Here is a 108,582-nt window from a genome sequence, read left to right as displayed (position 1 = left end):
ATAAAAACCAGTATCCTCCTCCAGCTAGTAGGAAAAATAATAGTATAAAAACAATTACTGGTGGTGTATTATTTTTAGCCATGATTGTTTTACTTGATTTTATAGTGATACTAAGTACAATTTGGATCAAATTACTTATGGAGTTATAGATAACCAATGACTACCTATAAATTTGTACTCCAGTTGTTTCTATTCTAGAATTTTAGCCTGAATAAGTAGCATGATCGGAGAGATTCTTTTACTTATTTAAAAATGAGTATTTTATTACTTCAATAATTTAGAAAAACTCAGGTTTAATCTATTTAAGTTTTGCTCTTTAACTTCTGTATTTTATTTAATCCTCATTCCTTAACAGATGTATTATGCTCTAAGTGGCGTTCCACCATTGCGGGATGATTTATAATCAAAGAAAAAATTTTACCTTGGCGATCGCCAAGGTAGGAAGCATGAAAATTAACGTAAGCATTCAGCCATCAGCTATTAGCTAACCTCCTATGGTCGGAACTGCAGACTTCAGCTATTAATTTTGAGGAAGATAAAAGCAACCTTTAAAATTGAGAAGGAATAAAAGTTACTGTCATGCGTCCCCTTCCTAAACCTTAGAAGTCATTACTCATTACTAATTGCTGACTGCTGACTGCTAATAGCTGTTTGCGCAGCATTCCGCAGGAAATGCTTACAAATTAACTGTCCTGAATGTACATCAAATAATATCAGGAAAAAGCGGCTATAGGTGAGTTCAGCAAAATTATCAATTGCTTTGAGTGTGGTCGTCAATTTGCAGAATTTTATTCTCATAGATATTTTTTTATATGTAAGTTTAAGATTAAACGCAAAATATACTGCATCAAGTAAATGTTCCCAAATTATTTTGACTTCGGTATGTCGCCAAACCATAGATTATCCTATCTGCTTCCTGACTCCTAGTCTCAAAATTAACTTTATTTATCACCAAAAAAATCAGGTCTTAAGTCTCCCCTTTTAAGGGGATAAAAGGTGGTCGTTAGTGGAGCTTTCCATTGGATGAGATAGTGAGAAAATTTCCCCACATAATTGACCAAGAGAAAAAAATTTTGCATCTTTTCCCTCCCTATTACAGGATGTACTTAAGCACGCAGCTCCTCTTTCAACAATTAATAATTAATAAGGGTTTGCTGAAAAAGTCTTATGGGTGAGGGTAGGAGACAGGAGACAACCCACCCCTAACCCCTCCGGTGGAGGGGAAGACAGGAGAAAAGTGTCGAGAGCGAGGAGGTAGGAGTAAGAATTGGATATAGTGATTTTTCTGCCCAACTCTTACCTAAAATACGCTCCTTTTTGAGCGTGAAGAGCTGAAAACCAGGCACTTTTTAAAGACCCCAAAAAGGCTAAAACCTTTATCTGTAAATACTTTTAGATTTAATCAGCAAGCCCTAATTACCTCTCCTTGAAAACGGATAGGATTGACTAATAATGAAAATTTTTCTTCTCTTGGTCCATTGGATATGGCGAGGAGACCCGCTCTTATCAGAGCCGCTCCGAAGATCGCCATCCCACCCTACGGGAAGCTACGCTAACGACCGCTTATTATCTCCTTAAAAGGGGAGGCTTTAAACCACAATTTTTCGGTAAAGAGGCTAACGAATAACTAGATTACTGATAACTGAATTGACTATGTACTGATCAGTAATTAAAGTACGATATAACCCAAGAATTTATAGTTATAGAAACCCTAAATCCTTCTTGATAATTTTACTACTTCGGTTTTCCCTATTCCCTATTCCTTATTCCTTATTCCTTAAAAGTCTAGAATATACCACAATTAAAATCTGCATTGTTATATAGCAATATCAAATTATTTGTAAGAAATCTAAGGATATTTCAACAATTAATAATTAATAATTACCTCTCCTTGAAAACGGATAGGATTGACTAATCATGAAAATTTTTTCTCTCTTGGTCCATTGAATATGGCTCCGAGACCTCGCCATCCCACCCTACGGGAAGCTCCGCTTTTTCCGTTTGTCATGCTCCGCAAACATGTCGCGCAGCGTTAACGTATTTATGCGCCAGCAAAACGACCGCTTGTTTATCCTTTAAAGGAGAGGCATTTTACCTTAATTATTCGGTAAAAACTCTGAAACTTTTCCCCTATACCCAGATCCGGTGTTTCTTCAATTCAAAGATACTTTTACCCACAACTGAAATAGGATTGTTATTTTAGTCTAAAAAATAGGATGTGACTATTCTCTTTGCTACCCAAAAGGCTAATTTTTTTGCCTATGATAAATTTAAAAAATATCAAACTATCTACTAAATTTTTGACTATAAATCATAAAAACTTCTAGGCTATTCTTTAGTAAACATTCAGATGTGCTTGTCTCGTAAAGTCATAACTGCGGACTTCAGCCATCAGCTATTAACTTATATCATGTCCGGATAATTAGTGATAAAAAACTTTCTCCTTCTTCTCCTGTTCTTCTTCTTCCTTCTTCTTTCTTCCCTCCTGAGTCCTGAGTCCTGACTCCTGACTCCTCCGTTGTTATTTATTTATAACTGTTCAACCGGACATGATATTAATTGCCATTGAAGGAGGAATCAGAGTTGAAATATTTAATAGAATTAAAAGTCTGCAATAAATTAGCTACTTGTTCACGACTCAATATTAGTCAAATCATCAAATTACTAATTCCTGTTAACGTAGTTCCTCCGGAGGAGGAAAGCTGACCGCTAATAGCTGTTTGCGCAGCATTCCGCAGGAAATACTTACATTCTTTAGCTTTTGACTTTCAAATTTTAACTTGAACTTTAATATCCTTTAAACTACTTACATTTGCTAATTTAAAATCTGGACAAGTTCGTTTAATTATACCTGTGAGAACTTTTCCCGGACCAATTTCTATAACTTTTTCTACTTCTTCTTTTGCATCTCTAAAGATGTTTCGCGCCACCGCACACCATTTGTCATTTGTTGAGCAAGACGTTTTTTTATAGTAGCTGCATCTGTAGTAGCAATTGGCTCAAAATTGGAAATTATGGGAAATTTTGGATCGGCAAATTTTTCTGATTCTAATACTTGTTGAAATTCTATAGATGCAGACTTCATTAAGTGAGAATGAAACGCTCCAGAAACATTTAACTTCACTACACGTTTAACCTTAATTTTACTGAGCAAAGTTTCGACTGCTTCTGGTGTACCAGATATGACAACTTGAGCTGAATTATTATCATTTGCTAGAACAACATCTGCTGTTTGCTGAAGTTCCTCTTCAAGCTTTTCTCGATCGAATCCCATTAAAGCTGCCATCTGTCCATCTGTGGCATTATTCATAAGTTCGGCACGTTTTTTAACTAATTTTAATCCTGTCTCAAAATCGAATACCCCAGCAACGTAGAGAGCAACATATTCTCCTAAACTATGACCTGCAACAATATCTGGTTGAAAAGAATTAGCACACATTTCATCTGCTAATAAGCTTTCTACTACATATAAACAGGGTTGAGTATAAAGAGTTTGAGATAATTTTTCTTCTTGGGTTTCACAAATTTCCGTAATAGACCAATCTAAAATTTCGTTAGCTTTCTCAAATTTTGCTTGAGCAGAAGGTAAGTCTAACAAATCTATTCCCATACCAATTTTTTGAGAACCTTGCCCTGGAAACACCCATGCTGTTTTTGTCATTTTAATATGATAATTTTGACTATGATTTATGTTTAAAAGTTGTCATACCATTTCTCTGTAACAATGCGCTTAATAATTATTACCAAAACCTGAATTTTACTAATAGCTGTTATCTTTTATTAAACGCAACATCAGGTCGAAATGGTATCAGCTATTTAGCCCTGAAAATATATAGTAGTCGAAGGAAAGGTGCTTGACAGTTAAAAAGTTTAAAACTCAGAAAACGTAAGACTTTTCTTTCTTTCTTATTTCTTCTTTCTTATTCCTTCTTTCTTATTTCTTTTTTCTTCTGCTATATATCCCAATTTTTTGTAAAAGGAAATAGAGAGTATAAAATCATCAATGCGTTTTAGCTTAAATTACATTAGACATAGACATGATAATAAAAAATCAAAGTAAGCATTCAGCTATTAGCTGTCAGCTCTCAGCTCTCATGAGGGGATTTTAATTAATATAGACTGTTTTAGCCAGCTTTTATAGTTAAGTATAAATTCTGCCTCAATTAGTAAAGCTTTTATCTAAAACTAAAAGCAATAGCTGAAGTTCGCAGTTCCGACCACAGGAGGCTAGCTGACGGCTGTTTGCGCAGCAGTCCGCAGGAAATGATTACAAATCAAATCAATTATCGCACATAAATAATCAATTATTTTCCCCTACTCCCTACTCCCTCTTTTGATAGAGAGGTCTATTTGAACTTCGACTCAATTACCGAAAAATTGTGGTTGAAAGCCTCCTCTTTTCAGAGGATAAAAACGGTCGATATTCGGAGCTTCCCGTAGAGTGAGATGGCACCATTCAGAGCGGCTCTGTTACTCTTCGGGTTTCCTGGCCATATCCAATCGACCAAGAGAAGAAAAATTTTCATGATTAGTCAATCAATTCCGTTTTAAAGGAGGGTTCATTAATTGATAATTGATAATGGATAATTGATAATTACCTCGGGTTTTAACCGTTACGGAATTGAATATAAGGAAATATTATTTCTTTTTTCCCCGATCAAGGGAGGCTTCAAGGCGCGAATTATTTAATTATTAATTATTAATTATTAATTATTGAAATGCCCCATTCAAAAATTGCTGCTCCCCAAGTTAACCCTGCTCCAAAACCAGAAGCAGCAATAATATCTCCCGGTTTAACTTTACCCTCCCTCACAGCTTCATCTAAAGCTATAGGTATAGAAGCAGCAGAAGTATTGCCATAATTTTCGAGATTACTAATAACTTTTTCTGATGGAATTTTGAGTCTACTAGCAACAGAATCAAGAATTCTTTGGTTAGCCTGATGTAATAATAACCAATCAATTTTCTCAGTACTCATATTAGCCTTAAATAAAGCTTTTTCTATCACTTCCGGAACTTTTTGAACCGCAAAACGATAGACTTCTTTCCCATTCATAGTGACTGGTTGATAAGTACCTTGACTAACAGTTACTCCCTCAATTATTTGTTTTGCTTGGGGTTGATAAGAAAGATTTAGACAGTTATTTTGACTACCATCACTGCGAAGTTCAAACCCAAAGAGTCGGTCTTGTTCTGAAGCTTGCAAAATCACAGCACCAGCACCATCTCCAAATAACACACAAGTGCCTCTATCTTCCCAGTCTACCCATCGGGACAAAATATCTGCCCCAATCAGCAAAACATTCTGATACACTCCTGTACGGATAAATTGTCCTCCTGTTACCAGACCAAATAAAAATCCAGAACAAGCAGCAGTCAGATCGAAGGCCACTGCTTTCAGGGCACCCAATTCTGCTTGAATTTGACTAGCAGTGCCAAACAAATCATCTGGAGTAGATGTGGCCAAAATTATCAAGTCAATATCTGTAGGAGTAATATTAGCTTGGGCGATCGCTGCTAGAGATGCTTTAGTTGCAAGGGTACATAATGATTCTGTTGTATCTGCCAGTCGTCGATTACGAATTCCTGTACGAGTGCCGATCCATTCGTCAGAAGTCTCTACTATTTGGGATAACTGTTGGTTACTTAGGGAGACTTTTGGCGTAGCTGAACCGCTTCCTGTAATGGCAATACCGATATTTGTCATCTGTCAGTTTTTAAGCTCTTATTGGTTTAAACGTGAGTGACATACTCCCACACGCTCGCTGGCGCTATAGTGTGGGCTTCTCGTTTCGCAGCCCTGCCATTGCATCGGGCTCCACGAGCTTTAAAGACGGAATGCCCTACCGCCCTATTTTTTATATTTATCGCTGCATTTCCGTTTGTCATACTACGCAAACAAGTCGCGCTCTACTACAATACCGCAATGTGGGCAAGAATGAGTTCGTATGTTTAATTCTTTATCGACTTTTTCCCCACAGTTTGAGCAATTTTGGCTAGTATTTTTTGGGTTCACTGTTATAGTTTTCACCTCCAGCATTTCCGGCTTTGACAGTCAAAATAGACAGGAATTGACCCCCAAATCGCATCCTTAATTGATTTACTCAAACGAGTCTTTGCTAGCCCTTTAATGTTTAAGTTTTCGTATTGGATAACTTTAGCTTTTGATAACAATTTATTGGCTGTTTTAAAATTAAAATCTTTACGTTTATCGGCAACCTTTTTACGTTGTTTTACGACAGCTTTGACAGCTTTTAACCATCTTTTGCTACCTTTCTTTTTACGAGATAAACGTTTCTTTTGAGTCTTTAATCGCTGCTGATATTTTCGATAGTATTCAGGTATGGAGACAGATTCTCCTTCACTTGTTACTAAGAATTCCTTCAACCCCATATCAATTCCCAGAGTATTTTTTAATGTAGTTTCCACTTCAGTTGTTAAAGCTGGAACTGATTTTTCTTCTAGGGATAAAGTCATTTCAGTTATCAGTTATCAGTTATCAGTACCTCTGTGTGCCTGTTTGCGCAGCATGACAAAGGTCAAGCATCGAGATTGAAATATTGAACTTGACTTTCTCTTGGTCTCATGGATATGGCGCAGGTTTCCTCGCCATCCCTCGACCGCTTTTTCATCCCCTTGTAGAGCGGTAGCTCGCGGCGCAGCCAAGGGGAGGCTATTGACCTTATTTTTTGGTAACATAATAACCATCAGCTTTACGACTAATACTCACTGTTTTAATTATAAACCCTTCTGGTATTGGACGATGTTGAATTAACTTTACCTTTCCAATTTTTGTTCAATAATTTTGGCAGCTTCTAATCACAGTTAATCAACCTAAAATATATAGAAAAATTACTGATTACTGACTATTGATTTGTGATTTTCTGGTACATAGTTAGAATTAATTCGTTCAATTACTTTATTTTCTACTGCGTCCCTTGCTGAACGAATTGCATTAGATATAGCGATAGCTTTAGAAGAACCATGACTAATAATACAAATCCCGCCTACTCCTAATAGTAATCCACCTCCATGTTCTACATGATCTATTCTTTGCTTCATTCGTTTTAAATTAGGTCGTAATATTGCAGTACCTATTTTCCCACTCAGACCTGGCGTTAATTCTTCTCTCATCATTTGCAATACAGCATCACCCACTGCCTCAGCAAATTTTAATAAAATATTTCCGGCAAAACCATCACAGACTATCACATCAAAACTACCAGATAAAACATCCCGACCTTCTGCATTACCAATAAACTTAATTTGATTATTTTCTTGCAGTATTTGATGACTCCTTACTGCTAAATCATTTCCTTTTGATGGTTCTTCCCCAATATTCAGTAGTCCCACTTTTGGTTCAGTAGTCCCCAGGACATATTCGCTATAAATTGTTCCCATCACTGCAAACTGCTCTAAAAATTTAGGACGGCAGTCTACATTTGCTCCAACATCAAGAATCAGTACTGGTTTTTTGGGAACCATAGTTGGCAAAACTGCCCCAATTGCAGGGCGATCGATTCCTGTTAGTCGTCCCAAACGTAGTAAAGCGGAGGCCATGACTGCTCCTGAATGACCTGCAGATACCACAGCATCAGCTTCTTTTTGCTTGACTAATTTCATTGCCACATTAATTGATGCTTTGGACTTACGTCTAATAGCAGTCAAAGGTTCTTCGTGCATTTCCACAATTTCCTCGGCGGGGACTATTTCTGGCAGAGGTTGATTTGACTTGTGATTAATACAGGCTTTTATTTGCTGAGGGTCGCCAACTAACAATACTTTTACACCATGAGTTTCTTGTGCTTGTATTGCTCCCTCAACAATTTCTGATGGGGCGTAGTCCCCACCCATAGCGTCTATTGCGATTCGTGTAGGTGTTATTCCCATTGATCCAAGTTAGAGAAACCTTCAAGATTTTATCAGTTAATTGATGTTTATTTACTTTGAATGAATGACTTTTGAAAAATTATTCTCTCGGACATTAATTCAATTTATAAAAGCAAAAATATTTTCTATAAACACACAAAATATACAGTTTTCCGAGTTGATTTACAGAGGTCTTCATTACTGAGATTTTTTGAATTAATAGCTATCAATTTATTTGATTAGCTGCCTCTTGCAATTTTTCGACGATTTTTTATTTTTTGGCTACGGCTACCATATAACCTAGCACTAAAAATTTTGATTATTTCTAAGATATCTGTACCCAAATCTTCTTCTTCTGTACATTCAGACAAGTGATTAATAATCACAATTTCTGTGCCAAAAATCTCACAAATTGTAAAGATTAGTTCCGAACCAAATCTTACTAAACGGTCTTTATTCGTTAAAACTAAACGCTCTACTTTTTCTGAGCAGATCATTTTTATTAATCTTACTAACCCCCGTTTTCTATAATTAATTCCTGAGCCTAAATCTCGGATAATTTCTACTAGCCAACCCTGATTATTACAGTAGGCTTCTAGTACCATAATTTGTCTATCTAAATCCGCTGTTCGCTCAGAATTGGAAATGCAGGCATAACCAATAGTTTTACGTTCTCCAGCTCTTAGTCCAAGAAGAGTAGTAACATCATATCGGCGATGTCCATTTTTAGTTCTTTCTGATTGGATTTTGCCTTCGCGTTCCCATCTTCTTAGAGTACTTTCTGCTACTCCAAGTAGTTCTGCGGCTTTCCCTATAGAAATTTTGCTCATTTTCAGAACTTAGCATATTCAATAAACAAGTTTAGCAAATAATTTAGTAAAATTTTGTAAATCTTTAATCATTTATTTTCTCAGTAATTAAAGTAAAAAATAATACTTTTTCCTCAGTAGGAGTCTTCAAATTGATGATTGGCAGAGGTTTGATGTCTTACTGTTGCGTATGTCAAAACCTAAAAAATGACGCTCAGAAAGTTCCCGGAAGATTTATCCCCTGGTTGAATAACGACACGCGGGTAACAAAGCGGCGTTACTTTCCGGTCTGGTTTTCAATATACTTTTTAACTGTTTCCGTTGAAGCATTTCCTGTTGTTGCGCAAAAAAAGCTAGGAGTCCAAAGTGTGGGTAGCTTTAGTAATCTAGGAAATTCTTTTCTCAAGTGATGAGAAGCCCTACCTTTGACTCGTTTGATAATTACAGAGGGTGCAAAAGTTGGGTCAACTTCTAAAAATAAATGTACATGGTCTGGCATTATTTCAAGTCCTATGAGTCTCCAATCATGCTCAGTACATAACTCAAAAATAATTTCTTGTAGCCGCTGTTTGACATCTCCTACCAGTACTGGTTTTCTACGTTTGGGACAAAATACAAAATAGTAATTTATTAATGTTACTGAGTGGGGATTTCTTCTATATTCGTCTGGTTTTTTTCATATATGTAGATATATTATGTTGAATAGTGCTATTATATCTACAGGAGGTGATGATTAATGTACGGATGTCAGCAACACTTAGTTAAAAGTAGTCCAGAAGTAATGGCAACTATTGAGTACCTTTGCACAGAAGCCAATAAGCTTACTAACTGCGGGATTTACTATTGTCGTCAAATGCTGTTTAAAGCAGGACGCTTTGTGTCTAAAGCTGAACTAGATTTTGAGTTAAAAAGTAATCCGCATTTTAAGGCCATGCGTTTGCTCCGCAACGCTAGCGCGAACAGCTTGTGCCCAACAAACACTGCACTCTGTAATTGAGTCCTTTAACTCTTATGCAAGACTTGCCAAAATGTTTAAATCAGGTCAACTGACACAGAAACCAAAACCACCAAAATACCGTAAAAAATATGGTTTAGCAGTTGTAAGTTATCCGGCGCGTTGGGTGAAGTTGGTGAATGAAATGCTTAAGTTTCCACTGGGCAAGCAAGTTAAAGCATGGTTTGGCATTGACCATTTCTTGTTACCAATGCCCTTGAACCTAGACTTTAAGCAAATAAAAGAATTTAGGTTCGTCCCTAGAAATAACTGCTTTTACCTAGAGTTTGTCTATGACCAACCAGAACCTAAAAAAGGCCAGCTAATAGCAGAAAACGTCTTAGGCATAGACCCAGGATTAAATAACTGGTTAACCTGTGTGAGTAATGTGGGAAAAGCTTTTATAGTTGATGGAAAAAAGGTCAAATCCCAAAATCAATGGTACAATAAGCAAGTAGCCAAAATCAAAGCAGGTAAGCCTGGTGACTACTGGGACGATAACTTAGCAGCTATTACTGAAAAGCGCAACCGTCAGATGCGGGATAATGTGAACAAAGCAGCAAGATTTGTTGTCAACTGGTGCATTGAGCATCAAATAGGTACAGTAGTTTTTGGTTGGAATAAACGCCAAAAAGATAGTATTAACATTGGTAAGAAAAATAACCAACAGTTTGTTCAAATACCAACAGCCAAGTTAAAAGCCAGGATAGCTGAATTGTCTGAGCAGTATGGGATTAAGTTTGTTGAGACTGAGGAAAGTTACACAAGTAAGGCTAGTTTTCTAGATGATGATTTTCTGCCGACATTTGGTGAAAAACCCAAAAGGTGGGAGCCATCAGGAAAGCGTGTTAATCGTGGTTTGTACCGTTCATCAACAGGTAAATTGATTAATGCCGATGCTAATGGAGCAGCCAATATTTTAAGAAAAGTATCGACACAGCTAGAAATAAATCTAGCCAAGGTCTGTAGGGGAGTCTTGATGCTTCCACAGCGATATAAGTTGGATAATCTAACTCAAAAATATCGTCAGCAGTGCGTTGCATGGCAATAGCGCCCGCGTAGCACATCCGCTAAGAATCTAGGGTGTTTTAACCCCTAGAGACATCAATTGAAAAAAATTGAATTGATTTATGTGGGATTTGTTCAGCTATGGAATTATATCTCTATGGCTAGAAATGGCAGGCATACAAACTATTGGGCAAAATACTGTAACCATACTCAAATGGCAAACAGGTTTACCCCAATTAATTTCACCTGAAAATTCCGATCAAATATTAACTATAGAAGTAGATGAATATTTGAAAGGTTTGGCAGCCAAGAGATTACTAACTTCCGATGCTCAGGGTATATGGATACAGTCAGAATTTAAACTTTTGCATGGCCACGAAGGTACAGTTCCCATGCCTGGTGCTTCCTTAACAAAAATCGCCACATCTTTAGCTGCCCTAGAAACTTGGGGACCTCAACATCAATTTGAAACCTCCATCAGCACCACAGGCCCAATTACAAATGGAATATTGCGAGGAGATTTAGTAATTAATGGCGGTAATGACCCATATTTTGTCTGGGAAGAAGCGATCGCCCTGGGGAACACCATCCAAAAACTAGGAATTAATCAAGTCACAGGTAATTTGATTGTAGTAGGTGATTTCTGGATGAATTATCGGACTGACCCTATAGTTGCAGGCCAATTATTCCGAGAAGGTATTAATTCAGCCACTTGGTCTAATAATGTGAGAAATATCTACAACCGAATGCCACCAGGAACACTTCAGCCAAAAGTGGCGATCGCTGGTTCTGTAATATCCCAAAAATCTGTATCTACAGAAATTCCAATTGTTCGACACAAGTCTTTGCCACTTATCTATATTCTCAAAACTATGAATGTGGAAAGTAATAATGAGTTGGCTGAAATAATAGCTAGTAATTTGGGTGGAGCAAAAGTTGTTCAACAAAAAGCTGCCTGGACTGCGGGAGTGCCTCAAGCAGAAATTCAGTTAATTAATGGTTCTGGGTTGGGAGTGGAAAATAAAATTTCTCCAAGAGCGGTAAGTGCAATGTTAATTGCTATTCAAAGGTATCTTCAAACTTCTAAGTGGGTTATTGCTGACTTGTTTCCGGTATCTGGTTATGACCGAGGAACTTTGGTAGACCAGTCTAGGAATATTCCCCAGGGTTCGGCGGTGAAAACTGGTACTCTCAATGATGTGATTGCTTTGGCTGGAGTTATTCCTACCCGTGAAGAGGGTTTGGTTTGGTTTACGATGATTAACCGAAGTCCCTACTGGGAAGCAACACGGGTGGAGCAAGATAAATTTTTACAGCAATTGGTAAGTCTTTGGGGAGTTACTGAAGTACCCGAGGTTATTACTCCTCAGATTAATGGCGATCGCTTGGGTTTGGGAGCTAGCGATCGAAATCAGATTTTGGAAAAATACAATTAAGGCGTTGCCAGACAAGGATTTTGCCACGGATACACCTATGATTAATCTGCATCCTGTGAAGCTCAAAAAAAAAACAGCAAGGTTTTTCCTCTTGCATCGCCAAAAAAATCGTGATACTATTTTATTATTGGGGTTCACTCGCCCCTGTGCATGACTTTTTATTCAACGCAAAAATAGCATATCGCCACTGAATATATATAGAAGAGATACTCACACTATCAAAGCAGAAAAATTATCATTCTGTGAAGCACTTTGCTGTAAAAGTAACGATCAGAAAATTTGCCCGCCCCATCAGCCAGACAAGGATTTTGCCACGGATACACAGATGATTAACCTGCATTTTGTGAAGCTCAAAAAAAACAGCAAGGTTTTTCCTCTTGCATCGCCAAAAAAATCGTGATACTATTTTATTATTGGGGTTCACTCGCCCCTGTGCATGACTTTTTATTCAACGCAAAAACAGCATATCGCCACTGAATATATAGAAGGGATACTCAGAAATCAAACCAGATAAATTTCATCATTTTGTGAAGCACTTGAATAAAGAAGTAGCGATAGCCAAATTTTTCACCCCATCCACAGTATCGATATTATTTATGTAGAAGCGTAGGCTATATTCACAACCAAAGATTTTCATTTTGTGAAGCTCAAAAAAAACGGCAAGGAATTTCCCCTTGCATCTCCTAAAAAATCGTGATACTATTTTGTTATAGGGTGTAACACGCCCCTACGCATGACTTTTTATTCAACCCCAAAACAGCATATCGCCACTGAATAGAATATATATGAAGAGATACTCAGAAACCAAAGCAGAGAAAAAATATCATCCTGTGAAGCACTTAGATAAAAAAAGTAATGATAGGAAAAATTTTCAACTCCATCAGCCAGACAAGGATTTAGCTACATATACAGGGATGATTAATCTGCATTTTGTGAAGCTCAAAAAAAACGGGAAGGTTTTTCTCCTTGCATCTCCTAAAAAATCGTGATACTATTTTGTTATAGGGTGTAACACGCCCCTACGCATGACTTTTTATTCAACTAAGTAATGGCATATCGTCGCTGAATACTATATAGAAGAGATATTCACACATCAAAAAAAGAGAAATATCATCATTCTGTGAAGCACTTAGCTCAAGAAGTAACGATCAGAAAATTTGCCCGCCCCATCAAGAGTATCAATATTATTCATGAAGAAGCGATGTAGCTACCGCACTTGCTCCGCCAACGCTATATTCACAAATCCAGAAAATTATCATCCTGTCAAGACCAAAAAAACGGCAAGGCTTTTCCCCTTGCATCCTCAAAAAGCGAGTGTGTAATTCCGAGGTCTCCTCGGAATGAAAGACACACTCAAGACAAATCATGATATGATTTAGTTATTGGGGGTAACTCGCCCCTATACATGACTTTTTATTCAACTAAGAATTGGGTGAAAATTTACAAATTGCAGGAGGTGTCCAATAGCTAAAAGTTTTATATTATAAGCTTTTATTCCCCTGTTGCCTATTGCCTGCGCACAGCGCTACTAATTGAATTTTATAGATCAAATCAGCAGCGCCACAATTAAGGGTGATTTTTTCATAACTTTGGAAGAACGTGCTTATCAAAAGAAAACATATTCTAGTTATTTGGATTAACTGCTGAAAATAAAGCAGAATAATCCACATCTGATAAACCTAATTCAATAGTTTTCTCCAAAACTTTACGCACTCCTTCTTGAATACTCACATCAAGTCCTGCTGATTCTGCCGCATTAATAAATATGTTCGTATCCTTCAATAAATGTTTGGCTGGAAAATTAGGATTTTCATAATTTCTGTCTAACATTCGTTGTAACTTTTTATCAAATGTTGGAGCATATAAAGCGCTATTCCGAACAATTTGCATAAACAAATCTACATCTATTCCTTCCCTAACTATTAATCCTAAACTCAGAGCAAAAGCAGTTGTTAAAGAACCAATTAATTGATTCATTGCTAACTTAATTGCAGCACCACTACCCACCGCGCCAATATGTAATGGTTCGGAACTAAATATCTTTAATAAACCACACCATTTTTCATATTGTTCTGGCGAAGCTCCTACCATAACAATTAAACTGCCAGATTTTACTTGAGGAATACTGCCCAAAACAGGAGCTTCTAAATATTCACAGCCACAAGCCACAACTTCATCTCTAATTTCTTTACTTTCAGTAGGGGAAATAGTTCCCATTTGAATCACTGTTCGACCCGATAATTCGGCTTTTGAACTATCAGATAAAAGTACATTTTGAATAGCTTCAGCATTAGTCAACATCAAAATCAAACATTCAGAATTTTGAATAGCTTCTACCGGAGAATTAGCAATATTAGCACCTACTTTTTGTAAAGGTTCTAATTTTGATTGAGTCCGATTATAAGCAGTTACAATATGATTAGCTTCTAACAATTTTTGAGCCATTGGCAGACCCATTAAACCCGTTCCTAAAAACCCAATTTTCATTAGTTATTTCCTCTATATTTTTATATTTGATTACCATATTTTTTATATTTGTCAAAAAATAATAGCGTTAAACAAACTAATTCAAAGCAATGATTTATAGAAATATTGTGCTAAACTTGCTAAGAAAATGCAATGATAATATCAATATTTGTCGAAACTGGAAAGGCTAAAATCTTTAGTTAGTTGACGAGTAATTTGCAATTTATAGGTAATCCTAAATAACCTACTTTTAGAGTAAATTAGTCTAATAATATTACTCTGTATTATTTTACTCCCTAACTCCCTAACTCCCTAACTCCCCTACTCCCTTACTTCCCCACTCCCCACTCCCCTACTCCCTTACTTCCATTATGCCCTATAGTAAATTTACCCTCAGTAAAGTCGTAGAAGATTTTCAACTGACTATCATCGAAGGCGATCGCTTTTTACCAGACGTTTCCCAATTAATCCTACTGCTTTGCTCAAAGATACCCTCAAAGAAACAGTACCTTGGGCGATCGCTGTGGGTAGTGAAAAAGCTCGTTCTGAAGGTATTATTAATCCCGTATTATTAGAAGTAAAACGTCAGCTCAAAGGAAAAATTAGTGTTTTTTCTGGTGAAGAATTCGCCGTACAACCAGAAGTTGATTTGACTGGGTATGTTGATTTTCTGATTAGTCGTTCTCCAGAGCAATTGTTTATTAAAGCTCCTGTGGTGGTATTAGTTGAAGCGAAAAAAGAAGACCTGAAACCAGCTCTTGGACAATGTTTAGCACAAATGGTAGCAGCTCAACGGTTTAATCAACAGAAACAGCAACCAATTTCTACTATATACGGTACAGTGACAAGTGGTACAGTTTGGCGGTTTCTCAAACTAGAAGAACAAACAGTAACAATTGATTTGACAGATTATCCATTGCCACCCGTTGAGCAAATTTTGAGCTTTCTGGTTTGGATGGCAAGCTGAAGTCAGAAGTCAGAAGTTAGAAGTCAGAAGTAATTTCTGATATTAAATCCTAATAATTGCTTATTGTAGGTCATTGCGACTAGAACGGAGTGGAAGGAAGCAATCTCAGGAGTTGCGCAAGATTACTTCTACTACTGATTGTTCTGCTTGGCGATCGATACAGTTTATTTGCGTAGCTGTAGTCAAGAGATATACAGTTTAATGCTGCTTGGCTTTTTGATGGGAAATGGCCAGAAAACCATTTGTTGATGGCTGAAATAAAATTTACTATAATATATTGAAAATGTACTTTTTATCAAGTAAAACTTCATAAAGGTCTATAAAAACTATGCTAGAAGCAGCACCACTGGCAGAAAAAGTTACTTCATTTATAGTTCCAGCAATCCCATATCTTTTAAAAAAAGGAGGGGAAGAAGTCTTCGCTGGAGCTTCAAGAAAGGTAGGCGCAGATACTTTAGAATGGGCTAAAACTATCTGGGAAAAACTTGTTTCTCGTTCTGGACCAAAATCGAATGAAAAAGAAGCGGCTATTACAGAAGCTGCTACAGAAGTAGCAAATAGTCCTTCTGATGAGGATGCACAAGCTATGCTACGTTTTCAAATCAAGAAACTTCTTACGGATAACCCACAAGTAAGCTCAGAGATTGAGAAGCTTCTTCATCAAGCAAAAACCTCTTCCACTCAAACAGAAATTCACATTGGGGGCGTACATATTTCTGGCTCAACTGTCTCGCAGACAAATGGAGATATTGTTGGGGGCGATAAAACCGTTGGTAATAAGTAGTTGAGGACTTAATCAGATGAGCAACAAACCTACTTCAGACGATCCTAATGTAAACGAACCTCAGTCTGAAGACTTTAATTCTGATAAAGCTGAATCAACGGAGGAGGAAGACAACGAATCCGTTGAGGCAATATCAGAAGAAGAAGGTCTCGAATCAGCAGAGAGTGTATTTAATCCCGAAGCTAACCAAGCTGAAGACTCTGGTTTAGACGCAGAAAAAGAATTTTTCAAATTTATAAGCTTTTGCAAAAAAGCACAAGAACTTGGACTTGAAAACTTATTCGGTACAACAAATAATTATTATGACGGTATTCATATTAAGGATAGTCATGTAGAAAGCAAGAATGGGCATTTTGTAGGAAGAGATTTAAAGACTAATTCAAATGTTAATACAGAGGGACTTTCAGGAGAACAAAGTAACAAATCACTTGATGACCAAGAGAAAAATGAGTCTATTGAGTCAGTATTTGATAGACGTGAAAATGTTAAACAACGTAGCTTTATGATTGCTCTAGCAGCACTTAATGGTTGTAACTATTACACAGTGTATAAAGCTAGTCAGAAATTGCAGTCTATTCTTGAACCGGAAGAAAAATTGGAAGCATAAATATGACATCTAGCAGTCTGAACATAGGAGTAAACGAGAAAAAACGTAGTGAATTGCTTCAGGAGGTTTCTGCACATTTAGTTGAAGGTTACGAACTTACTGAATCTGGGAAAAATCCCATAAAGAGAGTTTCGTATAAAGAGCAAGAAGCTCCGCTGTCTATTCTTTCCTATGTTTGGGATGAGTATGATACTTACGCAGAAGCCACACTTCAGTGGTTATATGAGCTAGCAGAAGGGCAAAATTTTGAAGCTCGCTTGAAGGTGGCAGAAACTGCAGGGAAGTTAGCAACCTATGAGTTTCGTCCAGTTCGTGAAAAAATACTTTCACCTTGGGCTAAATCAGGTAAACCCAGTGTTCAAAAATTAGCAGCTTTAGCTCTTGCTGTAGTGGCATATAACGAAAATGAGGAGATCGCCCAGCAAGCTTTAAATCTTGTCGATCACTGGAGCAGTTTAAAAACATCGCCCCCTTTGCAATGGACAGCTATTGCTGCATACGGTGGTTATATAGGATTGCTTGTTCCTGAAAAAGCCCTTGATAACTTAAAGATAATTGCCCAATCAGGCAATGGCAAGTTGTTCTCAGATATTGCTAAAGCTGTGGAAAAGTTGTTTAATGCGGGTGTTCAACTTCCTAATCTACATGGTCTTGTGTTAAATAGACTTAGAGAATGGGTAGATCAAGATGACAACACTTCTGTTTATAGATTAAGTTTGCTTATTTTCAGGGGGTTAATGCGTAAATCATGGATTGTGAAAAATGATATTCGACAACCAACCTTACTTTGGCTAGCAAAAGAAAGTGAGGATTTTGAAGACTCAATAGTATATCTGATGAGGAATGGTCTCAATTTAGGGTCAAGAAGAGATTCGATACTGACTGAAATTCTTAATTGGTTGGAGTTTGTTGATCGACATCAAACTTTATATAAAACTCTTGCGAGAATTATTTTTACTCTAGCTGCCAGTTCTGGAAATGAGCGCAAAAGAATATGCTATTACCTAAATATGTGGTCTAGAAATTCTCAAACAGCTATTCGGATTCTAAATTTAATTAATCAAAATTTGTAACATAGGAGCAAGAAATGCCGGAAGAAAAGTTACTTTTTGTAGAAAAGGAATTGAAGCGTTGGAAACGTCCTGAATCGCCAAAACTGGGGACTGCTCTTGTTTTTATTGGTGGTAAAAAGCCTGTTGTTGTTTATGAAGGTGAGCGGGGTCCGACACAAGGAGAATTGTTGTGGGGGAAATACAATACATTCTATGAAGTGGATATGGGCGATCGCTCACTGGAATTAGAGGAAAAGTTACCTTTTGCTGATGGCTTGGAGTTTCGTGCAAAAGTTGAACTAACTTATGCGGTGAGCGATCCTGCTCTGATTGTGAACGATCGAATAACAGATGCAGGTCAGTTAAAAAAACAAGCAATTAAGGTGATGCGACGTACTAGCCGCGAATACACTTATGAGCAGATTGGAGAAGCCGAAAATATTATTGCTGCTATAATTAAAGATGAGGTTCGTGAGAAAGGCTTCAAGCCGATAATCTCTGCTTTTGTTGAGATATCTGGGGATAAAGAAATTAGTCAAATTAAAAAGATAGTGTAGTAAATCAATTAAAACAGGCAACTGATTTCGAGTTAAAGAAAAAGAGGGCGGAATTCTTTGTAGACTTAATCAAATCTGGTGACTGGCAAACTCTCTTGGCAATGTTTAATCCAAACGATCCAGCAGATCAAAAAATGCTAGATGTAGCGTTAAATCAACAAGAAATAGATAGTCAAAGAAAGCAGGAAATGGTGAAAAATTTAAAAGACTTAATTGAAAAAGGTAAATTAGAAGTTTGGGAACTTCATGAATTTGCTAAGTTATTCACGGGTGGGGTGTTTGATCAATCAGTGGCTTCTTTAGAGAGTCAATTAGAATCTAACAAACCAGAAGATTTTCAGCAGATTCAGGATTTTAAGCCATCTATACCTGATGAAATTAGCCGAGACAAAGACGATTAATCATCAAACTGCTCAAGTAAATCGATGTGGATTGAACAGGAATTACGCAAAGACACTATCTATAGCATTCAAAAACTATAACGTTAGAAATATATAGTGCTTAGAGCTAAAAAATGCGTAATTCCTGTTGAAAAGGTAAACTATTACTTTCTAAGATTTATGGGATTTGTTTTTCAAAATTTGTGGGAGTTTCTATTACCTATACCCATGCCGTGGCAAGTATTAGTGGTGTTTTTGCTAGCAATACCTCTTGCTCCGTTTTTCGCTCTTCGTTTTCTTCCGTGGGCAACCGTAATATTTTTGCAAATAGCTTTATATTTTGCGAAACTTATTGGCTCATTATTATTATTGTTTTTTGACTACCAAATAACTTCAAGAATAAGAAAAAGGAAAGGGGAGCCACCAGAAATAGTCTACATACTAGGTTATTTTCTAGTTGATATTATTGGATTTATTGAATCTTTAAAAACAAAAGCAGAAAACTTATCTCTAAAAATAGAAAGAATACCTTGGTTGCTTCGTCAAAAAAAGTGGTATGCTTTACCTTTAATTATCGTACCTATTTGGTTTATAAGTCCACATATAGGCTTGGCTGGATTAATTAATAATAGTGTCACAAATTGGTGTTCTCTTGAACACTGGATTATGGCTGGTGAATGGAGACCTTCAGAGCTAACGTGCCATTATCCTGGTTCACCTCCTAGATGGGATGCTTCCTTAAAAACTAAAGAGTATGAATCAAAGAGAAACATTAAAAAATATACCAAGGAAATAGAAGCTCAACCTAACAGCAAGACAATATATTATAAGCGGGGTAATGCTTACTTAGATATAGAAAATATTGAAGCTGCTTTTAAGGACTATACTGCAAGTGTGAAAATAGATCCAGAATATGCACCAGCCTATGTTGGTCGTGGAAATATTTATCAAAAAAAAGGAGATAAAGATGCTGCTTTTAAAGAGTATTCTAATGCAGTTAATATAGACCCCAAATATGCACCAGCCTATGTTGGTCGTGGAGATGTTTATCAAAAAAAAGGGGATAAAGACGCTGCTTTTAAAGAGTATTCTAATGCAGTTAATATAGACCCCAAATATGCACCAGCCTATGTTGGTCGTGGAGATGTTTATCAAAAAAAAGGAGATAAAGACGCTGCTTTTAAGGAGTATTCTAATGCAGTTAATATAGACTCAAAATATGCACCAGGTTACGTTGGTCGTGGAGATATTTATCAAAAAAAAGGGGATAAAGACGCTGCTTTGCAGGAGTATAGAAAAGCCATTCAAATTGATTCTAACTACGGGCTTGCTTATGCCAGAATAGGAAATATTTACTATATTAATTTTGAAAAACATAAAGCTGCGATTAAAGAATTTGAAAAAGCAGCAAACATTTTTTTAAATAGCGGTCAAACTGACTCTTATAATGAGGTTATTAGTATATTAAACCAGCTAAAAAAGTATTATGTTTTATTTACTAAAGACAAGAAAACAAAGGTAACACAATTATTTTTATACAAAGAAGCTTGTGAAGCAGGAAAACACAGTGGTTCTTATTCTGTTTTTGTTGAAAATGCTGCGAGCGGTTTACTCTATCCTAGTCAGTGCGGAAACTATAATAATGATTTTGCTAAGTACAAATTTGTTGACAATAAGGGAGCTGAGAGGTGCAAAGGAGAAGCTGAATTTGAGTATGTTGGTGGTAAAGACAATTTAGTCATGACACTATGGAAGGTTAAAGAAACTGTTCCTGGTTACGAATGCACCACCATAGGTAGAGAGGACCCACTGGAAATGTATCGCCAGGAAAGAAAGTTTGACTAAGGAATAGTTGTAGCAGTCACCGTCAAAAAACAAGAATTTGAGTTACCATTCCAATGCAATTTTAATTCTTTCGAGTAGATAATCATATTCTTTAATATTTGTCAAGCTACAAATTATCAAACTAAAAGGCAGGTGAAATACCTACCTAAAACCAGATTTTATTGTTTAATTACTGTGCAGTTCAGGAATATTTTGCCCCAGAACAGTTTGCTCAAATTGTTGATTATTTTTGATTATCTGCCCCAAAATTTTTGCCATAATATCAGGTTGAAACAGAATTTTTGGAGGTTGAGTCAGTTGCATGACTACTATATATTTTTGATAAACTTCCGGGTGCTCTACAGAAAGCCGCAATACCTGGTCTAAATATTGCTGTATTAATCTTGTCATCCAGTCTGGTTTAGCACCTTCTGTACCTGGCCAACGTAAATCTTCCGAAGTTGCCATTAACCAAGGGATAGAATTTACTTGAGCAAGTTGCTTCTGGAAATACTTGTTTAAACCTTTAAGACTGGGATTACTTTGCAGACATCCATCAAGGGTGATCGCTCCTAAAGCAGCTACAGTCATACCTTGACCATAAACAGGATTAAAGCAACAGACTGCATCACCTATAGCAACAATACCATCTGGTAGTCTTGATAATTTATCGTAATGACTGAGGCGATTTTCTGTACGTCGGTAGCTATAAACTGGGGAAATGGGTTGAGCATCTTTAATAAATTCGTAGACAATGGGATTTCGCAAACTACGGGCAAATTCTAGGAAACCAACTTCATCAGTAGGAGGATAATCTTTGTTGATACCATAAAGAGTAGTCACCCAACAATTGTTTTCCACCGAATAAATTATCCCCGCACGTTGATCATTGGGTGGCTTTGTTGCTACTGCTAATACTTTCCAATCTGTCTGAAAACCCTCTGGACACTTATACCATCGACTACTATAGCCCAAAAAAGAATTTATTACTGTTTCTTCAGGAGCTTGATAACCTAAAGCAGTTAACCATTTAGGTAGAGAGGAATTTCGCCCACTAGCATCAACAACTAAGTCAGCAGTTAAATCTTGTTCGTGAGAATTTGACTTTATTCGTACTCCTGTAACTCTAGAGTTATTAACGTTGCTGAGTAAATTTTTTACCTGAGTACCTTCTAGAAATTGCACACTGTAATCAGCAGTTAATTGACGACGTATTGACCACTCTAATAGATGGCGACTACAAAGACAACTTTTTATATCTGAACGAAACCGAGGTTGCCAACCAAATAAATTATACCAGGGAAATTCTGCTGCCCAATCAATTTTTAGGGAACCTGCAGTTTCCAAATTTTTGACTAAACCAGGAAACAGTTGCTCTAAAATTTGTTGACCTTTGGATAATAGTACATGGACATGATGGCTTTGAGCTACTCCTGGCCGAAATTGGGGATGTTCGGGAAAGCGATCGCGCTCTACTATTGTTACTTGCTGAAAATGGTTTGTTAATACTCGTCCTGCTAATAACCCTGCGATACTACCACCAATTACGATTGCATGATTACCTTTTTTAGGTTGTTGCTGTGAAATATTTATTTTGTCTGAGTAGATCATTATTTTTGTCTAAAATTTAAGAATTTACAGTACTGAAGAAATTTTGAAATTACTTCTGCTTTTCTCTTTTCTTCCCTCCTGACTACTTATAAGAATTCCCGTGCATTAATGCTATACTTAGGCCACACTTCAATTATTACAGCGGGTTCCACCTTGGTGAGGTACACCCCGAAGCGAGCAAGATGCTCGCACTGGGAACATTTAATTTTTCATATCTGTACTTCATATACTTGGAATTTGCTGTAAATACAGGACTTACGCAAATTCTTAGACAATACGCTATCTGTAAGGGGCGAATGGCATTCACCCCTACTATATACTATATATGGCGGTTTTGCCTAAATCATGAAATAATTAACAAAGGTCGAATAACTTTTTTGCTAATTAGCAGCTAAGTTAATTTTAATTATTCTTATGTTTATTTCTCCCTCACTACCCCACTCCCCCGCTCCCCGCTCCCCCACTCCTTAAAGCAGAACCTGATTTTTAACTCTTGTTGGTAAAGATAAGAAACTCCAGGCAGATTTTTCTTCAACTTCATTAGTTGGTGGAGCAAGCACAATTAAACCATCAGGAATACACTTAATTTCAACTGGAGTAGTGCCAATAATTTCACCGTCAAGAACAACTTTTTGTGGTGGATCTGTACTAACTTTTACCTGCTTGGTTCGCAAACCAATAGTATCTTGATGTTGAGCAGGAGTTTTAAATATGCCTGACCCGAACATTCTAACTACGGTATTAACAGCTTGCAGTCTACTATTGGAGGTAATAATCATTACTTCTAATAAACCATCATTCATAATTACTTCTCCCAAACCTTGAGCTAAAACTGATGTGGGTGGAGCTGCATTGGCAATAGTTATTGCTCCTGCTTCAAAGGTTTTGGTAACACCGTCAATTTCTATTTCAACATCAAAAAGTTGTTGTTCGTTTAGTTGTTGCCAACCTGCCATCACATAAGCAAGAACTCCCCAACGGTTTTTTGCTTCTCTATCTGCTCTCTCTATAGTTTCTGCTTCATACCCCACTCCTGCTAACAAAATCATGGTACGCTCATTGCACTGACCAACATCTATTGTACGAATTTTGCCTGCTAAGATGACATCACAAGCACTTCTAATTGGCGTAATACTGGGAATTCCTAAAGCCATACTAAAAGCATTAGCAGTACCTCTAGGAATTATACCCAGAGGAATACCTGTATTTACTAATTCTCCAGCAACAGCAGAAACAGTGCCATCACCGCCAGAAGCAATAATAATATCTGCTTGTTTAGCGATCGCTTCTTTTGTCAATTCTTCTGCTGTTTTATCTATAGTTGTTTCGTGTATATGTAAATGTAGATGAGGTTCGAGAAGTGATTTAATTAATGATAATTCTTGTTGAGCATTGCCCTGACCAGATACAGGGTTGAATATGAGGTGGGCAACAGTAGCTTGAATGAAACTATTAATAATTGCTTCAGCAGTGGCAATATTAATGGCAATGGGAACATTATGTACCTGACAAATACGCAGTAATAATTTGAGGTCTGGTTCATAAGATTGAGAGAATAGGTAATCTACTAAACAGATAACAGCAATAATATTTCCTGTGGCTATTTCTGCTGCTATTTGAGCATCTCCTCCCAAGGAAATTGGTAATACAGAGTTTATTTCTATAGCTGTTTCTTGTAAAAGATATTGAGCAGTGTCTTCTGGGGCAATTAATTGATAGCGAGATAGCACAACTTGATGTTGTTTGGCAAATTCAACTAAGTTGTCTTTTTTACTGTCATAAGCAAGTAAAGCAATGGTGTTTGTCATTTCAGTTATCAGTTATCAGTTATCAGTTATCAGTACCTCTTGCAATAAGGAGGCTTGAAATCTGGAATATTCTCTTTCTCTTGGTCGATTTGATAAGTTGTTTCTCCTAATGCTGTTTAATGTTTTCTGGTCAAAAAATTTGAAAGGAAATTTAAACTCGAATTTCTCCTTGTTCAGTTCCGAAGTTAATTTTCGTTCCCACTACCATAGTAACACCACCTCCAGGTTCAAAATCTTTCATGTTATTATCACCACGCATTTTGCAGTGGTTAGATTTTTCAGTCCCCAAAGGCTAGAATTTTTTAGGATTTCTAACTACTTCTGCTACTGGTGCTGAAAAATTATATTTTTTCCCATCGTCTATATGATAAAGTTTACTTGTTTTTTTTGCTCGAACGGGTAATACAAATGGATAAATTTTTGCTATAAATAGCTAGGATATTTCTTAGGATTCAGGAGTCAGAATGAATAACTTTAATAGCAGTTTTTAGGTCTTAATTTATCTTTTTCGTCTAAGATACATCTTCTATAAAGTATTTTAATGGCCCTTATTATTCGTAACATTCTTTTTTCAAAATGGTATAAGTCCTGATAGTTTTTTTGAGGCATTTATAGCAGTAGAAGCAAAAGGCGCAGACATTAGTAAATACTGTTTGCGGAGCATTGACCTAGGAAAAACTGAGTAATAGATAACTTCAGAGTAAGCATTCAGCTATTAGCACTCAGCTATTCCTGCGGAATGCTGCGCAAACAGCAATAAAAATGAATGAAGCAAGTACTCGTTTAACTTCTACTACATTTTCAACTCTATGGAGGAAAATGTATATGTGGCTCGCACTTACTGCTAAGGTTAAGTAATCGGCAATTCTATTACTCATACTTTTAATTCTATAAAGCTGATAGCTGATAGCTGACCGCTGTTTGCGCAGCATTCCGTAGGAAATGCTTACACTTCTGACTTCTGACTTCAACTATATTTGTCCTCTAACAGAACCAAAATTAATTTGAGTACCTGCTGCTAGCTTTAAAGTTCGAGTAGGTTCAATATTTTTAGACTCACCATTAGCCATAATAGCAACCCAAGTTTGATTGGATAAATTTTGTAATCCTAATATATTAGGGTCTTTAGGATTAGGATTAACTTTTGCCACAATTCCATTATTTGATTGAGAGGTTAAACCTGAAATATCTCTTTCATTTAGTTGAGTATTATGGTTAAGGGTAATTACCCGACCATTGATATTCAAAGAAAAACTGCTTCTTGATGAAAGTGGAGGCATTTTTATCGGTGAGTCAGATAAAGTGGAAGTTGTTGCTTCTGAACCACAAACCGTTACTTTTGCCCGACCTACATCTATTTGGTATCCTGGTCGAACGCTTCGCTTGCTACCTGCTTCCACGTCTTCACAGAAAATGTTTCCTTGATCGAACTGAAATTTCAAAGCAACAGAGGGAGTGTCAGGAATATAAACGATACATAGTTCGGGGTTACTCCCCACAGTTACAGTTTCTTTTCCCAGATTCACCGTCTTAATTTCTTTTGGACCATAACTAATTTCCAACCATGCTTTCCGAAATAGAACTTCTGTAATCACAATCATTATACCGATACAGAATCCTAATATGGCAGCACCTATTAATCTACCTGCTAGATCGCCAAAAGCTCCAGCGATGGATAGAAAGGCGATCGCTCCTAGAACACCGCCTACTGCTCCACCAACTAAGGCTCGTTTTCCCTGTAAGTTAGGTATAAAGAATGCCATACCAAAAGCTAATAATGCTCCAAGTAGTCCCCAGGCAATGCTCCTACCTATAATTGCAACATCTGCCATTCCTCCATAAAATAATTCTCCCATTCCTCCTGCGACTAAACCTGCTGTCAAACTACCTGCAACTCCAGCAGTCCCCTGTACAAAGTTGAGGGAGGTTCCTAAATAGCGTTTTTGCCCTGTGGTTAGAGCAATAAATGTACCAATAGCTAGTAAGGCAGTCCACAAGCTAGTAGCAAGGATCAAAGAAGTCTTTTGGTCTTTGGAAACTTGTTGTGTTCCAATAGCAGAAGCGATTTTTTCTCCGATTTCTGGTAAAATTTTGTCAAAGTTTTGCCGAGCAGCAGCAGTATTAGCGAGGGAAAAAATTTCACCACTAATTTCTGTTTGTAATGGTTGGAATGTTGAACGGTATTTATCGCTAATTACTAGATGAAGTTGGTCTATTCTTTGGTCTCGCACAAATTTTTCCGCTGCTGCTACAGAGGGAATTTCTTTATCTGGTATTTTGGGCGAAGCATCAGTAATCAAAAGAATAACTTTGGTGGCATCCTCACGAAATGGCTGTCGTGCTCCTAAAACTAGGGCATCAAGACTACTTTCTGGCCAATCTACCCCACTAATTGTTCTTACTTTGCCTAATTTATTTCTAAAGCTATCTATATCTTTGGTAAAAGGTTTTCCATCAAAAGAGAGAATTTCAGGTTCTGCTCCGTGAAAGCGATCGCGAAAGGCAATTAATCCTACTTGTGCATCTAGTTCTCTTGAGTTTAAAGTAGATACAAAGTTACTGATGCCATTTTTTACACCATTGATTTCTCCTTCCATACTATTAGTAGCATCTAATACAAATAAAACATCAATTTGCTGAAGAGTAGGAGTTGGTAGAATAAATGCCAGTAAGAGTTCACCAATAATTGCACCTATTAAGCAACCAAATGCTGCTAAAATTCCGAATATTAGAATCTTTTTTAGAGCTGCTATTTTTTGATACATGATTCATATTTCCTCCATCATACAAATTCATTTTTTATAATTTAGCATTTCACCAAATTTGATGTTATTCTAACTTGAAAAAGAATGTTATAAATAGTTTCAAACTTTAGAAAGGAAAATTTTTCTTTTTATCCCCTTAAAATAGGAGTATTTAAACCACAATTATTCAGGAAGATAAGACTTTCAGCTAAGTTTACAAATCAGCTCTCAAGGAACAACTTCGGCATTTTTTTGCAACTCATCTATAACTTGAACTTGTTCTTCTAGTGCTACAACAAGTGCTGAAATTTCCTTTGGATATTCTCCACACAAATCTGATATCAGATCCGCTTTATTGGACATAAAAAAAATCGGTAGTGCGTCAAGGAAGTGTGGGGAGGGTGGGGACCCACCCTAGCCCCTCCCCCGACCGTGGAGGGGAATGTGGGGAGAGCTGAGAAAGAAAGTAGGAGGAATAATTGTTGGGTGTATATTTATTGTGCTTGTCTTGATGCCGTCCTAACTTTTTGGTCCAACAAGCTTAACAACTCGCACCCCTTCGCGACAAAAATACGCTCAACCTTATATATATCAGTGCTGAATGATTACCAACCGCCTGCCCTACTTACTTATCCCACACTTTGGTAATGCACAACCAAAAAATCTTCAATCGTGATAACTACGTTCATATTTGTAATTCTCTCTCCTCCTGACTCCTGACTCCTGACTCCTAGAAAGTTAACCATTCTATAACTGTTTAACCGGATTTGGTATTATAGTACAGTTTTACATTTTTTTGCTTCCTTGTACCGGGTTATCCCCTCTTTTTGAATCAATTGATAAAGTGTTTGACGAGGTATGTTATTCATCACAGTATTTAATTTAGTTTAAATGAATCTAAAAATTTTTCTACTGCTCCTGGAATTTCGTGTTCTGTTTCTATTTCACTTGCTCCAACCATATACAACCTTTTTCCTGCTAAATAAACTCTGAATGTAATAATTTCTACATCATTTTCAGTACAAATTCTCGCCCTAAAAATCTTTCTGAATTGTAGGAATAATCCCTAATCAATTTAAAATCTTTAACATCAATAATTTTCTTTTTACTCTTACTAATATCTCTTGTTGATCGGCCAATTGTTTACTATTTAAAACGTCGGAATAAGCAACTACAAATCTTGCTGATTTAGGATGACTTGCAAATACTTTAAAATTAATCTTTCCATTCTTAATTTCAATAACTTCTGTCTCGGCAGTCATTCCACCAGTAGGCATCCAGATGGTAAAATCACCTTCTTTAAAAAGAAATTTTTGCCATTCTATCTGCCCAGATTCAATTGTTAATACAGATTGGGGTTTTTGTATTTCTAGTTTTCTCATTTCTTCCTCTATCTGTAGTCGTCCTTTTTCAAAAAAGTCTGGACGGTTATTCAAGGAAAAACGAGTTTGTTGGTCTATAGTTTGCCTGGAATTATATAATTTCAAGTCCCAATCACTACAGCTAGTATTAAAAATAGTTGCAGCCGTGATTAAGAATAGATTAAGTATTGAGGATTGTCTCAAGATAACAGGGATAATAATTTTACATTTTTTATCTATTTGGGAATTTTTCATAGTTCGTTAATTTAGACTGGCTATATTTACATTATAGTTAATGTTAAATATGTTATAATAACTTCTGCTTTTATTGATATAAAATTATTGGGATTTTACCGAAAAATTCTGGTCTAAAACTTCCCCTTTTAAGGAGATAAAAAGTGGTCGGGAGATGGCGAAGTTTCCTCGCCATATCTAATCGACCAAGAGAAAAGAATATATTCCTTATGTCAAGACTCCTTATTGCAGAGGTACTGAAGTCCGCAGTTTCTCCGGGGGAGGTTAACTGATAACTGATAACTGATAACTGTTAACTGAAATGACCTTGTCAAAAAAAACAATTAAATCAAAACATCCTTTTTTACGTTTGCTCAACTATGGAAGTAGTTATCGTATTCAAATTTGGCAAGCTACTATCTGCTCAATTTTAAATAAAATTTTCGACCTGGCACCTCCAGTTTTAATTGGAGCAGCAGTTGATGTTGTTGTCAAACAAGAAGATTCTCTAATTGCTCAATGGGGAATTCAAGATATTTTTGGACAACTTATAATTTTAACATTTTTGAGTTTAATTGTTTGGGGATTAGAATCAATTTTTCAATATGCTTATGAGCTACTTTGGCGCAGTTTGGCTCAAAATATTCAGCACAATCTACGCATTGAAGCTTATAGTCATTTACAAGATTTAGAATTAGCCTATTTTGAAGAACGCAGCACGGGCAATTTAATGGCAATTTTAAATGATGATATTAATCAGTTAGAAAGATTCTTAGATATAGGAGCAAATGAAATAATTCAAGTGCTAGTAACAGTCTTAATTATTGGTGGTGCTTTTTTTGTTTTAACCCCTAGTGTAGCTTGGTGGGCAGTTTTACCGATGCCATTTATTATTTGGGGTTCAATTGTGTTTCAAAAATTTTTGGTGCCTCGTTATGCTGAAGTTAGAGAAAGGGTAAGTTTATTAAGCGGGCAATTATCTAATAATCTTTCAGGAATTACTACTATCAAAAGTTTCACAGCAGAAGCTTACGAAGTAGGAAGAATTAGTCGAGAAAGTGAAGCTTATAAAATCAGTAATAGACGAGCGATCGCTTTTTCTGCTGCTTTTGTGCCTTTGATTAGAATTATAATTTTTATTGGTTTTACTGCAACTTTATTATTAGGTGGTTTAGAGGCAGTTGCTGGTAGATTAGCTGTAGGTACTTATAGTGTCATGGTATTTTTAACTCAAAGATTATTATGGCCTTTAACTCGTTTAGGACAAACTCTTGATTTATATCAACGAAGTATGGCTTCTACTAATCGGGTGATGAATTTATTGGATACTCAGATTACTATTTATCCGGGAAATATTGCTTTGTCTGTTGAGTCAGTTAAGGGAGAATTAGAGTTAGAAAATGTCACTTTTGCCTATGGGAAAAATCTACCTGTTGTAGAAAATATTTCTCTCAAAATTCCTGCTGGTAAAACTATTGGAATTGTCGGTTCAACAGGTTCGGGAAAAAGCACAATAGTAAAGTTATTACTCAGGTTTTATGAAATACAAGCAGGTAAAATTACTCTGGATGGTATGGAAATAAATCAGATTAATTTACAAGATTTACGGCGAGCAATAGGTTTAGTTAGTCAGGATGTATTTTTGTTTCATGGAACTGTGGCTGAAAATATTAATTATGGTTCTTTTGATGCAACTTTGCCAGAAATTATTGCCGCAGCTAAAATTGCTGAAGCGGATGATTTTATTAATAAATTACCTCAAGGTTACGATACTATTGTTGGGGAAAGAGGACAGAAATTATCAGGGGGTCAAAGACAGCGAATTGCTATTGCTAGAGCTGTGTTGAAAAATCCTCCTATTTTGATACTTGATGAGGCAACTTCAGCAGTTGATAATGAAACTGAAGCAGCTATTCAAAAATCTTTAGAAAAAATTACTCAAAATCGGACAACTATTGCTATTGCTCATCGTCTTTCTACTATCAGAAATGCCGATAGTATTTATGTAATGGAATCTGGTAAAATAGTTGAGTTTGGTCGCCATGAAGAGTTATTAGAAAGTGCGGGAATTTATGCTAGTTTATGGAGAGTACAATCTGGCTTAAAGTAAGGAAGGATTCAACAATTAATAATTAATAATTAATAATTAATAATTACCTCTCCTTGAAAAGAAAAGGATTGACTAAAAGGAAAATTTTTTCTTCTCTTGGTCAATTGGATATGGCGAGGAAACCTCACCATCCCACCCTACGGGAAGCTACGCAACGACTGCTTTTTTATCCTTTAAAGCCTCTCCTTTAAACCTTAATTATTTGGTAAGAAGTAAGAAGGAAGAAATAATAAGGAAGGCAGAAGTGAAATATATTGAAAAAATCCTAATACCAAACCCAGGCATAGTTAGTGAGAATGTAATCAGTTGTTTATACCTAAAGTTCAACAATTGAGATTTCGCACCTAAGCGATCGCCAGTAATAGAACAAAAACCTAGGTTAATAAAAAAAGGAAAATTGTTTTGGTAGTAATGGAACAAATATACCCTAAAAAAATTACTATTTGATAATTTTTGAAACTATAGTTGTTTAACTTAAAAATGAGACGTTTTTCGTCTGAAACTTCCTCAGAGCAAGAAAGCTTTGTCTCAATCTAAAGTTAAATGACTATATTATTGTTTCCTAAGCTTTGATTAATAAATTTAAGGTATTTACCTGAAAAAATTGATTTTTATAAATTAATGATGGTCAAAATTTTAGTCTAAGACTACAAAATTATTTGGTTACTACTAGACCTCTGCAAAAATGAAGCTGAAAGTATTGTAAAATCAGAGTAAAAATTTAGTTTCTAGAGATGTTTCCTGGCAACCAAATATTTATCCTAAAAAATTGAACTTCACATTTAACTATGAATAGATTAAATACTAACCCACCTAATAAAGACAAAAATAATTGGCAACATCAATTAAATAAATTTGTTAAAGCTAATCAAAAAGAATTAGCAGCTTTAGCATGGGGTCTACATTTGGAAAAGGGAGAAACTGATGAGACAATTGGAATTGATTTAAAAGGAACACCAAAATTTGTATATTGTTCAAAAGCAGCTATAGAAACATTAAATCGCAATGTTGATGGTAAAATTCAGGAAATTTTAGGTTTGATAGATGGTTATAAACCAGAATTAGAAGTATTAATGATTGCTATTGGTGATGGTCAAATAAAATTAGTTTATTTTCAACCAGAAACATCCCCACCAGACTGTTTTGAACAACTGGGTCAGAATGTTGATACTTTATTGGAAATATTAGAAACAGGAATGAGTGAATTTATTCAGCTTTAAAGAAGCAGTCAGCACTCAGCACTCAGCACTCAGCATTTTTGTGAGACCCCCTCTTTTGCGGAGCATTCCGTCAGGAAAGGAGATTTCAACTCCTCCTCAACCATTCGCGGGGATTTTTACTCACAACTATAATAGCTGATAGCTAAAAGCTGATAACTGATAAAGACATCTCCAAAAATCAAAAATAAAATCAATTATCGTACAGAAATTATCAATTATTTCCCCTCCTGGGAGGGGTTAGGGTGGGTCCCCTATTCCCTATTTTCTGGAGATGTCTGATAACTAAAAGCTGATAACTGATAACTGATAACTGATAACTGAAATGACCATACCTATTAACAAAATTCAGCTTAACCCAGGTAGTCTAATTACCCTTAATGACTTAACGTGGGAGCAGTTTGAAGCATTTATGGAGGAAAAAGAAGCTAAAGGAATAAGGACACGGATTGCTTATATTCAAGGAACTTTAGCCATCATGTCTCCTCTCCCCGCTCACGAACGACCACACCGAATTATTAGCGATATTGTGAAAGTATTGCTGGACAGTCAAGAGCGAGACTGGGAAGAGTTCGGTTCGACAACCTTTAGGAAAAGAGCGAAAAAAGTCGGTCTAGAACCTGATAACTGTTTTTATATTTAAAATGCTCAAAAAATGCGTCCTCGAATGAGGATAGATATGACTGTAGATCCACCCCCTGACTTAGCTATTGAGGTAGATTTGACATCCTCTCCGGCCTAAAGGCACGGAGATTCCTACTGAGCCGTAGCTCTTCGGCGGGTTGACGCTTCTTAGGCTGCTGCTACTTTGACAGTAGTCTTATGCCTGCCTCCACGTCCGTTTAGAGTTTCCGAGTGCCCCCCGGCAACTTTTAGTACCATAGCATATATTCAATTTACTTGCAAATAAAAAGTCGCCCTAGAAGGGCGAGGCTTTAAACCCAATTTTTCGGTAACTTCCAAAACTACTCTTGATGCTTATCAAGCTTTAGAAATCCCAGAATTATGGAGCTATACTGAAGAAAAATTCACGATTAATGTTTTTACTGATGGATTATATGTGGAATCATCTATCAGTTCTACCTTTCCCGATTTACCAATTTTAGATTTAATTCCTAGTTTAGTTAAGTAAGCATTCAAGATAGGTAGCAGTAAAATGCTAAGAGAATTTAGGAAGAAAATGAGTTAGAGTCTAGTATTAGACTGACACAAATAAAACTGTGCATAGCGTTTTTTTTCTCCCTTATCACCTTGTATCCCTTGTCTTCCAAGTAAGCATCACAACCAAAAAGTAACGCACTATTTAAGGTGTGTCAGTCTAGTACCTCCTTTTGATTTTATAACTTCCCCATCTCCTTGCTTATTAACAATTGTTTTCCAGAAAACTATTCTGAAAAAAAGCCACGCACTCCTGCTAACAGATTGCCCCTTCGTAAATGTCCACCAAACAACATTAGTCTTCTGGTGATTCGCCGAAAGCCGAAAGGCCAGGCGATTAAGAGTTATCATTAAGACATGGACGGCGCTCCACCGCCCAGATTGCAAGGCTGTTTTGCCTGTTAATAGTTGTGCGTAACTTCATAATTATAACATGATTCAAAAAGAGGGGATATCTATAGATTGATAACTTTTATCTTGAGTTGGACAACATATCAAATAAGAATTATGGACTTGGCTGAGATTTCAGATATTCTAGAAATTCTAGCAACTCTTGGTAGGTTAAGTCTTCAGGCGAATATTTATAATAAGTGTCTTCAAGATAATTTTGTTCCCGTAGTCCGCTCCACCCCAAGCGAGCGACCTCTATATTTTTTGGGATAAAGCATCTAAAAAACTACAAAAATGATTCTGTACTTTCAGTAATTCTTCTTCTGTAAATTGTTGAAGTGATTGTTTCCCGTAGACTTGCCTCAAATATATTCGCCTGTCTCTATTACTCCAGTGCAACTTTCTAATATCGTCATTAATCAAAGCAATAATATCCGATTTAGTTATGAGTTGGGGAGCGAGACTGTTTTGTGTTTTTTTAGGTTTATATTTTTCTTTAATCCGAGTTACTTGCTGTTGAAATTTAGCTCCTTTTTGAGGATTGACCATAGATACAAAATTAGCAAATCCTTCAATTGAGGCAATAATATCACCACCTTGAGAATTCCTCCAATGTCGATTTTCTAAACCGTCTTTTTCCAGATTATATAGAGTAGCGCGGAAGCGTTTTAAAGTTTCTCTAGAAATATTCAACTCACTATTGACAACAATTCCAGTAACTTCTTGTCGCCGAGATTTCCGCATAATTCTAGTTTTATTTTCGTTAATTTCAAAGTCTTGCAATCTTACAATTAATCTCGTGTCTTTAAGAATATGAGAAATATTTCTGAGACTGTCTCCAGAAGCAGAAAAAGTTAGATCATCAGCATAGCGAGTATAATTAAAACCATATTTTACAGCTATTTCAGTTAATCTGCTATCTAACCTCCGACAAACAAGATTACTAATAGCAGGACTACTAGGAGAACCCTGAGGTAAATAACGTTCTTTCCAGGATAGTAGTTGATGAAGTTTTTCATCCAATTTTATTTCTTTTAACTTGGGTGCAGTACAAATCAAACCAAAGATTATTGATGCTGTTTTTGAGTATCCAAAAGATTGAAAAACTCCTTTGACTCGTTTGTAGGAAATAGAAGGAAAAAAGTCTTTTAAGTCGATATTGATAATAACTTCTTTCCCTAAGTGCAGTTGAGCATTCGTAACTATGGAACGTTCAGTACAGAACCCGTGAGCAGCATCGTGTGGTTGGATTTTTATCAAAATATTATTCAGAATCCAATTTTGTGCTTTTTTCAATAGAGGAATAGGTGTAGATATGTTTCGTTCTCCACCAGTTTTTTTTGGTATTTTAAAATGAGTATAGTGGTATTTTTTTTGCGAATAAGCTAACCAACGTAATCCTGCAATACTAATTCCTATAGCAGCAGCAATCTCTTCATGGGAATTACATAATGGTAAGTTATTTTCCCTTAATCTCTTCTCATCAAACTTAGCATTTATTGCACGTTTTTTTTGAATATAACAAGCACGTTCTAGTTTTTTAAAGAGCCATGTTTCGAGTCTGTCTAACTCTTCTCCTGCATAAGCAATTCCATCTAATATATCAACTTCATATTCCCAAGAGGGAGGAAACTCTTCGGGAAACATTTCTGACAATTCATCATAATCACTGTACCAATTCTCGTCATAAAAAATAAAATCAAAATCATCCTCTCTAGGGGGAGATTTGTGTCGATAATCACAACCAATTAACTTCAGCATTTTTTGAGACATAGCAGTGTATTCTCGGTCTCCCAAAAGTGAGGCAGCTTGTACTAAGTCTTCTCTAGCACCTTTGTCATCTCTTTGTCGCCGCCGAACTAAAGCTCGATAATGGTATGCTTTAGCATAGTTAGGATTAAAACTAATAATTTGGTTAAAGCATTCAATAGCTTGTTCGTAGCTTTTTTCCCAGTAATATTCAATACCATTCTTAAGAATTTCATCTAAGTCCATATCAAAAAAAGGTGTGTCATTCCACTATAAGTCCAGTAGGGTGCGTTACGCTTCGCTAACGCACCGCCATCCAAATAAAGTTTAGTCAGTTCCGCAGTTAAAATGGTGCGTTACGACGGATTGCTAATCCTTTTCCTAGTCTTAATTTAAGCCGTCTAACGCACTCTACAAGTTGGCTATTTAACCCAGAAAAATAAGGTTAAAATTCGACATCATCATTAAACTCAAACTCTTCATTTTCCTCTGGTTCATCTATAACAACATTACTATTTTAAAACTCAACAATCTGAGAATCAATAGATAAATTAGGAGACTCAGATATCGTAGATATATTGGTTTTATCCACTGATTTAAGAGACTCTATATCTATTATTTCTCCCTGAAAAAAATCAACTATTCGCTGAGTGGCAACTTCTACAGTCTGTCTTTCTTTTTCCGTATATTTTTCTTTTTCAACCTGATCATCCCAATTTTGTTGAGTTCAAGAAATTTTAGATTCATCTTTGTTTCCTTTTTCTGAGTTTATTGTATTAGCTGGAAGTGTTTTTTTTTATGGCTCATTTTCTACAATTTCATCCTCATAATTAGAGGTTTCTTGATGTTTTTCATAGTTAGTTATATTTCTTTCTCTTTTACTATTATTGGGATAAATATTTTCACTAACACTTTGATTTTTTCCCTTGGTATTCGTTACTTCTACTTTAACTTTTACCGCAGTCTTAAAAACCTTCTCAAACCCAGCTTCAATACTAGCAACTTTAGACATTACCATTTTTTGCCATTTATCAGAACTAACAGCAATACGCGCTACTTGATTATTAAACCCTAATAATCTAACTTGGGGCTGAGGTTGAAGTAGTAACTGTTGGGTACTCAATTTCACTTCAGCAAGTACCCTTTGCCAAATTTCTTGTAAATTATGTTGTTCAGGATTAATATTAACCCCTTCAGAACTAACTAAATTTTCCTCACTTTTTGATGCACTACCGAATTTCTTTTGCCTCCGATATTTTTGATTCTGGAGGTAGAGAAATAGGTGGTTGTAATTTTGCTTCAGGTGCAGTGCTACAAGTTTGCTATTTAACCCCGCAAAATTAGGTTAAAAATCAACATCATCATTCAACTCAATCTCTTCATTTTCCTCTGGTTCATCTATAACAACATTACTATTTTCAAACTCAACAATCTGAGAATCAATAGATAAATTAGGAGACTCAGATATCGTAGATATATTGGTTTTATCCACTGATTTAAGAGACTCTATATCTATTATTTCTCCCTGAAAAAAATCAACTATTCGCTGAGTGGCGATCTCCACAGTCTGTCTTTCTCTTTCAGAATATTTTTCCTGCTCCACCACATTATTTAACTGTGATTTAGACCGGGAAACCTCTGGGATAATTTTGTTTTCTATCTGAGAATTTATTGGATTAGATGGCGGATAAATTTCTGGTTCATCCTCTGAAGTTTCATCATCAGAATTAGAAGTTTCCGGTTCTCTATCAGGTTGAGTTTCTTGATTGTATTTTCTGGTCGTATTGGGATAATTTGTATTTCTAGTTCGAGGATGATTATTCTGATTAGAATTAGCTACCTCTATTTTTACCTTTATTTGCATATCAAAAACTTTTTCAAAAGCATCCTCAATTTCAGATGCTTTCTCAGATACCCTTTTTAACCAATTTTGAAAGCGAATACCGATATAAGCTACTTGACCATTAAAACTTAGTAATTTTGCATTTTGTTGGAACAACTGTTGAGTACCAATTTTTTTTATCTGAGCAAGTACCCGTTGCCAAATTTCTTCTAAATTCTGTTCTTCAGGATTAACATTAACCCCTTCAGAACTAACTAAATTTTCCTCATTTTTTGATGCAGCAGGAATTTCTTGTACCTCCGAGATTTTTCTTTCAGGAGGTTGAGAAATAGGTGCTTGTGATTTTACTTCAGGCGCAGTTTTTGGAGTGGCTTTAACTGGAATATTTTTACTTATTTCTTTGGTTACTTGTCTTTCAGGTACCTGTTCAACTATTACCCTCGAACTTGCCAATGCAGCAGGCAATAATCCCAATAAAGTTACCTCCAACCATAAACGAGGTTGAGTAGTATTTTTAATTTGTACCTCAGAAGTTTGTAAATGTTTTTGACCAGCTAAAATAGTACTAATATCCCATGCTTGAGAAACTTGACAAAGTTGTTCCCAAGTAGCTTTTGTCAACGCCACCAAATTTCCATTTGTCGGTGCAGTTTTTGCTATTAATAAATCTCGGTAAAATCCTGCTAAATTTTGCAATACAATAATAGGTTCCCGACCCCGGTCCATTATTTGACGAGTACATTCCAAAACATCCGTAGAATTATCAGAGGCGATCGCTTCCAAAAGTGCCATTAAATCTCGCTCAGGCACCGCCCCTACCAAGTCCCATACTCGTTCAACTGTAATCTCACCTGCCAATAAACTCAACTGGTCTAACAAACTTTCTGCGTCTCGCAGTCCACCTTGAGCAATTTGAGCTATCATTTGGACAGCTTCAGCACTAATTTCAATCTTTTCTTCCGTAGCAATTTTTTGTAAGTGTCCGACCATCGCTTCTAGAGGAATTCTACGAAAGTCAAACCTTTGACAACGGGAAATAATAGTCGGTAAAACTCTCTGAGGGTCTGTCGTTGCCAGAATAAAGACCACTCGGTTTGGTGGCTCTTCCAAAGTTTTGAGCAGAGCATTAAAAGCTGACACAGACAACATATGGACTTCATCGACCACATATACCTTATAACGACATTGAACGGGTGCAAACTGGGACCTTTCAATCAATTCCCGAATGTTGTCCACACCAGTATTGCTAGCAGCATCAATTTCTATTACATCCAGAGTTGACCCTTTTGTAATACCTGTACAAACATCACAAGTACCACAAGGAGTGGAGGTAGGGCGATCGTGGGAGAGACAGTTGAGAGATTTGGCAAAAATTCTGGCGCTGGAAGTTTTCCCTGTACCTCTCGGTCCTGTGAATAGATATGCTGGAGCTATTCGTTCAGTATGGATAGCATTTGTGAGGGTTTGGGCGATCGCTTCCTGACCCACTAAGTCAGCAAAAGTCTGAGGACGATATTTGTGATGGAGAGGTTTGTAGGCCACAATTCAGAAATAAGAATGATTTCGTATATTCCAATTTGATGAAAGTAATAAGCAATACTAATTTATTGCTTTTTCTGTATTTATACTTAAGAATTTGATGATATTTTAGTTAGGGCTTACCGATCTAATATCAAAGCATTGATAGATAAAGGTTTCAGCTGTTTTAGATTTAAAAAAGTGCGCCTGTTTTCGGTTGCTCAAGGTCAAAAAGGAGCGTATTTTAGGCGAATAGTTGGGCAGAAAATCATTCTTACAAAACTTAGCTCCTACCTCCTCGCTCGTTCCCATTTCTCCTGTCTCCTGTCTTCCCCTCCACCGGAGGGGGAGGGGCGAGGGGTGGGTTGTCTCCTGTCTCCTACCCTCACCCATAAGACTTTTTCAGCAAACCCTAATTATATTGTCTATGAAAATTTATTCCTTTACAAAGGTTTTAACAATTTATGTATTTTCCCTAATTTATATGAAGTATAATATTTACTATTATAGAGTAGTAGCTCAAAAATTCTAAATATCTTACTTAATTTTTGTGAATAAATTAAATGTATGTCTAATTTCTAATACCAAATTCAAAAAGATAGTTATAGTCTTAATCTCTAGATATCCACCGGCAAATTAAACCACTCTAGTAATAATTTCATGAAACTGGCATAACATAATTCCTAACTGATAAGCTAATTTTGATAAAAATAGTTTGAATAGCCTTTATTTTGTGAGTAATTTTGACAAAATCTAACTTAATTTAGATTCGGCTATAAATTTCTATGAGGCTGGAAAATTGGCTAGCTGGTGTAGGATTTATCTTTGATTGCTTAGACAATCAATCTTTAATTTACAGAATTATAGTAAGCATTTCCTGCGGAATGCTGCGCAAACAGCTATTAGCTCTCATGAGTGGGTTTAAATGAATATATAGCAATCCTAAATAGGTTGCGGGTAATCAAAAAGTAGATAAAAAAACTTAAACTCTTACCTGTTCCCTGTTCCCTGTTCCCTAAAAAGCAGTAAGATTTTTGACACGAATAAAATAGGATTGCTATAGACTTTTTAGCATACTTTGATAATAAATATAAATTATTATACCTCAATTAGTAAAGCTTTTATCTCAAACTAAAAGTAATAGCTGTTTGCGTAGCATCCCGCAGGGAAGTGCTGATAACGCAGTTCCTCCGACAGGAGGCTAGCTGACTGCTGAATGCTTACGCATTATAGAACAAAAACTCTAGATTTTATATAATATTTTGTGCATAAGATAAGTCAAAAACGAGTGTATAAATCTGAGGTATTCTCAGAATTTAAGACACCCTCAAAGCAAATAAAAGCAAGATAAATTTATGGTTTATGTTCTGTAACTTCTGGGAAATTAAAATTATTAAGATGCTGACTGTAGATTTACCAGTCAGTGATTTTCAACCAATCTATAATTTTCCTGCCAATCAATAGCCTCAATTATTTTATACAACTATAACTATCAGACATTTATACGGAAATTGCTGTAAATTAATTGTCAAATTTTGTTTAAAACCTATGTTAACACCAATGACTATTGTGGAACCAAAGTTAGCCGAAGCTTCACCAGCACCAGAACTAACTTTGCCAAAATCAGAATATATTTGGATGAGTGCATCTGGAATACTATTGCTATTACTGGTTATTATGAGTATATTCCACCAAGTAAAAATGAAGCAATTTAATAAAAAACTTAATCTGGAGGAGTTTAGAAATAAAGACCTGCAAAAAAAATATAAATTAGCTGTAGCAACTATCTCAAAAATGGAAAAAAATCCTGACTTAATCCATTCGCGAGACTTTAACTTAGACTACTTAAGAATGCGGATGGCAGAGGAAGTTTTTCACTTTGCTATTGTCAATCAAATTAAAGTAAAAGTTAAACAACAAATTAGTGTTGCACTGCGTCCTACTCCATTAACAGCAGGAGAAAAAGGAAGTCCAAGTGGGCGACAAATTGATTCTATGTTTGATGTAGAATATGAGACTGGAGAAGCAGGTAAAGAAGTTAAAAAAAGAGTGTTATTTCGAGTGTCAATCAAACTGACAAAATTACCAACTCAGGCAACTTCTCAAACGATTAATCAAATTATTGATTGTTTAGAAACCTACCTTAGTCCTAGTGACGATCATGATAATTGGACTCCTACTATTCAAGGTCGAATTGTACATATTGATTGGGATCAAAAAGCAAAACCAACACCGATGTTGGTACTAGAACAATCTAATGATGGAGTTCTATTTCGTACTAACCGACCAGCAGTAAGGAATGCTAGTCCACCACCTCCTCCACCTCCATCCAAATCAACTGTAGGTAAAAGAAAGACTACTAAAAAAGTAGCAACCCAACTATCTACAAAAGAGAAAACAAAAGGTGCAATTAAAAATAATGCTAAAAATGCTAAAATTCGGAAATAATTAGGGTTTGCTGAATAAAGTATGAGTGGTAGGGGTAGGAGTCAGAAGTCAGGAGAAACAGGGAATTTAGAGGAGGTAGGAGTAATAATTGTCCCTCAATGCTATAAAATGCGATAATTGTGAGTAAAAATAAATATAGTTATCTTCTTTTTATCGTTAATTTTTGTATAATTTCAACTTTATTGATAACCGAATAATTAAGGTTTAAATCCTCTCCTTTTAAGGAGAAACAAAAAAAATTCCTTTGAATCAATCCTCTTCTTTTCAAGGAGAGGTAATTATTAATTATTAATTATTAATTGTTGAAGCTTCATCAGCAGCATAAATCAAAAACCAACTCGTTCTTTAATGCGGGATAATTTTAATAGTTTTGTGGAATGGTCATCTGGCCCGTTCCCTAAGAACTTTATTCTAACTAATTAATCAGGACTATCAAATAATACAGTTGTCAAATAATAATCTGTCCATTCAGGCCCAAAAGCTTTTTCCAAGACTCGGCGGGTTTTGTCGTTTTGTCTCTGCTGACTAGAGTAATGGCGTTGAGCTTTAAGAATCTCAAGTTGTTGTTCTGGGGTAACAGGTGTTTGGGCGATCGCTTGTTGACAATGTATTTCTAGGTAAGATTCCACTATATCTAGAAATTTTTGCTCTTCGTTTAAATCATTAGGTCTTATGAATAGACAAAATTCTGAAAATATTTCGCCCCATTCTGGGAGTTGGCGAGGAGAAGAAAATTCTTTTATTGGTAAGCTTTTAAGTTGGTAATTATACACTTGTGGCAGTTTTCTATCTTGATTTAGGGGTGATAGATCCACTACTGCTGCACTTATTTGCTCTCTTCCTCCCACTAAGTCTGTGCCAAATATGGGTAAGGCATAACTTGTTCTAGGAAACATTACGCAGTGCAATATATCTAAGCTTTGTCCTACTTTGGCCAGTTCCAGATGTAGCTTGCGGAACTGGGGGGTTTGATAGCATTTATTTTCTATTGTTAGTTTTTCCCCTTCGAGGCGGCCTTCTACATACCCTAGTTCTGCGGGTAAGTAATATGGTTGTAAGTCCAGGTAACGTTGCCAAACTTCTTCTATGGTATCTGCTAGTTGGCGTACTAAGGGGTGTTGTTGTTCTCGTAGTGATGGAATTGATGTTTTTAACATTATAGTTATAGGCCAGTTAGTGTAATTTTACTATATTAGCTTTTTTAGATTTTAGATACTTACTTAATTAGTAGTTTGTATATTAATTAGAATCCCACAATTCTGCATCATTGTCTCAATAAAAATCAGAAATTGAAAGGAGAAATTATTATAAATAGAAAGTGAAGTCATTTCAGTTATCAGTTATCAGTTATCAGTACCTCCCCTTGTAGAGCGGTAGCTCGCGACGCAGCCAAGGGGAGGCTTCAGACCTTATTTTTTGGTGAAAGTTGATTGTGAACTTGGGAAGTATTTTCTTGTTTTCTGAATACTGCGATCGCGCCTCTAGCATATAACGGCGTTCAAAGTTATTAATTTTTCAATTCTTAATATGATTGATTGTCACTTTCCTAAATACTAAATTATCTCCTAATCAGAGTTTGACTTAGATTTTAATTATATAGTAAATATGACTAAAATTTAACCTATATTTACAATCTCAAAGGTATTGAAAAGCTATTCAGTGAAGTTTCGTTAAATTAACTTGCATAGTTAATTAATAGTGCTAAATTAGAAACATGAAGAAGCAAAGAGGCTTCTTTAGCAGATGTCAAAAGTTGAAATAATAACTTAGGAGGCAACAAAAAACTGTTTAACCTGCTCATCATCTGTTCGTTTAGACTCCAACAGCAACCAACGGTGGTTGATATTTCCTCAAATATTTGTAGGGGAGCAATGAATTCAAACTTTTGAAAATTCTAACTCTATTTAATATTGAATAATGTAGAGGAAATTACTCAGCCAAGGAGGTAAAAAAAAGCTGTTTAACTTTAACTTAATCTCAATACAGAGTCGGAATAACACCCATCTAGAAAGCGAATACTTCCTAAAAATTTGGGATTAGTACAGTGAATTGAAGACTGTACATCCAAGACCTAAAGAGGAAAAAAGGAAGTAATGAAGTGAGTATAGGTGGGTGTTATTGTCTGAAAAGATTGACTTAAAAAAATAAAGTAAAGTTTCGTTAAATTGTCTTGTAATTATTAGTAAAAGTGTTAGATTAGTAATTGAAGCAAGTAATTGCATTAACAACCTTATATTCTTTGCTCAAAGAGTTAGAACTTAATACTTAGTGTTAAGGTTTTGACTGAGAAACAGGTTGTTGTCAACCTTAATTGTTAATTTAAGTAGTTGACATTAAAAATAAGGAGGAAACAAAATACTGTTAAATCTAGTTATCTGTCTGATTCAACAACAGCAACTTCTTTGGCAGAAGCTGGTATTTCCTCAAGTTGTAACAGTAAGGAAGTAAAGATTGCTCAAGTTTAGATTTGAGTTAAACTTCATTTCAAATTCATTAAAACAGAGGAAATAATTTCAGGAACTCAGGAGGTTATAAAGCTGTTAAATCTACGAAAATCTGTCTCCTTAAATAATCAAAAACAACGCCAAAATAGAAAACTAATACTTCCTTAAATGGTAAAAGGGGAGCGATGTAACTAAGATTTCTTTTATGACTTAGTGCAACTCCAGAAATAATCCATAAATTGAAGGAAGTCACTGAGTGAGTAAGACTGAGGCGTTGTTTTTGTTGTGGGGAAAAAAAGTTAAGTAGCTATTAAGAAAAAGCAATAGCAGTGAGGGAGCAAGATGCTCCCACTACCGTGTCTGGTAACAAAAATAACTATAATGCAGCACCACCGAAAAAAAATCCTGATATGTAGGGGCGAATGGCATTCGCCCTCCCTATATGTAGAGTCTCTGCGTAAGTCCTGACTATATAATAACATTTGTACGTTTTAGTCAGTGTAATTATGAGCAAAAGTAAAAGTAAACCTAAACCTTGGGATGAAAATTGGGAAAAACTTGAAGATATTGGTAGTGGTGGTCAAGGCAAAACTTCTTTAGTCAAATCTAAAAATGATTCATCTCTTCCTGGCAAATATGTACTAAAAATACTTCATAAGCAAAAGGATGATGAAAGACGTGCAAGAATGTACAGAGAGGTAACTAATATCAGAACTTTGAAAAATCCCGGAATACCTAAATTAATTGATTCTAATTACGAGTTTTTTGAAGACTTAAATATTCCTCTCTACATGGTGACTGAATTGATAGAAGGAAGTACATTAGAATAGTTTGTAGCAGAAGGTGTAATGAATGTTTTTGATGCTGTACATTTTACACTCAAATTATTAGATATTCTTGAATATTGTCATCAAAGAGATATAGTTCATCGAGATATTAAGCCCGATAATATTATTATTAGAAACAATGATATTACTACACCTGTATTAATAGATTTTGGTCTTTCTTTTAACAAAGAAGATGATACAAGTTTAACACCTACAGGACAGGATATAGGAAATAGATTTCTTGTGCTTCCAGAGCATAAACGAGAAAGTGGTTTACAAAGAGACGAACGGTCTGACATAACACAAGTTTGTGGCATTTTATTTTTTGTTATAACAGGAAAAGAACCTCGCCATCATTTAGATGAAAGAGGAAATAAACCACATCAGAATCAGAGGCAAGAAATTCAACAAAATTTATCAATTTTACCCCAACACATACTATCTAAAATCAATAGAGTTTTTGATAGAGCTTTTGAATATAGAATAGATACTCGTTGGCAGTCTATTCCTGCACTTAGAAATACTTTAATAAATATTGTAGAATCAGAAAATCAAGACCCTAATCAAACTGAAGTTTTATTAGAACAGATTAGATACAAAGTATCAAGTAATGTAGAAAAGAAGTTATTTCAAGATATTTCTCATAAAATTATTAGTGAAGTTTTTAAGATTGTTGAGCGTATAGTCCCAGAGATTAGTTCTGATTTTTATGTTGCAGATAAAGGAAGAGCAGATACATCACGCATATACCACGACTGGGAAAATTTCAGATTTAGATATACATCTGTAGGTCTGTTTTATGGAGGGGGTATTAACGTATCTTATGATTTTTTAAATGAATTCTTTTCTCCCGCATTTGAAGGGTACTTAACAGGAAATGAAGTAATTTTACTAGGAATTATCAATCCTTCTGATAAAATTACAGGAAGTTCTGATGAAGAAAAAATTGAATTACTACGAATTCCTCTAAGTAGTGAACCTGATTTTACTGGTTTTGATGAACGTCTCAAAGATTTCTATGTAGAAGGGATTCATCGTGTCATGTGAATTACTACAAAAATTAGTCAATTTTATAAATCAACTTTTAGCGATTTGTTAATAATTAGCACCCTGGTTAGCATCAATTATTCTGATGTTTACTTCTCCCCCACTCCCCTACTCCCTCACTCCCCCACTCCCCTACTCAAGATACGGGATAAATTTATAAATCAGCTTTTAGCGATCGCCACCGCTAGAAAATTTATATATAGCGTTAACAAGAAATTAATCACACCAAATATAGAAAAAATTAGATTAAGTCTACCATAGGAAACTCAAGAATTTATATTTGTAGATAGAAACCTAAGCACAATAGTTATTTTTTTGTGCTAATGTAAAATGTGAAAAATTTAACCAAACTAATATATTTGTTGTATACAAAATAACCTAGAAAAGAAAGCAAAAACTAGGTAAATTAACATCAACCAAATTAGTTAAAACAAAACTCAGTGAAACATTATTTTAGTCAGGACTTACGCACGAACACTAAATCAAGTGAGGGCGAATGCCATTCGCCCCTACAGATGGTGTTTTCAAGGTGAATTTGTGTAAGTCCTGTTTAATAAATCTTGACAACTAAAAGTGCGATAACAAAATGATTCCTCAAAAATTGAAACTAAAAAATTTCCTCAGCTATCAGGAAGCAACTCTAGATTTTACGGGTCTGCATACTGCTTGTATTTGCGGACCAAATGGTGCAGGAAAATCTTCTCTATTAGAAGCGATCGCCTGGTCAGTGTGGGGAAATAGTCGTGCCGCTACTGAAGATGATATTATCAGTCTGGGAGAAAAGGAAGTACGAGTAGACTTCACCTTTAGCAGCAACGGTAACGTCTACCGTGTAATTCGTGGTCGTCGTCGGGGTAGTTCAGCTACTCTAGAATTTCAAATTAGCACTGGTTCCCGGTTTAAAAGTCTTACTCAAAAAGGCGTCCGTGCAACCCAACAAACTATTATCCAACATCTCAAACTCGACTATGAAACATTCGTGAACTCAGCATATCTGCGTCAAGGTAGAGCAGATGAATTTATGCTCAAACGTCCTAATGAACGGAAAGAAATTCTCGCCAACCTCCTCAAACTTGACCAATATGACACCCTGGGAGAAAAAGCTAAAGATACTGCTCGACAATTTAAAGCTAAAGTGGAATTACTCGAACAGACCTTAGAAGTAAACCAAAAGCAACTCGAACAAAAAGAAGCGATCGCTAAACAACAGACTCATCTCCAAACTACCCTTACTCAACTCCAGCAACAACAAGAATGTGATAAAGAACGACTAAAACAACTGCAAACTCAACAAAACCATCGTCTAACCTGGGAAAAACTACTGCACGGACAACAACAACAATATGACAAACTGGTGCAAGAATGTTATCGCCTCCAACAGGAACTCAAAACTACCCAACAACAACAAGACGAACTATTAGCAGTTTTAGAACAGGAAGATGAAATTAAAGCTGGATATGCTCATTTCCAAAACTTGCAAACTACCGAAGAGAGTTTATCTGCAAAATTTAGAACCCATCAAAATGCTCTGAACCAGCGTCAACAACTCCAGGAAAAACAACGTCAACAACTCCAAGAAGTACAAAACAAAATTCAGCAACATCAAGCACAGTTAAATTCTCTAAAACAACAGGAACAAGAAAATTTGGATATTTTGAGTAAGCGTGCTGATATTGAAACTGCTCTGACACAACTGCAAACTGCCAGAACAAAATTAAATGAACTAGATAAGTTACAGGTGGAAGTTACCCCACTACAGCAACAACGCCAAAAATTACAAACTGAACTGGAACGGGAGCAAGCACGTTTGAGCGCTCGTTTGGAAGAACTCAATTCTAGAGTGCAGCAACTCAGAAAAACTCAACTGCAAAAGCAACCTCAACTACAAGCAGCATTACAGGAAGTAGTAGAAGAAATTTCTAAATTAGATAATAAGCGAGTTTATCTGCGACGGGTACAGGAGAAGGGACAGGAAAGACATCATTTTCTCGAACGTTTAGTTCGTAATAAAAAAGACTACGAAACTAGACTGACTGAGTTAGACCAAAAGTTGAAATTATTAAATAAAGGTACCGATAATATTGAAATAGGAGTGACAGAGTACCCACCTTGTCCATTATGCGATCGCCCCCTGGATGAACATCACTGGAATTTAGTCGTGGACAAACATCAGAGTCAGCAAAAGGAAATTAGAGACTTATTATGGGTTGCACGGGAACAACTAGCTATTTCTGAGCGGGAAATTCAGGTTTTGAGAACCGAATATCGGCAAATAGAGGGAGAGTTAGAGAAATATGATGAGTTGCGGGAATGTCGAGGTAGTTTACAAGCGCAGTTAGATAATATTGGTAAAGATGAAACTTTGTTGCAAGAGTTAGTAAAGGAAGTGACACAGGTAGAGCGATCGCTACAGACGGGAGATTTTGCAGCTAATTTATATGCTGAACTTAGCATTTTAGAGGAAAAAATTAAACAGCTTAATTATGATGACCGGAGTCATAGTTTAGCTAGACAAGAAGAGAAGAAATTAAGGTGGGCAGAAATTAAGTATGGTCAGATTAAAGATGCAGAGACAAAGTTGGGGAAAATTAGGGTTCATCTGCCAGAAATTGAAGAGCAAATAGTTAGTTTAAAGCAGGAGTTGGAGCAACAAAAACAAACTTCTCATGTACAACAGCAAATTATTATGATTGAGAGAGAAATTGCTGAAATTGGATATGATTTAGAAGAACATAATTGTGTGAGGTCTGAATTGAGAAAAACACAATTTTGGTTAACTCGTGTGGAAAAATTATGTCAGGCTCAAAAACAATATCCCCAACTATTAAAACGAATTAATGAATTGAAGGAAGTTATCGAAAATCAGCAACAAGATTTAGCAGGAATTAAAAGCCAGATTTTAACTTTAAATCAACAGTTAGAACAAACTCCTGATGCCGATGAAAAGATTCTATTTTTAGATAAAAAAATTCAAGACCGTCGTCGGCAGTTAGATGAAAAGTTGGGAAGTTTAGGAAAAGTGCAACAGCAATTACAACATTTAGAGAAATTGAAAGTTCAAACCCATGAACAATTAGAGCAATTAAAAACTGCTAAAAGGCAATATCGAGTTTATCAAGAATTATCTTTAGCTTTTGGGAAAAAAGGTATTCAAGCGCTAATGATTGAAAATATTTTGCCACAATTAGAAGCTGAAACAAATCAGATTTTAGCAAGATTAAGTGGTAATCAATTACACATTCAATTTGTGACTCAAAAAGCTACAAAAGGGAGTAAAAAAAATAGCAAATGGATAGATACTTTGGATATTTTAATTGCAGACACTCAAGGAACAAGACCTTATGAAACTTATTCCGGTGGAGAAGCTTTTAGAGTTAACTTTGCTATCCGTTTAGCATTGTCAAAATTGTTGGCACAGCGTTCTGGAACTGCATTACAACTGCTAATTATTGATGAAGGATTTGGCACTCAAGATGCTGAAGGATGCGACAGATTAATTGCAGCTATTAATGCCATTTCTTCTGATTTTTCTTGTATTTTGACTGTGACTCATATTCCTCATTTTAAAGAAGCTTTTCAGGCACGAATTGAAGTTAGTAAAACCCCTCAAGGTTCTCAAATTATGTTATCTGTTTGATATTTATTAGGGAGTTGGGAGTGGGCGAATGGTTGAGTGTGTTATAGCTGACAATAATGCGCTCATTTTTTTAGGATCAGAAGGGAATTGGCTATGCTTAAGTTTACTCATAGACTGCGTTACAAGTGAGTTGGCACTAAAATACAGCTTCTCTAGTTTTAGCCTAATTAAGCGATCGTCCTTATCAGACACTTAACTTTCTACTTATATTAAAATTCTGAAGTTGATTTCAAAGAAGTACAAGGACATCTAGATATATGGAAACTTCAGGAAATGAGACTTTTGATTTATTTGATCGCTTTACACAAGAATGGGAAATTTATGAACAAGGAGGAGATGTTGCACAATCTCTTGATTCTTATGTGAAATACCTTGATGGTGCTTTCTTAAAAAGCATCTACGGTCAAATTCCCTATTGGGCAAAAAAACTAGGAGATGCAGAAATAGCGACACCGTTCCCGACCGAGCCTGCCAATCGTGAATGGTGGAGAACGGGATTTGATTATTAAGACATAATAGATTAAAAGGGAAAATGAAAATTATTTGAATAAAATAATAGACTTGTCACTTTATAACTTAAAAAATTCCCAAAAACCTTGTTCTACAAGGATTGTAGCCATTGGAAACTAAAATGCCTTAGAATTATTGCTCTGTCTAGGTTGGAGGAATTTTTTTCCTCTATTTAGTGACAAGTCTAATAGCTATAGAAAATGGTGACGCGTTAGCGCCACTATTTTAAGTGGGGAGTTCTACAATGGCATCAATAAGCATTAAGAATCACTATTGAGAACTGCACTTTCCAAGAGGTCTTCTTCATTCTTCTCGGTTTTAAAAAAAGAGAAATTATAGGCGTTTGAATTTGCGTTTTAAAGTCGCACCTGCTCCAAGAATTCCAAGGGAAACGAGACTTATGGTTGATATTGGTTCAGGTGTTGCTACAATATCAGGTGGAACTAATATAGGAAAAATAGGAACAGGAGGCATATCAACTGCTACGGCATTACCAAATACTTTGACTTGAATATCAAAATCTCGAAATTCATCTGCTTCCAGAATTGTGGAGAAAGTACAAGTAACATTACCATTTTGAGCGTCGTTAGCGTCAATATTAAGGCTTAAAGGCGCACAAGCTGCATCGGGAGTACCGAATCCATCTACACTAACTTCATAACCAGCAGAAGCATCTTCAAATGCCAAATTATTTGCTACAGCACTTAAATTATAACTAAAGCTCAAATCAAATGTTAGTGGTATATCTTCAGCTGGTGGGAATCCATCTCGGCCTGTTGGATTACCCAATCTACCAAAAAGCATTGCTTGTGAATAAGCTTCGGAGAAACCTGAAGAAGGTCCTGCATCACCAAAGGCAGCTCCCCCCTGTAATTTGTCTTTCAACTGGAGGGATAGGATCTGGACCTGAAACCGTAAATTTATTATAGTCAGCAAAAGCATCTCCAAAGAAATTTCTATCACCTCTGGGTGCAGTATTTCTTTCTGTTCCTGTACTTAAAGTAAATCCAAATTTGTTGGTTATAGCGTCAGGCATTGTAAGATTAAAATTATTAATTTCTGCTAAGAAACTTGCTGCCTTTGCCTCACCAGCTATACAGATCGAACTACTTAAGCTTAAAGTGAAGAAAATAACTTTTTTTAGTAACTGATTACAATGATTTGAGGAATTTTGAAATTCCATATTTTAAACTTTAATTCAGAATAACTTTACTTTACTAATAATCTCACAGTAATTCCACAGTGGTTGCTCATTTTTCTGCTCACTTATCTGTTCACTTTTTTATTAAATTGTTCACTTTCTGTTCATTTTTCTATTCAAAGTGTTCAGTTTAGAAAATAGAGCGACATCAAAATTAACTCAAATACAAGGTTGACTTCTGTTAAATAAATAAAAATTAAAAAATAATATCTAATATAGCTGATAATAATGCGCCCGCCGTTTTGGATTTAACAGCGAGCGTATTTTCTGATCAGTTGAAGATTGGACCCTGCAGAAATGTAGGAGTAAAAATATTACCTTAATCAAACAAGACCCTCAGACTTCGTTAAATTTAGATAAGCACCAACTTTTACTATTACCGAGCCAATATATATGTCCCGTATCAGAGCGCCTAAACTGCCCCAAAATTATCCCTGGCTAAATACAGACAAACCACTGTCCCTCGAATCTCTAAAAGGACGAGTGGTTATCCTCGACTTCTGGACTTACTGTTGCATTAATTGCCTCCACGTTCTACCAGACCTAGAATTCCTAGAACAAAAATATCCAGATAGCCTGACTATTATTGGTGTCCACTCAGCAAAATTCGAGAATGAAAAAGAATTGGAAAATGTCCGCCAAGCTATCCTCCGCTACGATATTGGACATCCTGTTTTAGTGGACAGTGGATCGAGAGTTTGGCAACAATATGCTGTTCGTGCATGGCCGACTTTCAAAATTATCGATCCAGAAGGGTATATAGTGGGGTCTGTTTCTGGTGAAGGTAAACGTGATGTCTTGGATGAAATTATTGGTAAATTGATAGAAGAACATCAAGACAAAGGTACTATTAATTTTAGTGAAGTTAGCTCAATTCTAGAAAAGCAAAAGCAACCTGTGACTACACCTTTAGCTTTTCCAGGTAAAGTTCTTGCTGATAGTGATACTAATCAATTATTTGTCGCCGACTCAGGACATCATCGTATTGTTGTTAGTACTCTTGAGGGAGAAGTTTTGCACATTATTGGTACTGGGAAAGCAGGATTAATTAATGGTTCATTTTCTGAAGCTCAATTTTTTGCTCCCCAAGGTATGACTTTTGATGCCAAGAATCAAATTCTATATGTTGCCGATACAGAAAATCATGCTTTACGCAAAATTGATTTTAGAACTCAGCAGGTGGAAACTATTGCAGGTACTGGAGAAAAAAGTTATCAAATTGCATCTCATAGTGGAGTTGCTAGAGAAACTAAACTTAATTCACCTTGGGATGTGGACAAGATAGGCGATCGCATCTTTATTGCTATGGCAGGTTCCCATCAAATTTGGCTGTTGCAACTGGATACTGGGATGATTAGCACTTATGCAGGGACTGGTGCAGAAGCTTGTGTAGATGGCTCTCTGACAGAATCTGCTTTTGCTCAACCTAGCGGTATTAGTACGGATGGCAATGAATTATTTGTGGCAGATAGTGAAATTAGCTCTATTCGAGCAGTAGGTATTAATGAGCATCCGCAAGTGCGGACTATTTGTGGTAGTGGAGGACTATTTGGCTTTGGCGACAAAGATGGCCAAGGTTCAGAAGTTTTGCTACAACACTGTTTGGGAATAGAATATACCCAAAATTATGTATGGGTTGCTGATACCTATAATCACAAAATTAAGCGGGTAGAATATCACGCAGGTTTATGCCTTACCATGTTAGGAAATGGCACCACTGGTCATCAAGATGGACAAGGTATTAATTGTCAATTTTTTGAGCCATCAGGATTAAGTGCGATCGCGCAACATTTATTTATTGCAGATACAAATAATTGTATTATCCGCAAAGTTGAGCTAGATACCTTGGAAGTCACAACCGTAAATTTTCCAGGTTTGTGCGCTCCTGATGTCTGTTTATAGCAGAAGGAAGAAGGAAGAAGGAAGAAGGAAGAAGGAAGAAGGAAGAAGGAAAAATCTTACGTTGTCTGAGTTTTAAGCTTTTAAATCTTTGTGATTCTTTTTCCTCCCGTACGTCGCCCTACCGACAGCTCCCCTAACTGATTCCTAAAGACTTAACCATGTTTAACCGGATTAGATATCATGTCTGGATAAAAGCATGACAAAAAAACTTTTTCTTCCTTATACCTTAAAACCCCCTCTTCTTCACTCCTGAGTTCTGAGTTCTGATATAATGTCCTGTAAAATCTTTATTGTATAAAATAAGGTAGCAATGGGAAAAAAACCTTCTGCCTTCTGCCTTCCTTCCACCAGACATGATATTACTACCAAATGCTAAAAATCTAACATTTAAAATCTGTAATTATTAGCTTCCAACAACGTAAGAATTTTTTCCACATCATTAAATTCCCCAACAATTCTCCGCACAGGTAGAGGCCAAACCCTAATCAAGGTAGGAGTAGCAGTAATTTGATCTGCTTCAGCTTGTTCGGGATGTTGCAACACATCTATTACCTTCAAAGTATAAGGATGAGAAAGAGACTGTTCTAATATTTGGTGGAGACTCTTCAGAGCCCGCTCAGTGCCAATACTATTACCCGATACAAATAACCGAAGAACATACCCTTGAACTTCTGGTTTTTCTAGTTGTAGATCGAGACTGGAAGTCAAAACTTCCTCTGGAGTTGAGTCCAGATTAAACTCTTGCTGCTCAAGATGTACAACAAGGTCATGATTTTCCCAGAGTTGAGAAAACTGGTCATAATAAGTAGAAATTACCATTGGATTACAAAATTCCTCTGACCAAGGAGCAGGTTGCCAAATCAAGTTATCAGTCTTAAAAATGGCATTAAGTAATATTTGATATCTTAAAACAGGAGCATAAGCTTCAGCAGAGATTTGGACTTCTTGAGTGCGAGGGTCTAACCATTTATCAATAGTTGCAGTGTATCCTGGTATCAAGAAATGAGGTGGTTCAGATAACCCCAATATTTCTTGTAGCTCTACACAGAGGTGTAGATGCCATCGATTTTGTTTACTTGGGTCTATACAATAAATTAAATCCCCCCCAGGTGTAAACAAGGCAATACCCTTGAACAACAGGGGGAATTTTACTGGATCTGGTTTCAAGAAAATCAATTAGGATCGACTACAGACTTTAGAGTTTTTTCATTAAACTCGACTGGTTAAAGAAGCGTTGAGCACTCAGCACTCAGCACTCAGCAAGATTATTTTTTTGAACGTGCGAGAAGGGAATTTCAAACCCTACTCAACAATCCTGCGCAATACAATAGTTGCAGGGGATTTTAACCTAGAGCTGCAAAAAGCTGTTAACGCAGTTCCGACTTGGGAGGGTAGCTGAATGCTAAAAGCTGATAGCTAATTAAGGCATTAGCTTAACTTCAAACTGTACCCTTCACTTATACTCTAGTTCATCTAGAGACCTTAAAATTTAAAACTTCACAATCTTTTTAACTTTCCTGGGGAAAAGTCCCGCGCTGTAATTTTTAATTCAGCGCCCTACGAGAAAGTCGGGTGTTATGTGTGCGGTTTGCCTGATTTTCTATGCACTCCTTTAGCACTGGAACACTGGCACTACCACAGCTATAAATCAAAACAGTTGTTATGATAGATAACGTAGATATAAAGGTCGATACTACATCATGCTACTGAAATATAAGTACAAGCTCAAACCACAGAAAAGCCAAACGGTAATTATAGCTAATTGGTTGGAATTAGCCCGAAAGCAATATAACTACCGTTTAGCTCAAAGGATGAATTGGTTTGAAGCCACACGGACACCAGTAAACGCTTGCCCACTTAACGTTTCAGTAGTTCCTGTAGAAAAGATTTATCATGCATATCCCAGAGTTTAGAATACAAACAAGGGACGGTAGAAAAAAAGACGGCGATGGTAATCCAGTAACAAAGAAAGGCGATAGGCATCCAAATATAATAAATGGTTATGTTGTGTGGGAAACTGTTCAACTAGCAGATTTAGTACAAACCAAAAAGCTATTTCCTGAGTATAAGTCTATGCACTCTCAAGTGCTACAAGATGTTATCCAGCGTGTACAAACTACTATGGATAAGTTGTGCCTTACCTGACAAAAACGGTAAAACCAGTGGGAGACCTAAATTCAAAGGGAAGCATTACTATAACTCGTTCAGTTATCCTCAGCTATCAAATACCAATATTGTTAAAAATGCTAACGGTCGTTATTGTATCAATTTACCAAAAATAGGCTTAGTTCCTTTTGTCTACAATCGCTCAATACCAAGAGGATTCAAGGTTAAAACCGGAACAGTAATCCGTGAAGCTGATGGTTGGTATATCAGCTTAACAATAGAAGATAAGACTGTAGCATTAGAGGTTGCAGAAATTCAACCCACTAAAGAAAACTCATGGATGTATTGATTTAGGATTGTTGCACTATGCTGTTACCAGTGATGGTGAGTTTATAGAAGTTCCCAAGTTCTTTAGAAAATCTGAGTATCGATTGTCTAAACTCCAGGTTAGATTGGCTAAGAAACGAAAACATTCCCGATCTTGGAAGATTCTCAAGTGCAAAATAGCTAAACTGCATCAATTAATAGCTAGACAAAGGTTAGACTGGCAATTCAAACTTGCTTATCATTTGTGAGCGTGATTGTCAGGTAATATTCCTTGAAGACCTACAGATAGCTTCTTTAGTTAGACGTTGCAAAGCAAAAATCAGCGATATAGCAGTCGAAGCAAAGGTTAGGACAGATCAAAAACTTAAAACTCAGACAATGTAATACTTTTCCTTCTTCCTTCTTCCTTCTTCCTTCTTTCTTCTGCCATAATGGCCAGTTCTTACCCAACGGTCAATCGGCGAAGTCAGGACTAAATAAGTCCTTGCAGGATGCAGCTTTTGGTAAGTTTGTTCAAGTCTTAGAATATGTCCCTTGGAAACTTGGCAAGATAATTATCACGCGTAGACCCAAAAGGTACATCTCAACATTGTTGGGAATGCTTAAGTAAAGTCCCTAAAAGCTTATCAGAGCGTTTCGCTCCGCGACATGAAAGGCATTCATGTCCTAAATGCGGACAAGAACTAGATAGGGACTATAACTCACCCACCCCTCTAGCTCCCCTCCCGGGAGGGGATGGGGGTGGGTTGGATTGTTATCAACGCAGGGGGAAGACATCACCTCTGTTAAAACTGCGGTCAGAGCTTCTCTGGCTGAAGAATCCCGCGTTGTCGCGCCATGCGCAATGTTGGGAGTATGTCAAATTCTACCTCGTAAAATCTGAGCCATTTCATTTGGGAAGGGAGACTGGTCTATTGCTGTTTCTTCTGTTATTCGACCTTCTTGATAAAGATCAAACAAAGACCTATTCATGGTAGTCATACCTTCATAAGTATCTTTGAGCATAATTTGGTTAATTTCCTCATACTGGTCTTTAACAATATATTCCTTAACTACATCAGTATTAATCAAAATGTCATGGAAAGCTGCTCGCTTACCATCAGTAGTTTTGCACAACAACTGAGCAATAATTGCTACCAGAATTTCTGAAAGAGCTAATTTAATCGCTGGTTGCTCCTCAGCAGAAAACATATCCAAAATACGAGTCAGAGTCTTGATGGCACTGTTGGTGTGTAATGTTCCCATTACCAAGTGTCCTGTAGAAGCAGCTTTAATAGCAATTCCCACCGTTTCCTTATCTCGAATTTCCCCTACTAACATTAAGTCAGGGTCTTGACGGAGAGCACCTTTAAGAGCATTGAAGAATTTTAGAGTATGTCTACCTACTTCCCGGTGCTTGATCAAACATTTTCGGCTTTCATGGACAAATTCCACAGGGTCTTCGATAGTGATGACATGATAAGGAAAAGTACTGTTCATAAAATCAATCATCGCTGCCATGGTGGTGGACTTACCAGAACCTGTAGGTCCGGTCACCAAAATTAACCCTTTATGGTAATGACAGACTTTCTTAAAGACTTCTGGCAATTTAAGTTGCTCCATCGTCAGGATTTTAGACCCAATCAGTCGTAAAACCATGGCTGGACCTGCAAGAGAGTCAAACAAACTAATCCTAATCCGTACAAAACCCAAGTCAGCAGCACCATCAAAGTCAAGATTTTCTTGGAATGCACGAATTTCTTCATCTGTAAGAATTTCTCGCAACCAAAACATAAAGGTGTTCAAATCAGTTTCTGGATATTCAAGGGGTAGAAGGTCTCCACGTTTGCGGAACCGTGGTACTTCTTTCACCCCTAGATGAACATCTGAAACACCTTCTTCATTAGCTCGCCGGACAATATCTGTCAGTGGTATTTGTCCAGAACCCAGTTGTGGACCACCGGGAGTTGGTATTTGAGGTACTGGTGCGGTTTCCGTTGGAGGAATTATTTGTTGAGAAACAGATGTTGATGATGCTGGTGGAGCGGAAGAAGGTGGAGGAGATGTTGGCGGTCTTCTTGCTGCTGGTGGACTAGGTGGAGCTGGGGGACGCGGTAAACCACGGCTTCCAGGAGGACGAGGTGCTGGGGGACGAGGTGGTGGTGTTTGTGTCATAGTTGCATTACCTTGCTGAATTAGGATATTGCAGTCAATAAATATATTCTAATTCTAACGGCAAGTCAAAATGGGTAGTATTTAAAATATTTAATTATTTTTTGGATACCAACAACATTAGCCTTAAAAAGGTTTATTGCCTACTTGAATTTACTGTTAAGTCTTGCTTTTTGAAATTGCTGTTGCCAGAGGATTATTTTAATTTTCCATACTTTAATTCCATACTTTAATAATCACCGTTCAACAATTAATAATTAATAATTAGGGTTTGCTGAAAAAGTCTTATGGGTAAGGGTAGGAGACAACCCACCCTCGCCCCTCCCAGGAGGAGGGGAAGACAGTAGACAACCCACCCCTAACCCCTCCCCTCCCAACCCACCCTAACCCCTCCCAGGAGGGGAGGGGGAGACAGGATAAATGGGAATTAATTAGGAGGTAGGAGGAAGAATAATCAAGGGATTATTCTGTGCAACAAAGCCGCCTAAAATGCTAATTTTTTGAACCATTACGACCATTAAGCTTGGACTTTTTTCAACTAAAAAATACGCTCTAGCTTTAGATATCAATGTTTTTAGATTTAATCAGCAAACCCTAATTAATTATTACCTCTCCTTGAAAAGAAGAGAATTGAGGCAGTAGGGAAAATTTTTTTTCTCTGAGAAGATAAACTTCAGTATTTTCTTGCCTCCTGCTTTCCTAGGTCATGCTACGCAAACAGTAGGAGGTACTGATAACTGATAACTGACTCCTTTTTCAAAGCTTATTTTTTAAACTTTCACTTAATTACAATTTTGTCTGATTTTAATCTTCATACCATTTCTCAACCTCAAGTTCTTAGTTATACATCCATCTTCAGATACTTCTATTCTATTTTTAGATATTTATTAGGAGGTTGATTTTGCGGTTTAGTAGATTGAGGCTTGTTTAGTTTTAATATATTGTTGGCTTCATTATCTGATAATTTTTGAGTGTAATTTTTGACAAAGAAGGATACTCAAAAAATATTATTAAGAATATAGGTATAAAAGAAATCAAATTGAGTTGTTTTAATAATGAAATAGTCATACTACCTCTTTCTTAAATCTGCTACTTTCAACAATTAATAATTAATAATTAGTAATTAACAATTACCTCTCCTTTAAAACGGATAGGATTGACTAAAAGGAAAATTTTTCTTCTGTTGCTCGATTGGATATGGTGCAGGTTTCCTCGCCATCCCATCCTACGGTAAGCTCCAAAGATAGAACTCCGTTCCGCTGACGCGAAACGCGTCAGCGTTGCGTTGCGCCAGCTTTGCGTTGCGCCAGCTTTGCGAAACAAAAGCAAAAGCAAACGACCGCTTTTATCCCCTTAAAAGAGGAGGCTTTAAACCACAATTTTTCGGTAAATATCAGGTTGCTCGATCTACAGACTCAAAATCTCAATGGCTTTGAGTAATAATTACTAGCCTAAGCTCAGAGAATATGTGAAAAGTATTTACCATTTTGGCGTTGCTGAATTGAAGTATGAATGCGCGATTGTTTGGTTCTCGCCTTCGCCCCCTCTGGTCCACCATTCAACAAAAAGCGAAACATCCTCTGGCTTCCCCCGATCCTGCGGGGGACGGGAGGGGGATCAAAAAGGCGGACGGGAGGGGGATTAATAAAAGGGGACTTTTAGAGTTTTATTCCCCCCAATGGGTGGGGGGCTAGGGGGGCTTGCATCATACCCAGAATCATCAACACCACCGTTTTTCACTTCAAGGAAAATAACTTTAGCATTGCCACCCTTAAGCTAGAGTATATACTTAGCCTAAATAAAAAACTGTATTCATATAGAGTACCTTAACTATCTTTTCATCAAGTTGGGACTATTTAGAAACAGAGGCCGGATAAGTAGACAATTTTTGTGTGTATAAATCACTAATAACTTCGATCATGCATCCCCTAAAAAACGGACTATTGTTGAAAATTTTTGTGAGATATTGTTAATTAACTCAATATTTAAAGATGTTATCGATCGCTCATCAGTTAAAGAAGTAGTCAGCAATCAGTGTTTCCGTTCCAGAATGCAACCCTTGCCAGCTTTTTCAAAGGAGGCGATCGACTGCTTTGAAAACAGGAGCGACTTGCTCGAAGTCGGGAGGTCCAACCCAAGCTTTTAGGGTGCTGAAATGCTGATAGCTAGTTAACTGATTCAAATGGTAGCTACACCAACAAATCAAGATTTTCCTAAATGTTGTTCTATCTTATTTTGCTTGATGATTATGTTTCATCAGTTTACCTATCCGTTCTTAGAAACCTACGATTATCTATATAAATCTATGATTATCTATAGATAGCCTGTTCTATTCCTGTTTCTATCTGGCAACGTCGGCGCCTGTCCAGTCCACAGGCTGTCACGGTCGTTTGCTTTTGCTTTTGCTTTTGCTTCGCAAAGCTGGCGCAACGCAAAGCTGGCGCAACGCAAAGCTGGCGCAACGCAACGCTAGCGCGAAACGCGCCAGCGTTGCGGAGCAAACTGACCGCCATAGCTAAATTTAACGCTTTATACTAGATAATCATAGATTATGTCAAGCTGTTATTTACCCTTACTTATATATCAAATATATCAAATCGAATTTCGGTAAATATAATAATTTTCCAAAAAATACGCGATGTGTATGATACATTTCTAGATTCTCTGTTCCCTAAAAATCAAAATTTTTACCTAATTCCAAGAATAAACGCTATATAAAATTACCCGAGAATCAAGAAAAACTATCTCGTAGAAGGGAAAGTTTGAAGTAAATTAAGACACCGATAAAAACTGATTTAGAGGTATGTTAGGATTACAGGTATAGTGAAAATATCAAAAAAGGAGATATAATAAATTATGGGGAGGCAAAATATAAAGTTTTGGGGACTTTTGGCTTTAGCGACATCCCCAATAATTGTAACTTTTTCAGGGGTGCATCTAGTACAAGCACAGTCAACCGCAGAATTGCTGATTAGTGTAAAATTTCCTTCTGGGCCACAAAGGCCAAGTTCAGAAGAAACAAGAGGTGCAGGTACTCGTGGAGACCCCTGTACTCGTGGTGAAATCAAATTGACAGCCTTAATGCCAGGAGATAATGTCGTAACAACAGTTGCTAATAACCCCAAATTTTTCCTGTATGTTCCCGAACACAAAGCAAAGTCAGCAGAATTTGAAATAACTGATAAATCATCAGGTAAGAGCATCTATTTAACTGAATTAGATATTTCCGAGACTTCTGGTATTGTGAAACTTACCCTGCCAAAAAATATAAGTCTGACAACCAATAAAGAATATACTTGGGCATTTGTAATGATTTGTAATGAAGGTGAAGATGAATGGGATCGCAGTGGTTACCCATATGTTGAAGGAACTATCAAAAAAGTAGAAATCAGTTCAGACTTAGAAAATAGCTTAAAAAACGCTAGTCCCCTGGAACAAGCAGAAATATATGCAAAAGCAAGGATTTGGAATGAAACGATCGCTACTGTGGCCGAGTTACGCGATTCTAACCCGACAGAGTGGGAAGAATTACTAACATCAGTCGGATTACAAGAGATTGCTTCTGAACCCTTTGCACCCTGCTGTCAAATAGAAGAATAAATTAAGTTAGCATTGAAATAGCTGTCAGTAACTAAGTTGAGTCTGGTACACTACTATCACATTGATTTTATGGTGAAGGCGAGCAAATCGCTCTGTTTTTTTTACCCCATAATTAAGGTTTAAAGCCTCTCGTTTAAAGGAGAAACAAGAAAAAACTTTCATGATTAGTCAATCCTATCCGTTTTCAAGGAGAGGTAATTGTTAATTATTAATTATTAATTATTAATTATTAATTGTTGAACTACCCCCAAAAACTTTTAATTTCTACAAAGCAGCTAACACAAATGTTATGGAATAAATGCCAGAATTTTTTTTCTCAGTGGTATGGTGTATGGATTACCGCCCCCAGCATCACAGGGTTAGTAATCCTACTACGTTTTCTTGGCTTACTACAAGCTTGGGAATGGGCAACTTATGACCAATATATGCGATGGCGGCCTTTGGAGAGTCCAGACAATCGTATCGTCATTGTAGGTATAAATGAAGATGATGTCAGAGCAGTCGGGCAACCAATTTTTCCTGACGCTATTTACGCTAAATTGCTGAATAAATTAAAAGCAATGGAGCCAAAAGTTATTGGTCTAGACATTTATCGAGACTTACCTGTAGAGCCTGGCCATCAGGACTTAGTGAAAATATTCGAGTCTACCTCCAACTTGGTAGGAATTAAAAAAGTAGTGGGGGAAAGGCAAAATGATGTAATAGAAGCACCACCAGCTCTGGAAGCTAATAATCAAGCAGGTGCTAATGATGTAAAGGTAGACCCAGATAAAAAAATTCGACGAGGTTATTTATATGTCACGCTGCAAAACGGAGAAAATGTCTGGAGTTTTGCTTCTCATGTTGCTTTGCGTTACTTACACAATTTGAGTATTAGTCTTGAGAAAATTGATGGTGACAAATTTCAGTTAGGGAAGACAATAATAGAGCCATTTGAAGCTAATGATGGTGGTTATATCAGAGCAGATGCAGGTGGTTATCTCATGCTTCTAAACTACCGGGGTCCGAGTCGCTACTTTGATATTGTTTCCATGATGGATATTCTCAAAGACAGAGTGCCGCCTGATTGGGGCCGCGATCGCATCATCTTGATTGGAGCAGTCAGTGAAGGCTTTAATGATTTATTTTCTACCCCCCACAGTAGTAACTTAATTAAAACTCTAGAACCCATGAGTGGGGTAGAAGTTCATGCTAATCTCATCAGTCAACTAATTAGTTCTGCTACCGATGGTCGTCCTCTAATTAAGATTTGGGCAGAACCTCTTGAGTGGGTGTGGATTTTATTCTGGTCTTTGGTGGGAGCAGCGACAACCTGGAAATGGCGTACTGCTGGTGGTGTTAGCTATTTTTCTATTTGGAAAGTATTGACAATGTTCGCTGCAGGTGTAGTTTTATTCGCTAGCACCTATACTGCTTTTGTTTGGAATTTGTGGTTGCCAGTAATTCCAGCGTTTTTAGGTCTGAGTGCATCAGCAGTTACAATTACAACTTATATTGCTCGTACTGCACAAGATATTCGCAAAACTTTTGGTCGTTATTTAACTGATGAAGTAGTGGCGACTTTATTAGAAAGTCCTGAAGGATTAAGATTAGGAGGCGAACGCCGAAAAATCACTATTTTAACTTCCGATTTAAGAGGATTTACTGCTACATCAGAACGTGTAACACCAGAAGAAGTTGTGAAAATTCTTAACTTTTATCTGGGATATATGGCAGATGTAATTACTAAGTATCAGGGAACTATTGATGAGTTTATGGGGGATGGAATTTTGGTTTTATTCGGTGCTCCTATAACTAGAGAAGACGACCCGGTAAGAGCTATTGCTTGTGCTATTGATATGCAATTAGCAATGGAACCTGTCAATAAACAGATGAAAGAATGGGGTTTACCACCATTAGAAATGGGAATTGGTATTAATACAGGAGAGGTTGTTGTTGGTAATATTGGCTCTGATAAACGGACAAAATATGGTGTTGTAGGCAGTCAGGTAAATTTAACTTATCGGATTGAATCTTATACTACAGGTGGTCAAGTTTTAATTTCTGAAACAACTTTGAAAGAAGTGGGGCCGATAATTAAAATTAACGATCAAAAAGAAGTAATGCCGAAAGGAGTTAAAAAACCAATTACTATTTATGATGTTGCTGGTATTGATGGTAAATATAATTTATTTTTGAGAAAAGAAGAAGAACATTATCTATCACTTCAAGAACCAATATCTTTACATTATGTAGTTTTAGATGGTAAAAATGTCGGTGATTGTTTGCAAAAAGGAAGTTTAGTAAAACTATCAGAAAAAGAAGCAGAAATTCAGGGTATGCAAACAAAAGATTATCTGCCACCAGCTTTGATTAATATTAAGCTGAATTTGATCTGGGATGGGGTAGAAAGTGAGGATATTTATGGCAAGGTTTTAGAGAAAAAAGCAGGAAATGGAAATTTTTATATTCATTTTACGGCTAAACCTCCAGATGTTTCTGCTAAATTAGAATATTTGTATGAATCCCTTGCTTTGTTGCACAAAAGATGATTATTTTGAATCTCAAAACTTCATAACCGGATTCTATATAGAACTACTCTTGCTTGCTAATTTAATCTTGGATCTCTTTAATTAACTTATTAACAGGAAAGTCTTATGGATATTTTGGGGATAGAAAAACTACTATACTTGATTTTTGTCATTACCATCGTTTTAGTGACTCTATGTTCTCTGGCAAGTTATTTAGGGAAGTTTCATTTTCTGCTCGAACTAACCTGCCATTTTAAAATCCAATATACATTTCTTAGCTTGTTGGGGATATCGTTTTTTTTATGGGTTGGCAATTCTCTCTGGTTGCTGATTAGTTTATTCTGCCTGACGATTAATTTGTTAGAAGTAATGCCGTTTTATATTTCCCGAAATATAATCAAAGATGGGAGCGTTCAAAAAATCAGATTTTTGGAAGCGAATGTCTTCTATATGAACCAACAGTATAAGCGATTAATCTCTGAAGTCAAAGAAGAAAATCCCGATGTAGCCATATTTATAGAAGTGACTGATGCTTGGGCAGAAAAATTAGAACTTTTACAACAAGATTATTCTTATTCGGTGATTCATCAAGATCCACAAATTGCTTTCGGTAAAAATATAAATTTGGGAATAGCAGTTTATAGCAAGATACCTCTAAAAAATACATCGATACAAGATTTAGGAGGAGGAAGAAAAACCGTAAGTACCCAAGTTGAGATTCAGGGACAAACTCTCTCAATATTAGCAACCCATCCTACTTGGAGTATTGGAAAATATAAGTTTAATTTGAGGAATAAACAACTATCAGAAATTGCCAGTTATGTAGCAAGTCAGAAAAGCTCAATTGTAGTCATTGGGGATTTGAATATAACGATGTGGTCTCCATATTACAAAGAGTTGATTCGTAATTCTGGACTGTATAATGCACGAACAGGCTTTGGTATGATTCCCACTTGGCCAAGCTTCATCCCGTTATTATCTATTCCAATAGACCATTGTTTGGTAAGTCAAAATATTAGGGTTGTCAAAATAAAAAGTGGTAAAAATATAGGTTCAGATCATTTACCTTTAATCACAGATTTAATGATTACTGATAACAGAATATAAATTTGGTAGTCCTGCATTTTGTTCAAGTATAAATATGAGAATTGCTATATTTTATGTTCATAAACTAAATTTCCTGCTACATAAGTAGCTTGAACTACTCGTTCATCTCCCAAAATAATCAGGGTAAATAATTCATCAATAATGTCAGTTAATAAATCGGAATTATTTCGAGAATTACGCAGCTTTAACAACGGAGTTACTCTGGTATCTAGCACAACTAAATCTACTTCTTTTCCTACATCAAAATTGCCAATTTTATGTTCCAGAGATAGAGATTTTGCTCCTCCTAAAGTAGCCAGATAAAAAGCTTTTAAAGAAGATAAATTTTGCTCTTGTAATTGAGAAATTTTATAAGCATCGTTCATAGTTTGAAATATTGAAAAGCTAGTTCCACCTCCCACATCTGTACCTAAACCAACTTTCACTGGAGTTTGTTGAGATTTTGCTGTGTGTAGTTGAAATAAACCGCTGCCTAAAAATAGATTTGAAGTCGGACAAAATGCAATAGTTGAATCTGCTTGTGAGAGTCGATTAAATTCAGAATCACTGAGATAAATACCGTGGGCGAAAATTGATTTATTACTAACTAAACTAAACTTTTCATAAACATCTAAATAGTCTTTATTATTAGGAAAAAGTTGGGCAACTTTCTCAATTTCAGATTTTTGTTCAGATAAATGTGTATGTATATAAACATCTGGAAATTCTTGTTTGAGAACACCAGCTAGATGTAGTTGTTCGGGGGTAGAAGTAATGGCAAATCTGGGAGTAATAGCGTATAGAAGTCTGCCTTTTCCATGCCATTTTTTAATCAAGTTTTTGCTATCTTCGTAGCTAGTTTCTGGAGTATCCAATAAATAATCTGGAGCATTCCGGTCCATGAGCATTTTACCAGCAATTATCCGCATATTTCGTAGTTCCGCTGCTTCAAATAAGGCATCAACTGACTGAGGATAAACTGTGGTTAAAACTAAGGCACTTGTCGTACCATTTTTTAGTAATTGGTCGAGAAAAAAGGATGCTATTTTTTGAGCATAGGTTTTATCTTGAAATTTTCCTTCTACAGGGAAAGTATATTTATCTAACCATTCCAAAAGTTGTTTGCTAGAGGAGGCAATTATTTCTGTTTGGGGATAATGGATATGAATATCGATAAATCCTGGTAAAATTATCATTCCTGGATAAGAAGTAATAGGAATGTCAGGATATTTAGGTTTTAATTTGTCGTAGTTTCCTAGTTCTTGAATTATGCCTCCGGAGATAATCATTAAACCATCATGGATATAACGAACGGTTTCTAATTCTGGATAGTAAAATGGGTCTGCAACAAAATCTATAAATGAGCCTCTGATTCCTGAGATGTTAATATTTTGATTCATTTTTATCCGATATTTTTGTAAGACTTTTGATAAAAAAATGGGTTAATAAACTTGAGTTAAGTTTGCAAGGAAGAAGGAAGAAGCAAGAGGGAAGAAGGATTTAGTTATCTAGGAGAAAAAGAAAAAATATTGCATTGTCTAAGTTTAAGTTTTTGATATATCAAATACAGTAATGGTGACTGCTATACATATTTACCCTTTTTTTAAGCAGTCTCCCGCTTTTGAAGGAAGGTTAAAGGGGGAGCTTCCGTAGCATTATTTTTCCCATTTCATATTAGTATCTAGACAGTGCAAAGTTCTTGGAATAACTATTGGTAGCTAAGGCTTTCAGCGATCTAAAGGTTAAAAACTCTTTATTCACAGCTGTAAGTACTGTAAGCCTTTTCCAGTAATACTTTCAGTCTTCAAAACAAATCGTTTTTTTGCATAACTTTGTACTCTCCAGTTAGTATGTAAATTAGTAACCTAAAAATTAATTTTTCACTTTCTCCTTGCTTGTCAACACTACTGCTTGCTTATAGTAAAATAAAAATTGAAATATAGAGAGCAAAAATATCCTGAATCCTCATGAAAATTATTCCATAATAGTTATAATCATATAAAAAAAAACTTGCAAATTTTACTCACTTCAATTACAGTATTTTGAAAGGTATTCAATTTATTGAAAACTCCCAATTTATTTTGCCGAAAAATTGTGGTTTAAAGCCTCCTCTTTTAAGGGGAGAAAAAGAAAAATTTTCCTTTGAGCCAATCCTATTATTTTAAAGGAGAGGTAATTATTAATTATTAATTATTAATTATTAATTGTTGAAAAATCTAGACCTTTGGTTTCCGACCATATATATAAAAAGTCGTAATGTCATTCCAAATACCTTGGTCAGTTTGTAAGGATTTTAATTCATTTTCAAACTCTAATTTAGCTTGATTCAATTGCTCTGTTGAAAGCTTTGATAAAGGGTGAGGGTATTGTCCGGGTGCAGGATGATATTTTCCAGCCCACATTTTTTTTGCTGACTCTAAACTAATATAATTACCATCTTGTTCAACTTTAATTTCAATTAACTCAAGACTAGCTTTATCAAGTAATTTTTGACATTTTTCAACTGTTCCAGTTGGCTGACTCATTAAATATGAAATACCATATTTTTCAGAATATTTTGTGTAATAACTCCACCAACAAAAGCAGTTTCAGCAAAAGCTTGAATTCCCATAATTCCTCCAGGTTTGAGAAATTTACGCCAAAGAAGCAGAGACTTAACTAGATCGGACATCCAAATAAATGCAGATGCGCAAAAAATCCTCTCAAAATTATTTTCAGGAAAATCAATATTTTCAGCATCAGCTAGTAAAAATTCTAGATTATTTAGACCCAGAATATTCGCTTTTTTTTGGGCTTGAGCAATCATTCCAGGTGCAATATCAATGCCAATTACTTTACCTGAACTGCCCACTAATTTAGCAGTGGCAATTGCACAATGACCTGTTCCTGTAGCAAGATCTAAAATTTGTTGACCAGCATTTACTTGCCCATATTCAACTAAACGATTAGCAATTCTCCAGTGCCAATCACTATTATCATATTTATCGCTTCTGCGAGTATATAAGTCTGCTATTTCTTGTTTGTAATTATTTAAGTTAAGTTGATTCATTAAACATTTTTCCAACGGAATATTTTTCCCAAAAAGACTATTTTTTGTTCGATTTATTATAGCAGTCGAAGAAAAGGGCGCGGACAGATCGACAGCTTAAAACTTAGACAACGTAAAATTTTGGCGTTGCTGAATTGAAGTATGAGTGCGCGATTGTTTGGTTCTGCTCAAGCCCCTAAATCCCCAAAATTGGGGGACTTTTAGAGTTTTATTCCCCCCAAAATTGGGGGGTTAGGGTAGCTCTGCATCATACCCAGAATCAGCAACGCCAAAATTTTTCCTTCTTTCTTCTTCCTTCTGCTATAATATTAGAATAGTATTCAGCTATAATAGCTGAACCTTGCTCAAAATATTTAATTCATTATGGGTTAACAATCGTGGGATTCAAAATTGGTTTGTTGGGATTAGGTACAGTAGGTATAGGGACAGCAAAAATTTTGCTATCTCCAAAAGGTCGTCATCCTTTAATTCAGGAATTGGAAATACATCGAGTGGGAGTACGCGATATCTCCAAAACCAGAGATATTAATCTATCTTCAGATATTTTAACAACAGATTTAGAAGCGATCGCTACTGACTCAAATATAGATATTATAGTAGAACTTATCGGTGGGTTGGAACCGGCAAGAAGCCTAATTCTCAAAGCTATTGCCCATGGCAAACACGTCGTCACCGCTAACAAAGCTGTTATTTCTCGCTACGGTCCAGAAATTTTTGATGCAGCGAATGAAAAAGGTGTTTACGTCATGTTAGAAGCAGCAGTGGGTGGCGGTATACCTGTTATTCAACCCCTCAAAGAATCTCTTGGAGTAAATCGTATTCATTCGGTTATCGGCATCATTAACGGGACAACCAACTACATCCTCACCAGAATGCAAAAAGAGGGAGCAGACTTTGCGGATGTTCTTGCTGATGCTCAAAATTTAGGTTATGCAGAAGCTGACCCCACTGCAGATGTAGATGGGTTAGATGCGAAAGATAAAATCGCAATTTTGGCTTCTCTCGCTTTTGGCGGTTTAATTAAATTAGAAGATATTCATTGCGAAGGTATTCGTCAAGTAACGGCGGCGGATATTGCCTACGCTGACAGACTAGATTTTGCCATCAAATTATTAGCGATCGCCAAATGCAACCCCAACAGTATTAACTCCACCACAGACAAACTCCAACTAAGAGTACATCCTACTCTCGTGCCCAAAACTCACCCCCTCGCTAGCATAAATGATGTTTACAACGCCATTCTAGTAGAAGGAGAACCCATCGGACAAGTAATGTTTTTCGGGCCTGGTGCAGGTTCAGGTCCCACAGCGAGTGCAGTTGTTTCGGATATTATGAGTATTGCTGCTATTCTACAAACAGAAACCGAACCTATTCCCCACCCTTTATTAAGTTGTACCCATCAACATTATTGTGAAACAGCATCAATGGCAGAACTTGTCACCAGATTTTATGCTCGTTTCCTGACAAAAGACAACCCTGGTGTTATTGGTGAACTGGGTACTTGTTTTGGCAGTCATGATGTAAGTTTAGAATCTGTAGTGCAAACAGGAATACACGATCAACTAGCAGAAATAGTGGTTGTCACCCATGATGTAAAAGAAGGCAACTTCCGGCAAGCATTAGAGGAAATTCAATCATTAGATGCGATCGATAGTATTCCCAGTGTATTGAGGGTGTTGTAGAAATAAAAAAAATGGCGTTGCTTATGTGCAGGATGAATTAGTGTGGGGAGTGTGGGGAGTGTGGGGAGTGTGGGGGGTGTGGGAAGAAAAAATATATATATCTTCACACGTTAGCGAGCAGGAAAACCAAAAAACTTAACTTCAAAATAGAATTCTCCGAAAATTCGTCTCAAACCTTTGTAATTAAGAGTAAAACTTAGTTTCTGGAGATGTCTAATGAAAAGAATCATCAAAAAGTTCTTCAGATGGTTACCCATCGCCATAGGGGTTTGTTTATTGTTGGTAGCGACTCATCATGCGCCTTCTCGTTCTCCTGTAGTTAAAGAAAAGATGCAGGGAATTTGGCTGACTAATGTTGCAACAGCATTTCTACATCATACCACATTCTTAGATGAAATCCTACATCATATTTCTCTCTCAGGATACGATCGTATTTACTTCAGTGTTTATGGCTTAAAAGGAACCCTCTACCCGACTTCTCACAGTTCTACTCACTTTCTATTACGTCCTCCTTTGACTAATCCTCTCAAAGCGGCGGCCCAAGAATCTAGGCGTCAAGGATTAAAACCTTATGCCTGGTTTGAATACGGTCTGATGCTTAATCCTGGAAATGCTATTGTTCAGGAACATCCAGATTGGTTGCTCAAAACAGTAGCAGGGGAAACTGTAGAAGATGGAAATGTCTGGCTAGATCCAGCTGATCCAGAAGTTCAAGAATATATCTTAGGTAACATAGATGATATTCTCAAAGTCAAAGAGTTAGAGGGAATTCAATTAGACGATCATTGGGCTGTTCCTACAGCTTTTGGTAGTAGCGATCGACGTCAGGCATTAACCAGCTTCACCCAAAAGGTGTATAGTCATATTAAAGCGAAAAATCCTCAAATGGTGGTTAGCGTTTCCCCTAATCCTTACAACTTTGCTGTCTCGAAATACAATCAAGATTGGTTGTGGTGGGTGGAACAAGGAATAGTAGATGAAATAGTGTTGCAGGTTTATCGTCCAACACCAGAAGCGGTAATAGCAAGTTTATCAAATTCTGGTATTTACACTGCTTCTTATTATGTGCCAGTTGGAGTTGGTCTCTCAGCAGTCTGGAATGTTGTTCCTTTCTCAATTAATACAGTACAAAAACAGGTTGAAGCAGTTAAGCAACAAGGCTATGGGTATTCGATTTTTAGTTGGGAATATTTGGTGTTACGCCGTTTTGCAACGTTTTTTGGTAGTCCTGTAGGAGTCCAGTAGTAGCGTGACAAACCTAAAATGGTGCAATAGTAGGGGCGGGTTCCGCGTTAAGTTAATGGTGTCACCCACGACTGAGTAAACCCGCCCCCGCCCCAATAATCTAATGCACCATTTAAGCTGTGTCAGTCCAGTAGTCCAGTAGGGTGCGTTAATGAAATGTAACGCACCATCTAGATATAAAGCTGATAGCTGATAGCTGACTGCTGTTTGCGCAGCATTCCGCAGGAAATGCTTACTTCCCTACTATATTATTCTTCGCTCATAATTTTAGGAACTCTAAAAAAGTCTCCATCTTGCTCTGGAGCGCAGGAGAGAATTTCTTCTCTATTTGGAAACTCTTCCAAATTATCATTACGAGTGATATTACTAACATCAATTACCCTAGTAGTAGGACGTACTTTCTCTGTATCTAATTCACTCAACTGCTCAAAATAATCCAAAATGCTACTTAACTGAGTCGTAAATTTTTCCTCTTCTTCTGAGTTAAGTTTTAATCTAGCTAAATGTGCAACTTTACGGACTTGTTCGCTGTCAATCATTAGTAAATTTTCCTCTTTTTAAAACTCTGAAATTAACTATATAGCGTTTCCCAAGCTAATGAGGTACAGTTGTTTTTCTTCTTTATCGGTTTCTACGGAACCAGACTTACTACTCCCTACTCCCTACTCCCTACTCCCTAAAACCAAAGAATTTTGTACCTCACCAGTATGGAAATTGCTATATTTAGAAAAATACATCTTTAGTTGACCGCCCAGTAGTTTTCAACCAGTTTTGAGCTTCAATATAATTATTAGGAGCTAAACTTATTGCCTGTTGCCAATATTCTGCCGCTTTATCAAACCAACCATCTGCTTCTTCTGACGAACCTTTTTCTTTCGCCTGATCCCCTCTGTAGTGGAAAATCACAGCAATATTATTTAAAGCTTGAGGCATTCTCGGATTATTTTCTAAAGCTTGGTGATAGTATTCTATTGCTTTATCGTGTTCGCCATTACTAGCATGAATTAAACCTATATTATAAAGAATATAACTCCGGTCATTAGGGTCATTTTCTAAATTCAAAGCTTCATAATAATTGTCTAATGCCTCAGCATATTCACCATCACCCTGTGCCGACATTCCATCACGATAATAAGCAAAAGCCTCTTTAGCTTGATTATTTGTTGGTAGCAGCTTCAAAATCAAATCTGCCATGACCGTAAATGATTTGTCAATGAAGTTATCATTTCGTTGAGTTCTGGGCATATTACAACTCTATATTAATTATTGAGTACATAATATAGATTAGAACAATTCTGGGTAAGTTGCACATATAGCGCTACGCGCAAGTCAGAAGTCAGTAGGGGCGAATGGCATTCGCCCTTAGAGAAGTCAGAAGTAATCCCTGACTAACTTTGAGCATTTATAAATGTCCGCGCCCTATTTGCGTAGTGCTATACTTTGTTCACAAAAGTTATCGGCCCAAAATATTATATGGCTAATTTTTACTTGATATTTGAATCATTTTTAGGTAAAAAAGTGGACTGCTCTTTAGTAGAGTAGAAAAATTTGCAGCAGTTTTTCTTATTAAGAATTATCAAAATAATTGGGTCGCGTAATCCCGCCTTTTAGTAAGCATTTCCTACGGACTGCTGCCCAAACAGCCGTCAGCCATCAGCTATCAGCTATCAGCTATTGCTTTTACTTGACGATAAAAGCTTTATTAATTCTCTTATTACAAAAGTTGTCTCCCTTGCCCTTAAAGTCTATATTAATTTAAACACTATCCTATATGAGAGAGTCTTTTTGCTGTTAACGCAGTTCCTCCGCAGGAGGCTAGTTGATAGTTAATAGCTGAATGCTTAGGCCTTTTAAGGCGAAATATTTTTGGAGTGAAGCTCAAATCTCCGTTACAAAAATAACTTCTGACTTCTGACTTCTGACTTCTGACTTCGTTAAAGACCCGAAGATTTTCGTAAAATAGGCTTTGGTTTTGTAGAAGGTTTAGGAATATCTGAAATATCGCAATTTTCAACTAATTTACTAATTATTAAAACTTGTTCATTTGTTAAACATTTAGGATATTGCTGTAACATCTGTGTTAGTTCTTGAAAACCGTGTAATACAGGCACAGAACAATTAGTTGTACCAATCCATTTTGCTACAGGAAAAACAACAGGAGCAAATATAAAATTTTCAGGGAAACCAGAAACTTGAGGCATAATCCAATTTTCAAACATTTTTTTGTGATATATACTTTGAGAAGTAGGGCTATTTTCTAAGGGAACCCACTTTGCTCCTTCTCGTCTTTTCCATTTATCTTGATTAGCAGAAAATGAACCTTTCCAAGTTTTGACTTCTACTAAAAAAGCACCTGCATTGCCAATAATTAAAAGGTCAATTTCTGTAATGTTTCTAGATTTTGTGGGAATTAAAGCATTTTTAAACATTACCCAATTGTCAGGTAGTGACATGAGTAATAATGATAAAAAAGTCTCGCCTAAGTTGCCTTTTATTTGGTTTCTAAATTGTTTAAACTGAAAAAAACCAGCGCCAATTTCTCCAAATAAACCACCACCTAAATCTTGTTTCACTTCTTGTCTATTGTCAGAAATTTTTTCCTGAATTTTTGCTTGAAAAGCTTGTTGTAGTGATGGAGATTGTTTTAAAATTCTCATAATTTTTATTTAGGGCTTGCTGATTAAATCTAAAAGCATTGACATATAAAAACAAGTGCCTTTTTGGAACCTTTAAAAAGTGCCTGATATCACGTCTAAAACGCTCAAAAAGTTAGTATTTTAGGCTCATAGTTGGGCATAAAAATCCCAAATTGACAATTCAAATCCGAATAATTAAGGTAAAAATCCTCTCACTCGCTGTGGAGAAACAAGAAAAATTTTTCATAATTATTCAGCCCATTCCGTTTTCACTGTGGAGGTAATTATTAATTATTAATTATTAATTATTAATTATTGAATCCTACCTCCTCGCTCATTCCCATTTCTCCCCTCCTCCTGGGAGGGGTAGGGGTGGGTTGGGAGGGGTTAGGGGTGGGTTGTCTCCTGTCTCCTGTCTCCTGTCTCCTGTCTCCTGACTCCTAATTAAATTTTAGACACAGCATCACAGTTTGCCAAATACCACCGCCACGGTAATTCAGTCCCTTTTGTAATGCCAATACGAGTTGTTTGTACTATTTGCAAATCTTCCTGAAATTGTTTCGTGGGATGTTCCAACCACATAGGTTCTCCCACTCCCAGAGGTGAACCATTCAAACTCAGGTCAATATCCAGTAAACGACAAAGCTTACCTGGGCCAGCAGCAAGACGAGAAATTTTAGGTTTTGATTTTTGTTTTGGGATATATTCCCATAACCAATCTGGGACAGATTCCAATTGTAAAGCTCTAATTAAGACAGCACTGGGAACCCCATCTGCATCTGTCACAATATTTAAACAGTGGTACATTCCGTAAATGAAGTAAACGTAGCTCATTCCTGGAGGGCCAAACATCACGTCATTTCGTGAAGTACGACTACGATAAGCGTGACAAGCAGGGTCTCCTGGTGCATAAGCTTCGGTTTCTACGATGGTGCTACGGATAATTTTGTCATTGGACATCTGTCGCACTAAAGTACAGCCTACTAAATCTGGGGCAACTTCGGGTGATGGGCGTTCTAGCCAAGTATTGTCTATAATTTTGTTTGTTTGAATTAAATTCATATAAAGGAGCTTGTCATTATGGATATCAAATTAATTTTAATTGGATTAACTGTGTTGTTTACTGTTGGTTGTCTATTCTTTGGCACTAAGAATGGATTTTATGATACTGATGATTATCATGGAGTGCGACTCGTTGGCTAGTAAAAACCGCCGTAAGGTAGGTATAGCAAGCCTTTCAAGCCAAATACATGGAATGAACAATTCCGGTTTGAAAAACTCTTATAGCCTTGTAGGTGAGATTCCTACCGCCTTGTTGTTGGGTTGACAGTGTAGGCCACACGGTAGAGACTGAACATCAATCCGTGAAGCTGGTCTAAATGCGGAACAATACCAGTTACCAGGAACGATACCGCTAGCAGAGACTGATATGTGGACGAACAGAAAGGCAATTAAACTCTCGTTAAATCAAACCATTCCAAAGGTAGCTATGGAATGTAGGACGAAAGTCAGAGGGTCAATGAAAGTTCCATTCCTTGGGGAATTATTAACAACCATGCTGAACCCTCCGGGAGATTTTGCCCCACTAAGTCAGTCGTCATAAAGGTATAAGGGAACGAGGAAACCTCTCTTTGACACCTAAGAATATAGGTCGAGAACTTAGGAAGCCATTCAAGGTCAATCTGCACAAAAGTTGCAGGTCAAAGGAAGAGTAGGATTGGACAAAAAGCACAAAATGCAGACGTGTCCACTGTTGAATGTAGTGTAAAGCAATGATTAGTAATGAATAAAGCCAAGATACTAAAGAATAAATTAGGGTCTCCTAAACCATTCTCAAGTGTGGTATGGGATACATACGATATACCCTCACAAGCATCTATTAACCCAACACTCAAGTGGAAGGACATAGATTGGAAGAAGGTAGAAAAATATGTATTCAAACTACAAAAATTGATTTACAAAGCATCCAGTCGTGGCGAACTCCGCAAGATGCGCAAATATCAAAGACTTCTGACAAAAAGTTACTACGCAAGGTTGCTAGCTGTTAGGCGCGTAACACAAGACAACCAGGGTAAGAAGACCGCCGGGGTAGATGGAATCAAAAACCTGACACCCATACAAAGACTTAACTTGGTTGACATACTAAGAACACGCCCTCTCAAAGCAAGCCCAACCCGCAGAGTCTGGATACCAAAACCAGGAAAAGATGAGAAACGTCCTCTAGGCATTCCCACAATGTACGACAGAGCGTTACAAACCCTGGTCAAGTTAGGTATGGAACCAGAGTGGGAAGCACGTTTTGAACCTAATAGCTATGGTCTTTTCCGGAGGTCAGCACATGATGCCATCGAAGCTATCTTTAGCAGCATCAACCGTAAACCAAAATATGTGCTAGATGCTGACATATCCAAATGTTTTGATCAAATTAACCATGATGCACTACTAGGGAAAATTGGAATATCTCCATACAGGCAATTAATCAAACAATGGTTGAAGTCCGGAGTATTTGACAACAATCAATTCCTAGAAACTGTGGAAGGTACACCACAGGGAGGGGTCATATCACCCCTGCTAGCAAACATCGCCCTACACGGTATGGAAGAAAGGCTAATGAAATTTGCTGAAGAACTTCCGTTGAGATATCTCAATGGAAAAAGTATGGCAAAAATATACAAATGTCAAAGCCTATCTATAATACGTTATGCAGATGACTTTGTAATCCTACATGAAGACATCAAAGTAGTCCTGCAAGCAAAGACCGTAATACAGGAATGGTTAAACCAAATAGGATTAGAACTAAAACCAGAAAAAACTAGAATTGCCCACACCCTAGAGAAATATGAAGGAACTAAGACCGGATTTGACTTTCTAGGATTCAACATCAGGCAATACAAGGTAAAGTCAACTAAACAAGGTTTCAAAACACTAATCAAGCCATCCTCCAAGAGTATTAAAACCCATTATCGGAAACTGGCAGAAATATGTGATACTCATAAAACTGCACCAACAAAGGCACTAATAGCCAAATTAAATCCGATAATAAGGGGATGGGCTAACTACTTTTCAACCGTAGTCAGTAGAGAGATATTCACTAAACTGGATATGCTCTTATGGAAAAGATTATGGAGATGGGTGAGTAGAAGGCATCCAAATAAGCCTGCCAGTTGGGTCAAAGAAAAATATTTCCCCAAAATTAAGAAAACCAGAAATTGGACACTTAACGATGGCGAATATGTACTGAACCTACACACAGATGTACCTATTACAAGGCACACCAAAGTGAAAAGTACTGCATCACCCTATGACGGCAAGTGGACTTATTGGGGCAATAGAATCGGTAAATATCCAGGCGTAAGGAAAGAAGTCACAACGCTGTTAAAACAGCAGAAGAATAAATGTGCATCTTGTGGACTAACTTTTAGACCAACTGACCTTATGGAAGTTGACCATATAAAACCAAGGTCTGAAGGTGGTGACAACACATATAAGAATAAACAACTGTTGCACCGACACTGCCACGAGACTAAAACTGCCTTAGATAAAAAGACATATTCATGCGCCAAAGTCACAGGATTTACCTGAAGGTTATTTATGGGTTGACGATATGCTGGCACTAAGGAAGGGATGTGCCTATGACAAAGGGCATTCAAGAGAGGAGCCGGATGAGGTGAAAGTCTCATGTCCGGTTCTGAAGACGAGTCGGTTTGGTAACAAACTGGCTTAGTTTAACAATGGTTGTGCCCACTAAGTAGGCGATCGCAGTAGCGATAGAATGTTTTAATTTTTCAATTTTTGATAATTTATTGTATTTCTTGGGCAGAAATAGTAGTCTGTCCAAGAATTTCTATTTTTTACCAACTCTAATTCCCATTTTTTATTACCTAATAGATCGGAAATTCAAATAAATTATCCACTTATGAAGATTTAATGCTTCATATATATGATATAGAAAATCAGTTTTACTACTGATATTTGATTTTTCAATTTAGAGGTTGTATGAGAAGTCCAATATGCTACATCTAAGCCCCCTAAATCCCCCAATTTTGGGGGACTAGAGCAAGTAAATTGACTCTTATTCCCCCCAAAGTTGGGGGGCTAGGGGGGCAAAATTCACTATCAAAAAACTTTTCAGATATCTTCTTAAAGAAATAATCTTGGGTTTTATAGTCGATGCCCCCTAAATCCCCCAAAATTGGGGGACTAGAGCAAGCAAATTGATTCTTGTTCCCCCAAAGTTGGGGGCTAGGGGGCAAAATTCACTATCAAAAACTTTTCAGATATCTTCTTAAAGGAATAATCTTGGGTTTTATAGTCGATGCCCCCTAAATCCCCCAAAATTGGGGGACTAGAGCAAGCAAATTGATTCTTGTTCCCCCCAAAGTTGGGGGCTAGGGGGCAAAGTTCAGTATCAAAAAACTTTTCAGATATCTTCTTATCAGATATTTTCTTAAAGGAATAATCTTGGGTTTTATGCTCGATATAAGCTTAACTTGAACTCACTATTTTTATCATTTTTATCTACTTTTTTAAATTTTAATTATACCAATTATAAATAAATAATGCTACAAAAAAAAGGCTGAAAATTATGCCTAAAAATAACCACTACAATCCTAGAATCTACCTATTTCGATTATTTTGCCTTTCGTTTTGATTTGTTTATTACTTCTTCTCTCTTCTTTCTTACTTCTTCCTTACTAATACTATAACTAAATATTATTAATAATGAAATTATCCACACCAACAGAAACAGACCTAGTGCTAATAGGCGGCGGTCATAGCCACGCGATCGCCATTAAAGATTTTGCGATGAACCCTATACCAGGAGTAAGATTAACTCTAATTACAGATGTATATCATACTCCTTATTCTGGGATGTTGCCTGGATATGTGGCAGGTTTATATACCTTCGACCAATGTCATATTGACCTGCGTCCTCTAGCAAAATTTGCCGGAGCTAGAATATTTGTAGACCGCGCTATTGGTTTAGACTTGGAAAAAAATCAGGTAATTTGTGCTAACCGTCCACCTGTAAATTTTGATGTACTATCCATTGATATTGGTAGTACTCCCGCTAGCTTAACTGTACCGGGGGCAATAGAATATACTCTTCCTGTCAAACCCATATCAAAATTTCTCACCTATTGGCATCAGATAACAGCAACAGTTGCTCAGTTACCAGAACAAAAAATCCGTATCGGAATAGTTGGAGGTGGTGTCGGAGGTGTGGAGTTAGCATTTGCAGTACAAAGTCATCTCCACAATATCTATCAGAATGCTAGACAACCTACTAATAACCTGGAGTTGCATCTGTTTCATCGCACTACAAGACTATTACCCGGACGCCATCGTTGGGTGGGAAAACAAGTTGAGAAAATTCTGAAAAGTCGTGGTGTGGTATTGCATTTAGAAGAAAATGTTACTGGGGTGAAAAGTAAGGATAGGCAAGACAGTGATTTTGCCTCGGATGCACCGATGAATGAGCGGAAAATTCCAGACTTTGCACCCAAAATTATTGAGTGTAATTCGGGATTACAAATAGAATGCGATATTCTGTTTTGGGTAACTCAAGCATCTGCTGCACCTTGGTTACAAACAGCGGGGTTAGCAACAGACGCCAGTGGCTTTATTTTAGTCAATGACAAACTACAGTCAATTTCTCATCCACAAGTTTTTGCTGCGGGAGATGTGGCAACAATGGTTAACCATTCACGACCAAAAGCTGGAGTTTTTGCAGTACGACAAGGAAAACCCTTATTGGAAAATTTGCAACGCGCTCTCCATAGAAAACCCCTAAAGTCGTTTATACCTCAGAAAAAATTCCTGATTTTAATTGGCACTGGAGACCAACGAGCGATCGCTTCTCGTGGCAAAATGGGATTTGGTCCTGAGTCTTTACTTTGGCGTTGGAAAGACCACATTGACCGCAAATTTATGGATAAGTTTACTAACCTGAAGATGGAAGGTAGAAGCTATCCCTCTTCTGGGAAAGGGAAGAGTAGAAGGAGGAAAGATTCCGAAATTATGCACTGTGCTGGTTGTGGAGCAAAAGTAGGCAGTAAGGTTTTGGAGAAGGTGCTGCACCGTATTCAACAGCAAACACAGAGGGATGATATTTTAATTGGTATAAATACCCCTGATGATGCTGCAGTAGTTAGGGTGCCAACAGATAAGGTGATGGTGCAGACAATTGATTATTTTCCGGCATTGGTGGATGACCCCTATTTATTGGGAAAAATAACGGCGAATCATTGTTTGAGCGATTTATTTGCTATGGGAGCAACACCTCAAAGTGCTTTAGCGATCGCTACTATTCCTTATGCTTCATCTATTAAACAAGAGGATGATTTATATCAATTGTTATTAGGAGCAACGGAAATTCTTAATCAAGCAGGTGCTGTTTTGATGGGAGGTCATACAACTGAGGGAGCAGAATTAGCTTTTGGTCTTACTTGCAATGGTTTAGCATTTTCGGAGAAACTATTGTACAACAGTGGGATGCAGTCGGGAGATGTGTTGATATTGACGAAAGCGTTGGGGACGGGGGTGTTATTTGCTGCGGATATGCGTTTGCGTGCAAAGGGACGTTGGATTGAAAGTGCAATTGAATCAATGTTGGTTTCAAATCAGAATGCTGCCAAATTGTTATTGGAATACGGTGCGACTGCTTGTACGGATGTGACGGGATTTGGATTAGTAGGACATTTGCTGGAAATGGTGAAAGCTTCTCAAGTTGCTGTGGAATTGGAAATGGAGGCAATTTCTGTATTGCCTGGAGTGGCAGAAATTTTGCAGCAAGGTATTTTTAGTTCTTTGTATCCGGAAAATCTGCGGATGTCTGCATCAATTCAAAATTCGGAGCAGATAAGTACCCATGTTCTTTATCCATTGTTGTTTGATCCACAGACTTCTGGGGGGTTGCTTGCTGCTGTACCTGCGGAGTCAGCGAGTGCTTGTTTGCAGGCGTTACAGCAGGAATATTCTGAAAGTAGAATTATTGGTAGAGTGTTAACGAAGTCAGAAGTCAGTAGGGGCGAATGGCATTCGCCCTATGAAGTTATTTTTGTAAGGGGGACTTAAGCACCGCTCCAAAAATATTGCGCCTTAAAAGGCGGGGTTGCGCGACCCATATTATTTTTTTTTGATACGGGAGTGCTACAAATTAAGACAGGAATTACGCAAATTGACTGTTTAACCACCATCTGTAGGGGCGAATGGCATTCGCCCTATACTGTTAAACCACCATCTGTAGGGGCGTTTGCGGAGCATGACCTTAGGAAATGGCATTCGCCCTATATTGTATTGGCATTAGCAGCAGCTTTGCGTTAGTAAATGGTCATTTGCCCTTACCCATTTAGTGAAATAAACTCATCGCGAGCAAGACGCCCGCACTACAAACAATTTTTTGACAGCCCTTTTCAGATTGATAAACCACATCGTCATAACCAAAAACCTATAAGGGCGTTAGCGGAGCTTTGCGTTAGCAAATGCCATTCGCCCCTACTGTGGTTCATTGACCTGAAAACCGCTGTAACATCAGGAATTTACAGAAATCAAACTGTAGATATACAAATATATTGAGCAAAATTTAAAGGAGGAAATATTAACTATGGCTAAACTCTGGCGGAATATTTGGCGAGTTCTCAACACAGAAATAGAATTGAATTTATCTGAAACTGTTAAAGGTGGAGTTGAGTCTGGTAAGGCGGTTTTGGAAATAGCAAAAGCTCTACAAGAAAATAAGGATGCTAAAGAGTTAAAACCTTTTATTGAAAATATTGATTCTGTTTTGGATGTGTTAAATTCTCCCCTGGGAAAAGTTGCCGGAGCGGGTTTACCTTTTTTGCCTATTGCAACTGGAATTATTACTTTTATTATTGAAAAAACTCGTAAAGAGCCAAGTTTAGAAGATGAAGTACAATTGGTGGCTCAGGTGGCTTATTTAGAAAGTATTAGACATTTCTTTATAGACAATCCAAAAATTAAAAATAGGCTGACAGAAACTGAGGCTTCGGAGTCGGTACAAAAACAAATAAAAAATTGGATGAAGAAATTAATTTTAATGACCGAGATGCTAAGGATACTTTAATTTGTTTCTATGATTCACCTTTGAGGGAAAAGTTTGATGAAATTTTGATTGAACGTTTTAAAGAATCTGGTTTAGCTGAAAATCAAGCTAAAATTGTTGCCGAAAGAATTTCTCGCAATACCCACCGTTATATGAAAGAAGCTGTGGTAGAGGTGAAAGACCATGCTAAAAAATTAGCCGGAATTTATGGATATGGGTGGCAAGGAAATTTGGAAATTTATAGGAGTATTGACAAATATTTAGAGAAGAATATTGCTACTAAACCAGACGAAGAAGTATTTGATGAAAAATTCACTTTTCGAGAAATTTATGTGCCACTGGAAGTAAAAACTGTCAACTCCGATGGGAAGATTGAACAAACAGCAACACCCCAGAATATTGAAGAGTGGGCAAAAACAATTTTGTTGGATGAAAAAAAAGACAAACAGGTGTTATTTATTCAAGCAGGACCAGGAAGAGGAAAAAGTGTATTTTGCCGAATGTTTGCTGACTGGGTGCGCCGGGAATTACATCCTATATATACACCGATTTTAATTCGGTTGCGGGATGTGAGAAATTTTGCAGCAAATATTGATGAGACTCTAGCTAATGCAGTGGGTAGAGATTTTGTTACTAGCGATAGTGGTTGGTTGACAGACCACAATACTCGGTTTCTGTTTTTGCTGGATGGGTTTGATGAATTGTTGTTGGAGCGCGGTGCAAGTAATGAGTTAAAAGTGTTTTTAGACCAGGTGGCACAGTTTCAGAAACAGGCAGCAGAAAATAAGGAGCGCGGTCATCGGGTTTTAATTACTGGAAGACCATTGGCACTTTATGGAATTGAAAGGTTGATGCCTCCTAATTTAGAGCGGGTGAGTATTTTGCCCATGGGTGACGAAATTCAGCAACGCTGGTTTGAGAAGTGGCAGACTATTGTTGCGCAAGAGGAAACAGAAAAGTTTCGCGAATTTTTGCAGAGTCAAAAATGTCCGGAGCAGGTTAAGGAATTGGCACGAGAACCACTTTTGTTGTATTTGCTCGCTGCAATGCACCGGGATAAGCAGTTAAAAGTAGAGATGTTTGCTAATGCTGATACTGGTGGGGCAAAAGTCTCAGTCTATGAGCAAGCATTGGAATGGGTGCTGGAAAAACAGCGAGTAGAAGAGGGTAAAAATCTTAATCCGAAAATTACGAAGTTGGAGCCAGAAGATTTAGAAATTTTGTTGGCAGAAGCAGGGTTATGTGTGGTGCAGTCTGGAGGAGAATATGCTGCAATAAAAATGATTGAAGACCGACTGGTGAAACAGGGATACAAGGAGTTGCAGGATTTAATTGAGAATGCTCGGCAAAATAAGCGAGAGGATGGATTGAAAAATGCTTTAGCTGCGTTTTATTTGAAGTCGGCAGCAAAGGCGGAAAATTCGGTGGAGTTTTTCCACAAGAGTTTTGGTGAGTTTCTCTGTGCAAAACGGATGGTGGAAAGTCTGGAAGATTTGACGGAGAAAACTGGGAAGCGACGTAAGACTTATGCAGTATCTGATGAGGAATTTGAGTGGCGGGTTTACGATCTATTTGGTTATGGCAGTCTGACTGTGGAGGTTGTGGAATATTTGATGGCGTTGTTGGTGAAAAGTGAGGTTGAGTTGGTGGTCTTGTTTGAGCGGTTGTATGGGTTTTATCTAGACTGGTGTGATGGGAAGTTTATTGAGGAAAGGGAGGAAGTTTTACCTCAGAAAAAGACGAGGCAGTTGTGGCAGTGGGGTATTGAGTCTGGGCAACGTCGGGTGGATATTTATACGGGGTTGAATGTGATGATTTTGTTGTTTGAGTTGCATCGTTATGGACAGTCTCAGGAGGGGTTGCGGGAGCAGTTGCATTTTTATCCTTGCGGTAAACCTGATAGTGAAGATTTTGATCGAACAAGACTACTGCAAATCATTGGTTATAGTCGGTGCCTTAAGGATGTTGCTTTTTGGGAAATAGTAGGTAGTTTTCTTAGTGGTGCCGACCTCAATAATGCCTACCTCACAAGTGCTGACCTCAGAAGTGCTGACCTCAGTGCTGGCAACCTTAGTGATGCTGACCTCATTCGTGACAAGCTCACTCGTGCCGACCGCATTCGTAGCAAGCTCAGTAGACTCACAGAGGGGCGTTATCACATGGGATAAGAAAACTAAATGGTCAAATACTGTCGGTTTACATGAAGCAAGAGAAGTTCCAGAAGACCTACAAAAAAATCCAGAATTTGCTGCAGCAGTTGCTCAGTCGGAAGCAGCAAGTCAACAACAACAGTAAATTTTCAAGTAGTAAATTTTGTAGTGGCGTGACACGCCTAAAATAGTGCAATAGTAGGGGCGGGTTTCGCGTTAAATTAATAGTGTGACAAATTATCTTGTAAACCCGCCCCCAACCCAGACGGGTTTCGCGTTAAATTAATGGTGTGACAAATTATCTTGTAAACCCGCCCCCAACCCAAGGATATAACGCACCATTTTAGTTGTTTCGGTCTACTATTTTGCGGTGCGTTACACTTTCCTGCGGAATGCTGCGCAAACGCTAACACACCCTACTGGACCGACACAGCTAATTTTATGCATTAGATTATTGGGGCGGGGGCGGGTTTATTCAGTCGTGGGTAACACCATTAACTTAACGCGGAACCCGCCCCTACTAATGCACCATTTTGGGTGTGCCACTCCACTACTGGACTACTGGACTACTGGACTTCTTCCCTCTTCCCTCTTCCTTCTTCCTTCTTCCTTCTGATTCACCCTTCTAAATACAAAAAATGTAATCTCCCAAAATAATCACCAGCAACAATAGTTCTTCCATCCGGTCCAACTGCGCAACGTTTGAACCCACTACTTCCGATAAAAGTAGCGATCGCCTTCTTAGTTTTTAAATCCCACAATTTCAAAGTCTTATCTTCCGAAGCAGAGATAGCTCGACTATTTGCTAATCCTACAACATCTAATACAATTCTTTCATGACCTCTGAACACACCAACTTTATCCCCTGTTTCCAACTCCCAAACTCTCACATCATGATCATAAGAACCTGAAATAACATATTTATTATCAGGAGTCACTGCCACAGAATTAACGAAGTCATCATGACCAGTCAAAACCAAAATTCTTTCTTCTGTTTCTAAATCCCAAACCATGACATTTGTATCGTGAGAACCTGAAATTACATACTTACCATCAGGACTTATTGCTATACAAGATACCTCCTCTTCATGACCTCCTAAATAGCCAACTTCTTGCTTTAATTCTAAATCCCAAATCTTCATTCCACGGTTTCCCCAATATCCAGAAATAAGAGCTTCACCTTCTGGAGTTACTACCATAAAATTCCCTAAATGTAAAGGGGATAAAAAAGCAAATGTTTCTTGTTTAGTTCTGGGATTACGACATTTCATTTTTCTGATTTCAGTACTAGGTTCTGTACTGCTAAAACCAAGAAATATCTGTTTACTATCTGGAGTTATTGCAAAACAACGTACTACTTTAAAGCCTTCTACTTCTATAGTACAAACTTCAGAAAAATTTGTTAAATCCCAGACTTTTAATCTAAAGTCACAACCAGCAGAAATTGCCCATTTACCATTAGGAGCAATAGCAACAGCATCGACCTCTTCTGGATGACCAATAGGAGTATAATTTACTCGATTTTTTTCCCAAACTTTTGTTAAATCCCAAACTTTTATACTAGCCTCAGAACCACAAGAAATTGCCAGTTTACCATCCTTTGTAATGACAATATCATTTACATAATGACGATGGTCTCTAAAAGTAGCAATTTCTTTTCCTGTTTCTAAATCCCAAACTTTAATTGTTGAATCACCAGATGCAGAAACTAAGTGTTTACCATCAGGGGTTACTGCTACAGATTCAACTACACTATCATGACCAGATAATTGAAATATTTGTTCTCCTGTTTTTATATCCCAAACATAAATCCAACCGAACAAGAACTCCCATTCTCCATCGAGGTCGTACCCAATAACTCGCTTTCCATCTGGCGTAACTGCTGCTCCTTCAACTTCTGCAGTATGACCTTTAAGTGTCTTAATTAATTTCCTTGTTTTTCGACTCCAAACTTTGATAGTTTTGTCAAAGGAAGCTGAAATTATTTTTTTTCCATCCTGTGTAATTGTGACAGATTTTACTTCTGCTTTATGGGCTTTAATAGAGTGAAGAAGTTCCCCTGTTTCTAGATTCCAGATTTTAATAGTACCATCATCAGAACTAGAAATAAATTCTTTTTCGTCTGGTGTAATAACTACTGAAGTTACTGGTGCATCATGTCTATTTAGGGTAATTATTGGTTTTTTTTTCGATTAAATCCCAAATTTTTATTGTTTCATCTGCTGAGGCTGAAATAAGTAGTTTTCTATCAGATGTTACTGCTAATGATGTGACTTCTTTTTTTATGACCAGTGAGAGTAAATTGTTCTTTTCCTGTTTCCAGATTCCACACTTTAATTTGATTATCTCTAGCACCAGAAATTATGTATTGATTATCCGTTGTAACTACTACAGCATTGATAACTGCTGTATGACCTTTGATAGTACGAATTAATTCTGTATCGGGGGGTGGGAAAGTAGGAACTAAAGGACGCAACCAAGCAGTTCTTCTACTTTTTTTTGCCCGCTCTAATAATTTTTTAATATCTGGATTATCAATACCGACTAAACGACTCCAAAGTTGTTCTATTAGTTGTTTTTTATCTTGTTTGATAATATCTTCCGATAGACGAAATACTCCTTGAATTAATCTCAAAGTCTCTATTTGTTGAGCATTTATATCTGAGGGTTTTGAAGGATGTAATATTGAATTATAATCTTCTATTAATACCTGTAGGTCATCCACAGCAATTTTAGCTTTAATAAAATCAAAATCTATTAGATATTGATATAACTGTTGAAAATTTCCAGCTTCTAATAACTCCCCAACTTTCATTTGAACAGCAGTTTTTTTGTCTTGAGCAGGAATACTTTTCAACCAGTTACGGACTTCACTCATTAATTACACTCCTCTAGAACAGTTATCAGTTATCAGTTATAGCGCTGTGCGCAGGCAACAGGCAACAGCTCCGGAAGGCAACAGGCAACCCACCCCTAACCCCTCCCAGGAGGGGAATAAAAGGCTGAAAATATAAGAATTTTAGTTGTATGCAACGTCCCTACTGGACTGTAGGGTGTGTTAGCGCTAGCGTAACACACCAAAACCCTATATCTATTGTCAGTGGGTAAGTCCTGATTATATAGCCTGATTCTATATAATATCATGTCCGGATAAGAGCGTGATCAAAAAACTTTCTCTTTCTTTTCTTCTTTCTTCCCTCCTAAATTCTAAATTCTAAATTCTAAATTCTGAATTCTAAATTCTGAATTATGAGTAGTTTATTTATAACTGTTCAACCGGACATGATATAACACCCTTCGCACCCTACATAATTTAAAGTGTATAGGACTTACCCATGAACGCTATTAGTAGTAGCGTGACACGCCTAAAATGTTGCATCGGGTAGGGGCGAGTTTCACATTAAATTAATTGCTCAACATTAAATTTAGATAAACACGCCCAGGTTTTGAACTATTTTTCGTTTAACAGCTTTTAGCAGCTCTGGGTTTAAACCCCCGGTTTCTATAAACCGGAAGGTACGCGGAGGGGTTGAAATATCCTTCTAAACATTTACTCCTGACTCCTAACTTCCCCTCCCAGGAGGGGTTAGGGGTGGGTTGACTCCTGATTCCTCTTTCCCATTTAACTTCAGTATCTGTGCTGTCATTTCTAAACTTTCCTCATATAAAACATCCCTTCCCCAACGTTGTAACTGTTGTGCCATCAACGCTTCTGCCTTCTGATCGGTTAATGCTGTTACCTGCTCCGTCAGACAAGACTGCGCCTTACCGCCAGATTCTAAACGCATACAACCAGTAGTTTCAGAACACAAAATTGTACAACAATTAATATCAGCATCCGGATTAGTCGAACCCAAACGCACACCAACTAAGTCTCCAGGAATTTCACCAAAGTCAGCAGTAGGAATAGCTGCTAATTCGGCAACAATTTCTTGATTATTTTGCCCATAAAATTTTATATGAGTAAGATCGTAGTCACCACCCACTTCTGCATAAGAAACTGGTTTCCAATCAAGACGACTAGCAAACCAACCTAAAAACATTAGTGCTTGAGCAGCATTTCCTTTTTCATAGTCAAGTGTAATAGTGTCAACTTCCCATAAAGCTGCTCTTCGTTGGGGAGGGTCAAAAGTAGCAGCAGTTAATTCTTGCCAAGCTGAAAGACGATGCCAATTTAGATCGGAAATATAGGTTTCTTTGTCAATCAATTCCTGCATCTTTAAAAACTCTGATTCTGGATCGGAAAAGTAACAGGAGTCCATAATTATACAGTTACTGCTCTCACACAAACTCCGAAATAATTCCTGGTCTGTGTTGGGAGTTGCTTTCCACCATACAAATTTGGGTAGATCGGGAATCATTAATGATGTTACCGTTTCACCTACCCTTTCCATTGCTGATTTGGTTCCCCGTAGGGTGACATATTCACTACAAACTAGATTTGAGGTACTTTGCTTCTGAATTGGACAGTAGGCAGATACTTGAGCTGTTACCCCTGTATCTTCTTCCCCAATATTTGGGCACAGAGTAACTATACGACAGGGGTTTTGAGCTGCGATCGCGTCTGCTAGACTAAATCCTCTAACATTAATGTTTGCGATTTTTTGTCGGTCTTCTGGTTGTTTAGCAAATTCCTCGCGCAATTTGGCTAGGGTGTTGGGGTCTACTCTACCCGTGATTGGCAGTTGATATGTCTTTTGTGCATTTCTAATTCCATCCCTAGTTTGTGGCCCATGAATGCCATCAATGGGGCCTTCATAGAATCCTAATCCCCCCAGTAATTGTTGGAATTCTTCTGGTTCGTAAATTACCATACTAAAGGTAGCAGCTCTGGTGGCAATGGGTGCTGCTTTTCCTCCATTTTGACTAAGCCAAATTTTACTTAATTCTTCTTCTATTTCTCCTAGAGAGATATCTTTTGGTTGTTGTAAGGCGACAATTGGTGTAGTCATTTTTTTGCTTGTCCTTAAGTGTTACTTTTTGTTTGTAGGATAATGAATAATTTAATCGGGCTAAATACTGAAGTCAAATAATTCGACAATATTATACACAATTATACATTCTTTAGTATAATCTATAGAGTACTTGCCTAAGTGCTGTGATTATAATTGTAGGCGATCGCTATTATAGAGCTAAGTTAGGTTGGACTATGAATTGACCGAAAAAATGGGTCTCAAGCCTCGCCCTTCTAGGGCGACTTTTTAGTTTATTTTTTCAATAAATATGTTACCTTGTTGTTAGTTGAAGAGTCAAATTATGAAAGCTAGATTTAAGTATCGTATCTATCCAACGCTGGGACAAAAATACCGATTAGCCAAGCTATTTGGCTGTGTCCGTGTGGCGAGTGAATGATAGTCTAGCTTACTGCCAACAGAGGTATAAATCAGGAGAAAAGAAATCTACTAATTCAGAACTACAAAAGCTTTTTATTACTAAAGCTAAAAAGACTGAAGAAAGAGAATGGTTGTCAGAGGTTTCTAACATACCATTGCAGCAATCATTGAATGATTTAAACCGTAGGGGCGAACGGCCGTTCGCCCCTACAAACTTTTTTAAATCAACTCAAGGCAAGAGAAAAGGTAGACCTGTTAGACCTCCTAAATTTAAAAGTAGAAAGTCAAAGCAAACTGCTAGGTTTACAAAAGGTGGGTTTAAAGTTAGCCAGCATAAAGTTTATTTAGCTAAGATTGGAAGGCTGAAAACTATTTGGTCAAGAGAGTTGCCTAGTGAGCCTAGCTCCGTAACAGTAATTAAAGATTCAGCTAACAGGTATTTTCTGAGTTTTGTAGTAGAAATACAACCGGAAATCTTACCTAAAACTGATAATTCAGTAGGTATAGATTTAGGTATTAAAACCTTTGCTACATTTAGCGATGGTACGAAGGTTGATGCTCCTAAACCATTGAAAAAACGTATTAAAAAGTACCGAAAGTTAAGTAAGTCATTATCTAAGAAAACTAAGGGGTCTAAAAGGTATGAAAAAGCACGGGCTAGAGTGGCTAAGTTCCATGGTAAACTGAAAGATACAAGGACAGATTTTCTGCATAAATTATCTACTAAAATAATTCGTGAAAACCAAACAGTTGTTTTAGAAGATTTAAACGTTTCTGGTATGATTAAGAACCGTAAATTATCCAGAGCAATATCAGATTTAGGTTGGAGAACTTTCAGAACATTCCTAGAAGGAAAAGCAGAAAAATATGGTCGTGATTTTAGAGTCATTAGTCGCCCTTGAGCCAACATCCCAAGTATGCTCATGCTGTGGGTTTAAAGGTGGAAAATTAGACCTTCAGGTGCGAGAATGGGAGTGTCTAAACTGTGGTGCAAAACATGATAGAGACGAGAATGCAGCAATAAATATATTAGTCGCGGGCGGGCAGTCCGAGACACTAAACGGACGTGGAGGCAAGCGTAACCCACCCCATCCCCTCCCGGGAGGAGCAAGAGGGTGGGTGCAACAGCCCGTGAGACGTCAACCCGCCGAGGAGCTTCGGCTCGGTAGGAATCTCCGCGCCTTTAGGCCGGAGAGGATGTCAATATCCCACTGACATCAAATCCTGATAATTAGTTCTTCTAAGTCATTGGGACGGTCACTCCGTGGAAGGAAGCAATCTCAGGGGTTGTGCAATATTGCTTCCTCTCATTGCAATGACGACTTTTCGACCTAATTATACAGCGGATTCCACCTTGGTGAGGTACACCCATCGCGGGCAAGATGCCTAAACGCAGGCAAGATGCCCACGCTACATGGTTTTCACCATTTACCCTGTACATCATTTGCCCGAAATATGCTGTATATATGATATCAAATGACGAATTTTCAGGTAAAAACTGTAGGACTACCATTCCAAACAAAACGATTATTATAGCAACAGAAACAGCATTTAGGATAAACTTTAACCGTTTTTAAACTAAAATTTCTCAGTTTTTAAACAAATTCATTTTTATTAAATTATTTTAGAGTCATAAATTTTCGGGTTTCCATTAATCAGTCTTATGTTGTAGATCACTGTTATAGTTTTAAAATTCTTACTACTTCTGTCAATTGAACCGTCCGAATTATTAAGGGTGTAATCTTCCGTTAGATTTACTTTAATTGTTGCTACGTTACCCTGTGAAATAAACTCCTCAACACTTTCAATCTTTTGTACATTATAACGATAGTATGCACCATTGCTTTGCAACCAATCTATTGTACCAGTTGCTTTTTTATAGAACTCGCTAGTGCCTATTTCAGCAAGAATTTGACGATTATAGGGTGGAGCAAACATTACTTTTTTTGTTTCTAAGTATTTCCGAAGCAAATTAACAGCTTTCTCCTGTGAAATAGATACCTCTAGTGGTAGCTGAGATGGTGTAGGTGTTGGTTCTATTACAAAAATCTGATTGAGTTGTTGATTTTGATAGTTACTTAAAACCAAACCAGCTAAGTTCAATACTCCAATTACACCGCTAATGATAGCTGCTGTTCGCCAATTTAAACTCGACTGTCGTTGCGGAGGAGGGGGAGTAGGAGTTAGAGTAGCATTAGGAAAGTGTTTAAGCTCCTTCTCTAGCTTTAAGTCAATATATGCACCAACTTCATTCTGAACATTATCTTTAACAAATTTAGTTAAGTCAGCAACCCGATAATTAGTCCTATTACCTTGACTTTGAACAAACTTAGTAACGTATTTCTGAACTATTTTCTCTATTTCATTCTCTAGAGAATCTTGACTATGTAAAGCTGTAGAATTTTCCCTCTTTTTCCCTTTAGCAATCCAAATTTTTTTCTCAGCTCTATCTAGAGAAAACACTGAACGTTGCACAAATTTTGAGTATTGTTCTTCTGTTTCTAATTTATGATTAATATAACTAACAATATCTTCAACATAAATTTTTCCATCATTTGTTCCTTTTCCATCAAGACTTGTTTCAATACCCGTGCAAAAAATCTCGGTGAACACTCCGGACGAACCATCCGGTAGTTCTTTACTTTGTTGAGTCTCTAGAGACGAAGCAATAATAGTAATTCCTTGAGGAATATCATATTTTATAGAGTTAAACATATTATTACCTAAACTTTTGCTTCCTTCAAGAGCAGCTCCACTATGACAAGCATCAAGAATAATAATGGCACGTCTAACTCCTGCTAAGTCTAACTCATTCATTAAATTTTTGAACGGATACCACTCTGAATTATCCAACCCCATTTTTAGACAATACAGATAATTCCTAATATCTCCATGTCCTGAAAAGTAGAATACTAGCTGAGTTTTGATATTCCAACCTTTGAGAATAGACCTCAAAATTTTTTCAAAGCTGCCTCTACTTTCACAGTCGTATACTGCTGTAGATCCACTATCTAGACACATCCCCTTTTGTGGAACTGTCAGAATAGAGTAAACTCTGGAAACATCTTGTTTTCCTCCTTTGAGTTCTTCACCAGTTAAGGAATTCAAGACTAAAGCAATTCTTTTTGGAAGGTCTTCTGACATTGTTCTTTACTGATAAATTGTGGTCTAAAGCCTCCCCTTTTAAGGGGAAAAAAGAAAAAGTTTTTCCTTTGAGTCAATCCTCTTCTTTTCAAGGAGAGGTAATGAATAATTAATAATTAATAATGAATAATTAATAATGAATAATTAATAATGAATAATTATTCATTGTTGAATGATGTTTTGATATTTGAACTTCGATATATTCATACTTAGGGAAAGATTGAGACTTCAGTAGAGATATCATTTCTTGAATTTCTTGTGTTGATGAACTTTCCAGCAATAAAGTTTCTTTCCGAGCTGGACTATGAAAAGTGATAAATAAAGAATACTTAGGTCTTTTTGATTGCCAGTATTGGAAAACAGAGATTAAAGTTTGAATAGTAGCTACGGCCAATCAGGCGATCGCTATTGCTATTGCTAAACCACCATCTTTACCTCCAGATTCTGGCTTTGTTTCTTCAATTTCTACAGACAGGTCGCAGTCTTTCCTAATAAGATTAGCAAGTTCCTTCAAACTTTTAGAATCATCATTAGTAGCATTTCCTTCTAGCTTAATATAAGCTTTCATATAATAATTACTCAGTTTAAGCATATTTTAAATTTACACAATACAATAGTAGTAAAATTATACTAGCACAATTATACTACTGTGAAGATTAAAGCCATAAACATAGGTTTTGCCGATTTATATAATCCTTTTGTCTCCCTGTTACCTGTTAGCTAATTAGACATCTCCAATAATAAAAAAATCAAATTAATTATCGTACATAAACTATGAATTGTTTTCCCCAACTCCCAACTCCCAACTCCCGTAAGCATTCAGCTATTAGCGTTCAGCTCTTCCTGCGGAATGCTACGCAAACAGCTTTTTTATGAACTATGTGGCTCGATAGACTATTAAAGTTAACTAATGTACTCTTATACCAATTTTATAAATGTTTGCTACAAATAGATAGGGTACTTCTTAGGAGTCAGGAGTCAGGAGTCAGGAGTCGTATGGGAATAGATTTAATACCAGTTTTTAGGTCATAAATTCTCTTTTTTGTCAAAGGAACATTTCCTGCAAATTTTTGGTAGTGCACTTATTATTCGTAACATTCTTTTTTCAAATTGGTATTACACATACTTTTAATTATTTGAAATCTCTCAATTGCTTTTTCCTCCTTTAAAATTAATAAAGCTGATAGCTAATAGCTGACTGCTGAATGCTTACCAACTCCCTCTTTTCTTAGGAAAAATTCTCTCAGAGATTACTTTTAACTTTTGAGTTGCACATAACGCTATTTTCTGTCTTTCCTAGAAATTAAAGCTACTAAATTATCAATATAAGGGCTAGCTTCCATTGGCATTACTTCCATACCATGGAGTACTTTTTGATTCAGAATAAAATATACTAAAGAACCAACAAAAACTATAGCAGTTGCTTCTGGATCGTCAAGGTTTAATTCTTGATGTTCTTGCAAATATTTTGTCAGAATTTCTACTGCTGGTTTTGCTATTTGAGTTAAAAATAATTTGGATAAATCTGGATATTTTCCTGACTCAGCAATAATTAATCTGACAAATTCTAAATATTCAGTATCATGAATATTTTCTGTGAGTAATCTATCCGCTAAATTGCGCAATACTTGTTCCGGTTCTCCTTCAAGTGGTTGTGACCAGACAAAATTAAATTTTTTGGTAGCTACTCGCTTGACTAAGGCTTTGAATAATCCTTCTTTATCTGTGAAATGACTATATAGTGTCTGTTTCGATACCCCTGATGCTTTGGCTACTTTGTCCATACTCGTACAAGCATAACCATTCTTCAGAAATTCTGGTATTGCTCCTCTTAATATTTGTTCTGCTTTGTTGACAGCACCCTGGCCGTGTTTTTTCAGCCTCTTGATTTTGGTCATTAGCTTTTTTCCTTGAGATTTTTTTCTTTCTGAGTTGACATTATCAAACTTTTAGTTATATATTATAAATATAATCAAACTATACGGTCTAGTCTAAGTATAGAATTAGTAATATGAGTATAATTTGTATCTCCATATTGGCAAGCACAATCGTCTTATCTGACACAATTATTAACGGTAAACTAAAAGTTTCAAAGCGGTTATTTAACTGGATAGAAAAAGTAGGCGATCGCTCCCACAAAGAAGGCAAAGTTACTGCTAAGTCAGAATAATGTTGCTAGTAGTATTTGAGTATCAAAGTTTTCAGTACTAATGGCTAATATTAGTAAAGGAAGATTAATTAGCCTTCAATAATTTAGAATTTAGAATTTAGAATTTAGAATTACCTCTTCTTTTCAAGGAGAGGTAATTGTTAATTATTAGTTATTAATTGTTGAAAATTAGCCATTAGTATTTTTATATAGTTCAATTCTACAGATTTCCCACCTTTTGTGAAAAATACACCATCTAATAATTATTATTATTTTGACAACACTATTATGGACTTTCCTTATTATTTAAATTTTTAGTTATTTGCTCTAAAGGAGGGGTAAAAACTTCTACTTTATATTCATTAATAGTTTCAGTAAAAATAAGCTCTGAACATTGGGAACGTAAAGATTTCCATAACATTGTTTCTTCGTAATGTTCAAATTCTGCCGGAATATAATCTAAAATAGTTTTAGAACAAACAACTATTAATCTTTCTTGAACTCTAGAAAAGGCTACATTTGAGCGATTAAGATTCAGGATAAATTCGACATTTTTACTAATAGCAGACGGGTCGCTTGCTGTAGCAGAAACAATTATATTTGGACGTTCGCCACCTTGGAATTTTTCTACAGTATCTATCACATCAATAGCATTTTCATAATAATCTGCTAACTCTGTTTTAAGTAGAGTTCTTTGGGCACGATGTGGGGTAACAATTCCGATACTTCCATCAGTAATTTCTCCACCTGCATCAATAATTTGTTTAATTATTTCTACCTCTATTTGATTACTACGTCTTGACTTACGCTCAGAATGAAGAACAAGATAAAGACCTCTATTTCCTTGTAAAAGTTTTTCCCAAGTTCCATTTATTTCTTTTTATTCTATATTTTTATCTTTTTCTTTACCTCGTAATTGAATATTATCTAACTTGCTATAAAGACGTGCAATAAGTTCGCGAATAACTGGCGGTAAACGGAAGGTAAAATTTAAAGCTGAACATAATATTGCTGTATCAGGAATTTGAGTATCTGAGTTTTCTTTTAAGTTTTGAATTGCCTGATATGCACTAACGTAAGGTTGGTAAGATACTACAGGAGGGCGGTCTTCATTTTCCCAATCATGGGTAATAATGGGAGTAAGTTGTCGATGGTCTCCAGCTAACATTATTTCACCATCATTTTTGACTAATGTAGCTAATGCTAGAAAGTTAGGAAATACCATCATACTTGCTTCATCAACAATAAGAGTCGTTGTTTGAAAACCTTGGGGATAATCTTTTAAAAAATTATTTCTTTGGTTCAATTCATTAACCATCTTTAAAATTGCATTGGTTGTTCCTCCAATTACTAAAACTGTCTTTTTGCGCATTTTATTAACATTATTGACACAAGGTTTAGAAGAGAAGGAATTAACATTTGTATTTTGAAAATCCTCTTTATTTTTAGGATCGACTCTGCTTAGTTGAATTGATGATAAGTTTAAGTTTAGATTAGTAGCGTGTTGATTCAAAATAGGTAAAAGGCGACCTAGACGTAAGAGTAATTCATCTACAGCTTGATGAGTATGGGCAGTAATAAGAACAATATCTCCAGGAGAACTTCGTGCCAAAATTCTTAAAAAAGTAGCGATCGCTGTTGTTTCTGTTTTACCTGTACCTGGTGGACCTTGTAAAAGTTGAATCCTAGTTTTTAATCCATTTATTATTGCTTCTATTTGCTTATCATCTAGCTTTTTATTATTTGCTAATGGTAAGGAATTAAGAAAATTTTGATATTTTTCTAAATCATTTTCTAAAGGAGTAATTTGTGGTGGAATTTTAGGGTTTTCTGGAGCTAACCATCGACAAACATGATTTCCTTGAGTATTCTGTAATTTTTCATCGACTTTTCCAGCTATAAAATCTGAGGGACTTTCATCAAGAGTAGCATTTGGAAAAATTTGTTCTTGATTTCTATTACTATAAGAATTACTAAATAACCTATACCTATCAGACTGGCTAAAAATAGGAGATAGTTCTATCTGTTTAGTATTCCAATTTATTTCATTTACTATACAGGTACTTCCACCACGCAAAAGTTGATTAATTGTTTGACCTTTATGTGGATTTTCATAACAAGGACTAAGCCTAACAAAAGAACCTTCACCAATTGTACAATTAGCTTGTAAAAGTTCAGGAGTAATACTATATCCATCAAGATTAATTTCTGCTGTTAACCTATTATTATATGACTCTATATTTCTAACAGGTATTGTTCGGCCTGAAGAAATACGATAGATAGGTGGAACTAAATTATTAGCAATCCAATCTGTTACTTTAACGTGCTGGTCTAAACGGAGAAAATCTATTCCTGCTTGAGCAGCATTATCTACACCTAAATTAAAATCTGGTAAATTAGCAATAGTCAAAGATTCTTTTTTAATCTCGGAATTTTTCAGTCTAATTCCCTCTTCAACCCACCTAATAGCATGAGTACGAGCGCGAAAATATTCTTTTAAATAATTTGGTGTTTGTGCTTCGTTGTAACGTTCGATAGATTTTTTTAATTTGGCTTTAATTTTTGGGTCATTAGGGTCAGGAAGTTTTCTCCAATAAGCACGCCAATATGCTGCACTAAAAGAATTAAAATATCTTAGTCTCACTTCAAAAGGATGTTTACGAATATTGTCAGTATTTGATTTTGAAGTAGCCCATTGATTATTACTTTCTATCTCTAAATTATTTTTAAAGTCAAATATATCTTGAGAAAAAGCTCTATCTAAATTAACAATTTTTCCGTTAATTTTGCGTCGCCAATGATAACGTCTGCCAAACCATTTAAGGGAAGTTACAACCGCTAAATCTCTTCCTGTCCATCCCAAAGCATAACGACGATCTACTTCATCATAAAGACAAGAATAAATTAGTTGTTCTAAACTTTCTCGACAACCAAGTAACTCCCGCAAATGACTTAGAAGTTGAGAACTAACGCGAGAACAACCTTCAACTAATTGGGTCATTTCCTGACGTGACCAAACATAAAAATGAATCGGAGCTTGTTCTGTTTCTGCAACTTCGGCAATAGTATCTACTAATTCTAATAAAAATCCTTGTATTAACTCTTTTTCTGAACCATTGTCTTCCTTATATTCTCCCATCCATGCCGATGTTTTGAACTTAATTACATCTTTCCCTTCAAGTTCTTTTGATTGGTAAACAGTTTTATTGTTGTCATCTTTTCCTGTTTCTATATACTCCTTAATTTTAGGGTCGGGTTGCCATTTACAATTTTCATTTTTCTCAAATTTTGGGTCTAATTTTCCCTGACTTTTAGTAACATGAGCTGCTAGGGCACCTATCCTATTTTCGACATAATCATATTCAACGGTAAGATATACTCGAATCAGACTTTCCCCATTAATAATATGTTCGGGAAGTTGACTTTCACCTGAATATTTTGGTAGTGCTTCTACTTCATAGGTATCTGGATTAGAATTTCCATCAGGAAGAGTCCGTTTACGAGTTTTTGCTTTTAATTTAAGTAACTCTAAATTCTCTGTAAAACTTGTATCTTTTTGAATTTCAATCGCTTGAGTTCCTTCTAAATCAAGTTCAGATAAATCATCAAGATTGTTAACACCCACCTTATGCAATACCCTGACAATTGATGAGTCTATTCCTAACAATTCTATACGTTTTTCTCTAGCACTTTCAGCTAAACAATGAACGCTTAATGTACAGTCACTACATTTTTGGTCTAGCTGATAATCTAAATCAGATAAGTCCATTTCAACTATCCGCTTTAACACGCCATCAGATGCTAAAAGACGATTAATATCAGTCTCTATCGTATCTAGATTTAAGGCTGGAGATTTAATAATATCCTGACTTTTATTAGTATTTTCATCAATCCGAACTACAACACATTCTATATTTTCTGGTTTGAGTTTTATCCCACAAATATTGATTGAATTTTTTCTTATTAACTGACGTACCAATATCTGATATAAACCAACCTGTACTTGATGATAAGTCCGGTCTTTTCTAGATGCTTTACCTTCAACTAATCGTAATTTTGGTTCATCGTTTTCCCAGAGCAAAACTACAAAGTCAATTTGTCCATAAATATTAAACTCTCCCAGAGTGCCTTCTATCGAAATTTCTCGTCCATAAGCTTTTTGTTTTTCTGACAAATTTTTCAGCTTTTCAACAAAGTCATTCCATTCAGTTGGTTGATTTTCTTGGTCAGAGTCCTGACTCATTTTAGTTAAGTCAAGAAAGCTATCTTTTTGCAGCGAAGTTTCCCATTCATTCTCTCTTCTTCGACCTTCCTCTTCCAGCACTGGGTCTAAAGAAGTAGCAAAAATTAAGTTAGAAAAAGGAATATCTTTTTTAGCAAATTCATAATCGTTATATTTTAACTTAAATCGGCGATCGCATGATTGATAACGAATATATTCAGCAATATCGGTAGCTCGAACTGATAGTTTTTTTGTTGACATAATAATAATTTATTTGTTAATTAAGTATTTTGATTTTTAGCCTAATGCAATACGCCTACGATCAGAAATTATAACTCAATTTATACCAAATCGTTATTATAGTCATATAACTATCAACCTATATTGAATTTCCTACCTGATAAACCACAGATTTTTCACCATAATTTTTCACAAATCCTCTACTTTTCATTACCCGTTCAAATAATAATGAAGATTCTTTTGAATGAATGTATCAATTGATTATTCAATATTAAAATATCTCAATTTGAGAGTAACCATTCAGCTGAATGCTTACATTTGACACAAAGTTTTTTTACTTTTAATCTGCTTTTCTTTCCTCTATTTCATCTGCCGACAATACTTGATTAGCACAATCTAGATAAAAACCTTGTCTATTATATTTTTCACCATAATCTTCTACATTATTTTTAACTTTTCCACAGTAATAACAGATTTGAAAGATTGTGCTAATTGTTCTTTTTTCGTCAGTTTATTGGTATGTTGAAAAACATTCATTACTCAAAATTTAACCAAGATTGACATCTGAATTGTATGACTCTTTCAAAATATCTTTAACAATAGATTGTTGAGCTTCCAGGTCTAATGACTGAAAAACCTCGTTTTTTAAATAGAGGCGACCTAGCATTGAGTTAATTGTATAACTGGTTTGATGGTCTGACATAATAATTTTTATTTTCTTGCTCTTGGAGAAACACATCAAATTGTGTTTATTAAAGTTGACCACAACTTATCATTTCAATTATATTTACCACAGTTCGATATTGCAGTAATTGTTTTACCGAAGAATTAAGAATTAAATAATTAAATAATTAAATAATTTAGGTTTAAAGCCTCCCCTTTCAAGGGGAAACAAGCGGTCGAGGGATGGCGAGGTCTCCTCGCCATATCCAATCGACCAAGAGAGAAAAAATTTTCCTTTTATTCAATCCTCTTCCTTTTAGGGAGAGGTAATTATCAATTATCCATTATCAATTATCAATTATTGAAAAGCACCTTCAAATCGTTTAGTAGATTTGAAAATTTTAATGCCAAAAGTTATAGATGTCCTAGCCACAATCTCTAAAGGAGAAGTTACGATAGATTAGATTCTATAATTTATAAGTCCGAGAAGATTGGTAATTAAACCCGTCCTAAATGCCGATAAACAAGAACTAAACTAATGATTTAATCTACTAAATTACGGTATAAATATATATGAAATATACATTAAATGTACATATATGATATTGTTTTGCCAAGTAGTTTTTTCTGATTCATAATTCACATCTTGCGTAGGTGTAGAAACTTCCAAGCTTCTGTCTGACCAGTGTTGCTCACTTCCGATATAATTTTTGCCTGAATAATATCATCTTTTTTAATTCCTTCCCTTTCTAAAAGTTGTTTGTCTTTTTCTTGTAAGTCCACAAAAACTGGTAAGCTATTAGTCACATCTTCAAGGGTAATTTCTGGAGGATTAATGTCTAGATCGATTTCCCAGACTTTATAAACTCTTGAATAAATAACTATTTTTATATCTGGATGAAAAGCTATAGGCATTCCCAGAAGAATTGAAGCCGCATTTCTCAGCTTTAATATCATGTCCTCAAAGTTTTTAACAGACTCATTATTTTCTGACATAAACTGCTTTGCTGCCTCCTCCAAAACTTTCGTAAAATTATCAATTTTTACTTCTGGGGTTGATGGAAAACCAATCAACTCTTGGAGAATTTTCTTGAATAAGTTTAAAACTTCTATAGCATCACTTTTTAATTCATCATTAGCTTTTTTATTGAAATATTGATTGTAGTGTAGACAATCATTTCTGATTTTTCTGATTAAATCTAGACTATCATAAATATCTTCTTTAATCAGACCTTCTTTTTTGAGACCTTTTATTCTCTCAAACTGAGTTTTATCAACCAACTTTTCTACTCCCAATTGAGTAGCTAAAAATTTGGTAAAATCTTCAACTGAAATACTTGTAAGTGCAATACAGCCAGTATAAAAACCAAGCTCAAATAAATTTTCTGCTTCTTTTAAAAGTTTGATAAAATCGCTTACTGATGCTAAATATTGAAGATCTTCAATTAACCACTTTCTTTCAACAATCTCATCAACTTTACTATTGAACCATTCTAGAATAATTTCTCTATATGCTGCTTTATCCCTCTCAATATATAGACTTCTTTCACTCTCATCTATCAAAGAATAGTCATACTTGTTAAAGTCGATATACATAGTTCTACAAACTAGCTTTCTGGCTAGTGAATTTACAACAATATTAATTATACCGAAATATCCCTAACTTTCCAGTTGATAAACCACAGACTTATCACCACATATTTTCACAAATCCTCGACTTTTCATTACCTCTTCAAATAATTCTGTAGACAAACTATTTTCCACAGACCAAACACCCGGTTTATTCAATTTCCCAGACAAAATTAATTCGGCAATACCTCCAGCACCAATACCTGTAACAGTTGCAGTATCTTTATGTATGATTGATGAGCAAAAATCAGCTTTTTTCCCTGACTTTTTACCAATAACTTTCGCTTGTATTGCGACACCAGTACCACTATATTTATCTGTAAATTGAGTCATTTTATAACTGACTTGAGACAAAAATTCTATTACCGATGAATTATTTAACCAACTAACAGGAAATAAATGAGCAGTCATCCAAGTCAGATGATTATAAAAATCGGGAAATGAACCAAACTTTGTAGTTACAGTTTTCACCGGAAAAGAAGTCGGCAAAGTCAAACATTCTGGCATATCAAACCAGTAAACACCTATTTTTCCGTAGGGTTTAGGAAAATCAATAACTTGGCGATCGCTATAAGGTTTAATAGATTGCCATTTACCATTTATCCAGGCATCAAAATAATTTTGTAAACCTAAAAAAGTAGTCCGCATAACTGTTACTCCCGCTCCACCGGAACCACCTACGACATAACTTAAATGTATTTCCTCTGGTTCATCAAATTGTTCTACTGATTGACGAGCCAAACTATTAGAAATTCCGGGAAAAATTCCTGTATTAATAATTGCTGTAACTCCAGCTTTTTTCGCAGCTCCAGAATATTCTAAAGCTTTACGAGTAAACCCTCGATAGTCACTAACATCAACATAATTAACACCAGCTTCGATGCAATTTTTCAGAACATTAGTATCGCGATGATGAAATGGACCTGCACAATGAATTACTAAATTTTCTGAAGATTTACTGTAGGAATGAATAATATTTTTCACTCTTTCTTTGTCTGTTAAATCTAGAGCTAAATATTTAACACCAGGAATAGGAATTTCTTTGATATTTGCTTCTGGTTTACGTCCGGTAATAGTAATTTCTGAGTCAGTATAAGTAGCTAAATCTCTAGCAACACTACTACCAATTCTGCCATATCCACCTATAATTAAAACTTGGTTGGTCATCTTTAGTTAATTGATGTTTAATTTAATCAAAAGTACTAAGCATTCAGCATTTAGCAGTCAGCTATCAGCCATTAGTTATTAAATCATTGTATGCTAGACAGTAAATTAGTATGGACAGATGAAGCGAAAACTAAAAGTATAAATAAAAGCTAATACCTAAGCAGTGCTTCTTATAAAAGAGCTGTTATACCAAATTGAAATGAAGCTGCATAGAATAATATTTAGTAAGCATTTCCTGCGGAATGCTGCGCAAACAGCAGTCAGCTATCAGCTATTCCTACGGAATGCTGCGCAAACAGCTTTATTAATTTTAGTGGACAATTTAAGCTTGCTGTTCTTGTGCTTCAATTTATGGGTTAAAAATGTCGTAGAAGTTAAGCAAATGCTTACTTCATTTATTAAAAAGCTGTTTGCTCCGCATGACCTAGGAATAGCTGACTGCTAATAGCTGTTTGCGCAGCAGTCCGCAGGAAATGCTTACAATATTTAAAGCATAATTGACCGCAGGTAAGCGTAGATAAAGATAGATAGATTTAATGAATTTCATCATTCTATGCAACCTCATATAAAACTGGTATTAGTCAACTAATAGTTATGACCGCTAATACCTGTTTGCGCAGCATTCTGCAGGAAGTACTTACAAAAAGTATGCTAATTGTTGAAGAATCCAACTGATTAATTGGATTAATTTTTCAATAGTAATTCTGTTAAATTATCCTCTTCACTTTCTGGTTTAAGATACAAGGTACAAATTCGCTCGACATCATCTGGAGAAACTTGATTATTCTCACACCAAAGCTCAAGACAAATATTGCTTAGAGCTTCTATTTCATCGTAATTAACATTAGCTGTTGGGGTATTTTCATCACAAGCAATTTTATTTAAGACTGTGACAATTTCAGGCTCAGTCAAATTATTAGTATTAGGATTGTAAAAAATACCATGATATTTGTTTTGATGAAACAGTAGCATATAAAGTAAAGGTTCTTTATCTGAAGATAATTTACTACTAATTAAATCATCTGCCAAAGTCTCAGCATAATCTCGATTTTGCTGTAGTTTAGCAGTATGTTGATAATAAGGAGAAATTTCTAAATTTGCCAGAGCATTCAAATCCATTTCTCCAGATTTAATTGTGACTTGAGATGCCATTTCAGAAACATTTACTTCTTGTGTTACCTCTGTAGTTAAAACAGGCAAGTCAATCACTTTTTTTGATTCTTGATGGCGAGACATTAAATTTTTCCATCGCTTTTGAATTTCTACTAAATCATAATTAATTGTCGTTGGTTTATTTTGATTAGTAAGTGTTGGTACAAAAGTGTAAATTTCCACAGTACGAGGTAAGTGCCAGAAACGTAAAATTCTCCCTGCTCTTTGTACTGGTCCAATAGGAGTCCAATCAATATCATAATTAATTACAACTGAGGCATCTTGCATATTTATACCCACACCATGAGCATCTGTAGAAATAAAAACCTCATGATTTTCTGAATATTCGTCATCTTTTTTGTTAGCATGAGGAGCAAATTGTTTAATCATTTTTTCAATTTCTCGACTATCCTTCATCTTGAATTTTTCTTCACTTTCACTTTCTTCAATAGTAGCTGCAATCTTTAAAGAAGGAAGTATTAATTTCAGCTTCTGACATAGATAAATAACAGTTGCTCTTCTTTCCGAAAAAATAATTACTTTTTGCTGATTTTCTAATGCTTGTCCAAGAATAATTGATAAAGCCATGATTTTTATATCATTACTGTAATTCAAATTTTTAAGCTTAGTAATGATTGGTCTTAAAATTTCTTCTCTATCTTCACGAGAAAAACTAAATTTTAGCTTGCCAAGTTTATAACTATTGTCTCCTCCTGGAGTATCCGCAATACTTTCTAGGGTTCCTTGAAGTGCTAAAGGAGAACTTGCCCAAGAAACTTTTACTAATTTGTTAAATACATCTTTAAACATAGGATTTCTAGAATTAACTTTGAAATATCCTTGGGTTATCGCTTCAGTTAATTTAGCTTCAAAAATTAGTGGAAAATTGATAGTGTGAAGAACTACATGAGGAATATAACGTTTTTCATCGCCGAAGTTTATATAAGTTCCTTGTTCATCCTTTTGACCATAATATTTAGCAACGTGAGGAGTTGTTAATTGACTCACTACTGAAAGTTCTATAAATTCATCTGTGTTTTCAACAGACCAGACTTTTACACTTTTAGTTTCTTCATGAAATAAATCTCTATGACTTGGTAAAACACTCAAAAAATAGTCAAATTTGTGGGGATTATTAGCTGTATGAGGTAGAAGATAGAGTTGGTTATTAATATTGTTAATATCTTTAGCATAAGGAGAACCTGTCAGAAGTAAAACTTTAACATTATCTTTTTCTACTAACTTTCTAAGTCTAGTAAAAGCCTTTCGTTCTGGAGGATTTTTGATCATATTAAACAAGTTTTGTTTATGACGGTTTCTAAATTCGTGACTCTCATCAATAATTAGTAACCAACGTTGCTGTTCAACCTCTTCTAAAATTTCTTCAAATACCCCTAGTCTATGAGCATCGTCAGAACTTTTCTTATCAAATATTTTTTGCACAAAAAATTCACAATAAATTCCTGCTTCTCGCATTTCTTTTTGCCAATTACTAGAAACTGCCTTCGGTCCTATAATCATTACATTGTCAATCAAATCTTCTTCTTTTAAATGTATAGCTACATGAACAGCAACAACAGTTTTTCCTAATCCAGTTGATGCAACTATCATTGAACCATTAAAGTCTCGCATTTGCCTTAATGTTTGGGCAATCATATCAATTTGATAAGAAACTGGTTTTTTTGTGTAACGAGTTTTAGGAGGTTGTATATTTTCAAAAGCCAACATAGTTTTGAGATAAATATCCCACGGTGTATCAAACTTCAACCATTTCAATAAAATCTCTAGAAGTTCTTGAGTTAAATCTTGAGCTTTATTAAAGTAATCGTCAAATTCTCTAACTAAAGCAGCAATTTCAATTTTATTCTTAATAATATTCCCACCTTCAACCTGTTCCAAAAGACCTTTTCCTGTCAGATTTGAAGAGGTTTGAATTGCTGCTTCTCCATCGGAAATATAAAGTTTGTTGTGATGGTCTGCTGCTCTAGCATCAACAATTTCAAATTCCTGAGATTGTATTTTTTCTACAAGGTCAATAACTGCTTTTCTTCTATCTTTATCTAATCCTGTCCGTAAATCTCGCATTATTTCTTGAATTAGAGCCATTCTTGCTCGTTGTGCTCCTGGGTCATCTAAACCAACTAAAAGATAGGTTTGTTTACCTTTAGTATAACGACGGATTAAATTCCATCCTTTGATAGTAAAAAAACTGTAGCAATCCGAATTTTATTTTTAGCTTTTTCTAGCCATTCACTAATGTTTTGAAATGATTTACCTGGTTCAAACCAACTTAAACTTTTTCTGTTCATTGTTCAACCTTTGGTTTTGGCATTTTCATGTTTTTTTATAGTAGTAATTTTTTGGCTGAGAACAATAAATTTTATTTTTTTACTCACCCTACAAACTACAATATTATGATAAATTTTAACAGACAGAATAAACTAGATTTCATCCAGTGAAAAATTTTGCTACCTTTTAATTCTCAAAAACAAATGTTGTAATATTTTGGGAATTTTGACTATAATCAGAATTGAACTCAAGTTAACTAAATATATAATTTTAACAGTTAATTATGCTTCGCATATTTGGTACAGGAATTGGTATTTTTGTTGTTGGTATCTCTGCATATTGGGGAGCATTAGATTTTATGCGGTTAACTGAAGCTAATCAACAACTTGCACAATCTGCTTTTGAATTATCAGATAGAGAATTTCAGTATTTATTAAGTAGAGAAAAAACTCATATGTTTCGCATATTTGGTAAAGGAATTGGTATTTTTGTTGTTGGTATCTCTGCATATTGGGGAGCATTAGATTTTATGCGGTTAACTGAAGCTAATCAACAACTTGCACAATCTGCTTTTGAATTATCAGATAGAGAATTTCAGTATTTATTAAGTAGAGAAAAACTCATATGTTTCGCATATTTGGTAAAGGAATTGGTATTTTTGTTGTTGGTATCTCCACCTATTGGGGAGCATTAGATTTTATGCGGTTAACTGAAGCTAATCAACAACTTGCACAATCTGCTTTTGAATTATCAGATAGAGAATTTCAGTATTTATTAAGTAGAGAAAAAACTCATATGTTTCGCATATTTGGTAAAGGAATTGGTATTTTTGTTGTTGGTATCTCCACCTATTGGGGAGCATTAGATTTTATGCGGTTAACTGAAGCTAATCAACAACTTGCACAATCTGCTTTTGAATTATCAGATAGAGAATTTCAGTATTTATTAAGTAGAGAAAAAACTCATATGTTTCGCATATTTGGTACAGGAATTGGTATTTTTGTTGTTGGTATCTCTGCATATTGGGGAGCATTAGATTTTATGCGATTAACTGAAGCTAATCAACAACTTGCACAATCTGCTTTTGAATTATCAGATAGAGAATTTCAGTATTTATTAAGTAGAGAAAAACTCATATGTTTCGCATACTTGGTAAAGGAATTGGTATTTTTGTTGTTGGTATCTCCACCTATTGGGGAGCATTAGATTTTATGCGGTTAACTGAAGCTAATCAACAACTTGCACAATCTGCTTTTGAATTATCAGATAGAGAATTTCAGTATTTATTAAGTAGAGAAAAAACTCACCGGATTAATGTTGGTTTTGAAGGAACTTGGATATTGATGGGAATCGGAATTATTTTGCTGAGTAATCAAAATCCAAGATAATTCAAGAATTTAGAATTTAGAATGCGCGAATTTAGAATTACCTCTCCTTTAAAACCCACATTCCGCACTTCAATTTGTCACATAAAAATAAGTATAAAATCCGTAGCTTGCTTAGGTATTTATACTATATAAATTATCTTCATTTACCTCAATCGAGAGTCAAATTCTCAGATTACTTATGGCAGCATAAACACTTACTGAATCCTTGACTCCTATTGACCACTATAATTTACTTCTTACTTCTTACTTCTTACTTTTGAATGCATGACTTTTGACTTATTTTTTCTACTACATTTTGTGGTGCGGAATGTGGGTTAAAAGAAGAGGATTGACTAATCATGAAATTTTTTCTTCTCTTGGTCTCATGGATATGGCGAGGAGACCCGCTCTTATCAGAGCCGCTCCGCTTTACATGTTGCGGAGCAAAACGCCATCCCACCCTCCGGGAAGCTGCGCTACAACCGCTTTTTATACCCTTAAAAGGGGAGGCTTTATACCACAATTTTTCGGTAAATTTGAAAGTAGAAATGGTCCTTGATTAAATCAATCTGAGAAAAAGCAAACTTGAGCGCTGATAGCTGATAGCTGACCGCTGTTTGCGCAGCAGTCCGTAGGAAATGCCTACAGAAACTTTATTTTTGAACTTGAACTACTTGCAGACTACCACCAGCATATAAAACAGGTTTAGGTGAGTTAGTATCTACTAAATTAAACCCTACTTCTTTCAATAATTCCAATATATTTGTATTAATAAAATCCCAAGAAGTTTCAGTTTCAAATAACAATAAAAATATGGCAAACCCAGGCCAAAAAAGAATATTTATCGGACGATGAAAATCAACAAAAGTAAAAATACCACCTGGTTTAAGAATGCGGTAAACTTCTTGGATAATTTGCCGTAATTGTTCAGAATTCATCTCATGTAAAGCAGCACTGGTATGTACTAAATCAAATTGATTATTTGAGAATGGCATATCCTCAGCAAATGCCTCTACATATCTAGCCGATGGTACATTTTTTTTAGCTCTATTTATTGATAGTGGAGAAGCATCTAATCCTGTAACATTTTGAGAGTATTTAACCAGAAAATTAGTTGCTTGACCACTACCACAACAAAGGTCAAGTATCTGAGTATTTTGCCCAATAGTTAAACCTTGTAAAGCTAGTTGGCGAAACTTAGTTTCTCCGCCAACACTAAGAGCTGCTAAACGGGAAATACCGTCATATAACCATTGATATTTGTAGCTCCAGTCTCTGAAAATTGTTGCCATGAGATTAATAAGTCAAAAGTTAAAAGTTAAAAGTCAAAAATTAAAAGTCAAAAGTTAAAAGTCAAAAATTAAAAGTGTATAAATTTTATCAAAATAATTGGGTCGCGCAACCCCGCCTTGACTGGCGAAATATTTTTGGAGACTTGCTCAAATCCCCGTTACAAAAATAACTTCTGTACGGGCGAATGGCCATTCGCCCCTACTGACTTCTGACTTCGTTAATTTTGGGCTAGTAGTTGACTCTTAACTCCTTGGAAAATATACTTAAGAAAATATTAATATGTTAAATTTAGTAACAAATATTAAAATGGGAGCCTTGTAAATACAATGAGTCGTGTTGGAGTTTTATTACTTAATTTAGGTGGGCCAGAACAACTAGAAGATGTTCGCCCCTTTCTATTCAACTTATTTTCTGACCCAGAAATTATTCGTTTGCCCTTTCCTTGGTTGCAAAGCCTTTAGCATGGCTAATTTCCACCCTACGCTTTCAAAAGTCTCAGGAAAATTATAAAGAAATTGGCGGTGGTTCTCCATTAAGATCCATTACCGAACAGCAAGGTTTAGCGATCGAAAAACAGTTAGAAGAAAAAGGATTAACAGTTCAAACTTATATAGGAATGCGTTACTGGCATCCTTTTACAGAAGAAGCTCTCGCTAGAATTAAGCGCGACCAAATAGAAAGATTAGTAATTCTGCCACTTTATCCTCAATATTCTATCAGTACTAGCGGTTCTAGCTTTAGACTACTCGATCAACTCTGGCAAAAAGACCCAGAATTACAGAACACTGAATATACCGTTATTCCCTCTTGGTATC

89 protein-coding genes and 6 pseudogenes are annotated in these 108,582 nt (G+C 36.2%); 47 read left to right on the top strand and 48 right to left on the bottom strand.

The annotated features are described in order from the left end of the window. Positions 1–609: 609 nt before the first annotated feature. From SAGCYANO_RS15965 to tnpA, 8 genes and pseudogenes are all read right to left on the bottom strand, one after another. Positions 610–897 carry a hypothetical protein gene (locus SAGCYANO_RS15965; RefSeq protein ID WP_202220987.1) on the bottom strand — a complete coding sequence of 96 codons (288 nt, stop codon included), beginning with the start codon at positions 895–897 and terminating at the stop codon, positions 610–612. Positions 898–2,768: 1,871 nt separating this feature from the next. Next, positions 2,769–3,661 (bottom strand): annotated as a pseudogene (gene fabD, locus SAGCYANO_RS15960) (ACP S-malonyltransferase). Positions 3,662–4,699: 1,038 nt separating this feature from the next. Further along, positions 4,700–5,707, bottom strand: coding sequence for a beta-ketoacyl-ACP synthase III (locus SAGCYANO_RS15955; protein ID WP_202220986.1), 1,008 nt, complete (start codon positions 5,705–5,707; stop codon positions 4,700–4,702). A 183-nt stretch (positions 5,708–5,890) separates the two neighbouring features. Then, positions 5,891–6,031, bottom strand: coding sequence for a zinc ribbon domain-containing protein (locus tag SAGCYANO_RS49280; RefSeq protein WP_202220985.1), 141 nt, complete (start codon positions 6,029–6,031; stop codon positions 5,891–5,893). After that, positions 6,028–6,477: a transposase gene (locus SAGCYANO_RS49275; protein WP_202220984.1), complete on the bottom strand. Its 450-nt coding sequence runs from the start codon at positions 6,475–6,477 to the stop codon at positions 6,028–6,030. The genes SAGCYANO_RS49280 and SAGCYANO_RS49275 overlap by 4 nt, the downstream gene beginning before the upstream one ends. A 375-nt stretch (positions 6,478–6,852) precedes the next feature. Next, positions 6,853–7,890: a phosphate acyltransferase PlsX gene (gene plsX / locus SAGCYANO_RS15940; RefSeq protein WP_202220983.1), complete on the bottom strand. Its 1,038-nt coding sequence runs from the start codon at positions 7,888–7,890 to the stop codon at positions 6,853–6,855. A gap of 218 nt (positions 7,891–8,108) precedes the next feature. Beyond that, positions 8,109–8,699, bottom strand: coding sequence for an IS607 family transposase (locus SAGCYANO_RS15935; protein ID WP_202220982.1), 591 nt, complete (start codon positions 8,697–8,699; stop codon positions 8,109–8,111). Positions 8,700–8,955: 256 nt separating this feature from the next. After that, positions 8,956–9,345, bottom strand: a pseudogene (gene tnpA / locus SAGCYANO_RS15930) (IS200/IS605 family transposase); the annotation flags it as partial. A gap of 69 nt (positions 9,346–9,414) precedes the next feature. Here tnpA and SAGCYANO_RS49270 point away from each other — a divergent pair. The 4 genes from SAGCYANO_RS49270 to SAGCYANO_RS15915 all read left to right on the top strand — a co-directional run bounded on the left by SAGCYANO_RS49270 (position 9,415) and on the right by SAGCYANO_RS15915 (position 12,270). After that, positions 9,415–9,675 (top strand): hypothetical protein, encoded by a 261-nt coding sequence (locus SAGCYANO_RS49270; RefSeq protein WP_307785902.1) that lies wholly within the window; start codon positions 9,415–9,417, stop codon positions 9,673–9,675. Continuing rightward, a complete protein-coding gene (locus tag SAGCYANO_RS15925; RefSeq protein ID WP_307785903.1) occupies positions 9,593–10,723 on the top strand; it encodes a transposase in 1,131 nt (376 codons plus the stop codon). The genes SAGCYANO_RS49270 and SAGCYANO_RS15925 overlap by 83 nt, the downstream gene beginning before the upstream one ends. Positions 10,724–10,802: 79 nt before the next feature. After that, on the top strand, positions 10,803–12,116 hold the full coding sequence (locus SAGCYANO_RS15920; protein ID WP_202220981.1) for a D-alanyl-D-alanine carboxypeptidase: 1,314 nt from the start codon (positions 10,803–10,805) through the stop codon (positions 12,114–12,116). Then, the gene (locus SAGCYANO_RS15915; protein WP_202220980.1) at positions 12,055–12,270 is read left to right on the top strand and encodes a hypothetical protein; all 216 of its coding nucleotides are present in this window, start codon (positions 12,055–12,057) and stop codon (positions 12,268–12,270) included. The genes SAGCYANO_RS15920 and SAGCYANO_RS15915 overlap by 62 nt, the downstream gene beginning before the upstream one ends. Positions 12,271–13,739: 1,469 nt before the next feature. On the opposite strand, the gene SAGCYANO_RS15905 is transcribed toward SAGCYANO_RS15915, so the two are convergent. Continuing rightward, the gene (locus tag SAGCYANO_RS15905; RefSeq protein WP_202220978.1) at positions 13,740–14,603 is read right to left on the bottom strand and encodes an NAD(P)-dependent oxidoreductase; all 864 of its coding nucleotides are present in this window, start codon (positions 14,601–14,603) and stop codon (positions 13,740–13,742) included. A gap of 457 nt (positions 14,604–15,060) precedes the next feature. Here SAGCYANO_RS15905 and SAGCYANO_RS15900 point away from each other — a divergent pair, with 457 nt between their 5' ends. From SAGCYANO_RS15900 to SAGCYANO_RS15870, 8 genes are all read left to right on the top strand, one after another. Then, complete coding sequence (locus SAGCYANO_RS15900) at positions 15,061–15,549, top strand: hypothetical protein (RefSeq protein WP_375339942.1); 489 nt, start codon at positions 15,061–15,063, stop codon at positions 15,547–15,549. A gap of 73 nt (positions 15,550–15,622) precedes the next feature. Further along, entirely contained in the window at positions 15,623–15,751 is a 129-nt protein-coding gene (locus SAGCYANO_RS47610) for a hypothetical protein (RefSeq protein ID WP_255502570.1), read from the top strand. Positions 15,752–15,877: 126 nt separating this feature from the next. After that, positions 15,878–16,333 carry a hypothetical protein gene (locus SAGCYANO_RS15895; protein ID WP_202220977.1) on the top strand — a complete coding sequence of 152 codons (456 nt, stop codon included), beginning with the start codon at positions 15,878–15,880 and terminating at the stop codon, positions 16,331–16,333. A gap of 16 nt (positions 16,334–16,349) precedes the next feature. Beyond that, a complete protein-coding gene (locus SAGCYANO_RS15890; protein ID WP_202220976.1) occupies positions 16,350–16,940 on the top strand; it encodes a hypothetical protein in 591 nt (196 codons plus the stop codon). A gap of 2 nt (positions 16,941–16,942) precedes the next feature. Beyond that, on the top strand, positions 16,943–18,013 hold the full coding sequence (locus tag SAGCYANO_RS15885) for a hypothetical protein (protein WP_202220975.1): 1,071 nt from the start codon (positions 16,943–16,945) through the stop codon (positions 18,011–18,013). A 14-nt stretch (positions 18,014–18,027) separates the two neighbouring features. Further along, positions 18,028–18,549, top strand: a complete 522-nt coding sequence (locus SAGCYANO_RS15880; RefSeq protein ID WP_202220974.1) for an SPFH domain-containing protein — start codon at positions 18,028–18,030, stop codon at positions 18,547–18,549. A gap of 101 nt (positions 18,550–18,650) precedes the next feature. After that, positions 18,651–18,950 carry a hypothetical protein gene (locus SAGCYANO_RS15875; RefSeq protein ID WP_202220973.1) on the top strand — a complete coding sequence of 100 codons (300 nt, stop codon included), beginning with the start codon at positions 18,651–18,653 and terminating at the stop codon, positions 18,948–18,950. A gap of 96 nt (positions 18,951–19,046) precedes the next feature. Continuing rightward, positions 19,047–20,774, top strand: coding sequence for a tetratricopeptide repeat protein (locus SAGCYANO_RS15870; protein WP_237396212.1), 1,728 nt, complete (start codon positions 19,047–19,049; stop codon positions 20,772–20,774). A gap of 165 nt (positions 20,775–20,939) precedes the next feature. Here SAGCYANO_RS15870 and SAGCYANO_RS15865 read toward each other — a convergent pair whose 3' ends face one another. The 5 genes from SAGCYANO_RS15865 to SAGCYANO_RS15845 form a co-directional block, all read right to left on the bottom strand. Next, positions 20,940–22,364, bottom strand: a complete 1,425-nt coding sequence (locus SAGCYANO_RS15865; protein ID WP_202220971.1) for an NAD(P)/FAD-dependent oxidoreductase — start codon at positions 22,362–22,364, stop codon at positions 20,940–20,942. A gap of 467 nt (positions 22,365–22,831) precedes the next feature. After that, positions 22,832–24,172, bottom strand: a complete 1,341-nt coding sequence (locus tag SAGCYANO_RS15860) for a methylglyoxal synthase (RefSeq protein ID WP_202220970.1) — start codon at positions 24,170–24,172, stop codon at positions 22,832–22,834. 971 nt (positions 24,173–25,143) lie between these two features. Further along, complete coding sequence (locus tag SAGCYANO_RS15850; protein ID WP_202220968.1) at positions 25,144–26,937, bottom strand: vWA domain-containing protein; 1,794 nt, start codon at positions 26,935–26,937, stop codon at positions 25,144–25,146. Positions 26,938–27,144: 207 nt separating this feature from the next. Then, on the bottom strand, positions 27,145–27,279 hold the full coding sequence (locus SAGCYANO_RS47605; RefSeq protein ID WP_255502569.1) for a hypothetical protein: 135 nt from the start codon (positions 27,277–27,279) through the stop codon (positions 27,145–27,147). Positions 27,280–27,986: 707 nt separating this feature from the next. Beyond that, entirely contained in the window at positions 27,987–28,403 is a 417-nt protein-coding gene (locus SAGCYANO_RS15845) for a hypothetical protein (protein ID WP_237396211.1), read from the bottom strand. 430 nt (positions 28,404–28,833) lie between these two features. Here SAGCYANO_RS15845 and SAGCYANO_RS15840 point away from each other — a divergent pair, with 430 nt between their 5' ends. From SAGCYANO_RS15840 to SAGCYANO_RS15830, 3 genes are all read left to right on the top strand, one after another. Continuing rightward, positions 28,834–30,621 (top strand): ABC transporter ATP-binding protein, encoded by a 1,788-nt coding sequence (locus tag SAGCYANO_RS15840; protein ID WP_202220966.1) that lies wholly within the window; start codon positions 28,834–28,836, stop codon positions 30,619–30,621. A gap of 788 nt (positions 30,622–31,409) precedes the next feature. Further along, entirely contained in the window at positions 31,410–31,841 is a 432-nt protein-coding gene (locus SAGCYANO_RS15835; RefSeq protein WP_202220965.1) for a hypothetical protein, read from the top strand. Between the two features lie 322 nt (positions 31,842–32,163). Then, positions 32,164–32,481 carry a Uma2 family endonuclease gene (locus tag SAGCYANO_RS15830; RefSeq protein ID WP_202220964.1) on the top strand — a complete coding sequence of 106 codons (318 nt, stop codon included), beginning with the start codon at positions 32,164–32,166 and terminating at the stop codon, positions 32,479–32,481. A 1,160-nt stretch (positions 32,482–33,641) separates the two neighbouring features. Here the strand turns inward: SAGCYANO_RS15830 and SAGCYANO_RS15825 are convergent. The 3 genes from SAGCYANO_RS15825 to SAGCYANO_RS15815 form a co-directional block, all read right to left on the bottom strand. Next, positions 33,642–35,381 carry a reverse transcriptase domain-containing protein gene (locus SAGCYANO_RS15825; protein WP_237396209.1) on the bottom strand — a complete coding sequence of 580 codons (1,740 nt, stop codon included), beginning with the start codon at positions 35,379–35,381 and terminating at the stop codon, positions 33,642–33,644. Between the two features lie 550 nt (positions 35,382–35,931). Next, positions 35,932–36,318, bottom strand: coding sequence for a hypothetical protein (locus SAGCYANO_RS15820; protein ID WP_375339945.1), 387 nt, complete (start codon positions 36,316–36,318; stop codon positions 35,932–35,934). 162 nt (positions 36,319–36,480) lie between these two features. Next, positions 36,481–38,520, bottom strand: a complete 2,040-nt coding sequence (locus SAGCYANO_RS15815) for a DNA polymerase III subunit gamma/tau (RefSeq protein WP_202220962.1) — start codon at positions 38,518–38,520, stop codon at positions 36,481–36,483. 1,524 nt (positions 38,521–40,044) lie between these two features. On the opposite strand from SAGCYANO_RS15815, the gene SAGCYANO_RS15810 reads away from it, so the two are divergent. After that, positions 40,045–40,944: a hypothetical protein gene (locus tag SAGCYANO_RS15810; protein WP_202220961.1), complete on the top strand. Its 900-nt coding sequence runs from the start codon at positions 40,045–40,047 to the stop codon at positions 40,942–40,944. Positions 40,945–41,363: 419 nt separating this feature from the next. Here SAGCYANO_RS15810 and SAGCYANO_RS15805 read toward each other — a convergent pair whose 3' ends face one another. Then, positions 41,364–42,101, bottom strand: coding sequence for a phycocyanobilin:ferredoxin oxidoreductase (locus tag SAGCYANO_RS15805; protein ID WP_202220960.1), 738 nt, complete (start codon positions 42,099–42,101; stop codon positions 41,364–41,366). 1,170 nt (positions 42,102–43,271) lie between these two features. On the opposite strand from SAGCYANO_RS15805, the gene SAGCYANO_RS15800 reads away from it, so the two are divergent. The 5 genes from SAGCYANO_RS15800 (at position 43,272) to SAGCYANO_RS15780 (ending at position 49,408) form a co-directional block, all read left to right on the top strand. Beyond that, positions 43,272–43,409, top strand: coding sequence for a hypothetical protein (locus SAGCYANO_RS15800; RefSeq protein WP_202220959.1), 138 nt, complete (start codon positions 43,272–43,274; stop codon positions 43,407–43,409). 485 nt (positions 43,410–43,894) lie between these two features. Beyond that, positions 43,895–44,218, top strand: coding sequence for a hypothetical protein (locus SAGCYANO_RS15795; protein ID WP_202220958.1), 324 nt, complete (start codon positions 43,895–43,897; stop codon positions 44,216–44,218). Positions 44,219–44,236: 18 nt separating this feature from the next. Then, the gene (locus tag SAGCYANO_RS15790; protein WP_202220957.1) at positions 44,237–45,262 is read left to right on the top strand and encodes a protein kinase; all 1,026 of its coding nucleotides are present in this window, start codon (positions 44,237–44,239) and stop codon (positions 45,260–45,262) included. Between the two features lie 586 nt (positions 45,263–45,848). Continuing rightward, the gene (sbcC, locus tag SAGCYANO_RS15785) at positions 45,849–48,899 is read left to right on the top strand and encodes an exonuclease subunit SbcC (RefSeq protein ID WP_202220956.1); all 3,051 of its coding nucleotides are present in this window, start codon (positions 45,849–45,851) and stop codon (positions 48,897–48,899) included. A gap of 257 nt (positions 48,900–49,156) precedes the next feature. Continuing rightward, positions 49,157–49,408 carry a hypothetical protein gene (locus SAGCYANO_RS15780; RefSeq protein WP_202220955.1) on the top strand — a complete coding sequence of 84 codons (252 nt, stop codon included), beginning with the start codon at positions 49,157–49,159 and terminating at the stop codon, positions 49,406–49,408. Between the two features lie 334 nt (positions 49,409–49,742). On the opposite strand, the gene SAGCYANO_RS15775 is transcribed toward SAGCYANO_RS15780, so the two are convergent. Together SAGCYANO_RS15775 and SAGCYANO_RS15770 are read right to left on the bottom strand one after the other, a co-directional pair. Then, positions 49,743–50,294 (bottom strand): hypothetical protein, encoded by a 552-nt coding sequence (locus tag SAGCYANO_RS15775; protein WP_202220954.1) that lies wholly within the window; start codon positions 50,292–50,294, stop codon positions 49,743–49,745. Further along, on the bottom strand, positions 50,257–50,592 hold the full coding sequence (locus tag SAGCYANO_RS15770) for a hypothetical protein (RefSeq protein WP_202220953.1): 336 nt from the start codon (positions 50,590–50,592) through the stop codon (positions 50,257–50,259). The genes SAGCYANO_RS15775 and SAGCYANO_RS15770 overlap by 38 nt, the downstream gene beginning before the upstream one ends. A gap of 411 nt (positions 50,593–51,003) precedes the next feature. Between SAGCYANO_RS15770 and SAGCYANO_RS15765 the strand changes: the two genes are divergently transcribed. Continuing rightward, positions 51,004–52,512: a thioredoxin-like domain-containing protein gene (locus SAGCYANO_RS15765; RefSeq protein ID WP_202220952.1), complete on the top strand. Its 1,509-nt coding sequence runs from the start codon at positions 51,004–51,006 to the stop codon at positions 52,510–52,512. A gap of 387 nt (positions 52,513–52,899) precedes the next feature. On the opposite strand, the gene SAGCYANO_RS15760 is transcribed toward SAGCYANO_RS15765, so the two are convergent. Next, positions 52,900–53,631: a circadian clock KaiB family protein gene (locus SAGCYANO_RS15760; RefSeq protein ID WP_237396207.1), complete on the bottom strand. Its 732-nt coding sequence runs from the start codon at positions 53,629–53,631 to the stop codon at positions 52,900–52,902. A 581-nt stretch (positions 53,632–54,212) separates the two neighbouring features. On the opposite strand from SAGCYANO_RS15760, the gene SAGCYANO_RS15755 reads away from it, so the two are divergent. The 5 genes and pseudogenes from SAGCYANO_RS15755 to SAGCYANO_RS50370 form a co-directional block, all read left to right on the top strand. Further along, complete coding sequence (locus tag SAGCYANO_RS15755) at positions 54,213–54,425, top strand: helix-turn-helix domain-containing protein (protein ID WP_202220950.1); 213 nt, start codon at positions 54,213–54,215, stop codon at positions 54,423–54,425. After that, positions 54,406–54,657, top strand: coding sequence for a hypothetical protein (locus tag SAGCYANO_RS15750; RefSeq protein WP_202220949.1), 252 nt, complete (start codon positions 54,406–54,408; stop codon positions 54,655–54,657). The genes SAGCYANO_RS15755 and SAGCYANO_RS15750 overlap by 20 nt, the downstream gene beginning before the upstream one ends. Beyond that, the gene (locus SAGCYANO_RS15745; RefSeq protein ID WP_202220948.1) at positions 54,620–54,967 is read left to right on the top strand and encodes a hypothetical protein; all 348 of its coding nucleotides are present in this window, start codon (positions 54,620–54,622) and stop codon (positions 54,965–54,967) included. Before SAGCYANO_RS15750 ends, SAGCYANO_RS15745 begins: the two co-directional genes overlap by 38 nt. Further along, entirely contained in the window at positions 54,924–55,193 is a 270-nt protein-coding gene (locus SAGCYANO_RS50375) for a transposase (protein ID WP_375339941.1), read from the top strand. The genes SAGCYANO_RS15745 and SAGCYANO_RS50375 overlap by 44 nt, the downstream gene beginning before the upstream one ends. A 372-nt stretch (positions 55,194–55,565) precedes the next feature. After that, a pseudogene (locus tag SAGCYANO_RS50370) lies at positions 55,566–55,922 on the top strand (hypothetical protein); the annotation flags it as partial. Here the strand turns inward: SAGCYANO_RS50370 and SAGCYANO_RS15730 are convergent. Both SAGCYANO_RS15730 and SAGCYANO_RS47600 read right to left on the bottom strand, forming a co-directional pair. Further along, the gene (locus tag SAGCYANO_RS15730; protein ID WP_202220946.1) at positions 55,804–57,099 is read right to left on the bottom strand and encodes a type IV pilus twitching motility protein PilT; all 1,296 of its coding nucleotides are present in this window, start codon (positions 57,097–57,099) and stop codon (positions 55,804–55,806) included. The pseudogene SAGCYANO_RS50370 and the gene SAGCYANO_RS15730 overlap by 119 nt on opposite strands. A gap of 2,068 nt (positions 57,100–59,167) precedes the next feature. Further along, on the bottom strand, positions 59,168–59,302 hold the full coding sequence (locus SAGCYANO_RS47600) for a hypothetical protein (protein ID WP_255502568.1): 135 nt from the start codon (positions 59,300–59,302) through the stop codon (positions 59,168–59,170). A gap of 650 nt (positions 59,303–59,952) precedes the next feature. Between SAGCYANO_RS47600 and SAGCYANO_RS15725 the strand changes: the two genes are divergently transcribed. The 3 genes from SAGCYANO_RS15725 (at position 59,953) to SAGCYANO_RS15715 (ending at position 64,313) form a co-directional block, all read left to right on the top strand. Continuing rightward, complete coding sequence (locus tag SAGCYANO_RS15725; RefSeq protein ID WP_202220945.1) at positions 59,953–60,696, top strand: DUF928 domain-containing protein; 744 nt, start codon at positions 59,953–59,955, stop codon at positions 60,694–60,696. Between the two features lie 284 nt (positions 60,697–60,980). Next, positions 60,981–63,227: a CHASE2 domain-containing protein gene (locus SAGCYANO_RS15720; RefSeq protein WP_202220944.1), complete on the top strand. Its 2,247-nt coding sequence runs from the start codon at positions 60,981–60,983 to the stop codon at positions 63,225–63,227. 105 nt (positions 63,228–63,332) lie between these two features. Continuing rightward, positions 63,333–64,313: an endonuclease/exonuclease/phosphatase family protein gene (locus tag SAGCYANO_RS15715; RefSeq protein ID WP_375339940.1), complete on the top strand. Its 981-nt coding sequence runs from the start codon at positions 63,333–63,335 to the stop codon at positions 64,311–64,313. 44 nt (positions 64,314–64,357) lie between these two features. On the opposite strand, the gene guaD is transcribed toward SAGCYANO_RS15715, so the two are convergent. The 3 genes from guaD to SAGCYANO_RS15700 form a co-directional block, all read right to left on the bottom strand. After that, positions 64,358–65,692, bottom strand: a complete 1,335-nt coding sequence (guaD, locus tag SAGCYANO_RS15710) for a guanine deaminase (protein ID WP_237396206.1) — start codon at positions 65,690–65,692, stop codon at positions 64,358–64,360. An 816-nt stretch (positions 65,693–66,508) separates the two neighbouring features. Next, positions 66,509–66,817 carry a hypothetical protein gene (locus tag SAGCYANO_RS15705; protein WP_202220943.1) on the bottom strand — a complete coding sequence of 103 codons (309 nt, stop codon included), beginning with the start codon at positions 66,815–66,817 and terminating at the stop codon, positions 66,509–66,511. Further along, complete coding sequence (locus SAGCYANO_RS15700) at positions 66,817–67,341, bottom strand: class I SAM-dependent methyltransferase (RefSeq protein WP_202220942.1); 525 nt, start codon at positions 67,339–67,341, stop codon at positions 66,817–66,819. The genes SAGCYANO_RS15705 and SAGCYANO_RS15700 overlap by 1 nt, the downstream gene beginning before the upstream one ends. Positions 67,342–67,718: 377 nt before the next feature. On the opposite strand from SAGCYANO_RS15700, the gene SAGCYANO_RS15695 reads away from it, so the two are divergent. Both SAGCYANO_RS15695 and SAGCYANO_RS15690 read left to right on the top strand, forming a co-directional pair. After that, the gene (locus SAGCYANO_RS15695) at positions 67,719–69,023 is read left to right on the top strand and encodes a homoserine dehydrogenase (RefSeq protein ID WP_202220941.1); all 1,305 of its coding nucleotides are present in this window, start codon (positions 67,719–67,721) and stop codon (positions 69,021–69,023) included. Between the two features lie 216 nt (positions 69,024–69,239). Then, positions 69,240–70,268, top strand: a complete 1,029-nt coding sequence (locus SAGCYANO_RS15690; protein WP_202220940.1) for a glycoside hydrolase family 10 protein — start codon at positions 69,240–69,242, stop codon at positions 70,266–70,268. A gap of 248 nt (positions 70,269–70,516) precedes the next feature. Here the strand turns inward: SAGCYANO_RS15690 and gatC are convergent, their stop codons facing one another. From gatC to SAGCYANO_RS15670, 4 genes are all read right to left on the bottom strand, one after another. Beyond that, positions 70,517–70,807: an Asp-tRNA(Asn)/Glu-tRNA(Gln) amidotransferase subunit GatC gene (gene gatC, locus SAGCYANO_RS15685; RefSeq protein ID WP_202220939.1), complete on the bottom strand. Its 291-nt coding sequence runs from the start codon at positions 70,805–70,807 to the stop codon at positions 70,517–70,519. A gap of 184 nt (positions 70,808–70,991) precedes the next feature. Next, positions 70,992–71,513 (bottom strand): photosystem I assembly protein Ycf3, encoded by a 522-nt coding sequence (locus SAGCYANO_RS15680; RefSeq protein WP_202220938.1) that lies wholly within the window; start codon positions 71,511–71,513, stop codon positions 70,992–70,994. A gap of 689 nt (positions 71,514–72,202) precedes the next feature. Next, positions 72,203–72,925 carry a nuclease-related domain-containing protein gene (locus SAGCYANO_RS15675; protein WP_202220937.1) on the bottom strand — a complete coding sequence of 241 codons (723 nt, stop codon included), beginning with the start codon at positions 72,923–72,925 and terminating at the stop codon, positions 72,203–72,205. Positions 72,926–73,348: 423 nt separating this feature from the next. Then, positions 73,349–73,966 (bottom strand): DNA-3-methyladenine glycosylase, encoded by a 618-nt coding sequence (locus SAGCYANO_RS15670; protein ID WP_202220936.1) that lies wholly within the window; start codon positions 73,964–73,966, stop codon positions 73,349–73,351. A gap of 18 nt (positions 73,967–73,984) precedes the next feature. Between SAGCYANO_RS15670 and SAGCYANO_RS47595 the strand changes: the two genes are divergently transcribed. Together SAGCYANO_RS47595 and ltrA are read left to right on the top strand one after the other, a co-directional pair. Continuing rightward, positions 73,985–74,107, top strand: coding sequence for a hypothetical protein (locus tag SAGCYANO_RS47595; protein ID WP_255502567.1), 123 nt, complete (start codon positions 73,985–73,987; stop codon positions 74,105–74,107). 579 nt (positions 74,108–74,686) lie between these two features. Beyond that, the gene (gene ltrA, locus SAGCYANO_RS15665) at positions 74,687–76,486 is read left to right on the top strand and encodes a group II intron reverse transcriptase/maturase (RefSeq protein WP_202220935.1); all 1,800 of its coding nucleotides are present in this window, start codon (positions 74,687–74,689) and stop codon (positions 76,484–76,486) included. 94 nt (positions 76,487–76,580) lie between these two features. Here the strand turns inward: ltrA and SAGCYANO_RS15660 are convergent, their stop codons facing one another. Further along, a complete protein-coding gene (locus SAGCYANO_RS15660; protein WP_202220934.1) occupies positions 76,581–76,742 on the bottom strand; it encodes a hypothetical protein in 162 nt (53 codons plus the stop codon). A gap of 884 nt (positions 76,743–77,626) precedes the next feature. Here SAGCYANO_RS15660 and selD point away from each other — a divergent pair. The 5 genes and pseudogenes from selD (at position 77,627) to SAGCYANO_RS44795 (ending at position 83,264) form a co-directional block, all read left to right on the top strand. Further along, complete coding sequence (gene selD / locus SAGCYANO_RS15655; RefSeq protein ID WP_202220933.1) at positions 77,627–79,981, top strand: selenide, water dikinase SelD; 2,355 nt, start codon at positions 77,627–77,629, stop codon at positions 79,979–79,981. Positions 79,982–80,053: 72 nt separating this feature from the next. After that, a complete protein-coding gene (locus SAGCYANO_RS15650; RefSeq protein WP_202220932.1) occupies positions 80,054–80,230 on the top strand; it encodes a hypothetical protein in 177 nt (58 codons plus the stop codon). A 280-nt stretch (positions 80,231–80,510) separates the two neighbouring features. Beyond that, a pseudogene (locus tag SAGCYANO_RS44800) lies at positions 80,511–81,229 on the top strand (low-complexity protein); the annotation flags it as partial. A gap of 240 nt (positions 81,230–81,469) precedes the next feature. Beyond that, positions 81,470–83,137: an NACHT domain-containing protein gene (locus tag SAGCYANO_RS15645; RefSeq protein ID WP_375339944.1), complete on the top strand. Its 1,668-nt coding sequence runs from the start codon at positions 81,470–81,472 to the stop codon at positions 83,135–83,137. Next, a complete protein-coding gene (locus SAGCYANO_RS44795; RefSeq protein ID WP_237396203.1) occupies positions 83,076–83,264 on the top strand; it encodes a hypothetical protein in 189 nt (62 codons plus the stop codon). The genes SAGCYANO_RS15645 and SAGCYANO_RS44795 overlap by 62 nt, the downstream gene beginning before the upstream one ends. A 472-nt stretch (positions 83,265–83,736) precedes the next feature. On the opposite strand, the gene SAGCYANO_RS15640 is transcribed toward SAGCYANO_RS44795, so the two are convergent. From SAGCYANO_RS15640 to opcA, 5 genes and pseudogenes are all read right to left on the bottom strand, one after another. Then, positions 83,737–84,942 (bottom strand): WD40 repeat domain-containing protein, encoded by a 1,206-nt coding sequence (locus SAGCYANO_RS15640; RefSeq protein WP_202220931.1) that lies wholly within the window; start codon positions 84,940–84,942, stop codon positions 83,737–83,739. A 132-nt stretch (positions 84,943–85,074) separates the two neighbouring features. Continuing rightward, positions 85,075–85,293 (bottom strand): annotated as a pseudogene (locus SAGCYANO_RS50365) (WD40 repeat domain-containing protein); the annotation flags it as partial. Then, positions 85,280–85,405, bottom strand: coding sequence for a hypothetical protein (locus SAGCYANO_RS50360; protein WP_375339943.1), 126 nt, complete (start codon positions 85,403–85,405; stop codon positions 85,280–85,282). The gene SAGCYANO_RS50360 and the pseudogene SAGCYANO_RS50365, both read right to left, overlap by 14 nt. After that, positions 85,368–85,997, bottom strand: coding sequence for a hypothetical protein (locus SAGCYANO_RS15630; RefSeq protein WP_202220930.1), 630 nt, complete (start codon positions 85,995–85,997; stop codon positions 85,368–85,370). The genes SAGCYANO_RS50360 and SAGCYANO_RS15630 overlap by 38 nt, the downstream gene beginning before the upstream one ends. 685 nt (positions 85,998–86,682) lie before the next feature. Continuing rightward, positions 86,683–88,071, bottom strand: a complete 1,389-nt coding sequence (opcA, locus tag SAGCYANO_RS15625) for a glucose-6-phosphate dehydrogenase assembly protein OpcA (protein ID WP_202220929.1) — start codon at positions 88,069–88,071, stop codon at positions 86,683–86,685. Between the two features lie 304 nt (positions 88,072–88,375). On the opposite strand from opcA, the gene SAGCYANO_RS49265 reads away from it, so the two are divergent. The 3 genes from SAGCYANO_RS49265 to SAGCYANO_RS49260 are packed head-to-tail and all read left to right on the top strand — an operon-like array spanning position 88,376 to position 89,667. Then, on the top strand, positions 88,376–88,471 hold the full coding sequence (locus SAGCYANO_RS49265) for a helix-turn-helix domain-containing protein (RefSeq protein ID WP_307785901.1): 96 nt from the start codon (positions 88,376–88,378) through the stop codon (positions 88,469–88,471). Further along, positions 88,464–89,354 (top strand): transposase, encoded by an 891-nt coding sequence (locus tag SAGCYANO_RS44790; RefSeq protein WP_307785900.1) that lies wholly within the window; start codon positions 88,464–88,466, stop codon positions 89,352–89,354. Before SAGCYANO_RS49265 ends, SAGCYANO_RS44790 begins: the two co-directional genes overlap by 8 nt. Continuing rightward, on the top strand, positions 89,320–89,667 hold the full coding sequence (locus SAGCYANO_RS49260) for a zinc ribbon domain-containing protein (RefSeq protein ID WP_202220928.1): 348 nt from the start codon (positions 89,320–89,322) through the stop codon (positions 89,665–89,667). Before SAGCYANO_RS44790 ends, SAGCYANO_RS49260 begins: the two co-directional genes overlap by 35 nt. 399 nt (positions 89,668–90,066) lie before the next feature. On the opposite strand, the gene SAGCYANO_RS15610 is transcribed toward SAGCYANO_RS49260, so the two are convergent. The 4 genes from SAGCYANO_RS15610 to SAGCYANO_RS15595 form a co-directional block, all read right to left on the bottom strand. After that, on the bottom strand, positions 90,067–91,596 hold the full coding sequence (locus SAGCYANO_RS15610; protein WP_202220927.1) for an IMS domain-containing protein: 1,530 nt from the start codon (positions 91,594–91,596) through the stop codon (positions 90,067–90,069). Between the two features lie 130 nt (positions 91,597–91,726). After that, a complete protein-coding gene (locus tag SAGCYANO_RS15605; RefSeq protein ID WP_202220926.1) occupies positions 91,727–91,990 on the bottom strand; it encodes a hypothetical protein in 264 nt (87 codons plus the stop codon). Further along, the gene (locus tag SAGCYANO_RS15600; protein WP_202220925.1) at positions 91,991–92,164 is read right to left on the bottom strand and encodes a hypothetical protein; all 174 of its coding nucleotides are present in this window, start codon (positions 92,162–92,164) and stop codon (positions 91,991–91,993) included. 712 nt (positions 92,165–92,876) lie between these two features. Beyond that, positions 92,877–93,494 carry a TetR/AcrR family transcriptional regulator gene (locus tag SAGCYANO_RS15595; RefSeq protein WP_202220924.1) on the bottom strand — a complete coding sequence of 206 codons (618 nt, stop codon included), beginning with the start codon at positions 93,492–93,494 and terminating at the stop codon, positions 92,877–92,879. 113 nt (positions 93,495–93,607) lie between these two features. Here SAGCYANO_RS15595 and SAGCYANO_RS44785 point away from each other — a divergent pair, with 113 nt between their 5' ends. After that, the gene (locus SAGCYANO_RS44785) at positions 93,608–93,766 is read left to right on the top strand and encodes a hypothetical protein (RefSeq protein WP_237396202.1); all 159 of its coding nucleotides are present in this window, start codon (positions 93,608–93,610) and stop codon (positions 93,764–93,766) included. Positions 93,767–94,031: 265 nt separating this feature from the next. Here SAGCYANO_RS44785 and SAGCYANO_RS15590 read toward each other — a convergent pair whose 3' ends face one another. The 7 genes from SAGCYANO_RS15590 to SAGCYANO_RS47590 form a co-directional block, all read right to left on the bottom strand. Next, entirely contained in the window at positions 94,032–94,619 is a 588-nt protein-coding gene (locus SAGCYANO_RS15590; RefSeq protein ID WP_202220988.1) for an AAA domain-containing protein, read from the bottom strand. 6 nt (positions 94,620–94,625) lie between these two features. Then, on the bottom strand, positions 94,626–98,228 hold the full coding sequence (locus SAGCYANO_RS15585) for an AAA domain-containing protein (RefSeq protein ID WP_202220923.1): 3,603 nt from the start codon (positions 98,226–98,228) through the stop codon (positions 94,626–94,628). 526 nt (positions 98,229–98,754) lie between these two features. Beyond that, positions 98,755–98,910 carry a hypothetical protein gene (locus SAGCYANO_RS15580; RefSeq protein ID WP_202220922.1) on the bottom strand — a complete coding sequence of 52 codons (156 nt, stop codon included), beginning with the start codon at positions 98,908–98,910 and terminating at the stop codon, positions 98,755–98,757. 599 nt (positions 98,911–99,509) lie between these two features. Further along, positions 99,510–100,466: a hypothetical protein gene (locus tag SAGCYANO_RS15575; RefSeq protein WP_202220921.1), complete on the bottom strand. Its 957-nt coding sequence runs from the start codon at positions 100,464–100,466 to the stop codon at positions 99,510–99,512. Positions 100,467–100,529: 63 nt separating this feature from the next. Further along, positions 100,530–101,666, bottom strand: a complete 1,137-nt coding sequence (locus tag SAGCYANO_RS15570; protein ID WP_202220920.1) for a saccharopine dehydrogenase family protein — start codon at positions 101,664–101,666, stop codon at positions 100,530–100,532. A gap of 684 nt (positions 101,667–102,350) precedes the next feature. Beyond that, positions 102,351–104,924, bottom strand: a complete 2,574-nt coding sequence (locus tag SAGCYANO_RS15565; protein ID WP_202220919.1) for a helicase-related protein — start codon at positions 104,922–104,924, stop codon at positions 102,351–102,353. Positions 104,925–104,998: 74 nt separating this feature from the next. Further along, positions 104,999–105,127 carry a hypothetical protein gene (locus SAGCYANO_RS47590; RefSeq protein WP_255502566.1) on the bottom strand — a complete coding sequence of 43 codons (129 nt, stop codon included), beginning with the start codon at positions 105,125–105,127 and terminating at the stop codon, positions 104,999–105,001. A 263-nt stretch (positions 105,128–105,390) separates the two neighbouring features. Here SAGCYANO_RS47590 and SAGCYANO_RS15560 point away from each other — a divergent pair, with 263 nt between their 5' ends. From SAGCYANO_RS15560 to SAGCYANO_RS15550, 3 genes are read left to right on the top strand one after another with little or no spacing between them, the layout of a single operon-like run. Further along, complete coding sequence (locus SAGCYANO_RS15560; protein ID WP_202220918.1) at positions 105,391–105,801, top strand: hypothetical protein; 411 nt, start codon at positions 105,391–105,393, stop codon at positions 105,799–105,801. Continuing rightward, positions 105,732–106,313, top strand: coding sequence for a hypothetical protein (locus SAGCYANO_RS15555; protein WP_202220917.1), 582 nt, complete (start codon positions 105,732–105,734; stop codon positions 106,311–106,313). The genes SAGCYANO_RS15560 and SAGCYANO_RS15555 overlap by 70 nt, the downstream gene beginning before the upstream one ends. 5 nt (positions 106,314–106,318) lie before the next feature. After that, the gene (locus tag SAGCYANO_RS15550) at positions 106,319–106,495 is read left to right on the top strand and encodes a hypothetical protein (protein ID WP_237396201.1); all 177 of its coding nucleotides are present in this window, start codon (positions 106,319–106,321) and stop codon (positions 106,493–106,495) included. Positions 106,496–107,127: 632 nt separating this feature from the next. On the opposite strand, the gene SAGCYANO_RS15545 is transcribed toward SAGCYANO_RS15550, so the two are convergent. Continuing rightward, positions 107,128–107,766 (bottom strand): class I SAM-dependent methyltransferase, encoded by a 639-nt coding sequence (locus SAGCYANO_RS15545; protein ID WP_202220915.1) that lies wholly within the window; start codon positions 107,764–107,766, stop codon positions 107,128–107,130. Between the two features lie 327 nt (positions 107,767–108,093). On the opposite strand from SAGCYANO_RS15545, the pseudogene hemH reads away from it, so the two are divergent. Continuing rightward, positions 108,094–108,582: pseudogene (gene hemH / locus SAGCYANO_RS15540) on the top strand (ferrochelatase); the annotation flags it as partial.

The sequence above is a fragment of the Okeania sp. KiyG1 genome (assembly GCF_014132355.1).
In the GTDB taxonomy this organism is placed as follows: Bacteria; Cyanobacteriota; Cyanobacteriia; order Cyanobacteriales; family Microcoleaceae; genus Okeania.
The sequence above is the reverse complement of the archived record's forward strand: the minus strand, read 5'-3'. Positions and strand labels throughout refer to the sequence as shown.

What these genes read in the sequence shown, in the direction of transcription:
- SAGCYANO_RS47590 (WP_255502566.1), bottom strand. Translation starts at nt 105,127, where the DNA reads ATGAACAGAAAAAGTTTAAGTTGGTTTGAACCAGGTAAATCATTTCAA.
- SAGCYANO_RS15645 (WP_375339944.1), top strand. Translation starts at nt 81,470, where the DNA reads ATGTTTGCTGACTGGGTGCGCCGGGAATTACATCCTATATATACACCG.
- SAGCYANO_RS15755 (WP_202220950.1), top strand. Translation starts at nt 54,213, where the DNA reads ATGCTACTGAAATATAAGTACAAGCTCAAACCACAGAAAAGCCAAACG.
- SAGCYANO_RS15835 (WP_202220965.1), top strand. Translation starts at nt 31,410, where the DNA reads ATGAATAGATTAAATACTAACCCACCTAATAAAGACAAAAATAATTGG.
- SAGCYANO_RS15580 (WP_202220922.1), bottom strand. Translation starts at nt 98,910, where the DNA reads ATGTCAGACCATCAAACCAGTTATACAATTAACTCAATGCTAGGTCGC.
- SAGCYANO_RS47595 (WP_255502567.1), top strand. Translation starts at nt 73,985, where the DNA reads ATGGATATCAAATTAATTTTAATTGGATTAACTGTGTTGTTTACTGTT.
- SAGCYANO_RS15880 (WP_202220974.1), top strand. Translation starts at nt 18,028, where the DNA reads ATGCCGGAAGAAAAGTTACTTTTTGTAGAAAAGGAATTGAAGCGTTGG.
- SAGCYANO_RS15550 (WP_237396201.1), top strand. Translation starts at nt 106,319, where the DNA reads ATGCGGTTAACTGAAGCTAATCAACAACTTGCACAATCTGCTTTTGAA.
- SAGCYANO_RS15565 (WP_202220919.1), bottom strand. Translation starts at nt 104,924, where the DNA reads ATGGCTCTAATTCAAGAAATAATGCGAGATTTACGGACAGGATTAGAT.
- SAGCYANO_RS44785 (WP_237396202.1), top strand. Translation starts at nt 93,608, where the DNA reads ATGAGTATAATTTGTATCTCCATATTGGCAAGCACAATCGTCTTATCT.
- SAGCYANO_RS15595 (WP_202220924.1), bottom strand. Translation starts at nt 93,494, where the DNA reads ATGACCAAAATCAAGAGGCTGAAAAAACACGGCCAGGGTGCTGTCAAC.
- SAGCYANO_RS15850 (WP_202220968.1), bottom strand. Translation starts at nt 26,937, where the DNA reads ATGTATCAAAAAATAGCAGCTCTAAAAAAGATTCTAATATTCGGAATT.
- SAGCYANO_RS47605 (WP_255502569.1), bottom strand. Translation starts at nt 27,279, where the DNA reads ATGTCCAATAAAGCGGATCTGATATCAGATTTGTGTGGAGAATATCCA.
- SAGCYANO_RS49260 (WP_202220928.1), top strand. Translation starts at nt 89,320, where the DNA reads ATGGTCGTGATTTTAGAGTCATTAGTCGCCCTTGAGCCAACATCCCAA.
- SAGCYANO_RS49270 (WP_307785902.1), top strand. Translation starts at nt 9,415, where the DNA reads ATGTACGGATGTCAGCAACACTTAGTTAAAAGTAGTCCAGAAGTAATG.
- SAGCYANO_RS15865 (WP_202220971.1), bottom strand. Translation starts at nt 22,364, where the DNA reads ATGATCTACTCAGACAAAATAAATATTTCACAGCAACAACCTAAAAAA.
- ltrA (WP_202220935.1), top strand. Translation starts at nt 74,687, where the DNA reads ATGAATAAAGCCAAGATACTAAAGAATAAATTAGGGTCTCCTAAACCA.
- SAGCYANO_RS15825 (WP_237396209.1), bottom strand. Translation starts at nt 35,381, where the DNA reads ATGGACTTAGATGAAATTCTTAAGAATGGTATTGAATATTACTGGGAA.
- SAGCYANO_RS15720 (WP_202220944.1), top strand. Translation starts at nt 60,981, where the DNA reads ATGTTATGGAATAAATGCCAGAATTTTTTTTCTCAGTGGTATGGTGTA.
- SAGCYANO_RS15750 (WP_202220949.1), top strand. Translation starts at nt 54,406, where the DNA reads ATGCATATCCCAGAGTTTAGAATACAAACAAGGGACGGTAGAAAAAAA.
- SAGCYANO_RS15840 (WP_202220966.1), top strand. Translation starts at nt 28,834, where the DNA reads ATGACCTTGTCAAAAAAAACAATTAAATCAAAACATCCTTTTTTACGT.
- SAGCYANO_RS15575 (WP_202220921.1), bottom strand. Translation starts at nt 100,466, where the DNA reads ATGTATATCGACTTTAACAAGTATGACTATTCTTTGATAGATGAGAGT.
- SAGCYANO_RS15555 (WP_202220917.1), top strand. Translation starts at nt 105,732, where the DNA reads ATGTTTCGCATATTTGGTAAAGGAATTGGTATTTTTGTTGTTGGTATC.
- SAGCYANO_RS15600 (WP_202220925.1), bottom strand. Translation starts at nt 92,164, where the DNA reads ATGAAAGCTTATATTAAGCTAGAAGGAAATGCTACTAATGATGATTCT.
- sbcC (WP_202220956.1), top strand. Translation starts at nt 45,849, where the DNA reads ATGATTCCTCAAAAATTGAAACTAAAAAATTTCCTCAGCTATCAGGAA.
- SAGCYANO_RS15790 (WP_202220957.1), top strand. Translation starts at nt 44,237, where the DNA reads ATGAATGTTTTTGATGCTGTACATTTTACACTCAAATTATTAGATATT.
- SAGCYANO_RS15630 (WP_202220930.1), bottom strand. Translation starts at nt 85,997, where the DNA reads ATGAGTGAAGTCCGTAACTGGTTGAAAAGTATTCCTGCTCAAGACAAA.
- plsX (WP_202220983.1), bottom strand. Translation starts at nt 7,890, where the DNA reads ATGGGAATAACACCTACACGAATCGCAATAGACGCTATGGGTGGGGAC.
- opcA (WP_202220929.1), bottom strand. Translation starts at nt 88,071, where the DNA reads ATGACTACACCAATTGTCGCCTTACAACAACCAAAAGATATCTCTCTA.
- SAGCYANO_RS15560 (WP_202220918.1), top strand. Translation starts at nt 105,391, where the DNA reads ATGCTTCGCATATTTGGTACAGGAATTGGTATTTTTGTTGTTGGTATC.
- SAGCYANO_RS15670 (WP_202220936.1), bottom strand. Translation starts at nt 73,966, where the DNA reads ATGAATTTAATTCAAACAAACAAAATTATAGACAATACTTGGCTAGAA.
- SAGCYANO_RS15805 (WP_202220960.1), bottom strand. Translation starts at nt 42,101, where the DNA reads ATGTTAAAAACATCAATTCCATCACTACGAGAACAACAACACCCCTTA.
- SAGCYANO_RS15875 (WP_202220973.1), top strand. Translation starts at nt 18,651, where the DNA reads ATGTTTAATCCAAACGATCCAGCAGATCAAAAAATGCTAGATGTAGCG.
- SAGCYANO_RS15545 (WP_202220915.1), bottom strand. Translation starts at nt 107,766, where the DNA reads ATGGCAACAATTTTCAGAGACTGGAGCTACAAATATCAATGGTTATAT.
- SAGCYANO_RS15810 (WP_202220961.1), top strand. Translation starts at nt 40,045, where the DNA reads ATGTTAACACCAATGACTATTGTGGAACCAAAGTTAGCCGAAGCTTCA.
- selD (WP_202220933.1), top strand. Translation starts at nt 77,627, where the DNA reads ATGAAATTATCCACACCAACAGAAACAGACCTAGTGCTAATAGGCGGC.
- SAGCYANO_RS49275 (WP_202220984.1), bottom strand. Translation starts at nt 6,477, where the DNA reads ATGACTTTATCCCTAGAAGAAAAATCAGTTCCAGCTTTAACAACTGAA.
- SAGCYANO_RS15700 (WP_202220942.1), bottom strand. Translation starts at nt 67,341, where the DNA reads ATGAATCAACTTAACTTAAATAATTACAAACAAGAAATAGCAGACTTA.
- SAGCYANO_RS15885 (WP_202220975.1), top strand. Translation starts at nt 16,943, where the DNA reads ATGACATCTAGCAGTCTGAACATAGGAGTAAACGAGAAAAAACGTAGT.
- SAGCYANO_RS15705 (WP_202220943.1), bottom strand. Translation starts at nt 66,817, where the DNA reads ATGAGTCAGCCAACTGGAACAGTTGAAAAATGTCAAAAATTACTTGAT.
- SAGCYANO_RS15905 (WP_202220978.1), bottom strand. Translation starts at nt 14,603, where the DNA reads ATGAAAATTGGGTTTTTAGGAACGGGTTTAATGGGTCTGCCAATGGCT.
- SAGCYANO_RS15965 (WP_202220987.1), bottom strand. Translation starts at nt 897, where the DNA reads ATGGTTTGGCGACATACCGAAGTCAAAATAATTTGGGAACATTTACTT.
- SAGCYANO_RS15795 (WP_202220958.1), top strand. Translation starts at nt 43,895, where the DNA reads ATGAGCAAAAGTAAAAGTAAACCTAAACCTTGGGATGAAAATTGGGAA.
- guaD (WP_237396206.1), bottom strand. Translation starts at nt 65,692, where the DNA reads ATGAATCAAAATATTAACATCTCAGGAATCAGAGGCTCATTTATAGAT.
- SAGCYANO_RS15770 (WP_202220953.1), bottom strand. Translation starts at nt 50,592, where the DNA reads ATGGAATTTCAAAATTCCTCAAATCATTGTAATCAGTTACTAAAAAAA.
- SAGCYANO_RS15585 (WP_202220923.1), bottom strand. Translation starts at nt 98,228, where the DNA reads ATGTCAACAAAAAAACTATCAGTTCGAGCTACCGATATTGCTGAATAT.
- gatC (WP_202220939.1), bottom strand. Translation starts at nt 70,807, where the DNA reads ATGATTGACAGCGAACAAGTCCGTAAAGTTGCACATTTAGCTAGATTA.
- SAGCYANO_RS15725 (WP_202220945.1), top strand. Translation starts at nt 59,953, where the DNA reads ATGGGGAGGCAAAATATAAAGTTTTGGGGACTTTTGGCTTTAGCGACA.
- SAGCYANO_RS15890 (WP_202220976.1), top strand. Translation starts at nt 16,350, where the DNA reads ATGAGCAACAAACCTACTTCAGACGATCCTAATGTAAACGAACCTCAG.
- SAGCYANO_RS15935 (WP_202220982.1), bottom strand. Translation starts at nt 8,699, where the DNA reads ATGAGCAAAATTTCTATAGGGAAAGCCGCAGAACTACTTGGAGTAGCA.
- SAGCYANO_RS49265 (WP_307785901.1), top strand. Translation starts at nt 88,376, where the DNA reads ATGAAAGCTAGATTTAAGTATCGTATCTATCCAACGCTGGGACAAAAA.
- SAGCYANO_RS15780 (WP_202220955.1), top strand. Translation starts at nt 49,157, where the DNA reads ATGGAAACTTCAGGAAATGAGACTTTTGATTTATTTGATCGCTTTACA.
- SAGCYANO_RS15860 (WP_202220970.1), bottom strand. Translation starts at nt 24,172, where the DNA reads ATGACAAACACCATTGCTTTACTTGCTTATGACAGTAAAAAAGACAAC.
- SAGCYANO_RS15690 (WP_202220940.1), top strand. Translation starts at nt 69,240, where the DNA reads ATGAAAAGAATCATCAAAAAGTTCTTCAGATGGTTACCCATCGCCATA.
- SAGCYANO_RS15730 (WP_202220946.1), bottom strand. Translation starts at nt 57,099, where the DNA reads ATGACACAAACACCACCACCTCGTCCCCCAGCACCTCGTCCTCCTGGA.
- SAGCYANO_RS15895 (WP_202220977.1), top strand. Translation starts at nt 15,878, where the DNA reads ATGCTAGAAGCAGCACCACTGGCAGAAAAAGTTACTTCATTTATAGTT.
- SAGCYANO_RS15920 (WP_202220981.1), top strand. Translation starts at nt 10,803, where the DNA reads ATGTGGGATTTGTTCAGCTATGGAATTATATCTCTATGGCTAGAAATG.
- SAGCYANO_RS15680 (WP_202220938.1), bottom strand. Translation starts at nt 71,513, where the DNA reads ATGCCCAGAACTCAACGAAATGATAACTTCATTGACAAATCATTTACG.
- SAGCYANO_RS15915 (WP_202220980.1), top strand. Translation starts at nt 12,055, where the DNA reads ATGGCGATCGCTTGGGTTTGGGAGCTAGCGATCGAAATCAGATTTTGG.
- SAGCYANO_RS15610 (WP_202220927.1), bottom strand. Translation starts at nt 91,596, where the DNA reads ATGTCAGAAGACCTTCCAAAAAGAATTGCTTTAGTCTTGAATTCCTTA.
- SAGCYANO_RS15765 (WP_202220952.1), top strand. Translation starts at nt 51,004, where the DNA reads ATGTCCCGTATCAGAGCGCCTAAACTGCCCCAAAATTATCCCTGGCTA.
- SAGCYANO_RS15715 (WP_375339940.1), top strand. Translation starts at nt 63,333, where the DNA reads ATGGATATTTTGGGGATAGAAAAACTACTATACTTGATTTTTGTCATT.
- SAGCYANO_RS15570 (WP_202220920.1), bottom strand. Translation starts at nt 101,666, where the DNA reads ATGACCAACCAAGTTTTAATTATAGGTGGATATGGCAGAATTGGTAGT.
- SAGCYANO_RS15955 (WP_202220986.1), bottom strand. Translation starts at nt 5,707, where the DNA reads ATGACAAATATCGGTATTGCCATTACAGGAAGCGGTTCAGCTACGCCA.
- SAGCYANO_RS15675 (WP_202220937.1), bottom strand. Translation starts at nt 72,925, where the DNA reads ATGAGAATTTTAAAACAATCTCCATCACTACAACAAGCTTTTCAAGCA.
- SAGCYANO_RS15830 (WP_202220964.1), top strand. Translation starts at nt 32,164, where the DNA reads ATGACCATACCTATTAACAAAATTCAGCTTAACCCAGGTAGTCTAATT.